We start from the raw sequence: 115343 nt of genomic DNA, 5'->3' as shown, positions 1-115343 counted from the left end.
AGAGGGCGTGGTGTAGTTAAAGAAGAGATACACCAACAAAATAGTGGTACAGCGATCGTCGATTCTCAAAATGGAATCGCACCTTCTTCTGTAGTTAATACATTGCTGTAGTCGATAGTAGAGAGGCGATGAGTCGCATCTCTACTATTGACAGTTGCTGTGCTGTAAATATCAAATTCTCCACAAAGAGTTAACTATTTTTCTTGTTCTGAATTGGTTTGGTCATTCGGAGTATTCACTCCTTCCTTAAAACCGCGTAAGGTTTTACCCAGTGCGCTTCCCAGTTCGGGAATTTTTTTTGGGCCAAAAATGAGAATAGCGACAAGCGCAATAACGCTGACCTCAGGCCATCCTAGTCCAAACATATAACTCTCCTCTAAGGCATCTGTAACTAAATAGCGATCGCTTCCCCAACAGAGCAAGGTGGATATGGGGACGCAACTAACTTCCCGTTAGATTGGTAATTGGCAAACCTAACAAATCACTTAATTTATGAGCCAACCATTCAAGTTCTGCTTCGGATAATATAATATCGCGATAGTTCCCACCAACTTGATATATTTATTCTCCTGACCAAATATATAGTGCTGAACTTGGTAGCGCTCACCTAATATTTGACCAATCATAATTAGCAGTTTTTTATACTTTAAATATTAAATTAGTCTATTTTTAGAGAAAACATTGTATAAAATACTACTCACTGATATCAAGATGTAACCAATCGCTTAACTCATGAGCTAACCATTCCAGTTCCGCTTCAGTAATAGCAGTACTCATATTACCAAGTTGATATTTTTTTACTCCTGTCCAAATATCCAATTGTGCTGGAACAGCAATTCTATTGGCTTGAGAGTCTTGAGTAAAATGTTTGGGAATGTAAACCAACTTCGTAATACTTTGTCTGGTGGATGTGCGGGAACGATAAAATTTCCAGGCAAAGAGATCCCAAGTGAGAGAAATTTGTTCTGAATTCAGGCGTAAGCTGATGCGTCCAAATATATGAAATAAAAATTTATACACCATTAGAAAGCCAGCACCCCAAAAGGGAAGCGAGAACAAGGCAAAGGGAATATTGACGGGAAAAGGGGCCGAGAGGGCGCCAATTGTCCAAAAGAGGATAAATGAATTCCAGGCGATCGCAAATAAACCTGTCAATACTATTGATGGTTCAAAATCAGCCGGTGGAACAATAATTTCTAGAGAATCCTGATTTTTGGTTAATTGAATCTTACTCCCATGTGGTTTGCTAACAGCCAAAACAGGCGAACTCGATTGTGGTTTCTCTAAGGCTGCGATCGCAACAGTAGCAGAACTCAAACGTTTTTCTAAACTGGGTTCAACCATCTGCTGCAACCAATTAATAAAGCTGGGACTAAGATTACCTACTTGCTCAAATTGAATGCGAAAATCCTTTTGGGGTAAATCTGCTGGGTGAGTACCCACTATCAAATAAATTAAGGTTGCACCTAAACTATAAAGGTCAGATGCTGCAACAGTCCGTCCGCCAAATTGCTCCTGTGGCATATAGCCATAGGTTCCCACTATAGTCCTAGTCCCGGTTTCTGTCGCCAGGATAGTTTGCACCGAACCAAAATCGATTAGATAAACTTCACCAACACTATTACCAGAGCGATCGCCCAATAAAATATTGCTAGGCTTAATATCACGGTGGATTACAGGCGGATGCAATCCATGTAAGTAAATCAGAATCTCTAAAATAGCTTTGGCTATTTGTTTGACTTCAGCTTCAGTAAAAGTCCGCCCAGTTTGTAAATATTGCTCTAAAGTTTGTGCTGGAATATAAGTTTGTACTAAGCAAAATCCTTTGATAGTTGGTGAATTGACCTCAAAATAGTCTAAATAGCGAGGTATACACGGATGTGACAAAGACTTTAAAGTTTGGGCTTCTCGCTCAAACAGCTTGAGATCGTCCCATTCAAAGTCACTACCGAAAGAAAGTAACTTGATGACGACTAATTCCTGAGTTTTTAAGTCACGAGCTAATAGCGTTCGCCGCCCTGCTTTTTTTCCTAATAGCTGCTGAACTTGGTAGCGATCGCTTAATATTTCGCCAATCATTATGGTTTTTGATAACGCTACGTTTAAAAAGTTTTCATAGCTTATGGCTTTTGAATGTGGTCTGCCAATATCTTTAGTATAATTGCGTAGTTTTATGCCCTCCCAACTTTGGCCTTACATTACCCCAGGTATTCCCGATGAATTGTTCGAGCATTTGCCAGGAATTCCCTTCAGCCAGCGAGAAGTCCGACTGTTGTTAATCGCTCAACTGCGCCTACAACCAAATTCGGTGTTGTGGGACATTGGTGCTGGGACGGGTACAATTCCTGTAGAGGTAGGCTTGCTGTGTCCAAAAGGCAAGATTATCGCAGTAGAAAGGGATGAAGAAGTAGCTAATCTGATTAAGCGTAACTGCGATCGCTTTGAAGTCGACAATGTCGAAGTCATTGAAGGTAGCGCCCCAGAGTGTTTGCAGGATCTTAAGGTCATCCCTCACCGCGTTTGTATTGAAGGAGGACGCCCAATTCAAGAAATTTTGCAAGCTGCTTGGCAATATTTACCAACATCAGGTCGGGTTGTAGCCACAGCTGCTAATCTAGAAAGTTTGTATGCTATTTCCCAAAGTTTTTCGCTATTAAGGGCTAGAAATATCGAAGTCGTTCAATCTGCGGTTAATCGCTTAGAAACACGGGGCTTTTCTCAAACCTTTACCGCCGTCGATCCGATTTTTATCCTCAGTGGTGAGAAACTGGATTAGGGATTGCGGACTGGGGACTAGGAACTCGGGACTGAGAATTAGCGAAGAGTTTTCCCAATCATCAATACCCAATACCCAATCCCCAATACCCAATCCCCATTACCCCTTATCCCCACAGGGGGCCCCATCTTCCCCAGTCCCCAGTACCCAATACTTCTATGCCTTGGTCTCGGATTATTAGTGGAATTATTGCGATCGCTCTTGCTCTTTGTGTGACCCTTTTGGGGGGTTGGTACTTTACCATMATGTTTGCGGTTGTGGTCTTTCTGGGTCAACAAGAATATTTTAATTTGGTGCTAGCTAGAGGCATTGCTCCTGCTGCTAAAACAACTATGGCTGTTAGCCAAGTTTTGCTAGTGATTTGTACCCTTGATGGCAGTTTAGCTGATGCTGTGATGCCAATAGCTGGAACACTAATTTGTTTTTATCTACTGTTTCAACCCAAATTTGCCACCATCGCCGATATTTCTGCTTCAATTATGGGGCTATTTTACGTTGGTTATTTACCAAGTTACTGGGTGCGGTTACGAGCAATTGATAGTGCTGCTTTCAGCAATCTCCCTTTCGGGGGCTACTGGCCCACAACCTGGACAGATTTCTACCAAAAGGCAAATTCTATTTCTTTACCACAAGGTTTGACAGTAACGCTGCTGACTTTATTATGTATTTGGGCAGCTGATATTGGTGCTTATACTATCGGCAAATTCTTTGGTAAAACACGTTTATCGGATATTAGTCCGAAAAAAACCGTAGAAGGTGCTGTGTTTGGTATTACCTCCAGTGTCGCTGTAGCTTTAGCTGGAGCTTACTATCTGCACTTGCCTAAATCTGTGTTTACTGGTCTAGCATTGGGTTTACTGATTGGCATTGCTAGCCTTCTAGGGGATCTCACCGAGTCTATGCTCAAACGAGATGCCGGAGTCAAGGATTCGGGACAGTTAATCCCTGGTCATGGTGGTATTTTAGACCGTACTGATAGTTATATTTTTACAGCTCCTTTGGTCTACTACTTTGTAACGCTACTTTTGCCACTACTCGCAGATGGGTAAGATCGTGGGGCAAAAAAATCTTATTTTTTTGTACAAATTGGCGATTTTTGATCCCAAGCCGACAAAGGTTGGGGTTAAGTTCTGTTGAACTTAGGTTGAGTTAGGAGCCTGACTACAGACTTTTGGGTTGCTTTGCTTATGAGTAGACCCACAGACGGCGATCGCCACCCGCTATGATTGGAATAAACAAGTCAAATCCTTTTGGCTTCAGCTTTCTGCCTTGTTTGTTGAAAGTTAGCAGTTAAAAGTTATGAGTTACTCTCGCCCGACACTTCTCACACCTCAATAAACGCTATATTATTTAAAATTAGGTATTAACATTTTGAATTTCAAGGATTAACGTTAATCCGCCCACGACACAATAGTTTGCCTGGGATCAGTGTTAGTTCTTGAATATCAACATCTGAGCCAAGATCCAAATTGTACCCATGATTGTCTTGGAATAAATCTCTGTAGTCATCTTTGATTTGGATATCTGTTAGTTGCAACTCATGACCATTGAGTAACTGCAAGCCCAGACAGACCTTCACAGATGTTGTTTTACTATTGGTGACTCTTAGACCAACGAGTATAATTTGGTTGTTATTAAGAATAATTTCTTGCCAATTAATGGGTTGTGTTTTTAGGCAATGTGTTGGTAAAACCTTAACCAGTAGATCGTTTAATGCAGTCGATAATAATTCAGATGAGAGAGAAGCATTAAGATCTTTCTCGTCTATGGTCAAATCCCCAATAACTGGTACTATTTGTAACAGTCGCAAGGGCTGTCCCTTGAGTATCGACCCAATATTTATCTGAATATTTTCTGCTATTAATCGAATTTCTGTAATTAGGAGTCCTTGATAAACTGCATCAGTAGCAAAAATAGATACCGAAGGAATGCGTCCAGAGAGAATTTGCCGATCGCTGGCTTTGATCTCCACTTCTAGTTCAGATATCTGGCTAACTTGCGCTCTCAACCACAGCTTTAGTGCTGTTGTTAGTACTTGCGTAATTATTCGGATTTTGTTTACATTTGTTGTTTGGGAATTTTGCTCTGACATCTAACTAATGGAGTTTATGAGTATTTGCTCAACAACCGACAAACTTAAAGTTTGCCTTAAATGTAACATTTATGCCTACTTACTACAAAATGCAAATATCATTTAATAGTTAACAGGAAATCAGCAATTTCTACATGGAGGCACGGTTACAAAAAATTCTGGCTCAGTGGGGTATTGCCTCACGTCGTGAAGCTGAAGAAATGATTAAGCAATCACGGGTGCGGATCAATGGGGTATTGGCAAATTTAGGTCAAAAAGTCGATCCCGAAAAAGATGCGATCGCTATTGATGGCAAGCTGATATCCGCAAAGCAGCGTCCAGCTTTAATTTATCTGTTGCTGCATAAACCAGTTGGAGTAGTTTCAACTTGCGACGATCCTCACCAAAGACCAACAGTCTTGGATCTACTACCGAAAGAATTACGAGAAGGTTTAGGTATCCATCCAGTTGGGCGTTTAGATGCAGACTCCACAGGAGCATTAATCCTGACAAATGACGGAGACTTGACATTTGGACTAACCCATCCACGTCACAGCATTTCCAAAACGTATCGTGTTTTGGTAAAAGGACATCCTCCAGAAGCAGTATTGCGGATGTGGCGTCAAGGTGTGGTGTTGGAGGGTAGAAAAACACGACCAGCTAAGGTACACCTGATAGAACGTTGTGCTGAAGGTAGCTTTTTAGAAATTGTTTTACAGGAGGGAAGAAATCGCCAAATTCGTCGTATAGCACAACAATTAGGATACCCAGTAATTCAACTCCATCGAAGTGCGATCAGCTCAATTCAATTACAAACACCAAAAGAACCCTTTTTAGCAGAGGGCAAATATCGGTTTCTCAAAGATAGTGAAATTCACTTTTTGCAAGAGATGATAAACGAGAATTCACCAATTCCAAATCGAGGATTGAGAATTTAAGTAGGTAAGGTTTGAGAGCGCCAAGTAGTTGTAGACTACCCTTTGGGTGACACTCCTGAGCGTTGTGTGAGCGAGTGTGCGTATGATTTAATTTGCTAACGCTCTTAAATGCGCTAATCATTTACATAAGAAAATTTTGTTGTACAGTTGGCTCACCAAATCGTAAATTTGTCTAGGGGTTTTAAACCCATTTATTCATCAGAAAAGTAGCTATATAATTCACCCTGAATCTGGCTTGTGAATTCACCAATTCACCAATTATTGTTCAAGTAACCTATTAAATGATTTAGTTGAGTTAAGGAGTGTCATAAGGCATGAAATGGCCAAGAAAGAAAAACAATCAGCAGCCCTCACTTTCATTAGAACAACAAAGATCCCAAAAGTTGGCAGAAATAGGTGCTCAACTTTGGGCATCACGTCAAGAACAGGGTTTATCCTTAGAACAAGTGGTTGTATTGACCATGATTCCCCGACGATTATTGCAGGCGATGGAAGAAGGTAATTTAAACGATCTTCCAGAACCAGTTTATATCCAAGGTTTGATCAGGCAATTTGGCGACGCACTGGGCTTAAATGGAGCCGAATTGGCTGAGACTTTTCCGATCAATTCTCCACAAGTCAACTCCCAAGCTACTTCCAAGACTTCACCCTTAAATCAACTACGTCCTGTTCATCTTTATTTTCTTTACATATTGCTAATTTTATGCTCTGTAAATGGCTTATCTCAGTTATTAAATAATGCCGTACTACAAGCAAGTAATATCCAAGAGTCAGATCTAAAACAAGAGTCGATTGTCAAACCAGAAATAGTCAAACCAGAAATAACCGAACCAAAACAGTCAATACAAGTCCAACCTGTCAGCGACACATTGAGCGGCGTCAAACAAACAGAGGTTGTACAGATTGGCGTTACCTTAAAAGCCTCATCCTGGATTCGTGTAATAGCTGATGGCAAAACAGAGTTTGAGGGTACTTTACCAGAAGGTACCCACCGGATTTGGAAAGCCCAAGAGCAACTAACGGTAAAAACTGATAATGCTGGCGGTGTCTTAATGAGCGTTAATCAAGAGAAAGCCAAAGAAATGGGAGAGCCTGGTAAAGAAGAAGAAATTAGGATTGCAGCTGCAAAACCCAAGCTTTTGAGATGAGCGAGGAAGAAGACGCGGGGAATGGAAGACGCTCTGACGCAACAAACAAGACCCAAAAAGTGGAAGACATAATAAAAGAATTCTCTATATCCCCACTTGAAAGCGTCAGAGCATGACCGCATCCTTAAGCTTCTTGCGGTGCGCGTCCATTGATTTGAGTGAGAACTTTTAGCCTTGAGCTTAATTCCTCTGTGATCGCTCCTGCTTGATAACGCCACTCCCAGTTACCCTCAGCAACACTAGGAAAATTCATCCGCGCTTCGTTTCCTAATCCCAAAATGTCTTGTAAAGGGATAATTGCTTGATTAGCTACGGAACTCAATGCTAGTCGAATTAAATCCCAGTGGACTCCGTCAGGACTAATAGAACCTAAATAAAGCGATAAGTTTTCCTTTTCGGACTCAGTAGCTGTATTGAACCAACCCACAGTTGTGTCATTATCGTGGGTGCCAGTATAAACTACAGCATTTCTTGGGTAATGGAATGGTAAAAATGGATTTTCAGGATCGGCAGTAAAGGCAAACTGTAAAATTTTCATCCCAGGAAATCCATACTTGTCTCGCAGGGCTTCTACCCCTGGTGTAATTACTCCTAAATCTTCTGCCAAGACGGGTAACTTGCCCAATTTATGTCTAATTGCTTCAAAAAAAGCATCACCAGGCGCTTGTATCCATTCCCCATTGATGGCAGTTTTTTCGCCTTTAGGCACAGCCCAATAAGCCTCAAAGCCTCGGAAGTGGTCAATGCGAATAATATCTACATAATCCAGCATTGCTTCAAAGCGTTGTACCCACCATTTAAAATCTTGTTTTTGCAGTTCTTCCCAGTTATAAACTGGGTTACCCCACAACTGACCCGTGGCGCTAAAGTAATCTGGTGGAACTCCTGCCATTTGGGCTGCTTCTCCCGTCTCTTTGTCTAGGCAAAACATATCGGGATGTGCCCACACGTCAGCACTATCATGAGCTACGTAGATGGGGATATCACCAATAATATCAATGCCACGCATATTGGCATAACTTTTGATATCTGACCACTGACGAAAAAACTTAAATTGAATGAATTTATGATAGAAAATCTCTTCGGTAAGCCGATGCTGTACCTGCTCCAATGCTTGTGGTTCGCGTTTGACAAGTTCTGACTCCCATGCATGCCAATTTGAGTTATGGTTGACATCTTTGAGCGCCATAAATAAGGCAAAATTATCTAACCAATAAGCTTTGCTGTCACAAAAACCAGTAAACTCTTGCTGTTGGAAAGGTGTAGCATTGGTTTTAAAGTTTTCACAGGCTTTTTTGAGTAACTGCATCTTAATCGGCACAACCTGCTGAAAGTCTACCTTTTCTGCCGGAAATGTTGGTAGGTTAGCAAAGTCTTCTTCAGTTAGTAAACCGTCTTCTTGTAATTTTTCTGGGCTAATTATTAGAGGATTTCCCGCCATTGCCGAGTAGCACATATACGGGGAATTACCAAATGCAGTTGGGCCCAAGGGTAAAACTTGCCAATATTGTTGATGAGTTTCTTTGAGAAAATCAACGAAGCGATATGCTTCTAAGCCTAAATCCCCAATACCAAATCGACTGGGAAAGGAGGTAGGATGCAGCAAAATGCCACTAGATCTAGGAAAAGGCATATTTAACCTGAATTAAGGGAGCAAGCGATCGCCACAATAAAATACTACGCGATCGTATCGAATTTATCATGGAGTATTTGCAGAGTAAATCAAGTAAACTCATTTTGTTTGTGATTAGTCATTTATCTTTGACTAATGACCAATGACCAATGACTAATTACTATGACTCACCGCAATCCTACACCGACAGTTGATATCATCATTGAACTAGTAGACCGACCTCATCGGCCAATAGTGTTAATTGAAAGACAGAATTCACCTTTAGGTTGGGCTATTCCTGGCGGTTTTGTAGATTATGGAGAAGCGGTAGAAGTGGCGGCGCGGCGAGAAGCCGAAGAAGAAACGGGTTTGCAGGTGGAATTAATTGAACAATTTCTGGTGTACTCTGACCCAAATCGGGATCCGCGTCAGCATACGATTAGCATTGTGTTTTTAGCAACGGCGACGGGGGAACMTCTAGCTGGAGATGATGCTAAGGGTCTAAGCATTTTTGAGTCTTGGCGCGTACCGAGTAATTTATGTTTTGACCACGATCGCATTTTGCAGGATTATTGGCGATATCGGCACTATGGGATACGTCCAAGGTTGGGGTAAAGATTGAGAACCATGCAAATAAAGGTGTTCTTAAATAGTCGCGGTTTTTATATCAGAAAGAATTGGCAATTAATAGACGATAGAAATCAGTAAACAGCAAACATCGTTCAACAAAGTAATATCTATGACTCGTAAAGTAATTCATACAGATAACGCACCCGCACCAGTCGGCCCTTATAATCAAGCGATCGCTGCTTCTGGTCAATTGGTATTTGTAGCTGGACAAATTGCCATCGATCCCCGCCTTGGTGATGTCGTCTACACTGATGATGTCAAAAAGCAAACCGAGCAAGTAATGGCTAATCTGGAAGCCATCCTCACAGCAGCCGGAGCGACTTTTGAAGATGTAGTGAAAACTACTGTTTTTCTCGCTGATATGAATGATTTCGCGGCGGTAAATGCCGTTTATGCTAAATATTTTCCGGAAAATACAGCCCCAGCGCGTGCTTGTGTAGAAGTATCGCGGTTACCTAAGGATGTGTTGGTAGAAATTGAATGTATCGCTGTGATTAGCGGTTAGTGCGAATATACATTATCAGAATGAAAGCCTGGAACTACACAAATGATGCCTATCAAGCTAGGTTTATTTTACTCAAATTCTTGTCAATTGCTCCCATTAATTTGCAGCCAAGGGAGACTTTCACCCTACTAGAGTAATTCTTTAAAATTAAAGTGCCAGCAGAAATTTGTGATAACTGCGGAGAATATTACTTGGATGATACGATTACTGAAGAAGTTTTACAAAGAGCAGAAATTGCTGTGAATAATGGTGCAGAGGTTGAAATTTTCGATATGCAGCTTAGATTTTGCTTGCTATAAGGTCGATAAAAACTCTCTTAATGACCTCTTAAAAATGCAATTGCTTCTATCAAACTCATATTTGATTTTTCAACAAGCTAGATACAACTCAAAAAGTCTAATTCCCCACCTTTTGTACAGACGCGATTAATCGCGTCTCCTCGCCTACGCAAATAATTTATAAAATCAAAGCAAACTCCTATACAACTTTGGGAATACTGAGATTAAGTATTCTAAAGGAGTATTAAAAATGGTAGAAAATCGTGTCAGTGCTAGCATAACCCCAGCAGACAAGCAAGCAGTCATGCAGGCGATCGCTACAATTAAAGAAAAGTTACCATTTTTGATTGATTTGACCCCCGGAGACCGCCGTACAATGCTGAAGATGGGAGATAAAAGTCGGGCTTTTGTCAGCAAAGCCTTAGAAGTGGCGACACAAAACCCTAACTTTTTACCTCGTTCGTTTGATTTGGAAGAGATGCGGCGGGACTTGGAAATATATGAGGACTTGTATCCGGTACTGTTATCTTTGACGCAACTGCAAGAACTCGTGGATGATACCTGTATAGCCGCAGCTAGCGAAGCGTATGCCGCAGCATTAGCAGTTTATAGCTATGCCAAAGCTAGCGGTGATGTCACAGGTTTAGATGCAGTCATTGATGAGATGGGACGTAGGTTTACCCGACGTTCCAAGAAAAAGCAACCCGAAGTTCCAGTTAGCTAAAGCATAAAATAGGCGATAACAGCAGTTATTAATTAAGTACGATACCCGTTCTTCTTGGGGGCATAACGATGTTATGCCCCTTTTGCATCTTGAATCTAAAAATTTTTGAAACCTAAGACAGGTAGGTTTTGTGTATGTAGCCGCGACTTGGAGTCGTTAGGGCATTTTTGAGCTTCAGAAGGTCAACTTTGAGCCTCAAAAGGTCAACTTTGAACCTCAAAAGCTCAACTTTGAGCCTCAAAAGGTCAACTTTGAACCTCAAAAGGTCAACTTTGAACCTCAAAAGCTCAACTTTGAGCCTCAAAAGCTCAACTTTGAGCCTCAAAAGCTCAACTTTGAACCTCAAAAGCTCAACTTTGAACCTCAAAAGCTCAACTTTGAGCTTAAGCGCCAAAATTACTTAAAAAAGTTTGGTAAATTCCGAAATCTAGCGTACATATAGCGTACATATTTAGTAGTTATCCTGTAAACATTAGCACCTCAAAATTAAATCTGGTCATGAACTCACAAAACAAGCCCAAGAGTCTACAAGATATTCTTAAGCAACGCCAACAATCGGGTTTTGTGGGTCGTGAAGACCAGGTAAACCAATTTAGGCAAAATTTGGCTTTATCGTTAGAGGATGACCGCCGTCGTTTTTTGTTCAATGTTTGGGGTCAAGGAGGGGTTGGTAAAAGTACCCTGTTACGGCAGTTTCGCAAAATTGCTGATGAAGCAAAAATTATCTCAGCTTACATCGATGAAGCTGAAAAAAGTGTCCCAGAAGTTATGGGTCGTTTAGCTGAAGAGTTGGAACGACAAGGTCACAAACTACCGCAGTTTACAGAACGCTACAAAGTTTACCGTCAAAAGCGCCAAGAATTAGAAACCGACCCAGAAGCCCCTCAAGGCTTTTCGGCTTTTGTCGGTAAAACTGTAGTTAAAACTGGTGTGCGTCTGGCGCGTCGAGTTCCCGTTGGCGGTGCTGTATTTGACTTTGTAGATGAGGATGCTTTGGCTAGCCAAGCCGGAGAATGGGCTTCTTATGTTGCCAAGAAAATAACAAATAAAGATGAAGTGCTATTAGTTCAAGAACCTGTAGAAATCCTAACCCCGCTATTTTTGCAAGATATTTTTAAAATTGCGAAAGAAACTGCTGTTGTTTTGTTTTTTGATACTTATGAACGCACCGGAGAATTTCTAGATAACTGGTTACGAGAAATTTTGGAGGGTCGCCACGGTGAAGTATCTCTGAATATATTGATAACCATCGCCGGTCGGCAGGAATTAGATAAAAATCATTGGGCACCTTACGAGGGGTTAATTGTTCGTTTCCCTCTAGAACCCTTTACAGAAGAAGAAGCCCAACAATATCTAACTCGCAAAGGCATTACTAACAGTCGGGTTATTGAAGTAATTTTACGCCTTTCTGGAAATTTACCCCTGCTGGTAGGAATGTTAGCAGATGCTCATCCCAATGACCCTAACCAAGTAGTTGAGCCTAGCAGCAGTGCTGTAGAACGCTTTTTAAAATGGATTGATGACCCCAAACGGCGACAAGTTGCTCTTGATGCTGCCATTCCTCGGTGCTTGAATCGAGATGTTATAGCCAAATTAAGAGGAGAACAAGAAGCTGACGAGTTATTTACTTGGCTGAAAGAAACATCCTTTGTCAACGAACGTACCGATGGCTGGGCTTATCATGATGTGGTTAAAACGCAAATGTTACGCCACAAGCGCCTTTCATCGCCGCAAAGCTGGGCTGACATACATGGTAAGTTAGCAGAATATTATGACAGCCTGCGAAACGATCTGCAATTGGACGAAGAGAATAAACAGCGCGATCCTAGCTGGCAAAGTCACACATTAAACGTGTTGTATCACAACTTATGTCAGTTACCCCAAAAGAATTTATCTCTAGCTTTCAATGAATTTCTTGCTGTACTCAACAATCAACGCAAATTTGCCCAACATTGTGCAGAAACGATGCTTCAGGCTGGTAAAGATGCAGACTCCTCTGAAGTTAAGCGTTGGGGTGAGCAATTAACTAATGGGTTAAAAGCCTATGACGAAAATTTTTACCAAGTTACATTAGAAATGTTTACCGCAGTCCTACAAAATTCTAGGATTGAAGTTAAATGGCAACCAATTGCTCTAGGTTGGCGCGGTAAAACTTACCGCTTAATGGAGCGTTACCCAGAAGCCCTAGAAGATTTTGACCGCGCCATTGAACTTGACCCCGAATATGCCTGGGCGATCGCATGTCGTGGTAAAACTTATCGCTTAATGGAGCGTTACCCAGAAGCCCTAGAAGATTTTGACCGCGCAATTGAACTTGACCCCAAATATGCCTGGGCGATCAAAAGTCGCGGTGAAACTTACCGCTTAATGAAGCGTTACCCACAAGCCCTAGAAGATTTTGACCGCGCAATTGAACTTGACCCCAAATATACTTGGGCGATCAAAAGTCGCGGTGAAACTTACTGTTTAATGGAGCGTTACCCAGAAGCTCTAGAAGATTTTGACCGCGCCATTGAACTTAACCCCAAATCTGACTACTGGGCGATCGCACTTCGAGGTGAGACCTACCGCTTAATGGAGCGTTACCCACAAGCCTTAGAAGATTTTGACCGCGCCATTGAACTTAACCCCAAACTTCACTGGGCGATCGCACTTCGAGGTGAGACCTACCGCTTAATGGAGCGTTACCCACAAGCCTTAGAAGATTTTGACCGCGCCATTGAACTTAACCCCAAATACGGCTCGGCGATCGCACATCGCGGTTATACTTACCTGATGCTAAAGCTATATAATGAAGCTCTTGCAGATTTCAACCGCGCTATTGACTTAGATTCTGACAGTAATTGGTATTTATATAATCGCGCTTTAGCCTACCAAGCCCTTAACCAACCAGATAAAGCATGGGCTGACCTAGCACTTGCCATCAAGCTTGCTAAACAGGATTATGAAAAAGATGCTAAAGACTGGTCTAATGCCTTTAATTTAGCCCTTTACTATTTAGCTGCTCAATATCATCAACCAGCAGAGCGGTTATATATCCACGTTTTATCTCAAGGTGCTTCCTCAGAATCAATTCGTGAAGCTATCCAAGACCTAAATGACTTTTTAACTGTGTTCCCTGACCATGTGCAAGCTACATCCATGCGACAGTTATTGCAGTCTTTTCTAACTGAGGTTGTGTAATTTTCGCTAGAACTGTATTGTTTCAGCCATAATCTCAAAATATTTGAGTCAATGATAGTGAAAGTATAGCCCTAGTCACATAAGTTAGGACATAATGACAAGCGTGAATGTTAGGAGCAGTAATAGTTTTACCTCCAGCAAGAACTGCCTTCTTCCTCCTGCCTCGTACTATAAATGTGCTTTGAGATGAAACTATGAGAGTATCCCGGTTAAAAATTGCTTAATAAAAACCCTCTTAATTGAAAAAACTGGCCTTAATTAAAGCCAGTTTTTTGATTTTATTGCAAACTTCTAGCAAAGCTTACAGCCAAGTATCAAGGAAACACACTCAAAAACTTACTATTAAATTTTCTCATTAATTAGTTAACTTTTTACTATCAATCTCAGCAAAACTTAGGATTAACTATTCTTATTTCGCTGAAAGTATCTGGTTGTGCTTCTAAACCTTTGTCAGAAAAATGCTTATTTATTAGCGCTGGAACTTGTGGTGCTTGAATATGGCTGTAGCGGGTTTTGTCTGGCATAACTAGGTTTGGCCCGGCTTTGCAGTTCTTCATACAACCAGTGCCCTTGATTGTAACTTGGTCTTCTAAACCGCGATCGCTTAAAGCTGCTTCCAACGCTTGACAAACTGCTTTACCACCGCGTTTCATGCAATCAGACTTTTGACACACCAAAATCGTTGCTTTAGTCTTCGCTGGTTTTAGCTTAACCTGATCAATTGATGGTGGTTCTTCAGGTGCAGCAATAGTTTTAAGTGTCCCTATTTCCGGACGCGCCGCCATCACACGTTCAGCTTTAAATGTAACTTTGTCTTTTTTTATATCGTACTTTTTATAACCAACCACTTGTAACCAAGTACCTGGTAGTAGCCGCAAATCAAAAGCAGCCCGTAAATGTTTAGCTAGTTTAATGTAGCATTCACCCTCAGAACTACTCAGTAGTAAACCTTTGAGTTGATAGCCATCTTTAATAACAAAATCTATAAACCTGCCCTCAAGGCAAAATTCTGATACTTTTCCACTATGAGATCCACCCATTATTTAACCTCCTCTTAACTAATGCAAGTTACTTACTGAGATATTTTCAACACCAGAGTTAAGACTGGCAATCTCGATTAGAACTTTTGGTAACGACTTTTCCAGCAGCATTCAAGAGTCCAAATCTGGTCTTGACGAGAACTTGTCAATCGCCGAATTACACTCCAAAGTTGAACAGCCGCAGTTACAGAGCCAATCTCAACTTCTAATGGTTGATTAGTTGTACAACTACAGGGAATATCTAACTCCTTTATGCGGTGATAAACTTGCCAACGGTCTGCCCAACTCACCTCTACAAAGTGCTTGTTTTCAATTTTTGAACTAAATGATTTCAAGAGAATTGCCCTCAGAGTGCAACAAATTTGCAGTAAATACCGCAAGATAGCTTTTTACTTTTTGTAAAGTCTTAAGAGTTTAACCTCTTAGAACCAGCATACCTTAAGTGCAAACAATTCTCATTAAAATTTGAAAAAAAAAATAAAAGGTGGCATTGGGAGTGCTGAATTATGAGTAGAGACACGATTAATCGCGTCTGTTTCCCCCCATCCCGATTACACTCATAACTCGCGGAACATCATTCAACAAACAAATAAACTTGAGAGTTTTTGTAGCGAATAATTCAAAATTTAGTATAGCGAATTGTTCTTGTCATTACTATGAAAATGTTAATATATAAAGACTAAGCAGTTAAAAACTGTAACTGCTAAAGAGCGAGGAGAACAATGTCTGAAACGCGAACTCTGTTACGAAATTTTGGTCATGTATATGACAATCCCATATTGTTGGATCACAGCGTAACTGCGCCAGTTACAGAAGGATTTAACGTTGTATTAGCTAGTTTCCAAGCACTTTACTTGCAGTATCAAAAGCATCATTTTGTAGTTGAAGGTGCAGAATTTTACTCTCTGCATGAGTTTTTTAACGAAAGCTACAATGAAGTGCAAGACCACGTCCATGAAATTGGAGAGCGCTTGGATGGCCTAGGTGGTGTACCAGTTGCGACCTTCAGCAAACTAGCAGAATTAAMCTGTTTTGAACAAGAATCCGAGGGCGTATATTCTGCCCGTCAAATGGTAGAAAATGACCTAGCTGCGGAACAAGCAATTATTGGTGTAATTCGCCGCCAAGCTGCTCAGGCAGAGAGTTTAGGGGATAGAGCCACACGCTATCTCTACGAAAAGATTTTGTTGAAAACTGAGGAACGTGCTTATCATTTATCCCACTTCCTCGCTAAAGACAGCTTAACTTTAGGGTTTGTCCAAGCTGCTCAAATCTAAAACTCTCATAATCTAGATTTTTCTATCTTCAGCGAAAGAAAAAATCAGCAGCTTTAACTCTTAAAATATTATAAWAAATGGCACAGAGTAGCACTCCTATATCTCTGCCATTTTTAATTTAAGTCAACATATTRAGATCCTATTTAATATTGAAAATATTTAGCATTTAGTTAAATAACAGAAATTTTGATTATAGTAATCTATCGATCCTTAATAACCAGACAGATATTTTGCCTAATAAATCAAGGTTTGTTGATAATTTTGATTAAATTAAATAAAATATCTTCGCAAGAACTATAAGAAACTGAGCATCATAATTAAATAAAATTAAGAATACAAAATGGTGACAAGGGATTGAGGATTGGGGATTGGGATTTGAGTATTTGGAAAGCAGTCCCCAGTCGCCAATTCCCCTACCAAGTTAGAAAACTTAATAACAAAAAGCACGATAGAGGGTAAAGACCCTTAAAATAATCAGGATTTGTATTCTCATACTCCAAGGCAACTGCTATGCCCCGCCGTGATGACCTCCGGAAGATTCTACTGTTAGGCTCTGGTCCAATTGTGATCGGACAAGCCTGTGAGTTTGACTACTCTGGTACGCAAGCCTGCAAAGCGCTGCGAGAAGAAGGCTATGAAGTGGTGTTGGTCAACTCTAACCCTGCAACGATTATGACCGACCCGGAAACAGCTGATCGCACTTACATTGAGCCGCTGACTCCGGAATTAGTCGAAAAAGTAATCGCCAAAGAACGCCCTGATGCTCTCTTGCCAACGATGGGAGGACAAACTGCCCTGAATATCGCTGTTGCTTTAGCCAAGAATGGCGTGTTGGAACAGTACGGCGTTGAGTTAATTGGCGCTAAACTCCCAGCAATTGAAAAAGCCGAAGACAGAAAACTTTTTGGTGAGGCTATGGCAAGAATCGGGGTAGCTGTATGTCCAAGTGGCACAGCTGAATCCTTAGAAGAGTCTAAAGCGATCGCCCACAAAATTGGCACCTATCCCCTAATTATTCGTCCTGCTTTCACAATGGGTGGAAGTGGCGGTGGTATTGCCTACAACCAAGAAGAATTTGAAGAAATGGCACAAGTCGGTATAGATGCTAGCCCTGTTTCACAAATTCTCATTGACCAGTCTTTACTCGGCTGGAAAGAATATGAACTCGAAGTGATGCGTGACCTAGCAGATAACGTGGTGATTATCTGCTCCATCGAAAACCTTGACCCTATGGGCATCCACACTGGAGACTCAATTACCGTCGCTCCCGCGCAAACCCTCACTGATAAAGAATATCAAAGGCTGCGGGATATGGCAATTAAAATCATCCGCGAGATAGGTGTGGAAACTGGCGGTTCTAACATTCAATTTGCCGTTAATCCTGTAACTGGAGATGTGGTAGTGATTGAAATGAACCCCCGCGTTTCTCGCAGTTCGGCTTTATCTTCTAAAGCTACAGGTTTCCCCATCGCCAAGATGGCAGCAAAGTTAGCGGTAGGCTACACCTTGGATGAAATTAAAAATGACATCACCAAGAAAACTCCGGCATCCTTTGAACCAACAATTGACTACGTAGTTACAAAAATACCCCGCTTCGCCTTTGAAAAATTTCCTGGTTCTGAACCAGTACTGACAACTCAAATGAAGTCAGTCGGGGAAGCAATGGCAATTGGGCGGACTTTCAACGAATCCTTCCAAAAGGCACTGCGTTCTCTGGAAACCGGACGTGCTGGCTGGGGTTGCGACAAAGCCGAAAAATTACCCAGTGGCGAACAAATTCGTGCCTTACTGCGGACACCAAATCCTGATCGCATTTTTGCCGTACGTCATGCGTTGCAATTAGGAATCAGTGCCGAGGAAATCTACGAACTTACTGGTATCGATCCTTGGTTCTTAGATAAAATGCAGCAAATTCTTGATGTGGAGAAATTCCTCAAGCGCACATCCTTAAAGCAATTGACAAAAGAGCAACTTTATGAAGTGAAGAGGAATGGATTTAGCGATCGCCAGATTGCTTATGCTACCAAAACCACTGAAGATGAAGTCCGTAGCTATCGCCAACAACTAGGAATTATCCCAGTTTATAAAACTGTAGACACTTGTGCGGCGGAGTTTGAAGCGTTTACCCCTTACTACTATTCTACCTACGAACAAGAAACAGAAGTCTTACCTGCAACCAAGCCCAAAGTATTGATTTTGGGTGGTGGCCCTAACCGCATTGGTCAGGGGATTGAGTTTGATTATTGTTGTTGTCACGCTGCCTATGCTTTGAAAGCAGCAGGGTACGAGACAATTATGGTTAACTCTAACCCAGAGACAGTTTCCACAGATTATGATACCAGCGATCGCCTTTATTTCGAGCCGTTAACAAAAGAAGATGTCCTGAATATCATCGAAACTGAAAATCCTGTAGGCATAATAGTCCAGTTTGGCGGCCAAACCCCACTGAAGTTGGCAGTTCCGCTCCAGCAGTATTTGCAGGGAATGGGGACTGGGGAGAGTTCCCAATCCCCAATTACCAAAATTTGGGGTACATCACCAGATTCCATCGACATGGCAGAAAACCGAGAGCGGTTTGAAAAGATTCTCAAAGAGTTGAATATTGCTCAACCGCCGAATGGTATTGCTCGTAGTTACGAAGATGCGCTGATTGTCGCCAAACGCATTGGCTATCCGGTGGTGGTGCGTCCCAGTTATGTTTTGGGGGGACGAGCGATGGAAATCGTTTATTCCGATGCGGAGTTGGAACGCTACATGACCTTTGCAGTCCAAGTAGAGCCAGACCATCCAATTTTAATTGATAAGTTTTTAGAAAATGCTATCGAAGTTGATGTTGATGCGATCGCCGACCACACAGGACGGGTAGTAATTGGCGGTATTATGGAACACATTGAACAAGCTGGAATTCACTCAGGAGATTCTGCTTGTTCCTTACCTTCAATTTCCTTATCACCCGCAGTTCTTAACCAAATTCGCACTTGGACAGTGCAGCTAGCACAAGCGTTGTCAGTGGTGGGCTTAATGAATATTCAATTTGCTGTTGTTGGTGCAAGCGGCTATTCTCCCCAAGTTTACATTCTAGAAGCCAACCCCCGCGCCTCCCGCACAGTACCATTTGTTTCTAAAGCAACGGGTGTCCAGTTAGCGAAGCTAGCATCGTTAATTATGTCAGGTAAAACCTTAGAGGAGCTACATTTTACCGAAGAAATTATCCCCTCACATATTGCTGTTAAAGAAGCCGTATTACCCTTTAATAAATTTCCTGGAACTGATACAATATTAGGCCCAGAAATGCGCTCCACTGGTGAGGTGATGGGGATTGATAGCGACTTTGGACGAGCTTTTGCCAAAGCCGAGATGGGTGCTGGAGAGCGTTTACCTTTAACCGGAACCGTGTTTGTATCGATGAGCGATCGCGATAAAGCAGCAGCTGCGATTGTGGTGAAGGAATTTATCGATTTGGGTTTTACCGTGATGGCGACACTTGGTACACGCCGGGTTCTTCTCGAACAGGGATTAAATGTTGAATTAGTACTTAAACTGCATGAAGGCCGACCCCACGTCTTAGACGCAATCAAAAATCAGAAAATCCAACTGATTATTAACACACCCTCAGGGGAAGAAGCCCAGACAGATGCTAGGTTAATCCGTCGCACAGCCTTAGCTTACAAAATTCCCATTATAACTACCATCGCTGGTGCAAAAGCTACCGTTGCCGCCATCCGTTCCTTACAAAATACGACTTTGGATGTAAAAGTTATCCAGGATTACTGCAAGATTGTCAGGGACTAGATATCGGGCATTGGGAGTGTAGGGAGGTGGAAAGTCTGGGGAGTGTGGGAGGAAAGAAAATTTATACTTCTGGCTTTTCGCCTCTTTTCTCTGGTTCCACACCTCCCACACTCCTTGTTTGCCCCATGCCCCAGCCCGCAAAAATTAAACAATTGTTATAAGAGAATGACTATAGTTCTCATTGAGATATTTTAACAAATATGAGGGAGTCTCTTTGAGCCAGATAAGTTGTGAAATTGTCTTTTATAAAGACTTTAAGGGAAAAATGCTACTGGATAAATCTGGAACAGCCAGAAAATTTATCCAAGTATATAGCCAAAACCTTCTCACAAAGGTTACAATTGTTAATATTAGTCCTATAGAAAAATGTTTAAAAAATTACCTTTTATCTAACTGTAGATACTTGTGAAAATTAAGAAATAACTGTAACTTTTAGCAATTAAGAAGCTCAATTTAAATTTTTTATGAGCAGCCGAATATATCGGGCGCGTAAGTTGCAAACCATAACATGGGTTCCCAGCTTGACTGGGTAGAACCCACACGAGAGCATCTATCCCCTAATGACCCTACCGTCAAACCCATAATTTACCAAAGAGTAGCGCCATGAAGACCGCTCAGACAGCCACAGACCTCGTGCGGACTTACCTGCGTGAGATTGGCCGTGTGCCACTCTTAACCCATGAGGAAGAGATTTTCTATGGGAAGCAGGTGCAACGTTCAACCGCCTTGCATGAATCGCGGGAAAATCTTGCCACCCAGTTAGGTCGTCAACCAACTATAGAAGAGTGGGCCAAAGCAACAAAATTAGAACTAGCAGAGTTGAACGAAGCGATCGCTGATGGTGAAATTGCCAAGCGCAAAATGGTAGAAGCCAATTTGCGCTTGGTAGTCTCCGTTGCCAAAAAGTATATCAAGCGCAATGTCGATTTACTAGACTTGATCCAAGAAGGTAGTATCGGTATGCAACGTGGCGTAGAAAAGTTTGACCCCACCAAAGGCTACAGGTTTTCTACCTATGCCTATTGGTGGATTCGCCAAGCTATCACTCGTGCAATAGCTGAAAAAGCTCGTACCATTCGGTTGCCTATCCATATAACTGAAAAATTAAATAAAATTAAAAAGGCACAGCGGCAATTGTCTCAAAAATTGGGACGCGCTCCCACAGCTGGTGAGCTAGCTCAAGAATTAGAATTGACACCCAAGCAAGTACGAGAGTATTTAGAAAAGGCGCGGTTGCCCCTTTCCTTAGATTTGCGTTTAGGTGATAACTACGATACCGAACTTGGAGAAATGCTAGAAGATCCAGGAGCTTCTCCAGAAGAGTTTGTTATGCAGTCTTCCCTATCTTATGACTTAGAGCGTCTGATGGGTGACCTCACCCCACAACAGAAGGAAGTAATCGCGCTGCGGTTTGGGTTAACTGATGGACAAGCGCTGACTCTTGCAAGAATCGGGGAAATCCTCAACATAAGTCGGGAACGAGTCCGGCAAATCGAGCGGGAAGCCTTAACCAAACTTCGCAAGTCTAAAGCAAATATGGATGAGTATTTGGCAAGTTAGTTATTAGTCATTAGTCTTTTGTTCTCTCTTACAAAGTCTGAGCCAACGAAACCTTGGCTCAGACTTTGCGCTTTGTCATTTGTTTTTTGTTAGTTAACACCGAGCGATGATCAACGATGAATGACCAATGACTACTGAGCAATTGGCGAGAAAATACGCTGCTTTTGGTACGGTTGCGCCCACTTCAATTGCTAAACTAGCCTGTTACATTAATTAACAGGAAGACTAAATAGCCAGCTAAGTCAAATCCAGAAATGGCATTTTGTTTTCAAAGCAGAAACACCGCAGCTAGGAATAGCAGTCAAGGAGATCAAAAATGAGTAACTCATCCAATCGTGTCTCAGAATTTTTCAATAGCGAATCAGAAACTAGCGATTTACTATGGCAGTATGTTAAATCTTTAAGTCCTGAGACAGTTACCCAACTATCCAAACCTACTTCTGCCGAAGTTTTTCAGGTGATGGAACGTAATATTACGGGACTATTGGGAAACTTGCCTTCAGAAAACTTTGGTGTTGCTGTAACTACTAGTCGCGAAAGTTTAGGTCGGCTTTTAGCTTCTGCTATGATTAGCGGTTATTTCTTGCGTAACGCTGAGCAGAGAATGAATTTTGAAGTTGCTTTACAAGGAACTGAAACCGACAATAGCAATATTGACTAAAAATATTACAGCACAATTCAGGAGTCAGAATTGGTAAGAAAAATAGGCTTTACAAAAGGGTTTAAGGTCAATGCTTAGATACTTGACCTTGGTATAAATCTGCTATGAAACTTAGGAAACTCAATTTTGTTGAGTTGAAGTTAAAAGTTATGGCTGCACGATTAGGAAAATAGCCATCTGGATAAATTCCAATGCAGAATCTAAAATCATGCATCAAGTCAATAGATATTTGACAAGCTGCAAATTATAAGCAGATTTGGATGTAAATTGAGATGACAAAAGTCTAGAGTAACATAAAAATTTTAATTCGTTTTTCTCTAAACCTACATAAATTAGGAATTAGTGAAACTAGAGGTGTATTTTTAAATGAACAATTAAAAACTTGTGCATATACAAATAGCGGTAGTCAATATTCGCAATCAATACGAACTCGGCATGGCAAAAAGCAGTCTGCCGAGTTTTGTTATACAGTATTGAGCATTGGCAGTTAGAAGTTAAAAGTTACTTTCCCTGGACACTCCCCACAGTTTCCACTTTTTTAAGCTATGAGTCAAACCAGTTCTTCTCCAACTCATAAAATCATTGGTGTTGCCGTAATTTGGAATGAGCAAAAGCAAATCTTAATTGACCGTCGTCGTCCAGAAGGAATGATGGGTGGTTTGTGGGAATTTCCTGGTGGAAAAATTGAGCTTGGTGAAACCATCCAAGAGTGCATTGAGCGAGAAATTTACGAAGAATTGGGAATAGTGATTGAAGTGGGGGAGCATTTAATCACAATTGACCACACCTATACAGAGTTGCGTGTTACCCTCACAGTACATCACTGCCGTCATCTCACAGGTGTTCCTCAACCTTTAGAATGTGATGAAATTCGCTGGGTAAACTTGGAAGAACTCGAACAGTTTACTTTTCCGAAAGCAAATATTCAAATTATTACCGCCCTCAAGGGGAGTATGGGGTGAGGACTAGCTCCTAACTTCTAACTGTTAACTAAAGTACTCCCAATGTCGTATTCTAATCCCGTAACAATCTATTAATTGCATCAGGTTGAGTCCCGCAATTTTCTACAATAATCGAATGGACTTTGATAAAAGGTGTCAGCAAACAAATGGCTAAAACCGTTGCCGACGTGATGAGCCGCGATCCGATTGTCGTTCAGGCACAAACTCCACTCAACGAAGCTATTCAAATTCTCGCAGAACGCCACATTAGTGGAGTGCCTGTTGTGGATGATGTCGGTAAATTGGTAGGCATTATCTCAGAAACTGACTTGATGTGGCAAGAAACTGGTGTAACTCCACCTGCATACATCATGTTTCTTGATAGCGTGATCTATTTGAAAAACCCTGCGACGTATGAACGGGACTTGCATAAGGCATTAGGGCAAACTGTTGGGGAAGTGATGAGTAAAAATCCCGTCACTATTTCCCCTGAGAAAACTTTAAAGGAAGCTGCCACAGTCATGCACGATCGCAGTGTTCACCGCTTGCCAGTACTTGACAGCATGGAGCAAGTAATTGGTATCCTCACTCGTGGTGATATTATTCGGGCAATGGCAGCAAGTCAAGATTAGTTACTTGTCTGTTAGTTATTAGTCAAAAGTCAATAGTCAATAGTCAATAGTCATTTGACCTTGACTGTTGAATTTTGACTCTTTTTTAATAAGTTTGAAAATCAAGGATAATTAAATGAGTATTACTCCAGAGTCTGTTAAGCAATTGCTTGGTTCTCAGGATGCGGGCGATCGCTTGCGTGCAGTAAATCAAATCCGTCAACTAGAACCAGCAATTGGCTTTGAATTGATTCAAAGTGCCATCGGTGATAGCAACGCTCGTGTGCGATACTCGGCGGTGAGTCAAATGGATACACTTGGAGAACAGAATTTACAGTTATCCTTGGATATTTTGCGCGATCGCTTGCTCAATGACTCAGAAATAGATGTGCAAGCAGCAGCAGCAGATTGTTTGGGCGCTCTGAAGTTGCATGAAGCTTTTGAAGATTTAGAGAAACTCTACAATACAACCAATGAATGGCTAGTACAATTCAGTATCATTGCTACGCTAGGTGAGTTAGGTGGACCACAAGCTTTTGAACTACTTAAACAGGCACTTTCTTCAGACAATGAATTAATTCAAACTGCGGCTATTAGTTCTTTGGGTGAGTTGGGAGATTTACAAGCAGTTCCCCTTTTAGCTCCCTATGCTACTAACCCAGATTGGCAAATCCGTTACAGACTGGTACAAGCTTTGACTCATTTGAACAGTCCAGAAGCCAAATCTATATTAGAAACTCTGGTTAATGACGATGTAGAAGCGATCGCTACCGAAGCTAGAAGATATTTGCAGTCTGCTTAACCCTATATCTTTGACAAGCTAACGATTAAACTGCTCCTTTTTTAACTTTCCATACTCCTAAAACCCTTTCCTATCTGGAAGGGTTTTTTATTTTTAGAAAACAGGGTAGAAGAAACATTGTAATTTTATCCGGACTATTATGATAAAAAACTTTTAATTTTTCAATGAAGATAAAGTAAATCAGTATCTATAAGTATTGTTTATTACTAAAACTCAGAAGAATTAGTATAAAAACCAACTAAGAAAATTTTTATTTCTAAGAATATTTATATACAGTAATCTACTAATAAAGATTATGTAAATTATGACGCGAGTAAATGCACTTACGTAATTGCCCAGCTAACATACAAATATACAGAAAAAATCAAAACAAAAGTTTTGACACAAAGTATTACTAATCAAAGGAAAAAAGTCTAATGAAAAAGTTCGTCATAGTAACAACGCTTGCAGCATCTGCTATAGGTTTAAATCTGGTTAATGGTATATCTAAAGCTGAAGCCGTCTCTTTAGTTCCTCCAGTAGAAGGAGAAATTAAACTAACAAATGTTGCTTGTGTTACTGGTAGTTGTATTGATACAACTCCCTATGGTTATACAGTAAGCAGTGAACTTTATAATCCAGACTATAAGCGAAGTCTGTTATTTAGTGATGATAGTTTCACAGCAAATAATTATGGTTTTGGTATTTCGTTTGCTCCCGTAGATGCCGGAACTAACTCAATTGCTGGCCAAAACTGGTTCCGTCCTGTGGCGATAAGAACAAACAATAAATTGCCTGAAAACGGTCAATTAGAAGTTGGTCAGTTCAAGTTTAATTTTACTAGCACAATTAGCCAATTAGTACTCTCATTCTTTGATGTAGAAGATACAGGTACTTCGATTCTGAATGTTAACGGTGTTGCTTATGGAGGAACAATTACTCCAGGAGGTAACGCTAATATAAAGAAAGTGACCCTGAATAATGTAAATTCATTGGAGTTGAAGCTGGGTAATATTGGTGGTAAATTCGCCACTGGTGACGGTGTTCGCTTAGATGTCAATAAAACTGTGCCGGAACCAGAAACCACTGTAGGACTAGGTGTTTTAGGATTAGCAGCTTTGTTCGGTTTGCAAAAACGTAAAAAAACCTCACAAGCAGTTTAATTTTAACTTTAACTAACCTTAAATTCAAGATGACAGATTCAAACAATAATTAATTTTTGAATTATCAATCTTGTATACAAAAAATTAATGTTTGCATCTATATTTTAGTAGCAAATACAATTTGTTGACTGTTAAATTGAGTAGATAGAATAACTAATCATGTCATTTAGTTATTATCTACTCAATTTTCTTATTTGGGTAAATGAGCGTCAAATACTTAAAAATTTCTAAGCACCATATACCTGTGACCAAGTTGTAATTATAAATACTGTAACAGTTGCGATCGCCAATAACCCTTGAATAAAATTTCCGACCAGTGTACCTACGACAATTCCGATACCTGCTTTAACTGCTAATCCTAATTCACGTCGGTAAAGATACTCACCGATAATTGCTCCTAACAGTGGCCCTACTAAAATTCCTAACAGAGGGCCTCCAAAAGGTAAAGTTGGCAATAATCCAAAAAATCCTAGCAGCAAACCAACTATTGCACCAATTTGTCCCCACTTGCTAGCTCCAGCTTGTCTTGCTCCTATATAACTAGCTAAAAAATCTACACTGATACTGAGTAACAAAACAATAATTGTCACAATTAATGGAATCTTGATCGCGGCGAAGGAACTGCTAACAATTCCCCAGATAATAATTGCAATTAAAATTAAGCTAGCACCCGGAATTGCCGGAACTACAGCGCCAATAATGCCTACAATCATTACAGCAACTAATAGCCAATAAATAATTTGCATAGATAAAACTTTAAATTTCCAAGTTAGTGAGTCATTTGTAGGGTAGCACTGCTGTGCTTCCAGCTAAAATGATTTATCAAGTAAATCTATCGGATTAAGCGAACTGTAGTGTTTATGCAGCTTAAAACTTGATATCTTCGTATTGCAACGCCAAGCAAATACAATTTTTTAGTTGAATTTGGTATAATCTCTCTCCAGCTCGCTGTTGGCTCGTCTTGGTCATTAGTTGCTGGGCAAATAGGATTTATACTTTTAAAAAACTAAGCAGCAAGTAAAAGCACTTAGCCCTGGGGATTATTAATCAATGACGAGAAAAATATTAACTGGACTAAGTTCGCAAACCTACGAACACCCTTTTGATCGCAAAGCTTTAGCTTCTTTGCAAAATATGCCTGGTGTCTCACTGCTACTTAAAAAAATAAACGAGTACGGCATTGATCGCCTACTGAGATTGCAATGTCTTGGTAGTGAAATCAGAATTACGCCCCGTAACTTCCCCCAGTTGCATCAGACATTTGTAGAAACTTGCCAAATTCTAGATGTTACTCCGCTACCTGAGTTGTATCTGTTTCGAGGTACAGGACATATTAATACCTATATTGTTGGCGTTGAAAAACCTATTGTTGGAATTAATTTAGATGCAATGGAGTGGCTTGGTACAGAAGAGTTACTTTACATTCTGGGACATGAAGTTGCTCGTATTAAGAGTCAGCACATGGTTTATCACCAAATGGCAATTATGATGCCCACTTTAAAAAACTTGTTAAGCAGTACTACATTGGGGGTTGGCGGCTTAGTAGCTAGTGGAATGGAATTGGCTTTGTATAATTGGCGGATGATGGCTAAGTTCACCACCGATCGCGCTGGTTTGTTAGCTTGTCAGGATATTGAGGTTGCAACTACCGCACTCATGAAACTTGCAGGTTTACCAGAAGAGTATTTAACTCCTGCTGTAATTGAAGATTTTGTGACTCAAGCCCGTGAGTTTGCATCACACAATCTTGATACTGTGGATCGCGTGACCAAAATATTAAGTTATACCGAATCTGGACTTTCTTGGGTAGTAATGCGAACTGGCGAGTTATTAAAATGGGTAGATTCTGGAGAATATGAGAATATAGTTCAACAGAAAAATTTGAATACACTAGAACAAAAACAAGGAAATACACCAGAAGAAACAGAAGGGTGGAATTTTTTAACTTCTTGGTAAGATAATAATTCGTAATTCGTAATGACGCTCGTTCCGACGCTTCTCCGTCGCTAACGCTTCGCTATCGCTAACGCTGCGCTAACGTAATTCATAATTAACTTATAGATAAAGAGCAAGTCCAGTTGAGATAATAATTACAAATTAAGAGTTATTCTTGTGGATGACTAACCTAAATTTAGGTTAGGTCGCTTGATTGGATATAGTCGAGTTTAAAGTAACAGCTAATTTATCAGCAATTCCTGCAATCCAGTTTTCATCTTGTTTGGTGTAACTGCGAGGGGCGTTAGCTCCTAAAATGAGGACGCCTTTATCACCAATAGGTTGACAAATTACACCTTGAGTATTTTCAGGTAAATAATCAAATTCAATCCTACCTGGATACACTTTTAGTGCCACTAAATAAATCGGCTTTTGTTTTTCAAGTACCTGTTTTAAAATTACTCCTGGTACAACTTCAGATTTGGCAGCTAAAATTCCGCGACGTAACAAAACTTTACCTTGATAAAAAACTATTAGCGATCGCGTTACTGTATTAGTCAACAATAAATGAGATGCCCAGGCTAGTTCAGTTTTTGCAGCTTCTGGTAAGTCTGGGGCTAGTACAAAACCTTCTTCTCCAACTAGTTTTACAGTATCAGGCGATCGCGGCTGTACCTGCTGCCAAATTAAACCCGTCAAAATTAACACCGCACTTAAAATCACACCCAACACATCACCACGCGCTTGAGATTCGGTTAGTTGCGGTGTCAATAAACGGTTAATCAACAAAAGCACAGCGCCTAATCCACCTACAACAATGGGTAGACGCCGTAAAACTCGATTGGGATCGGAATTGGTCATTGGTCATTTGTTATTGGTCATTTGTCATTGGTCAAACAGGGAGTTATGAGTAAATACTTGGGTTAACCCAAGTATTTCCAAGAGTTACTCTCCTCCCACATTTCCCACACTCCCTATCCTTCACTCCTCCCCTGGTTCAATAATTCGCTGGAAAAGATAACCAGTACCTCGAGCTGTCAATATTAATTCTGGGTTACTAGGATCGTCTTCTAACTTGGCCCGCAAGCGGGATATATGCACATCTACTACACGGGTATCCACATGACGTTCTGGTGTGTAACCCCAAACTTCCTGCAAAATTTCTGAACGAGAAAAAGCTTCTCCAGAGCGACTCACTAACAACTCTAGTAAGCTAAACTCCATACCTGTCAATCGAATTCGCTCGTCACCTTTGTAAACTTGTCGCTTATTTGTATCGATTTTAATATTAGCGACATGAATCACTCCAGAACTAGGAATGCCAGTAGCACTAGTTTTATCTACTCGCCGCAACACTGAGCGAATTCGGGCTTCTAATTCTTTGGGAGAAAATGGTTTAACTACGTAGTCGTCAGCACCCAATTCTAGCCCAGTGATGCGATCGGCTACATCTCCTAAGGCTGTTAGCATAATAATAGGGACATCTGATTCCTTGCGTAATTCTTGACAAACTCCGTAACCGTCTAGCTTTGGCATCATTACATCTAAAACTACTAGGTCGGGATCGGCTTTGCGAAATGTTTCCAAAGCTTCTTCTCCGTCACCAGCAGTTACCACATCATAGCCAATCATCGAAAGACGTGTTTCCAAAATCCGGCGAATGCTGGCTTCATCGTCTACTACTAAGATTTTTTCTTTATGACTTTCCAAGTTGCTCGACGCTCCTTCACTAAAAATTTACATGATTAATTTTTAATACCATAATATTAAGATATCATTCCATAAATTGATTTGGAAAAAGCTCTAACTACCACTATGATTCGATTTTAGTGTTCTCCAAAACTTAAGTAAATATTAAGAATATTTAATAAGATTTACGAATGGCAAAGCCAAAAAGTTTTTACGTTTGTCACGATTGTGGGGCGGAATCCCCTCAATGGTTTGGTAAGTGTCCAGCCTGTGGAACTTACAATTCTTTAGAAGAACAAATCCTGATCCAATCTTCTGTAGATATACCTACTCGTGGAGGAGTAAGTGGTTGGCAAAACACAGCAAAGAATGGCAAATCTACTGCCAAACCTCCTAAACAGCGAGCTTCATTGACGTTTGACCAAATTAGCGATCGCCAAGTCACGCGTTGGGAGTCTGGTTATGGAGAATTGGATCGGGTACTAGGTGGTGGAGTTGTTCCTGGTTCAATGGTGTTGATTGGCGGCGATCCAGGAATTGGAAAATCTACTTTATTACTGCAAGTATCAAATCAATTAGCACAAAGATATCGCATTCTTTATATTTCTGGAGAAGAATCAGGACAACAGATAAAATTAAGAGCTTCTCGTTTAGGAGTATCAAAACCTTTAAGTCTGGTTAGTGATAGCAACGAGCCAGTAGCAGAAAATATCACCAAATCAGAAGCACCGGAAAGCATAGGAGCCGATTTGTATGTATTGCCAGAAACAGATTTAGAAGAGATTTTGCGGGAAGTAGAGTCACTCAAACCGAATGTAGCTGTGATTGATAGTATTCAAACAGTATTTTTTCCCGCCTTAACTTCTGCGCCTGGTTCAGTGGCTCAGGTACGTGAATGTACTGCGGCTTTGATGAAGGTGGCAAAGCATGAAGATATTACTATGTTGATTGTGGGACACGTCACCAAAGAAGGAGCGATCGCCGGGCCGAAAGTCTTGGAACATTTAGTAGATACAGTGTTGTATTTTGAAGGCGATCGCTTTGCCTCCCATCGATTATTACGGACTGTGAAAAACCGCTTTGGGGCAACACATGAAATCGGCATCTTTGAAATGGTGTCACATGGACTGCGAGAAGTTCCTAATCCCTCAGAGTTATTTTTAGGCAATCGTGACGATCCAGCGCCGGGTACAGCAATTGTAGTTGCTTGCGAAGGCACTCGCCCCATTGTTGTGGAATTACAAGCCCTTGTCAGTCCCACCAGCTACCCTTCACCCCGACGTGCGGGTACTGGCGTAGATTACAATCGCTTAGTGCAAATTCTCGCCGTCTTAGAAAAACGCGTGGGAATTCCCATGTCGAAACTAGATTCTTATGTTGCTTCTGCTGGTGGGTTGAGTGTAGTAGAACCGGCTGTAGATTTAGGAGTAGCAATTGCTATTGTTGCAAGTTTCCGTGATCGCATCGTTGACCCAGGTACAGTATTGATTGGGGAAGTTGGCTTAGGCGGACAAGTGCGATCGGTTTCCCAAATGGAACTGCGGTTGAAAGAAGCAGCTAAATTGGGATTTAAAAGAGCGATCGTGCCCAAGGGACAAAAATTCCCCGACCTAAATATTGAGATTCTACCAGTATCTAAAGTAATAGATGCAATTATCGCCGCCATCCCCCATCAAGAACTGACAACCGACGATTTAGAACCCGATGAATATGAGTAACGGGACTGAGAAGATAAGGAAGATGAAGGGAGAATTCCTAACTCTTGTACAGACGCGATTTATCGCGTCTCCTAACTCAACACTCAACGATCCCCTTTACACCCCAAAGGAAAACTCATCATGACAGTCATCACCCAAGACTACCAAATCACTTGGGAAAAACTACCCGATGATTACAAACTCCCAGACGATCCAGTGGACAACATCAACCAACCAGCCTTAGCTGCTGCACTCACCGAAAGCCTACAATTAGCCGGAAAGATTTCAGCTAACGCCCTAACAACAACTAATTACGGCATTTGTGCCACTCTAAACAACAGAATAGTCATTAAAGCCCCCGATTGGGCTTTCATTGCTAAAATTAATGTTAATAGAGAAGAAATAATACGCAGTTACACACCTCAATTACAGGGTGACATTCCCGTAATTGTGATGGAATTTGTTTCCGATACACAACAGACAGAATATTCTATTAAATCGACATATCCCCCAGGAAAATGGTTTTTCTACGAGCGGATTTTAAAAGTACCAAACTACATCATCTTTGAACCAGATAGCGGCAGTATCGAAACATATAGCTTAGAAAAGACACAAGAGTATGTCTTGCAAAAACCTGATGAAAATCAATGCTACTGGATATCAGAAATCAATCTTTTCCTTGGTGTGTCGCAAGGCACTCGTGAAAATCGTACAGGAAAGTGGTTGCGGTGGTGGGACAAACAAGGAAACCTTCTACCTTGGGGAACAGAATTAGCCGAACAAGAACGCCAACGCACTGAACAAGAACGCCAACGCGCCGAACGACTAGCAGCACAATTGCAGGCTGCGGGAATTGAACCTGAAGATTAGACTTCTTGTTAATAATTAAAGATTGCTAGGTTTAGTTAAAAATTTGCTAAATCTAGCATTTTTTTATAGCAATGAAATTTTAAATAACTCGAATTTGACTTAATACCAATTCAAAAAATGTTTGCGACAGATAGGGCATTTAAAATGAAATCATAGCCAGTTAGGGAAGCAGCAATCTGTGGGGTGAGTTGTGCAAGAAGTTGTCCAACCTTGGCTTGTAGCTTTTCTAAGTTATCAAATAGCTCCCATTTTAAGTCGTGTTTGAGGTGTTCCCAAACTCGCTCTATCGGGTTAAGTTCTGGAGAATGAGCTGGCTGGAATAAGAGAATGAGGTTTTGTGGAATCTGCAACCGTTTAGCTTTATGAAACAAGCCGTTATCGACTTGGAGAATATTCAAGCTGTTAGGATAACAAGCAGCAAATTCATTGAGAAATTGTTGGTAGCATTCATTCGTCTTGTTTTTTATTACGTGGACGAGGCACTTTGAGTTTTGCTTTGAGCTTGTAACGCGTCAAATGATGTACCGTCGCGTATTCGGCTTGTACCCCTAATACTGAATCTAACCAGTGTTGAATTTGTGTATAACGTTGGAACCCACCTTCAGCTTCTTCGAGTTGTTTTTTCAGACTCGATACTGCCCAATCTGGTATGGCTCTGGTTAGACCGGAACTTGTCCCAAATTCAACCACTGCCTCTATTCCTCCTGCTCGATAATCTGCCAACCATCGAGGTACTATACATCGATGTTTTCCTAATATTTTAGCGATGCCTTCGGCGGCAAGCTACGCACTTACCTTCATCTGTTGAGATTTAATCAGATACAGTGCTTGGATGCGTTCTTTGAGTCGAGCATTTTTCTGTTGGCGAACTAACCCTTCGAGTTCTTCCACACTTTCTCGGATCTCGATATGCACTACCCCTGTCATCATTCACCCTGAATGCTACCTAATCTTATTTTTACCATCTGTCGCATTCTTTTTTCAAATTGGTATTATTTATTGACTTTTTCAACTTGAATACCTTTTTCTAGCCAGGATGAGGGTTTAATAGGTGCGATCGCCATAAGTTGATTACGTGGCAGGTAATTTTACAGTCATATTGAAAAATTTCAATGAACGTTTGTGTCAGTTAAGCGTAACTTCTAAAAAGATATATTAATTATTGTAATGTTAAATATTTTTGATTGATTTTTTATAAACTTATGTTAAATATAACCAGGTTTGTAACGCCCAGAAGAAGCCAATGAATAAAAGTAGAAAATATTCCATTAATTAGCATAATTTTCTGTTTTAGAAGAATAATGACTTACACTCAAAGCTTTTATAGTTCTCGATGCGGGAATACAAGGTCGTAGAAAGATTAATTTTTAAGAGCGATCGCATATTCACTATTTAAAATATATATAATATTAACTTTAGGAAGTCTATAGCTACTTCAGTTTTGCCAAAAAACTATGTTGTTATGCTATATTCTGGCTGCTCTATACCTTAATACCAATTAGGTTATTAAGGCTAGATAAGTTTAAATAGCCAATGTAAAATGCGATGCTTAAAGCACTCGCAGATATTACCGCAGACACGGGCTACATTGCGGCTGCTATAATACTTTATTTTAAGTAGTACTAAAACTTTATCAAGTAAAAATTGTTAATTCGGTCACAATATACCATCAAAAGATTGTAGAAAAGTGTATTTCCTAATTTTGATAGTAGTGCTAACCTCTATTTTAAAGATGATGTAAGCCCTTATCTGCTAGAGTTTCTGACTTCGAGCAAACTAAATAATTGTGAGAATTCTCTAATCGAGAATCCAGGAGTCAGAATATACAAGATTTGGAGACTCCAATTTCATCATCAGAAAATCAAACAGTTATGTGACATTGATTTTCCAACTATTCTGACTTCTGACTTTTGAGAATTATTACAAAGAATTTATCAATAATTACGATCGCTAGGAGTGCGATAATAATGATGTCACAGTCCCCTTTGACAAGACCAGAAATTGCCGCTGGAACTCTAATAGATAACCGCTATATTATCCAAAAACTTTTGGGACAAGGAGGATTAGGACGAACTTATTTAGCGTATGATACTCGTCGCTTTAATGAAGCTTGCGTTCTCAAAGAATTTGCAMCTATTGGCACAGGAGAAAGTGGACTCGAGCAATATCGTAACTTATTTAAAAGAGAAGCAAAAATTCTTCACCAATTGCAACATTCTCAAATTCCCAAGTTTTTAGCTTGCTTTGAAGGAGATGGTCGGCTGTTCTTAGTCCAAGAGTATGTTGATGGAAAAACATATTCTCGCCTGCTAGGAGAACTTCAACATCAAGGAAGAAACTTTACTCAAGAGGAAGTCATTAAGTGGCTAAAAAATCTCCTGCCTGTGCTGGAATATGTCCACGAACATAATATTATCCATCGAGATATTTCTCCTGATAACATCATGTTACCTGAGGGAAAGAATTTGCCAGTGCTAATTGATTTTGGTGTTGGCAAACAAATTGCTGACATTAACGAAATCAGAACTTCTAACCAAGTAACTTTTGTTGGTAAAATGTCTCTCGTTGGTAAAGTAGGATATGCTCCGCGCGAGCAGATTAGCTTAGGTTTATGTTCTCCCTCTAGTGACCTTTATGCTTTGGGAGTAACAGCTATTGTACTGCTCACAGGTCGAGATCCATCCTTATTGATGGATCAATATTCATTAGAATGGAATTGGCATTATTATGCCTATGTTACTGATGGTTTGGCTCAAATACTCGATTGCATGTTAGCAGATAGACCCAACAAGCGATATCAAATAGCCAGGGAAGTAATCGCAGATTTAGAGCGTCTCGAACAACCAAAAATAGTAACGTCTCCTGCAATTATGATTGATTTGCCTGATACGGTATTTAATCCTAAATATCAGGCGATGTCGGCAATTACTGAGTCATATAACCAAGCTGAAGAGACCATTTTTAGTTCACCTGCTTTACCTGTGAATTCCCAAATTGAGCGAATTGAAGAACAATCTTCGCTTAATCCGGCATTTATTAAACATTGTCAACAGCAGTTAGCTTACTATATCGGTCCAATGGCAAATTTTGTTATAGAAGAAATCTTGGCTCGAAATCCTTACAATTCACCTGACCAATTTGTTGAACTTATAGCTACAGAAATTCCTGACTCGAAAGCAGCTTTTGAATTTAAAAAAAGCTTATTTTTGTAAGTATTTAAACAGCACTAATTCAATGGTGATTTTTAAGTTATTGCCAGCATAATTCAGGATTCAGAAGTCAAAAGTTCTAAGTTGTACAGATTTCTAGAAATTATCTTAATATTTAGGTGTTCTGCCTCCTGAATTCTGACTCCTGAATTATTAAATTTTTTAATCTGTTGAACCTCCTTGAGTGCGTTTGATTCTTTTCATTGCCATTTCTAAACTTAATTGCATTCTTTTAAAAGCCCTCGCTAAATTACCAATTTCATCATTAGACATCTGCTCAAATTCAACTTCCATATGTCCCGTACTGACTTCCTCGGCGATGCGAGTCATGCGTTTGAGAGGCATAACAACTTGTCTATTCAAGAAAAAGTTGACTAATAGAATCGTTGCGATAAAAATAGTTGATACAATTAAAACAATTAGTAAAGAAGATTGATTGGCTTTGTTGATAACGTTATTTGCTGGTATTGATATAATCTGAGCGCCAATAATTTCATTCAGCTTCCACCCAAATCCATTAGCTGTACCATAAAGAGTAATCATGCTCTGAGGTGCAGCTTCAGGTACGCTATGACACTTCAAGCAGCTTTGTTCAGAAACCGGCAACGGACGAGCAATGTAAAAGATATCTCCGCCCGGAATTGAGCGAAATCCACTCAATTCCTTCAAATCTGATTTATTTCTGAACTTTTCTACAATTTCTGTCTCAAAGGCGTCTGCTTTATCTCGAAGATTACTAGGATTGAGAGTTGCTTCTTTATAAAAGAAATCACGGTAGTCTGTTGTTTTCCGCAAAATTTCAAATACCTCCCGTGCAGAGTAGGCAGGCACACTTTGCGGCAAAAACTCTGTTGCTAATTTATCAGCTAACTCTGGATTCACCTGAGTACTAGTGTATTTACGAACAGAACTCATTGTTTGCATCAGCATGACAGCTGTTGAGCTAATATCTTGTTTGGCATTCTCTCTTAGCAAAGAAGAAAGAGCAAATCCACTTAAGCTCAGACCAAATGTCAAAATTAGTACTAGCAGTATTGTAAATTTTTGTTTCAGATTCAGATTCTTTAGCATAATTTTAGATTACCTACAAGTCAAATTATTATGAGCAAATATTGCTAAAGTTATCGTTTACTGTAGCATGATCAATCAACTTTCATATTTTGGTGTAAAGGCATAGTTTAGCTAAAACTATGAATGTATATCCAACTTTATACTATTAATTAATAGTTACTATCGAGGTGCATGAAAATGTTATGTAAGTAATTAACTTATTGAAAGCTACAACAGCAATTCTGATGAAATTGCGAAAAATTCGGATTGGCTGTTCTGATACCGTGCCAAAATAAATACTAAAAAATCTTAAATATTACTAATGGTGTGGAATCCAGGAAAGTCTTTGTTTGGAGGGCGCTACATTATTGAAAGCCAACTAGGCGAAGGTGGAATTGGCATTACTTATCTTGCCAGAAATCAACGAAATCAACTGCGAGTGGTAAAAACCCTCAAAGAAGAAATATTGAATCACCCCGCTTGGATACTGCACCGAAATAAATTACGGCAAGACTTCCGTGATGAAGCAGTTCGGTTGGCTGTGTGTCACCATCCTCATATAGTGCAAGTAGAAAACGTTTTTGATGAAGGAAATTTGCCTTGCATGGTGATGGAGTACATCCAAGGCGAAGACTTAGGACAACGCTTGAAGCGGACAGGTCTGCTGTCAGAAACAGAAGCACTGTTGTATATCCGGCAAATTGGTGACGCTTTAACGCTGATTCACTCTAAGGGCTTGCTGCATCGAGATCTAAAACCGCGCAACATCATGATTCGCATTGAAAAATCAGAAGCGGTACTGATAGACTTTGGCATTTCGAGAGAATTTATCCCCAATGCGGTTCAGAGGCACACAGTCTATCGTACTCCTGGTTTTGCCCCACCTGAACAGTATGAATTAGAAGCGCCACGAGGAGAATACATTGACATCTATGCCCTAGCTGCTACCTTGTATAATTTGCTTACAGGAGTTATACCAACAAGTGCAGACGATCGCCGTCACAATGTTAATTTAGAACCACCACAATATTTTAATCCCAACATCAGTAAGAGAGTAAATCAAGCTATTATCTGCGGCATGGATTTAGAGTCAACTTATCGTCCCCAGTCCGTGCAAGAGTGGTTAAATTTACTGGAGTACGATCCTAGAGAAGATTCGGCAACGATACCACTATTTTTAGCGAGCAAGCCTAGAGGACAATCGCCTCCTCCTATTGTGCAATCACCCGTACCTGTTGTCTTAGATCGGCAGAAGTGGCAATGCATACAGACCCTTAAAGGTCATTCTAGTATGGTTCATGCGATCGCCATTAGCCCAGACGGACAATTTCTTGCTAGTGGCAGCAATGACAAAACTATCAAACTTTGGCAGTTGGGTACTGGTAAGTTAATGCGTCAACTGGGTCGTTGGTTTTCTGGTCATTCCAGCATGGTTCATTCTGTTGCCTTTAGCCCAATATCCTCAAATTCTTTTTCTCAAGCAGAGTCCAACAGAACTGGGGGAATTACAGATAATAACTGGGGAATCTTGGCTAGTGGTAGTTGGGATAACACAATTAAATTATGGGATGTCAACACAGGTAAAGAAATTCGTACTCTCACCGGTCATACAAACTGGGTAAATTCCGTCGCCTTTAGTCCAGATGGCAAGCTTTTAGTTAGTGGTAGTGCTGACTGTACAATTAAACTGTGGCAGGTACACACTGGCATAGAAATCCAAACTTTCACAGGTCATTTCGATCCAGTTTCATCAGTCGCCTACTCTTCAAGAACAGCCACAACCACCAACAGCCAAGAGAGACAGCTTGTAGCTAGTGGTAGTAATGATTGTACGATTAAACTGTGGCAAGTATACACAGGCACAAACATTACCACACTTGTTGGACATACCTTTTTTGTCAACTGTATCGCCTTTAGCCACGATGGCGAAATCATCGCCAGTGGTAGTGGTGACAACACAATTAAACTGTGGCATGTAAACACAGGCAAAGAAATTCGTACTCTCACTGGTCATTCTGATTCAGTTTGGTCAATCGCCTTTAGCCACGATAGGCAATTTCTCGCTAGTGGTAGTTGGGACAACACCATCAAGCTCTGGCATTTACACACTGGTAGAGAAGTCAGTACACTAATAGGGCATTCCAGCTATGTGAGATGCGTCGCCTTCAGTCCCGATGGACAAACCCTAGTCAGCGGCGGCGATGACGATACTATCAAGATTTGGCGACGGGGGAGGTGAGGGAGATGGAAAGATGCAAAGATGCGGAGATAGGGAGATGGGGAGATGGGGGATGAGGAGAAGAGTTAAAATTTGAAGCTTCAAGCTCAAAGGCTCAACGTTGAAGCTCAAAACATTAAACTCCCTATCTCCTCATCTGTTCTAGCCTTGCGATAGAATTGCGATCGCCCAAAAGTTGTCAAAATGATGGCGGCAACCATTATTTTCAACAGTAAACAATTTTATGGGCTTTGGTATTGGTGATTTATTCTGGATTTTCCTGCTTCTTACATCTTTGCAACCCCTTTGGCAAAAACGCCAAATAGAGTATCGACGCTTGCGTGCTTTACAAGAATTTCAGCAGCAACGCAAAAGTCGGGTGATTTTGCTAATTCATCGCCAAGAGTCCATTAGCTTGCTCGGAATTCCCTTATCTCGCTACATTACTATCGAAGACTCAGAACAGATCCTACGAGCAATTCGTCTCACTCCTCCAGATGTACCAATTGACTTAATTTTGCACACTCCCGGTGGTTTGGTCTTAGCTACCGAACAAATCGCTAGAGCATTAATTCGCCACCAAGCAAAAGTCACAGTCTTCGTACCCCACTATGCAATGAGCGGCGGTACAATGCTAGCTCTGGCTTCTGATGAAATTGTTATGGACGCTAACGCTGTTTTGGGGCCAGTTGATCCCCAACTTGGTAACTTCCCAGCAGCAAGTATCCTCAAAGTCGTTGAAGATAAACCCATCAGTGAGATTGATGACCAAACCCTGATTATGGCCGACCTCTCACGTAAAGCAATCGGGCAAGTACAGCGGTTTGTGCGAACTCTGCTCAAGGACAGTATACCCAAACAAAAAGTTCAGCCAGAAAATATCGAATCGATTATCGAAGCCTTAACAACTGGGCGCGTCACCCACGACTATCCCATTACTGTTGAGGAAGCAACAGAAATGGGGCTGCCCATAACTGTTGGACTGCCCCATTCTATTTACGATTTGATGGATTTATACCCACAGCCACAAGGAGGGCGACCTACTGTTCAGTACATTCCTATGCCTTACAATGACCGTAATCCAGCTCTACCTGTACCTAAAGGCAGACCTTTAGAAAAACCAAATAATTCGTAATTCGTAATTCGTAATTCGTAATTGAATTACAGAGCAATTAACTTGAGTTTTCAAGATAATATGCCTGGCATTCGACTTCAAAGTAAGCAGACTTCTCAGATAAGTCTGAATTAGAAATTTGAGAATTAACAATTACGAATTATCTTGAGTTAAGGCTTTGAGCTTAGAATTTGTTGGTGAGGATTAAGGTGTAGCTGTTGGTGTAGCTGTTGGTGTAGCTGTTGGTGTAGCTGTTGGTGTAGCTGTTGGTGTAGCTGTTGGTGTAGCTGTTGGTGTAGCTGTTGGTGTGGCTGTTGGTGTAGCCGTCGGTTTAGCCGTCGGTTTAGTTGTTGGTTTAGTTGTTGGTTTAGCCGTCGGTGTAGGCGATGGCTGAGGAGTTGGCTGACCCGAAACTGTCTTTGCTTCTTCATTCAGCTTTTGCCGGAGTGATAAATTTGCAATTCCAGTTTCTTGCAACTGATTTTTTTTCTGGTATTCCTTCACAACTGCTTCCGTTTGCGGGCCATAAAAGCGATCGCGGGGAAGGGGAGGATTTGGCTTCACAACCGTATTCAAATTTCCTTGCAGAATTTTGATGATGTTAGCAGCATAATCTTGGGTTTTTGGTCCAGCTATCCCATCAACTGGTTTTAGCTTATAACCAGTCTGAAATTCACGAATTGCTTTTTTAGTTTCTTCATCCGTCAAGGCTGTATTTACTAGCTTGACGTTATAGCCTAATCCCCTTAACACAGCACGAAATTGCTGTGGCGTATAACTACGTTGAGGGGCTGCGAAACCGGTGTCTGCAATTACTATGCTAGCAGTTAACAGGCAAGTAGCAGCAAAAGTTGCGCTTGATTTTCCAAACCCACACCACATATTAAAAACTCCTTCGGATCAAATCAGCAGGATTATAGACATTAACAGCTGCATTTTAAGTTTCTTTAATAACTTTTTTCGCGATTATTTAATGATTTTTGCATAATTTATAATTTATATTTGTCAAATTTCCTTAAATCTACAATAGATAATTTGTGTCATCCATCAAAAGAAGTATTTCTTTTAGCTAAGATAATTGATTGTCAAACAATTTTGGATTTGAGAATTTACGTCAGCGAATCGGCGAAGGTTTTTTAGATTAGCTGCACTCACAAAAAGAGGCAGTAGGATCTGGGGATCTCCGTAACCAGAGCAACTGCCATCCAAGATATGAATCAAAACAACGAATCCAAAATCTGTTTTGAAAAGCTTTGTTCGCCGCAAGCCAACGGTTAATGCCAGTTGCTTTAAGTCGGGAAACCATGCATGGCAGTCGTTGATAGTCAGCCAGTCTGACCTTGGTGATTCCAACAGTTGTCAGAATTGGCGTGAAAAGCTCCTCTTTTGCGTGCTGCCGACGCTCGCCTTAAAAAATCAAAGGGAGCTACGCTAACACCAAGCGACTAGCTCAACTTTTGTCTCCGACACGCTACGCGTAGCTTGCTTCTCCGTAGGAGTACACAAAATCTAAAATTCACAATTAGCCAAAGTATAATACAAAACAAAAAATGAAAAATCTAAAAATTAATCAGCAGCCTAACCTTTGGTTTGAAAGATTTATGGCAATCGTTGCCACAGTAAATTTAGGATTAGTTTTGTTTGATTTAAGTTACGTATATTGGCGGGATTTGTACTTGCAAAAACTTCCTCAAATTGTCCAAATTTATGACCCAATTAAAGGTATCGAACCGCATCGAGAGACGAAAAAGTATCTAGAGACACTAAACGCATTAGAAGAACAAGTCAGCCAAACAGGATTACAGTCGCCTGAAGTAAAAAGCAGACTAGATGAAATAACTCGTCTTAGCAACGAAATGATTGATACTAACCCATTTGCCGGAGCAAATAAGAGTGGTACTTTAGAAAAAATTAAAAATCGAATGCGCGATCGCATCGACAATGAATCTGCAAAACAATCCTTTGCGATTTTTTGGAGTCAATCGTATTTAACCCAAAAAGGCTGGGCTAAAGAAATTAGTTTTTTTAATCAGAGAATCCGCCCTTTGATTGCCACTAACTACTACCGCCGGATTGGCGAAAGTGGCGAATTGATTGACAATTTTTGGATTATTGACTCAGTATTTGTGATTTTGTTTGCTATCGAATTACTAGGGCGTACTTTCTTGATTAAACGCCAACACCTTGGTTTTAGCTGGTTAGAAGCACTTTTATGGCGTTGGTACGACCTATTTTTACTACTACCCTTCTGGCGATGGTTACGAACTATATCCGTATTAATCCGCCTTGACCAAGCGCGATTATTGAATCTTCACTCAGTGCGGCAGCAAATTAATCAAGGGATTGTTGCCAATTTTGCCGAAGAACTTACACAAATTGTAGTAGTCAGGGTAATTAACCAGGTTCAGGGTTCAATTAAGCGGGGTGAGTTAATCCGGTGGGTGTCGCAACAAGAAAATATACGATCATACATAGATATTAATAATGTTAATGAAATAGAAGCGATCGCAACTCTTTTGGTAAATACAATTGTCTATCAAGTGCTACCCGAAATCCAACCAGCGATCATTGCCATTTTGCGTCATAACATCGAAACTGTCATCCATCAAGTTCCTATCTACCGCAACCTCCAAAATCTCCCAGGCGTCGGACAAGTCGAAACCCAACTTAGCGAACAACTAGCGACCCAAATCACAACAAACCTTTATAAAACTTTAGTTGGCGCTATCGAAGACCCTGTCGGCGCAAAACTGATGAGCCAGTTAGGAAAAAGTTTCAGCGAGGTATTGATAGCGCAAATCAAAGAAAAACACTTACTTTCACAAATTGAGAGTTTACTTTTTGACTTGTTAGAAGAAATTAAACTTAATTACGTTCAGCGTTTGTCCCAAGAAGATATTGAGCAAATTATCGAGCAAACCAGACAGCTACGAACCCAGGTATCAGTTCCAGCAGTACTCACTAAAGGTACTACTCTTCCAGAGAGATGAAGGAGTTGAGGTAGATGGTAAAGATGGGAAGTGTCGGCGTAGAATAACTCATAACTGTTCACTCAGGACAGGCTAAACGGCATAAAGAAACCTAAGAGCACTCCCTGTTTGCGCCAAGCCCCACTAGAAAATAAATGCGCTAAACTCGAATTAGGATGAACTAGCATTGGTTCGTCACAAGACTTCTTGGAAGATATCCTTATCGCAGGAAGTGGGTCAAAGCCCACTTTTTTTATTGAATTTTCTCATGGCTCATCCCTTAGTACCAAAAATTATTGATTTGGCGACACCAGTAGCACAAGAACTGGGATTGGAATTAGTTGGCGTAGTTTTTCATACTAACCAAAATCCACCAGTGTTGCGGGTAGACATTCGCAATCCTCAGGAAGACACTGGGTTGAACGATTGTGAAAGGATGAGCCGTGCTTTAGAAATCTCCTTAGATGCTGCGGAAATCTTTCCAGATACTTATATCTTAGAAGTGTCCAGTCCTGGTATTTCGCGGCAATTAGTCACTGACAGGGAGTTTATTTCTTTTAAAGGATTTCCTGTTACCATCTCCACTTCCCAACCCTACGACGGACAACAAGAATGGACTGGTCAATTGATTCGCCGGGATGAAACAGCAGTTTACATAAACCAAAAAGGTCGTGTAGTAGAAATTCAGCGCTCCCTAATTACTAGGGTGCAACTAGACGAACGTCGATAAACGAATGACTAGGGACTAGGGACTGGGGATAAGAGAACTCGGGGCCCCCTGTGAGGATAAGGGGTAATGAAGATTAGGGAAGTACAGCAGCACAAGGGCATACAAGCAGAGGAACTTCAGGTGCAGAGGGCAAGTTGCAGTCAGCCTTTTCCCTCTGCTCCTCCCTCCTGTGCCCCCCAGCGTATTTGTATGCACCATTCCCCATGCCCCTAATTCCGACTGTGCTTCTCTACGAGGCGCTACAGGAACGCCCCGCTTTGCTAACGTGGGGACCCAGTTCTCTAATCCCCAATCCCTAGTCCCTAGTTCCTGATTTTTAAAGGAGATTGCTTATGTCAATGGTTACTTTACCTGGATTAAAAGAATTAATTGAAAGTATTAGTCGTGAGCGCAATTTACCTCGTCTTGCAGTTCAATCAGCTATCAGAGAAGCACTAATCAAAGGCTACGAACGTTACCGTCGCGCTCAAAATTTAGAACGCAGGCAGTTTGATGAAGATTATTTTGATAATTTTGAAGTAGAACTTGATATTGAAGGAGAAGGATTTCGCGTTCTTTCTACTAAAACTATTGTCGAAGAAGTCAGTAACACAGACCATCAAATTTCTCTAGACGAAGTTCAACTAGTAGCTCCAGAAGCGCAGTTAGGGGATTCCGTTGTGCTGGATGTGACACCTGATCAAGGTGAATTTGGTCGCATGGCTGCTATGCAAACCAAGCAAGTACTAGCGCAAAAACTTCGGGATCAACAGCGCCAAATGGTGCAAGAAGAGTTTCAAGACTTAGAAGGAACTGTCCTACAAGCAAGAGTCCTGCGGTTTGAACGTCAATCAGTAATTTTGGCAGTTAGCAGTGGCTTCGGTCAGCCAGAAGTGGAAGCCGAATTACCAAAGCGGGAACAGCTACCTAACGATAATTATCGGGCGAATGCCACTTTCAAGGTATATCTTAAAAAAGTTTCCCAAGGGCAGCAACGGGGACCGCAGTTACTGGTATCTAGAGCAGATGCTGGTTTGGTAGTTTATCTGTTTGCTAATGAAGTACCAGAAATCGAAGATGAAGTAGTACGGATTGTTGCCGTAGCTAGGGAGGCAAACCCCCCTTCCCGTTATGTAGGCCCCCGGACTAAAATAGCAGTAGATACTCTTGATCGCGATGTAGACCCAGTTGGTGCATGTATCGGAGCTCGGGGTTCGCGAATTCAAGTAGTTGTCAACGAATTACGTGGTGAAAAAATAGATGTAATTCGTTGGTCACCAGACCCGGCAACATATATCGCTAATGCTTTGAGTCCGGCACGGGTAGATGAAGTCCGCCTTATGGACCCGGAAACTCGCCAAACTCACGTACTAGTGGCTGAAGATCAACTGAGCTTAGCTATTGGCAAGGAAGGACAAAATGTCCGTTTGGCAGCCCGCTTAACAGGTTGGAAAATTGACATCAAGGACAAAGCTAAGTACGACCATGCAGGCGAAGATGCTAAATTTCTAGCTTCTAGAGCCAGATATCAAGCAGAGGAAGATGATATTGATTTTGAGGAATTAGATGCCGAAAATCAAGAGGAATTAGAAGAATTAGATGATGATACTTTTGATCTTGAGGATGATAAATAATTTAATAAAATTGTAAACTTTTGTTAAAGTTGATTTGAATCACAATATCTAAGGATTTTTTCGTAAAGGACAGTTAACATAAGTAAAAAATAGTAATAATTAACTTGTTTCTATACCTTAAATGCGTAACTGAGATCCTACACAAAACCAATGAAACCAAATTATCGGCGCTGTATTAGCTGCCGCAAACTAGGTTTAAAAGATGAGTTTTGGCGGATTGTACGCGTCTTTCCATCCGGGAAGGTACAATTAGATGGGGGCATGGGGCGTTCTGCCTATATTTGTCCGCAAGTGAGTTGTCTACAAGCAGCTCAAAGGAAAAATCGACTAGGGCGATCGCTACATKCATCAGTGCCAGAAACACTGTACCAAAGCTTGTTGCAACGTCTAGCCCGCAGTAATACCCAAAATCAAATTTAAGTAGTTGGAACAACTTAGTAGCGTCATCAACAGAGAAATTGTAGTAAAGCCGAACTCCTCGTGCTTTTTTCATATCCTCTGTCGATCGTTAGGGTTAGTGCCAAAATAGTAAATGGGTGTAGAAAGCATTCGGCTCTTCCATAAGAAGAGGGGCATGGCGACACTCCCAGAACAAAATGTACTCGATTGCGTTGTGGAAGACTCAGAATCAGCAAAACAAAAAACTACAAAATGGCAACCTGGTAGCGCTCAGGTGCAGTTCGGCGTCAAGGGTGACCATAAAAATCTTTTATTTAAAAAATTTTTATGGGCATCTCTCAACCATCATTCCTGGTGGGGATGCCATTATTAAACCGAAACATCTCTCTTTCCTGATTGGAGGCACCGGCAAAATCACCAAGGGCAACCTAAAAACAGTAGTCAAGGGATGGAGATGTCGCACTCCCAGGCAGCCATCCGCTAAAACTGTAAATTAAAGGGGAAGAGTGGATGAACAACGGCAAAGTTAGAATCTATGAATTATCAAAGGAATTGAATTTGGATAACAAAGAGCTACTAGCAATTTGCGACCAGCTCGACATCGCGGTCAAAAGCCATAGCAGCACGATATCAGAATCAGAGGCAGAACAGATTCGCACTGCTGCACAAAAACTCGCAGCTACAAATTTAATGCCCAAAAAGGAACTAAGTACAACCGGTCACAAACCAAATTCACAAGCAAACGGCGGACCTGCGCGACCTGCTGCACCCCACAAACAGCAAATTTTGGAAATACGTAAACCCAAAATATTGAGAAACACTACTTCCAACGCCCCAGAGGCGTCAGTTGCTACCAATACACAAGCTGCTTTGTCTGAAGCTAATCCTCCCTCACCTCCACGGCCTTTCGCTACACCAGTCTCACCCATGAAGCCGACGGCACCAATTCGACCTGTACCCCGGAATCAATCTGAGACCCCAGAGCAACCTGCTGTCAAAGATTTGGAACAAACACATAGTCCAAATCAGCCACAGGAAAAAACAGTTGCCCAAAAATCAGAAAAAGTAATTTCACCCAGACCGAAACCGGAAAAACCTCAAAAACCGCAATTGGTTGCGCCACCAGCAAGACCTGCGGCAGAGCAACCACAGACCGAGCAGCAATCTCCGGCAGACAAACCAATTCTCAAACGCGAACGCCCACGGTCTACAGAAGGCGATCGCGACTATCAAATAAAGCCAAAAGTCGCTAAGTTGCCAACTGAGCAGACTCCACAAGCCGCACCACAAAAACAGCCTCGTCCGACCCTTTCACCCGTAAAACCGGAGCAAAGAGGGACGACGAATAGACCATCAGCACCATCACCAATAGGAGATGGGCAACGACCTCGACCGGCACGTTCTGGTGAAGCCGTAGCAGCAGCAATGCCTATCGCTACTCCACCAAGACACATGTCAACAATAGGAGCGAAATCTGAGGTATTAGGTGACGAACCGACGACCCCCTCCGATCTCCTCGATTTGAAACGCCCAACTCCGCCTCGACCAACTAAAGGTGGTAAAAAGTGGGTCGAAGAAGAAATCATTGACGAAGTAAAAGAGAAGGCAGGCAAGGCCGGTGTTAAAGGCAAGCGGGTCAAGCCAATACTTCTGGATGATGAAGAATTTGAAGACGATTTGCTCGATGATGAGGATTTAGATACACCAGCCACCATCCAAGTTAGTCTTTCCATCGCCCGTCCCCCCAAACCCAAAGCGACTCGACCAACACAAGCTCCACCGACAGCCCTAGCTAGCGCTCCAACAGCGAGAACTAAAAAATCTAGTTCTAACCGCGACCAAAATCGTCGCCAAGAAGTTGACACTAAGCGCGAGCGTCCGGAAAAAGTTGTGGTCACAGGACCAATGACAGTCCAAGAATTAGCTGACCTCTTAGCCATTGCTGATACAGAGATTGTGAAAATCCTCTTCCTCAAAGGTATGGCAGTGAGTATCACGCAAAATCTGGATATTCCGACAATTACTCTGGTAGCAAAAGAACTAGAAGTAGAAGTCGAAACCGCCGAACCAGAAGCAGAAGCTCGCAAGGTTACGGAAATGGTCAGCGTTGAAGACTTGGAAAATCTCCATCGACGTCCGCCAGTGGTGACAATTATGGGTCACGTAGACCACGGTAAAACAACCCTGCTCGACTCGATTCGTAAAACAAAAGTAGCTGCGGGCGAAGCTGGTGGTATTACTCAACACATCGGTGCATACCATGTAGATATAATACATGAAGACAAACCCCAGCAGATAGTCTTCCTAGATACTCCCGGACACGAAGCGTTCACAGCTATGCGGGCACGAGGAGCGCGGGTAACAGATATTGCGGTGTTAGTAGTAGCCGCAGATGATGGCGTTCGCCCCCAAACCATTGAAGCAATTAGCCATGCTCAAGCAGCAGGAGTGCCAATTGTCGTTGCTATTAACAAAATTGACAAAGAAGCTGCACAGCCAGATAGGGTGAAACAAGAACTCACCCAGTATGGTCTAACAGCAGAAGAATGGGGTGGTGACACAATCATGGTGCCTGTGAGCGCGATCAAAGGCGAAAACCTAGATACGCTCTTAGAAATGATCCTCTTGGTAGCAGAGGTAGCAGAACTATCTGCCAACCCAGACCGGGCTGCTAGAGGAACCGTCATTGAAGCACATCTAGATAAAGCCAAGGGAGCAGTTGCTACTCTGCTGATTCAGAATGGCACTTTGCATGTAGGAGATATGCTAGTAGCTGGCTCTGCCTTTGGCAAGGTACGAGCAATGGTGAATGATAGAGGCACAAGAGTTGATGTCGCCTCTCCCTCCTTTGCGGTTGAAGTGTTGGGCTTAAGTGATGTGCCGGCAGCAGGCGACGAGTTCGAGGTTTTCGAGAACGAAAAAGAAGCCAGAAGCTTAGCAAGCGCTCGCGCCGACAAACAACGCCTATCCCGCCTATTACAAGGACGTGTCACCCTCACAACTCTATCGGCTCAAGCACAAGAAGGCGAGTTGAAAGAACTCAACTTGATCCTCAAAGGAGACGTACAAGGTTCTGTGGAAGCCATTGTGGGAGCGCTCAAGCAAATCCCCCAAAACGAAGTCCAAATCCGGATGCTATTGGCTACTGCCGGCGAAATTACCGAAACAGATATTGATTTAGCATCTGCTAGTAACGCTGTGATTATTGGCTTCAACACCACCTTCGCCAGTGGCGCCAGACAGGCTGCTGACGAAGCGGGTGTAGATGTTCGGGAATACAATGTTATTTACAAACTCCTAGAAGATATCCAAGATGCCTTGGAAGGTCTCCTCGAACCAGAGTTGGTAGAAGAACCCTTAGGTCAAACAGAAGTTCGCGCCGTCTTCCCTGTTGGTCGTGGTGCGGTTGCTGGTTGCTACGTTCAATCTGGCAAGCTAATTCGCAACTGCAAAGTGCGGGTGCGACGTGGCACAAAAGTGATTTATGAAGGCGTGCTTGACTCCCTAAAACGGATGAAAGAAGATGCCCGTGAAGTCAATGCTGGTTATGAATGTGGTGTTGGCATTGATAAATTCAATGATTGGGTTGAAGGTGACATCATCGAAGCCTACCAGATGGTTACGAAGCGCCGCACTCTCACCTTAACGAGATAGTGGTCAGGGTAAAATGGTTAGAAGTTAGGAGTTAAAAGTTATGAGTTAAAAGCTCCTAACTCCTAACTTTTAACTTTTGACTCGTAACTTTAATATATGGCTTCATTTCGTTCCGAACCAATTTTGTGGATTCACGTCGCTGGATTAGCGACGTTACCTGTTTTTTCAATACTCTGCTTATTATTCCTATCTGTAGGCGAGCCATTTTTGCCCGTCTGGATGGAACTACTCTTAGTAGCTACCATTGGTGTTGTGCCGCTTCTATGGATGCAATTGCGTCGTCCCTTTTACATCTTTGGTCTTTTGGGAATAGCTTTAAAACCAGAAAATTTGACTGAGCGGCAGCGAAAAATCCTTTGTTTAACTAATACAAAGTTAAATCGTATCCTAGCCCTGATGACAGCAGTATTGTCGATTTGGGCGCTGTGGTATCTATTTAAAATTGCCCCATCAGTAGCAAATACAGCTAAATTTTTACCACAATGGCGTACCCTTGGCTTAATACTAGCGGGGTTAGCCTTTTTAGCCAGCAATCTATTTTTACAAATTCCCGTTAGTGTCATGCGAGTTTTAGTGACTAATGACACAGAATTTGCAGCCTTAGAGCCGTTATCTTTAGAAAAGATTAAACAAGATTTTACAATTTTAGGCGTGCGAGTCAATCAAATGTTGCCCCGCTTATTTGAATCTCTGTTTGCACGAAACATAGATTCGCAGCAGCCTCCAGACTAAATATTGTTTTATATCATCAAGAGGCGAGGAGCAAACCCTTTGATGTGGGGGATGAGGAGAATGACCAATGACTAATAATTAATAACTGAGGAATGAGAAATTATGGCTCAAATTCCAGCTTATAGCGATCGCCAATTTTCAGATAATAGTAAAATTTGGTACAACCTGAAATGTGCAATTTCCACTAGTTCAGGTTTTCAACGCTGGCAACTAGAACGCGATGTTCAATTACAAGGACTTCGTTTAGAACAACAGGTGCAACGGTATTTGCGAGAAACTTTAGAGACTTTAGCTTATTAAGTACTAAATAAATCTTGAAAGCGACGAAGTTGATGGTAAGTACTATGCAAGCGATCCCCATCAACTTCTATTTTGCTAACAAGATAATTTTTTACAATTTTATATCGGTAAAAGCTGAGCTTACCTCAGTTTTGTCTAAAGCTAAAACTTACACTTCCTCCTCGCTTTTAGGGAATTAAGGGGTGGGGTAAAGGGTTTGTACTATAAACCTTTGAACTTAAGTTAACACGTTTGTACACCTGTACGTCCCTACATATGATTCATAAGTTGTAAACATTTTTACAACTTATATAACAAACCACGCAGGGCCAAAAATTTACAATTCATTTTTCCTCGTTTTTAATAACTTTGCTTTTCCTGCGATGATATCCTAGCGCAATTAGTTGTGATATCCAGCTTTAATACTTGAGCTTGGACAAGGAATTTAAATTCTTATCTGGTTAATTGAGATGGTGGGTGAATTTACACGCTTGCTGTACTAGTAACATTTTCTGAATTAAACTATATAACTTATGTATAAGTTCTGTGATTTATCTCAGGAATTTAGCTGAATTAATGCTAATCATCCAGTATAGTTTGGCATGGGTTTTATAGCAGCTTACAAGACTGCTAGCTTTAACCTTGTTCGACACACTGTAATTCAGCACATCACAGACCTAAAAAATGAAATATCGGAGTTTTCACACTTCTCCAGCGAAAAATTTTCGCCTTCTTTCTAGCAGTTATCTCAGATATACTTTACGCATGGGAGCCGGACTAACGGCTTTGTTGATTGTTTATGGTGGGTCAATGCTACTACCTGGTGAGGTAAATGCTGGTGCTACTCACCTAAAAGGTATGGCACCGACTCTCACAGCCCAAGTTCCCACGACTGCAACAGTAGTTTATGTTAATCCTGCATCTGGTGCAGATTCCACTGGTGCTGGTACAACAGCCAACACTCCTTACAAGAGTATAAGTTTTGCTCTCAGTCAAGCCCAACCAGGTACAATAATTCAACTTGCACCTGGCAATTATAACCAGGAAAGTGGAGAAACCTTTCCCATATTGCTCAAACCAGGGGTAACACTGCGGGGTGATGAATCTACTAGAGGTCAGGCTATATTAATTTCAGGTGGAGGTTTTTATACTAGTCGCACCTTTGCCAGACAGGACGTTGCCATTCTTGCCGAACAAGATACCACTATTACGGGCGTCACCGTTACCAACCCGAATCAACGAGGTACTGGTGTTTGGGTGGAATCAACGAATCCAATTATCAAAAACAGTACTTTTACTAACAGTATTAGAGAGGGCGTTTTTGTTACTGGTACAGGTTACCCCAAAATCGAAAATAATCTCTTTGTACAAAATAAAGGCAATGGAGTTTCTGTTGCTAAATCTGCCCAAGGAGAAATCCGGGGTAATTTATTTCAGGATACTGGTTTTGGTCTAGCGATCGGTGGTAGTTCTACACCCCTAATTGTGGAAAACCAAATTATCGAAAACCAAGACGGTCTTTTTATCTCAGAGTCAGCTAAGCCCGTATTGCGTAAGAATGTTATTCAAAACAATAAGCGGGATGGTGTTGTAGCGACTGTTAGTGCTTTACCTGACCTTGGCACTAATGAAAATCCCGGTGGCAATCTGATTCGGAATAACACTCGTTATGATGTCAACAATGCTACTAAAACTGGTACAATTCTTGCTGTTGGCAACGATATCAATCAAAAACAAATTTTTGGTTCAGTAAATTTTGTAGCCGCAGTTGTTGACGTACCCCCTGGAGGTGCTGTTGCTTTTAAAGATGTGCCAGCAAATTACTGGGCAAAAGTTTACATCGAAGCCTTAGCTTCTCAAAATATTATTGCTGGCTTTCCTGATGGTACTTTTAAACCCAATGAACCTGTAACCCGCGCTCAATTTGCCACTATTATCACTAAAGCCTTGACACCACCAGTTAAACGTGCGGGTACCCAGTTTAAAGATGTAGCTAGCAATTTTTGGGCTTATGCTGCAATTCAATCTGCTTACCAAAGTCAATTTGTTTCTGGTTATCCTGATGGTACTTTTAAGCCGCAGCAGCAAATTCCAAGAGTGCAGGCGTTAGTTGCTTTAGCAAATGGTTTGGGCTTAACTGCCAATAATCAGAATGTCGTTTCCTTTTACACTGATGCTGGTCAGATTCCTAATTATGCGATTGCCCCTGTTGCTGCTGCAACTGTACGGCAATTAGTAATCAATTATCCCACAGCTAAGCAACTCAATCCTAATCGTCAAGCCACTAGAGCCGAAGTTGCTGCCTTTGTCTACCAAGCACTCGTTAACGCTGGACGTGCCCAACCAATTCCTTCATCTTATTTGGTAACAGTTCAATGAAGAGTGCTAAGTTTTGATTATGTAGCCCTAAAACTTAATTGATTACCCAAAGCGCCAGACTAACAAATTATAAGTCTGGCGCTTTCAATATTCTGAGTTTTATTAAATTTCAGCGTTCTAAATATAAAATTTGGGGTCGAAAAAAATAGCTGACCCCATTTCAATGCCGTTAAATTTATAGTCAGAGTCTTTATATTGGCTGACCCCGTTTCAACGATTTCCAGCTTCTCAGAAATTTTTAGTTTTTTAAATTTTGTAATCTTTTTTTATTTTTTCTTTCCTGATATCATAATTTTTCTCAAAACATTAATATATGTTAAAGATATGAATATTTTGGAAAAGCAAACTGTGAAAAGATTAATAGTTCATATTCCTTGAGTAATTGGCGTTTTTAACGAGATTTACGGCTTTCTTGCCGACGTTGCTCCCAGCGCCAAAGAAAAACCATCAGAGTAACGATTCCGATTTGCAGAGCAAAGTTAGGTAAAGCACTTTCAATATCTCGTCCAGCAAGCACTCTAAAAAAAAAGATGAATGCCCCAATTAGACCAGAAGCACCAAAAGCAATATAGATAAATTGTCGCAAGCCACGATAAGGGGCTGCCATTTCTGCTTTAAGACGGGTATATTGCTCAGGGTTGAGGCGATTTTTGGGATTTTGATTTACCATCAGTGAATCATGCTAAAGTATTAGATTGTGTACGCCGATGTGGCTCAGTGGTAGAGCAGCTGATTCGTAATCAGCAGGCCACGGGTTCAAATCCCGTCATCGGCTTTGAGAAAATACTACTTTAATTCAGTTTCGCAAAAAGCTTTTAGTAAATCAATACAATTAGCGATCGCCCCTAAATGAGCAATTTCATAACCGTGGGTATTTTGGGTAGGAAATGCCAAACAAGCAGCACGCCCAACATGACCAAATTTCATCGCAATCGAAGCATCGCTGCCAAATTGGCTAAGAGTTGTTAACTGCACTGGTATCTTCAACTGCTTACCACAATGACGAATTTGTCCATTTAATCCCTCATCATATATCCCATAAGCATCTTGAGACAAAAGTACCGGACTTTCCCCATCTTTAACAGGATATTCATCAGATAAAGGACAAATTTCTAAAGCAATCAAGGCATCTAAAGTCTGGTTTTGAGTAAAAAATAATGCCCCAATTGCTCCCACTTCTTCTTTTGCTGAAGCCACCAGATAAACATCAACAACTGGCTGTTTGAGATTTTCAGCTAAGGCTAGCAAAATCGCAACAGAGGCTTTGTTATCTAACGTGTAACTGGCAATATGATCCTTTAACCTAATTGGATGCTTGCGATGCTTACCAATCACCATTCTCGTTCCAGGCCGAATTCCGGCTGCTTCTAGTTCAGCCGTAGTGAGTTTGGTTTCAATCCAGGCATTTTCCCATTTGACGTTAGTATCTTCTTGCTGGACTTTTTGTGGAGATTCGTGGGAAACGTGACGAGAACCAAAGCTGAGAATGCCGCTAATAGTTTGGTTGTCTCCGAGTAAATCTACTACGCCTTCACCGTAAACCCAAGGGAAAGAACCGCCAAGCTTGCGGACTTCAACGCGACCTTCATCGCCGAGACTTTTGACAATTCCGCCAATTTCATCTTTGTGAGCGGTGATGGCAATCGCTCTATCTGAACTTTGCCCAGGAATTTTTGCAATAATATTGTCAGCGCKATCACACCAGACTTCTACGCCCAATGCCGTAAATCGTTGGATCAACAACTGGTTAATTTCGGCTTCTGCACCACTAGGAGAATGATGCATCACCAACTCTGTAATTATTTCAAATAAGCGATCGTAATCCCACATCAATACAGTTAGTTTAATTTTCAACTGTTATATGAGACTATTGTGGATCAACAACCCGCCCTGCTGACACAAGTACTGACCTTTTTTGTTGACGTTTCACTACTCCTACTGCACCAAAAGCACCTATTGCCAACAATGTCCCCCACGCGGTAGTTGGTTCAGGAACAGACTTAGCATCAATCGCTGCCAGTGCAGTGTCGGCGATCACCTTATGAGCGGTAGTGGTTGGGTGGACACCGTCCCAGATCAGAAACTTGTTGTTTCCTGGCTGACATATATCTGGTCTAGATAGACAAGACTCGGTTACATTCGTAAAACCCAATGTGCTTGCCTGATTAAATAAAGAATAAATATCAATAGAGGTGATGTTGAGATTCGGGTTTTGGTTCAAAGTACTTACAGTATTTGCTAAACCTAAGTTAAACTCGCTACTTGATTTACTAAGGGCTGTTGGATCGCGACCATCAGTTTTAGCTGCTGGTAGCTGTCCCAAATCTGGCAAGTTAAACACCAAAATATTTTTTGCGCCGGCTCCTATGAGAGTATTTAACGCCGACGATATATTAGTGATTGGATTTTTGCTCGAGTTTGGGGAGTTAGCAAAAAGCAAATCATTCGCACCTCCCCACAATGTATAAAGTGCATTTGGGTCGGCAGTTTGATTGTTTGCTTTCAAAGTTTGAGCAAAACCCTGGACTTGTGCCAGTACTCCTGGTAAACCTGAATCAGGAAGGACAGCATTACCTAAACCAGAGCTAGCACCACCGATAGCAAAGTTTATCCCTTGGGTAGGAGGTATGGAAGGAATAGTAGTGGATAGAGTAGGCTTCAACCCTAGCTGATCTCCGAGATAATCTACCCAGTTCGGTCCATCAGAAAAACGTCCCTGAAAGTAAGGTGGACTTTGAKGAAATCCTTTATCGGTAAGATTATATATATTGCCTGTATCGGAAAGACTATCGCCAAATACATAAAGCCCATCAAAACTTGCAGCTGAGGCTTTGCTCGGCAACATGAAAGAAAATAGAACAAATCCTGCCGCTACAGCTTGTTTTTTCATATTTATTTTATCTGTGGTATTTTTGAGTTTGTTTAAAAGCAGTTAAGAAGCAATAATCTGAGAATTTGTCTGTTGTTGAGTCACTTCAAAATCAGGCATATTCAATCAGTAAATTTACGCTATTATACTTAACAGTATGCCTGAGAAACTCATCAAACACAGGTAAAAACTCTGTAAATACTTAGAATTACATTTTCTTAATAAAAATTGAGGGCATTATAAAGAAGTAGCAAACTTTTGCTTTTAAAGATTCTATTTGTCCACTTTTGTGCTGTGGAGAAGATAATTAGGTTGGCGATCGCTTTGACTTTAAAGCCTCAGTAGCCGATACACCTTCACCCTGAGTGCCAAAGTACCACAAAACCGTAGCCGCCTCAGCACGAGTTACTGGTTTTTTAGGTTGAAACAGGGTCGTATAGCCAAACACCCGGCGAATATTTGATTGTTCGCCATTTTGAAAATCAGCTAATACTGCTCTTAAAGCCTGAGAATCAATTCGAGCTGCGTCTTGAAAACCCCAGGTTTGTTTGACCGCCTCCAAGTTAGCAGCAGGTAAGGCTTGGCGAGTATCTAAAGGTAATTTCCACAGCAACAACACCTCCCGTGTTAGCGGAGCATCAGGACGAAACAAAACAGCTGTAGAATCTCCAGATAAAGGACTGGAAATTAACCCAGCCTCAGCCAATCCCTGAATTGCCGGAAAATCAGGGTCTTTTGAGGATAGATCGCTAAAAGCTGGTTGAGTACTTTCAGATGCCAAGCGAATTTGCTTAGCTGGATTGTTGGCATACATAGTATTATTAGCAGCAATTAACCAACGGGCATATTCTCGACGTGTAATGATTTTACTGGGTTCAAATTGATTAGTTGTACCAGCAGAATTACTCTTAGTTGTCTTTGATTCTATAGATAAAACACCTAAAGCAGCCAAATCTTGAATGTGTTGTCGCGATTCTTGTGGTACTTTATTGAGATCGTTGAATGTCTGAGATTCAGGTATAGCTGTAGGAACTGGTTGGTTATTAGCCGTGCTTGGTGGCTGTGATGCCAAGTTGACAGGCGGTACAGGCCCGATGAACTGCGGATCTCCTGGTTGGGGAACGTCGTTAGTAGTTTTGTTAGGATTTGTAGCTGGAGTAGATTGTGCTGTTGCAGTACTATTATTTGGTACGTACTCAATTAGTAATTGAGTTGCTGTTTGGGGTTGATTAGGTGTGGCGTTGGTAACTGATTGAGGCTGAATAGAAACTTTTAGTAGCGAATTGCTACGACGTGCCTCAAAGACACCTACTCCATCATCTGTTGGCTGTTGCAAAATTTGCCAGTTATTTGTTTGTAACTGGCTACGATAAAAACTAGCAATCAAGTTGCTAGGGTCAGAACTCAACCAACGAGTTGAGACTCTGTTTTCTGAATCACTAGCAGGTTTAACTTCCTGTAGTTTGGCATTGGCATATAGTGGAATATCTCGGGGAAAATCAGCTGGTAACTGAACTGTTGAGTCGTTTTGCTGTGCTTGTGATTGGTTACCTTGGGATTCTTCAAAGACAACCGGATTGTTTTGCAGTCTTTGATCTGCCGCCAAAGACTGCTCAAGGTTTTTAGCTACAGGAGTGTTAGCACAGGCTGTTAACGAAGTGAATAAAACAGCCAAACTCAAAAATACAGCTGGACGTTTAGCAGGAAGCACAAGAAATCACAAATTGAGTTTCAGTTCCTACCCTAGCGCAAACTATTCATTAAATGGGAATGGGTACTGGGTGTTATCCCAAATAGGTAAAGGAAGTACTATTTAAGTCAGGAAAAGCATAATTAAGAAATGGTAAGTCCACGGTTTACCATTTAGGCATATTTAATTCTAGGTACCGCGGTTGTTCAAATTAAAGTGAAAAAACTAGATGCTTGGTAATCCCCTTACTCAGCTTGGAATCAAAGCCAATAAATTAAGACGCATAGCTGCTAAAATTAGCACACTACCCTAAAAGGCTTAGCACTCGCTGCAACAAGTTCATTCCCCTTGTCATCTTCAATAATAAGTAAATGAACCCCTTTGCTTTCGGCAATTTTTTTGACGAACTCTATCCCGCCTCCGCGCAATTCAACAGAAGATAGTTTTCGCTGGCTCATGGTATTGGAGCCGTTAGCAACGGAATCGAGCCATTCATCTGCCCATCGATTTGTATCCGCAGTTTCTGACACTTTCATTTTCTCCTTGTGATTATATAAATATTTATACTACGTGACTTTTGCCGTCAAGTATCAAAAAGCTTGCTCACAAAGGATTATGAATAAAGTATAGTACATACGTAGAGCAATTAAAATCGGGTACTATAAGCGACAAGCAATGTAATTTTGATAGCTATGCCTGTTTCAGGGCGCAAGTATCAAAATTTTAGGGGTTTAGTTCCCTAACTCTTCTCGCAACCTATCTCTATTTACTACTACACATCGGCAAGAAATTTTCCAGTCCTCAATACCGTGCGTAGCACTACAATCTAGTCTCAAAAATTAGTAAACGGTAGCAGAAGCTACCGTGTTGTCTTCGTTTTACAGCCATTAGGTTTTGATAATTCCCATGCTTATTTATAGATTTCCCTAAAATTCTGCCAAAATAACATTTTGGGAAAAAAACACAAATCACGCCAGAGTAGTTATCATCCAAAATTTTTATAGTTTCATAATGTAGAAAATTTGGGATAGTGATCGATATTTTGAGTAATTGGATAGGATAAATGATTGATAACTCGCTAAATGACAGTTTTGCAACTAAAACCTTGAATATACGGCTAAATGCACTAGCTCAATGCGATCGCCAGCCACTCTAGTGATAGACTATGAATAAAGCCCCCTTAGCCTCATCAAAAAAGGGGAATCAATGAAATTGGCTAAATGTTGGCTTAAAGTCGATTCTGAAGATTATTCATCTGACGATGGTAAGCTAAATAATGAAATGTCTCAAAAATGCCAGTGTTAAGTAACCAATTCCAAGAACTTAGCGTAAGTTTATAGTTCTTTAGGTAGGGTCATTACCAAACCAGTTAAGTGATTTTGGATTTGAGATTTTGCCAAAAGTTGAGCCAGTCGCTTGGGTTAGCAGCGTGTACAACAAGGGGTTTCTCTCATGAGTGACTGCTTGTATGGTTAAAAAACTTGTGAGAACTGGCATTGAGCGCTGGGTTCCAGCAATCAAAACTTTTAAAGACCGATTTTAGATTCAAACAAACCTTGAGGTAACTGGGTTGTTGAGGATTTTAGTTCATACTTCACCCACTTGAAGTGAGGTATGTAGCTTGCCTAAGAGTAGAGATACTAAAAAATCTAAAAGACGCTTGATAGAAAAGCCTTAGCGGCATAAAAGCGTCTGACTCAGCTCGGCTGCGCTGTTGACAATCTAAAATCCAAAATTATTTAGTTAACTGTCGCAGCAGTTTTCCTAGCATCTATCAATTGATTCTCTAGTAAAGTGCTAGTTGTAGCGTAGTTAAGAGTTTCTTGGCAGTCTCGAAAGCAGTAAGTGCTTCTTCTAAAGGTGCGGCTCATATGTTATCCAAAACTTTCCCCAAGCAACCTATCCTTTATTTTCTGCAATAGCGGAGTGGTTTTTTGAGGACGATCCCAATAACGTGCGCTTCCCAATTTATCCAGCTAGTAATTACCTATGACTGTTTTCCAATCCTAAATGATTAGATAGAGGTACAGAAGACACTTTATTCAATCCATTGGGACTCAAGAAAACCCTCTACACACTTGGTCTAAATAGTTAACAGTTACCTAATAGATCGGATACAATTAGCATCTACGTTTGGTTCAGTGTTCCTTTGGTCAAAGCGAGTAATCAAATTCACATACTGCTGGATTAGCTGATTTGACATAGGATCAAAATTTTCACATGCTGACTTTGGCAAAAATTTTGATTCAGGGCAAATAAAGACTTCTATTCAAAGGCAAAAGTCTTTCTTGGAGATGAAGTTAGCCAAAACAAGGCTAAAGGCTCAAAAAGATTTATCTGATGTCAAAAACGCAGATCTCATAAGAGTATGAAAAATCTAAAATAGATATTAAATTGAAGAAAAACGGACGACCATCGACAACCATTAGTTAATTTTACTTTTTGTAAAGCGTCGCCAGGTTGTTACCAGTGCTGAAACACGATTACATGCAAGTTTCCCAGGATCAGCCTATTTATTCTGAGGCTCCACTCCAGCTACTACTTTTTGTCGATGGACGCCCAAAGTCTCGACAGCAGGTGCAGCGAATACGTGCTTATTTAAAAGAATTGCAGGCTGAGTACAGTTTTGAACAGCAAATTATCGATGTTGGTCAACAACCTTACTTGGCAGAACATTTTAAATTAGTAGCAACGCCAGCTTTAATCAAAATCCATCCAGAACCACGGCAGATTCTAGCTGGAAGTAATATAATAGCGCAATTGAAAAATTGGTGGCCTCGCTGGCAAAGTGCTGTAGAGGCTTACTTAAAATTACAGGAAGACTTACAAGAACGTATAGATGACAATGGTCGGATAACATCGCCCAAATCTACAATCCGTTCTGTAGCTGTCTCTGCTGAACTCATCCGCCTTTCAGACGAAATTTTTCGTTTGAAACAGGAAAAAGAAAATCTTCAGGAGCAACTACAGTTTAAAGACCGAGTGATTGCTATGTTGGCACACGACCTGCGTAATCCCCTAACTGCTGCGGCGATCGCTATTGAAACTCTTCAATCTAATTACAATCTAGAAACAGGTCAATTCCAGCGCCTCAAACCATCAATGACAGCGCATTTATTAAAACAAGCCCGCAGTCAAGCTAAAATTATTGATAAGATGATTACCGACCTCTTAGAAGTAGGTCGCGGTCAAGACACAGAAATTCCTATACTACCGCAAAAGGTACAGCTAGGTAAACTGTGTTTAGATGTAATAGAAGAATTGTGCGATCGCTGTACTAGCAAATCCCAATTAGTAGAAACAGATATCCCCAACGACTTGCCATACGTATATGCTGACCCAGAACGCATCCGTCAAGTGCTAGTAAATCTATTGGATAATGCGATCAAATATACGCCAGAAGGTGGCAAGATTAGTATTGCTGGATTACACCGCACCACCCAAAAAGTTCAGTTTAGTATTGGCGACACCGGGCCTGGTATTCCTGTAGAAAATCGCGATCACATCTTTGAAAACCACTTCCGTTTGCAACGGGATGAAGGTACAGATGGTTACGGCATTGGTCTTTGTTTATGCCAACGTATCATCCGAGCGCATTATGGTCAAATTTGGGTAGACTCAGCTCCTAATAGCGGAGCATGGTTTCACTTCACACTACCAGTTTATCCTTGTTAGTTATGCCTCATGCCCTGTTTAGCCAATGATAACTAAGGACTTGAGACAAAGCGATCGCGCCCTCCTGCTTTTGCTTGGTAAAGCGCTTTATCTGCCCGCACAATCAAATCTAAAGGTGAGGATTCCCAAGTAGGGATAACAGTTGCTACGCCCATACTTAAAGTGACATACTGGCTCACCGCAGAACCGTCATGAACAATTTGCAAATCTCTGACTGCTGCTTGCATCGTTGCAGCAAGGTGAACTGCACCAGATGCATGAGTATATGGCATAATCACAGCGAATTCTTCGCCACCATAACGCGCTACTAAATCCTGGTGTTTTTGTGCCTTTTTACTTAAGATAGCACCCACTTTTTGTAAACAGACATCCCCAGCAGGATGACCATATTTATCATTATAAAATTTAAAAAAATCAATATCACACAAAATCAGTGACAGGGGACATGCTTCCTGTGCCAAATTTATCCATTGAGTATTAAGATAATCGTCAAAGCGACGACGATTCGGTAACTCAGTTAAACCATCTACATTGGCGAGGTGCTGCAAAGCTTGGTTTGCAGCCTCTAACTGTTTGTAGACTTGGGCTTGCTGTAGCAGTCGACGCAACCGTTGGCGCAATACAGGCCAATGAATTGGCTTAGTCACGTAATCAGTTGCTCCTGCTTCAAAAGCACGGTCTACAGATTCCTCATCGTCTAAGCATGTGATCATTAAGATGGGAGTTCGCTCCCATATCTTTGAAATTACGGTGTTACCAAGCACAGAGTCAGTATCAAAGGTTGCGAGTGCTGAGATTAAATTATTTCTAGCAATCTGGAGCAACTGCTTACAGCAAGTAAAACCATCCATCACCGGCATTACAGCATCCAACAAAACTATATCTGGTTTAATTGTCTCGTAAGCATCTAAACATTGCTTGCCATCATTGACCTCAACCACTCGATAGCCTTCTTGTTCCATAGCTTTACGCAACAATACTCGAATGGTTTTGTCGTCATCAGCCACTAGAATTAGTGGCGGTTGCTTAGAAAGAGAAAATGGACTTATGCCTGACATGAGTTACGTTCTACTTGCGAGACTATCCTGAAAAAGGTTGGGTAACTTGATCGCATGGGAGTGATCGCTCTTTTGATTGATGCCAGCATCTGCAATTAGGGTGTTTTTGGCTTGATAATCAACTGTTTTTTAAGAATAGACTGCTCAATGTTATTGAGCCAAGCAAGTGGTAGATAACTAAGTTGCATATACAATCTATAATTGGAACACAAAGGCAATTGCTACCTTTTTATTAGGATATAATTATGGTAGGAAATGTTACTGTTATATTTCCCTATTATTAAAGTCAAATTACAATTTTTTTCAGAATTACAAATTGGCACCTTAATTATTTAATTTTGTACTTGGTTTACTAACTCAATCAGATAGGGCAAACCAATTGCTAAGCTGCGTTTAGAAGATAGCTAATACTAAATACTAATATCAGTTGGCTTCAATTAATAAACTTAAAAGGGATTCATATACTGGTATAATTACATAATATTTATATTTTTATACGGAGTGAAACCAAATAATCACAAAGATTAGAAATTACGTTTTTCAAGATTGAGCTACTTAAATAACGCAGATAAAAATGAAGTAAATAAAATATTTATAATAAATTTAAGACTACTGTGTAATCTGTGTTTCTATCTAAAATTAACTCTAAAGTTTTTGTAGAAAAATCAAAATTTATCTATAATTCACTAAATTTTAAAAATGCCAGACCCACTCATGTATCAGCAGGATATCTTTGTTGTTTTAGAAACAAATCAACAAGAACAATTTTTGACACCATTAGAGTTGTTAGAAAAGCTCAAAACAATTCTCCAACAACTTAAAATTCAAGATTTGCCACCAGACTTGCAAAAGTTTAATAGTGTTGAGGCTCAAGCGCAGTATTTATTAGATACCAGTTGCGAATTAGACATTGGTTCTGGAGAATATTTACAGTGGTATGCAGTTCGTCTAGAAAAGTAATACTATTTTTGGTTTTAGATTTTAGATTTTGCTAAGGGAACCTGGTGAGTTTAGGCCTACTCGTACAGCATCTTTATAAGGAGAAGGAAGGTTTTTCTTTGTAGGGAACTACCCTTAGTGTAGCTCTGTTCGATGCAACAAAAAGTTGTGACACAACTTTTAAAGACAGGAGCTTCACCCAAAAGCATTGGGAAGCGCTTTATCGATTGGAATTTTGTAAAATTATTTATCCCAATCCTTCTTCAAATTGATATAAGAAAGTTGTAAATAATAAATATCCCACTGTCAACAGTCAGCAATTTAAAGAGAATTTTTTAGAGTTGCTTAGCTTTTCATTCATCGGCTCAACAAAGAGGTAGCGAATGTGAGGACATAAAAACAAGAGGACAACTTACAACAAGTCTTGCCCCTGTTTTCCCTACTACATAGTCTCTAATTCTGACTGACTATAATTTTTGTTATTGACTATTGACTATTGACTCTTGTTGAGAATTTTTTATGAATGCTATTTCAATTTTATTTTCAGATGGCTCGGTTATTTGAATCTCTACCCCAGGACCAAAATACTTAGTCATCTTTTCTTGCTTTTGTTGCCATAGGTCAATTGGTATTAGTGGTGAATCAAATTCTAGAATTAGGGTATAGCTTCCATTGACTTCTGTTTCTCGCAACCCTGTAAGTATTGGTCGTTGTTCATCGCTGAGACTCAAACCTAAAAAATCAAGTGTTGTATCGAAATGAGCATCTTGACCATAGCAATATCGGGTGATATCTTTGCGAATTTTATTTTGAGTTACAGTTGCTTGCTGCTGGCGTAATATTAATGTTGATGGTGACGTTGGTTGGCTAAAGGATATTGGCTTGAGTTCATTAGCTTTCAGTGCTAGCCCCCCCAATAATAGAGGAATTCCATAAAAAAATCCAACAAGATTGAGTGTTGCATTATTAGAAGCATAGGCAACGAAGCCAATGATAGTTAATATGCTACCGATAGTTAAACCGAATGTTCCTAAAGAGATTTGGCGTAGCATGAGCTTAGATAAGTATAAATGTGTTAATACCTCATACTATTTCTAAAAATTTTATAACTAATGAATTGCCTGTAAGGATTTACAGTTGTATGCCCCTACAAACGTAGTTGTAGTAGGAATTTTTTGAAATAGTATTAGTATTTATTATCATCGGTTATGAGTAACAAATTAGGGAAGAGCATTAGCCCATCTTCTTTGCAGCATTCTCAATTAGCTACCTAGTACCGCAAGGCGTAATTCGTAATTCTCGCCTCCAGCGAGAAGCAAGCTACATAATAACGCTTGTTGCGCTAAAGCGTCTCCCCTTGGGAGATGACACGGCTTAGCTGTGAAGACACTGATTCGTAATTAGCTGTTCGCAAGGGTTTCAGACATTTAAAATGGTTGGTTTATTTCCGCTCCGCTGTACTAGCCTGCAATAGTCCAAATTAAGTGAATTAAAACCCTTTCTCAGTCTGATGTTGACTTACTTAGTGTTCCACAATATTGGATTATGAGTTAAGTTTAAACTTAAAGGTACTTAAACACGAAGAAAAATAATGGATTTACAGATCATAAGAGAACGAATTGCTGTGGTGGAAAGTAAGCGGGACTACTTGCTGAGCTTATTGGAACAACCAAATCTAGGAACTTTAAGGATTGACGTAAATCAGGCTTTGGAAGAATTAGATGAGTTAATTGATGAATTTCGGCGGATCGTTCCAAAAAAAGAAATATAGTTAAATTAGATTCAATAGGAGAGTATAAAGTATCACAAACCGCGTCGGTGTAAACTTTAAGTTCGGGATATACCGACGTTTTACATTAGTATTATGTCTTCAAGTTCCAATAATTGAGCTAAGACAGGGTTGGTAATGGAATAGACAGTTATTCACTGTGTGACAGGGCCATCTTCTACACGGTTACCTAGTTGCCTAACTAAAGCAATGAGTTCAGAAGTAGGTACATCTTTTTTACAAACATCATCAAAGCTAGACATTTTTTTTGGATCGTAAAAATTTACATCCTCCACTGAAGAGTAAGCAAGGATTTGAGTACTCGGAGATATAGCTTTAATTTGACTCGACGCACTCCAGCCATCCATAACTGGCATTTGTAAATCTAGAACAATTACATCAGGCTGGCAAAGTTTAACCATCTCTATAGCTTCCTCACCATTACTGGCTAAACCTACTACTTGAATATTTTCCTGGCAAGAAAAAATTAGTTGTAAGGTTAAACGAGTAAGTTCGTGATCGTCRACTACTAGGACACGCAAGGTAGAAGTCTCACAGGATAACATTAACATTGGGAGTAGAGACAAAATTAGTTACAATAACTCCTCTAGTTTATGGGAATGAGTGCCAGCAGTTACTCTATCCTATGGTTGAATAAGTTGTATAAACCTATGAGAAATAACTTAGATAAGTTTTCAAAAAATTAAAATTTCTTAAAAAAAACCTAAGTTTATGTAGTTGTCAAAATATAAGAACTTATTTTTTAATCAATCAAGTTTGAGGCTACACCAGTTGAACGTAATGCCATATTAATGAGAGTTTTTTGTGAATTGGCTTCTGGAGAATCATCATAGGGATGGCGTTGAATATAAGTACCATCGGCTTGTAACTCCCAAGCTTGGCGATTATCTGCGAGCATAATTCCCAGTATTTCTTGCAAATCCTTAGCAATATCTGGGTCTTTGATTGGGGTAATTACTTCCACTCGCCGATCTAAATTGCGGCGCATCCAGTCAGCACTGCCAATATATATTTCCTCCTGTGTATTGTTATGAAAATAATAAATCCGAGAGTGTTCTAAAAAGCGACCGACAATGCTGATTATATGAATGTTTTCACTAATATCTTTGAGTCCTGGGCGCAAACAACAAATGCCCCTAACAATTAAATCGATTTGCACTCCAGCGCGGGAAGCTTCATATAAAGTAGCGATAATTTCGGGATCGACTAAAGAATTCATTTTGGCAACAATGCGCCCAGAAAAGCCCTTCTGAACATTTTCAATTTCGCGGCGAATGAGTACCAAAAAGCGATCGCGCATATTCACAGGTGCAACCAGTAACTCCCGATAAGATTTTTGCCGAGAGTAACCCGTTAAAAAATTAAATAAATCTGTAATGTCGGCACCCAATTCTTCACGGCAACTAAATAATCCCAAATCTGTATACAGCCGTGCAGTTTTCTGATTATAGTTACCAGTGCCAATATGTACATACCGACGCATCCGGTCTTTTTCTCGCCGGACTACCATCAGAGTTTTACTATGGGTTTTCAGCCCCACTAAACCATAGACAACGTGAACGCCAACTCTTTCTAATCGTTTTGCCCAATAAATATTATTCTCTTCATCAAACCGCGCCTTTAATTCCACCAGCACAGATACCTGCTTGCCATTTTCGGCGGCGGCGATTAAAGCGTTGACAATAGGTGAGTCGCCAGAAGTCCGGTAAAGAGTCATCTTGATGGCTAATACATTCGGATCGTAGGCAGCATAAGTAATAAAGCGCACCACAGAACCCGAAAAAGATTGATAGGGATGGTGTACTAACAAATCTTTTTCCCGAATTATCGAAAAAAAGTCTTTTCCTTCATCCGTTTCTAGTGAATTTGGGTTTAAATTAGGTTCTCTAAGACGTTGCAGGCGTGATGGTACAACAGATTGACGTGGTGGATCTTTGAGTTCTGGTAGTGGCAAGGACATGAAAGACATCAAATCTCGCAATCCCAAAAGACCATCGACTTCGTAAACATCACTGTCTGTTAATTCTAAATCATGCAATAATCGCGATCGCACTGGTTCAGGTGTTTGGGATTGAATTTCTAGCCGGACTGGACTTCCACCCAAACGCCGTTTTCGCAGTTCTTGTTCGATCGCTAACAATAAATCATCTGCTTCATCTTCTTCTAAGACTAAATCAGCGTCACGGGTAATGCGGAACGGATGATATTCTTGAATATTCATTCCTGGAAATAGGGATTCCAAGTTATGAGCGATCGCTTGTTCTAAAGGTACCCCAACCCAGTTAGTAGGTTTTTCGTTTTCTTGGGTTCCCAATTCAGGCGGTAACGGTAAAAATCGCGGCAGAACATTAGGGACTTTAACTCTGGCAAAGAATTCTTCTTCGGTGTCTGGGTTTTTGACCACAACTGCCAAATTCAGACTGAGATTAGAAATAAAAGGAAACGGATGGCTGGGATCAACAGCTAAGGGAGTCAAAACTGGAAAAATTTGTTCCTCAAAATAGCTGTTGAGATGAGTCCGCTGTTTTTGATTTAAATCTATGTAATCCACAATATGGATGCCATGATTTACTAACAGAGGGCGAAGTACTTGCTCAAAAGTTTGGTGTTGTTTCTTTACCTGAGGAGAGAGGGTAGACCGAATATCATCTAGCTGTTGTTGTGGTGTGCGACCATCGGGACTCAAGAGGCTGACTTTCGCTTCTACTTGTTGCTTTAAACCAGCAACACGCACCATGAAAAACTCATCCAAATTAGAGTTGAAGATTGCCAAAAACTTCAGGCGTTCCAGAAGAGGAGTGCGATCGTCACAGGCTTCATGCAAAACCCTGCCATTAAATTCTAACCAGCTTAACTCTCGGTTAAGATAATATTGTGGATCGCTAAGATTGATTGGAGTAGTACTTTTTTTAGATTTTGGCATAATGACCTAACGGCAAACAGATGTAGCCATTTAACTGGGGGACAATAAACATAGTAAGTTAAATGGTGTTTGAGTGTAACGCCGAGGCAACAGTTAGTTATAACTGCATTTTTTAATAGACTTCAATAGGGCACACACTATTCTATCCACATCAGAATATCTAGGAATGATTTCTGCTCAAAGAAATATTCAGCCAATTATCATAAGTGCGTTATATTCACACATTAACGCACCTTGTATTTATTAAGCAGTGCGTTATGCTCATAGCCATAATCAGATAATTTATTTTTGAAAGTCTTTAAGTTTAGGCATCCAAATCATTGCTCAAAGCGTATTATCCATAGAAATGGACTCCAGATTTAGTAAAGATATGGCATGGGTAATTCTGAAGATTTTGAATAATTATGAAGGGCAGTTTCCAAAGAATTTTGGCATGAAAGACAGTCTAAAGTCTTACTCTCAGTTGTCAGAGATTTAGTTGCATAAAATACAAATTTTCGTCAGCATTACAACAACTACTATACATAGAGTAAGTAGGCAAAACCTTTGCTCTACTTCTTGTATAGTCAATACTTTGATATAGGTGTTTAGATCTACACTAATAATTTTGTTTATTTATTTTTTTAATTTATAACCTCTAATATTTTGATAAATTTCAGTGTCATTACTGAAATATTTTTAACAGGCAATGGTTATATTGATAACGCAAAGATAAACAACACAAGGAGTTTGTTAATCATGAAAATCTCTGCAATTCTCAAAGGAAGCATTTTTGTATTAGGTTTGGTTAGTGTTGGTAATATCCTGTCTGCGCCAGCAAGTGCAGGGCAAGCCTCAGCTCGTGGTGCTGTAACTCTTGTTAGAGCTTCAGGTGCTTCTATCAGTGTGAGTGGTGAATTAACCTTACCTCAAAATGCTTACTTCCCTGGCCCTTTAACAGTCACACCGACTTACGATGGCGCAGCAGCTACAGACGATGAAACCATACTTAGTTTAGAAGTAGACCCAGGCACACCCGATGTTACTGCACTCTCTACTAGCAGCAGCAGCAATCCATTCGTTCAGGCAGCCGCAGATGCTTTAACAGCTGCTACTGACGTTGGGTCACAAGCAGCTCTCATTCGCGCTGGTGCTGGTGCTAATGGTTTAGGTGGTTTAGAGTAGATTGAATTTTTGCTTCGTAAGTACTTACTGAATTTTTAGCAACTGAGAGAACAGCTGAATAAATCTATAGATGATAGGGAAGACAAATAGCAATGCTATGTCTGTTCCCTATATTTATTTTATAGCTCAGATTCCCGACTTCCTATAAAAAGTTGGGAATCTTGTTGTATGGGTTTTTCGTAGGGTTACACAACTGTGTAACCCTACTTTGTTTTGCATACTCTGATACAAAGATTAAATTTTATTTAACACATCAAAAAATGAAAGCGCTGGTGATTTTCCATAGCAATCTGGAATCTTGTCTTTACATAGCTTTACAAAGCCGAAAACACTTATTAAATAATAAATAGAGAGCTTGTGTAATAATACGCACGCAAAAAATGTCCATTATTAACAAAACTCTCATATCAAGGGTTGTATATTTTTATCTGCAAAAAGCAATAAAAGGAAGATAAAGAAAATTTCCATATCGCCTTTTACTGGTTGAGTTGAAGTTTGTATTTTCAAAGCAATATTGGGGAACAAGCTAAGGTAAAAATATCAGGAGTTTTATAAATTATGAATAGCTTATCTAATAAATTATCTATAATTGTTCAGCGAAGCATTTGCTTGTTAGGTTTAGTGAGTGTCGGAAATTTTTTAGCAGCGCCAGCAAATGCACAACAAGCTACTGCTGTTGGTGCTGTTAGTCTAATTAGACCTTCTGGTACTTTTCTAAGTGTAAGTGGTCAAGTAATTTTACCTTCTGGGTCTTATTTTGATGGAGGTTTACAAATTACACCTACCTATGGAGGTATAGCAGGCACAAATGAGGAAACTGTTACTAGTCTAACTATAACCCCAGGAATAGTTAAAACTACTACAGTCTCTACCCCAAATTCATTTATTAATACAGCAGCAAATTTATTAAATAATAGTACTTCGCTTGAAAATGTGACAACTATAATCAGAGCGGGTGCTGGTAATAATGGCTTGGGTGCTTTAGATTAGACAGTATTCACAAATTAAAACTTTTAGATACTCAACTTTTTAAATAAGTTGGGTATCTTGCCTAATAACATTAGAATCTATAACCACCTTGAAACTTCAGATCGAAGCCATTTTCACCTGTACCAATTTGACTTTCTATAAACACGCCATTATCAAGAAAAGTATGCCGGAAAATTAATCCATAATTTAAGCCAGAAACTCGATTATCTAAACCAACATTGTTAACACTATAATTTCTTAAATAAGCACCAAGAGAAATTTTTTTACTAATTCTTCGCAACCCTTGAAACTCAAAGAATAATTCTTTACCAATTTCTAGACTTGTTTTAAAATTTAAACCTTGGCTAGTACCAAATTCTCCATTAAAAAGACCTAATAATTCACCATTACTATTATCTTGAATATAAGCGATACCAGGAGCTAAGGAAAAACCAAAGTTTCTTTCTTGATGCTGGAAGAAATAACTTAAAAAAGTAGAAAAAGGATTATTTTTATTAGATGCACTATTCCAGTCAATTCTTAAGTAAGGTATGTGAGTATTAATAGCTACAGGTTTTTTGTTTGAATTTAAACGTACATCAGTTTTAATATAATTGAGAAGTATATCAGTATAGATACCTATAGTTGGTTCTTGTATTCCCAAATTATTATTAGAAACGCCTGGAGCCGAGTTAGCATCTATATTAAACCAGGTTCCCAAATTGGCGCTATAGTTAAAATTTCCAGAAGAACCTGCTGCTAGTAGTTCGATTGTGGGTAAAGAGAGATAACCGTTAAAGTTATTAAAACTAATACCAATTTTATCAACTCTAGTGAGTTCCATATAATCGAATGCTAAATCAGATGAGCGGACTTGAAGCGGTACTATCGTATTATCGGCTGAACTAAATTGCTGTACAAATTGTTGTCCTTGGGAGTTTGTCAAAATTACTTCTACAGCAGAAGATTCATTAATAGGAGTGATAGAAGTATCTTTCAAAGGAATTGGGATACCTATAAAAGTTAGAGGACCAAACTTTTCATTAGAAAGTCTGAGGTCAGAAAAAAATGTATCACCTTCATCTAAAATAGAAATATTTCTTTCTAGAAACTGAACTGCTCGTTTATGGTTTCCAGTTCTTATTTGTAAGAGACTCGACTTGTTAGGAGTAATTTTACTCGGAAGTGTATAAGTTCCAGATACTTGCTCTAGTCCACTGCCTGTATTAGCATAAGCTAAAGTGCGATTCAGTCTGTTATTGATTTGTCTTCTTTGCTCTGCTGTCGCAGGTGTATTTAAAGGAGTAAAACTTTCTCCCTTCTTAAATCTTTCTCTAGCTTCTTGTAAACCTTGTTGAATATTATCAATTTTAATAGCTTCAAAAACTTCACCTAACAGTAAACCTAATGTAGAATTTAGTGATTGAATAGAATTAATACTAAAGTCACTAAACTTAGCGGTTAAAGATATGCCTGGAGCAGAAAAAATGTTAGAGAAGGTAGCTTTAACATCTGTTGGGTCATATTGGATTAAGCTGCGATTATGAGGACGGCTAACATAGAGTCTGTGCCAATATGAATTGTCTTGATTTTGAGATAATGTTTCAAACTCAGGTTCTCTTCTTCCTAAAGATAGCCACTGTAAAGAGTTAAGATAATGAAAGTCTTTCTCAGGTTGAGAAAGAAAAGGATTGACTGCTACATTTAATAAATCAAAGTTATCAAATTTTCCAAGTTGAGCAACCTTAATGCCTGGAAAGGAAGAGACAGGAGCAGTAAAACCGAAACCTTTTCCGGTTAATATATCTCCCCAAAAAATTCCAGCAGCTTCCAGGGTATTTTTCGGAATAATTTCGCCTATTTGGAGTCTGACGTTTCCATCATCTAACAAAGGTTGTAGATTTGTAGTGGGAAAACCTTGCAGAATCTTAGGAGCATTGGTAGCATCTAAAGCTTGAAATAAAGCTTGTCCACCATCAACACTCAAAGTTGAGCCACTACCAATAACTGGTATAGGATTTTTGAGAACTGTGACATTAGGGTTGTTTACGTCAACGCCACTATTAATAATAACTCTGCCAGCAGGTACACCTTCTGGATTTATTAATTGTCCTGCTATTGTGGTTATAGAAAAATTATTGGTAGCAACTTCTCCATCTAAATTCTGAAAATCTGTAGGTATGGCAAATAGAGATTGCAATCCCCAAAATGCTTGCTGTGAGGTAACATTTTGGGTGATATAAGTATTAGTTTCTCTTCCTTGAGAAAGGATACCTACTTGAGAGCCTTTGGTTTCAACTACTACTCTATTGTTGTCAAGAACCCAGTAAAACTGATCGTGTTTAGGGAATTTAGCATAAGTAAATTTATTAATAATCTGATTGTCATCAGAAAATTTTACTCTGATATCTGTATCTGTATAATTTTCTTCGTGATTCGGTTTAAATAATTGAGCTTGAAAAGTGAGATTATCTGTAGGGTTAACAATCCAAGGGTATTTATTAGCACTAAATGTCAGAGCATCAAGAATTATTTGTTTTTGTTTTGCTTGTTGTTGTTTTTTCGTTTGACGTAGTTTTTCTATAAGTATTTGTTGTGTTGGTGTATATTGTTGAGTTCTATCTAGTTGAGGTTCTGGTTGATCTTGATCATCTGGCTTGGGAGGTTGTACTTTATATTCTTCAATTGGGATAACGTCAGCTATAGTGAATTGACGTAATTGCTTTGGTTTTTGAAAGTTACTTTTAAGATTTTTTAAACTGTGTATTAACAGTGCTTGGGTTCGAGATTTGTCTATTTTGTTACCGGGATTATCAGTAATTAAATAAATATGATTTTGAGTGGTTATGTCTAAGGCGATCGCACATGCTTCTTTGAATAAAATTTTGCATAAAATTATGGAAAACAACAAACACATTCCAATAATTTTTGCATTTTTTCTAAATCTCAATAGGGAGATATTAATAATTATTTGAATCGAAATAGAAACTTTCAAGATTTTCACAATAACAAATGTAGTAAATTCAAGCTATTTAAATTGGATTAATGCTGAAAATTCATCATTTTTAATATTCAAAATTAGATTTTTTCTTGGTTTATATAGATGCTTTTAACAGTAGTTTCAGTAAATCTCGTTATAAATAGCTAAAGAAAATCAATTTTTTATCCTGGTTGTAAAGAATAAAATATGATTAAGCAGATTTACTGCAACAAGAGTGTAATTCTTGAGCAACAATTCAACCTCAGCAAAATCACCAAAACTACAAAATTGAGCTATTCTTCAGCCGTATAAATACGTAATTTGAAGATATTTAGTAAAAAAATTGAGTAAAAAATATGTTTCAGGCTACTCGTCGCCGTCTGGCAATTTGGTACACTGCTGTGACTGCCGTATTACTACTACTGTTTGCTAGTGGCGTTTATTTATACGTCCGCAGTACACTTATTGAACGGATTGACGATACTCTTAACCATGTAGTGGAAGTAGTAGAGCGATGCTTAACAACAAGTCCCTGTGCGTCTAGACTCATAATTGAGCCAKTCAAATCCGATGCTGATAAATTTCGCATTAATGTAGAGGCGAGTTTTCCTGACAATGCTGACAGCACAGAAGATGACCACATCGACCTAGAATGGTTTAGTCCCACTGGTGAGTTAATTTGGTCAACGTTATCTGAACCCCTAAATATTCCCATTTATGCCAACCGCACTGGTGAAACCGTCCGCGTAATCAAGGCAAAAAAAGACCGAGATGATAAATTCACCATTCCCCACTCGCCACTTCTATTGCGACAAGTTACACAACGGGTGGAGGTGGGACGACAGGTATTAGGATATCTGCGTGTTAGCCATCCTTGGTTTGAAGTTGCAAAACCAAGTCGCCAATTAATTTTTGATTTGGCGCTAGGTATTGGGTTGATGCTGGTTTCTGTAGCAGCAAGTGGCTGGTTTCTTTCAGGTAAAGCTATGGAACCAGTAGGCGAGTCCTACCAACGCCTGAAACAATTTACTGCCGATGCTTCTCATGAATTGAGAAGTCCTATTACTTTGATTCAAACCAATGTGCAAGTTGCGCTTGCTGACTTGGAGTTAGCAGACGCAGAAACTACTACTTCTGTACAATATCGCCAACAGTTAAAAATAGTAGAACGATTAACACAGCGTTTAGGTAAGTTAGTCAATGATTTACTCTTCCTTGCAAGGCAGGATAGTGGTATCAGCAAAGATACCTTTGCACCTTGTCCCTTGGACGCCTTGCTGATGGAAGTGGTTGAAGAACAACAATTGTTAATTCCTGAGAAACAAATTGCCTTGACTTTAGACTTAATCGATCCTCCCGCTTCGGAAACTAGTCCCGAATTACTAGAAAATTGGTTTACACTTGTGGGCAATTGGGATCAGTTGGTGCGATTATTCACAAATTTGATTGCGAATGCTTTGCATTACACACCAGCAGGTGGACGAGTGAAAGTAGAATTGGCGCGGATAGAAGGAATAAATCGTGTTTCTGGACGACGTTACAGTAGTGCCCAATTGCAAGTTAAAGTCAGTGACACTGGAGTTGGAATTCCAGCAGAGGCACTACCGCACTTATTTGACCGCTTTTATCGGGTAGATCCGGCACGTACTCATCAAACTGGGAGTACAGCCAAAGCCAGCGCTACTGGTTCGGGATTGGGATTAGCGATCGCTGCTGCTATTGTTGAATATCACCAAGGTTATATTCAAGTTGAAAGTACCCAAGGCGTTGGCACAACCTTTGCCGTAATTTTACCGATAACTCTTGAGTTTTAAATTCTCAATTCAAATATTGTTTCCTGTGATAGATGTAGATGTTTAACTTTTTCACTAGTAGGAAATTGCCAAACAAGACAAATTGACTATTATAAAAATGTCAAAAATCAAAATAATCAAAATCTATATACTTATTTAGTTATTTAAATATATAATTTCCATCTTCTGGATTAATTATTATGTCTAAATATATATGTTTTTCGAGTCTCTAGTGAGATGTGAACTCTAAAAAAAATTGCTAGTTTGAAAATGTAATTCAGAATTTAGAACTCATTCATAAATATTGATGTTTGAAAATTTTTAAAAATAAGAAAACGTAAATTTTCGAGGAGTTAACAATGGTTGAAAAATATCATAATTTTCGTAAATCTGCTGAGTTATTTGGTACTATTTGCGGAGGACTACTGCTTAGCCTGCCAGTAATTCCTCAAGCACTAGCACAGCAATCTACTAGCCAACAACAACCTACTGGCCAGGTTAACCCTTGTCCTCGTATTTTCTACGAAGAACCACATAACTCTCGCGTTGTGGTTCCACAAGGCTGTCCTCCTAATGCGCTAACCCAAAGATTAGCAGCTCAAGGGCTTCTTCCTGTCCCTGCGACTCCATCACCAGAACAAGCACAATTAGGTGTCGGCGGTGAGGCATCTCCAGTACCTCCAAAAGCAGGAGATGTACCATCTTCGATTCCTCAAGTTCAGGGGCAAGCATCTCCCGTGCCACCAGAACCAGGTGCTACGGTACCAGTAGAACCACGACAAACCCCCAGCGCTACGATTGCATTGGCAAATGGCAAACTTAATATTAGATTAGTGAATCAGACTGCGGCAAATATAACTTACCAAGTTATTGGTGATACGGCACCGCGATCGCTCGAAGGAAAATCCGATATCACACTCCAAAATCTAAGCGCACCAATAACGGTAACATTTGAACGACAAGATGGGGGACAATTAATAGTCACTCCCCAAGCCTCATCAGAGCCAGGAAATTTAGAAGTTACATTTAACGAAGCCACTAATGCGGTTCAAGGCAGAAGTGCCATGAGAGTTGAACGGAGTGGTTCTGTATACTTGAATTAAAAAAGCTTAGAAGTTGGGAATTAGTTAGGAGTTTAAACCGAGGAGTTAAAAATTAGTTATATATTCAGTACGTTAATAGCTAATGCAGCCTACTTAATATTTTCTTTTGACTCCTCATTGCTGACATCACCTCTTAAGCATTTTAGTCAGCTTATCCAGCAGTATTACTTCTTGTTTTCTATCTTCCAATCTTCGCGCCAGTATTATTGCTCTTTCGTAAAAATTACGGGCAGTTAAATAATTACCTAACTGCTCGTATAATTCGCCGTAAGATTCAAAAGATTTTAATTCTTCTTGCACATTTTGTAATTCTTTGGCAATTATTAAACGCTCCTCTAATAAGTCAAAGGCACGTTCATGGCGTCCTACAGCGCTGTGAGCAGTAACTAGACCATCAATTGCCCGTAATTGGTTAGTGCGATCGCCCTTAATTTTGGCTATCTGCATTGCTGCACCATAAGTGCCAATAGTATCTTGATAATTTCTCGATGCTAGATAGGCATCACCTAAATTATTTAAGGTATTTGCCTCCCCAATAGCATCACCAGTTTGACGCCGAAAAATTAAAGCATTTTCATATAACTTAATTGCCCGATTGTAATTTCCCAATCTGGCTGCTACTAATCCTAAATTACTCAAAGATAATCCTTCACCTTCAATATTTTTGACATCGTGAGCAATTGCTAATGCATCTTCAACAGTTTCACCAGCAGCAGTAAATTCTCCTTGTTGCAGCAGGAATGTAGCAATATTATTCAAGAAAAAAATCTGCGATTGGAAATCTTTAGTATCACGAGCGATCGCTAATCCTCGCCGTAAAGCATCTTCCGCTTCTTTTAGACTACCTAGCTCGACATAAGCCTTAGCAAGCAAATTATAAGTCAAACCTTGGGCTTTGAGGTCGCCAATTGAGTGATATAGTTCTAGTGCCTGCAAGCAAGAGGCAATTGTTTTGTTGGCGTATCCTGAAGCATACTGTTGTTCACCGATACGTAGTAAACTGTCTGCTTCATCTCTTGATTGTCGCCCAACGGAATTATTTAAAGGACGATGGAGTTGTTCGGTAATATCAACCGCACCCGCCGCTATCGGAGTCAGCAGAAAAGTAAATAGTAAAAAAGCGTGCAAAAGTAATTGGCGATGAAAAATCGCAGTTAGATAAATTCTATCTACCTTGTGCCTTGGAAATACAAGTTGTTGTCTCATAAAACTTACCCATCTTGCGGGTTTAAGTCGAAGGTTTAAAGAAAAGTTTTAATTTTAAAATTGAAGACAACAATTACTCGCATTTATACGTAAATCAAACTTGAGCAAAACCTTCACCAAGGTAAATAGCACGAATATCTGTAGGTAATTTGTCCTCTAGCATACGATAGCCTTCCTGGAGAAAATTGGCTACTTCGTTGGGGGCGATCGCTTCTCCTTCAGCTTGCAAATAAGCAGCGATTCTAGTCTCACTCCAATGGAAAGTTTGAGACATTAATACAATTAAGCGCAGAATCGGAGGTAATTGGTCTAATGCTTGTTCTACATAGCACCATAGCGGCGGTGAAGTTGCCTCCAGAGAATAATGAATTGCTTCTGTGGGTGGTAGTTTAATCTCGTTAATACAGAAAGCTGTCATGTTAATTAACCAATTTTGCATGGTTAATCTTTCTTCGGTTGATTCCGGATGATTTAAATTGAGTCCACCGAGTTCGTAGTAGATATGTCGCCAGGTGAGGGCAAACAAATAATCTGCTTGCACGGGCGATCGCGCCGAATGCCGAATTAAGGTATAGACTATGGGGTTATAGCGGCAAAAAATTACTGTAAAATATTTCCCAGCATCGGGATACTGTTGAAACAGAGTCAATAATTCATCGTCACTATGATGAAACAGCGACTTCACTAGGTAGTGATTAGCTTCAGGAAAAGAAGGAATTTGCATCAGCCTTGGGATTGATAGTTGTTAAAATAATTTTGGGAATTGCACTCTTGTAGTTAATCGCATAATATCTTGGTGTTGCTCAATTTGAGCCTCAGACTCAGACTAGTTAAATATTGATAAACTAAAAACAAGCACTTAATTTTAGTCTCGATAGACAATCATAAAAGCCTCTCCTGATAAAATCCTTATTTGTTCATGGTTATAGCAGTTAGCGTGATATCGTTCCTCTTGAGTCCCCTTACTTTAGGGTCCTTTTTGCCCTCCCTGCCTTTAGATAGTATCTTCTCCACCCAAGGCATTATGGTGATGCTGTTAGCGGCTTACGCTGGTGCCATGTGGATGTTCCTCACCAGTGCCCCAAAAGTACACACTGTGATGGTGTCAGATTTGGAAATTGCCCGACAGTTGTATGAAGGGCTGTTAGATTTGCCAGCAGCAGAAGTGCCTTTGCACTACTACTACAACTACGAACAAACTATAGGCGCAACTGGGATAGATCCGCTTTATATGTCTACGGGCCCAAGTTTGTCTAGCAAAACGATGAATAATGCTAGCGAAGGACTGTGGTATCAATTGAAGAAAAATACCCAGTTACACGTAATTACTGGCGCAAGTTTAGGTAGCAAAAATCAACAACGTCACGTCTGCTTTGACCACGAATGTCTGGAAATGATTTTAATGCGAGTCGAAACGCGTGGTTTGAAATTGAAGATTCGTAACAACAAGCCCCTGAATTTTTTAGTTAAGGACTATGAAGGACGCGTTATTGAACTAGCTGAAGTAGCGAACTAGTTCTTAAAAGAGAATTGAGAAATTGGCTAGGAGTATTACTAGGACACTTACTAAAATGGCGATCGCTTTATTATAAGCTTCCCAAGCAGCGCGTGTTTCATTGGGATTATTTTCAGGTTTACGGCGTTGGCGTTCTTGCTCAATTTACCGCTGTAATAATCTTTGGACTTTACAGTAAACATTTGTTAAAGAATTTTGTATGGTAGCCCAAAGCTCACAAGATACTTCGGAAGTATAAATTTGTAAAGCATTTTGACTCTAACTCATGTTCTTTAAAATTTCTTGTGGGGTGGGCATCCTGCCCACCTCGGACGGGCGAGACGCCCATCCCATAAAAGTCAAGCTAATGCACTATTTTAGCCTTGACACTTTACTACTGTTGAATGGTACTTACTGTCTCAACTCAGTTGTTCATACTTAAATTTCCCTTTAATAAACTTGTTAAAATATTGACCTTTAGACGGTGTATTGTCTAAGTCGTCTTTGACACTAACAGGTACTTTGAAATACTCGTAAACACTTCCACTATCAAATTCAATAGTCAGTGTTTGAGTTTTGACATCGTGGCTAAACTGCTTAATAACGTTGCCTTCAGGCTTGAGTAAGGGGAAGGCAATTACATCCCGAATACTGGCACAATCAGTTAGTAACATTACTAAGCGATCAATTCCAATTCCTAAACCACCAGTAGGTGGCATCCCATATTCCAAAGCTGTTAAAAAGTCTTCGTCTACGCCTTGTGCTTCTAAGTCACCAGCAGCTTTTCTGGTAGCTTGGGCTTCTAAACGTTCTCTTTGGTCGATGGGGTCAGTAAGTTCTGAGAAGCTATTGCCGGTTTCTCGTCCTACTATAAATAACTCAAATCGTTCTACCAAACCAGGTTGAGAACGATGGGGTTTTGCTAAGGGCGAAATTTCTACTGGATAATCAACTACAAAGGTAGGCTGAATTAAATTGGCTTCTACCTTCTCTTCAAAAGCCAAGTTTAGTAACTTACCAATTGATTGGGCTTCATCTACATCAGGAATGCCAGCATTTTTACTTGCTGTTTTTGCTTCTTCTAAAGTTTTGAAAGCATTGAAATCTAACCCCGTAACCTCTTTAACTAAATTGTGCATTGTCACCTGCCGCCAAGGTGGTGTTAAATCTATAGATTCGCCTTGGTAGGTAATTTGTAGCGTGCCGAGTACCTCTTGGGCAACAGTGGTAATAATCCCTTCTGTTAGCGCCATCATATCGTTGTAGTCAGCGTAGGCTTGGTAAACTTCAATTGTAGTAAATTCGGGATTGTGTCGAGTCGAAATTCCCTCATTACGGAAAATTCGTCCTAACTCGAACACTTTTTCAAACCCACCTACAATTAACCTCTTCAAGTGGAGTTCTGTAGCAATTCGCAGATATAACTCCATTTCTAAAGTGTTGTGGTAGGTGATAAACGGACGTGCATCTGCACCGCCAGCTTCACTTTGCAGAACTGGCGTTTCAATTTCTAGAAAATCCCGTTCTTCTAAATAACGACGAATCCCGGCAGTGATTTGGGCACGACGGCGAAAAGTTTGCCGCACTTCCGGGTTTACAATCAAGTCAACGTAGCGCTGACGGTAACGCTTAGCAACATCAGTTAATCCATGCCACTTGTCGGGTAGGGGCAACAGAGATTTAGTCAGGATGGTGTATTGTTTGACGTAGACAGATAACTCGCCCTTTTCAGTCCGTTTTATAGTTCCTTTGACTCCCACGATGTCGCCTGCATCTGTGAGTTGTTTCAAGTGATTGAACGCATCGGCATCAATATCTGCCATGCCTTCTTGGATGCGATTTTTCTCTAAATAAAGCTGAATTGTGCCGGTTTCATCTTGTAAGGTGAAGAAAGCCAATTTACCGAAAACGCGACGCGCCATAATCCGTCCGGCTATGGCAACTTCTAAATCGACTTCTTGGCCGGTGGCTAAATCGGCAAATTGTTCTTGCAACTGCGCTGCATGATGGGTGGATTCCCAACGATAGGCGTAGGGATTAGTGCCTAACTGTTTTAGCTGGTCTACTTTTTCCAGCCTCGCGGCACGGAGATCTTCTTCCGACATGGTAACGAACTTTCAGGGGGCAAGATTAATTATAGATGCTGCAATCAAGTGGGATGATTATCAATACGTTCGCTTAAGGCATCAGACGCGATAAATCGGCGTCTCTACAATCATCTTCAAATTTGGTGTCGCCATTAAACATTACCAAAAATTTTACATCTGGTATTAAGCGTTTTATAACCTGCAAATAACCATCAGTATCAGATTAGTTTCGGAAACGAGTCACAACAACTCGTTGCATGTTGGTAAGCAAACGCATAACTAATCACTTAATGAATATGATGATGACTGGCTAACCGTTTGGGCATGGTTAAAAAATTACAGTAAGGCAGCTGAAGGTGCTTCAGTCATCAGCTTTAGAATTAGGGAAAGGAAACCTGAAATTGAAGTTCAGATTAATCAAATATTTCTATAAATGTGGCGATCGCAAACATTTTACTTTGCAAATCAAACCTTTATTTCTCACCTACTTGTAGCGAATACCGAGATAAAATAGCCTTCATTTTCAAATTAGTAAATTTCAGTATCGCCTCTACTAATTCTTGCTGTTCTGGTTGTAAATTTAGTGTTTTGAGGGCTTGATTGATATTGTTCCCAGCATGGAGGTTGTGAGCGAGTTGCACACGCTGAGATGAATTTAACACTGCCTGAATTTCCTTATTTCTTCTATGACGCACAGCCTGGAGTTGTTGGCTTTGTTGGGGAGTTAAGTTAATATCTGAAAATGAAGTCGAATCGCTAGCTGTTTTAGTAGTTTGGGCGACAATAATATCGGTATAAGTATTGATTTTAATAGGTACAGCTAAGGCAATTCCCGGCATGAAAAAAATCAAGGCAAGAATATTAGTCAACACAAAAAGCCGTTTTGTAAAGTGAATTGCCATATTGAAAAATGCCTACACATTATTTAATACTTAGATATGGACTGGAGCATGGAGTATTGGCCATTAGTATTTTTTCCTTATCTTTCCATTGCCCCATCTCCCTATCTCGTTACTCCCTTTTCATTCTGTTAATTTCGCGTTGTAATTCTTCAATTTGACGGCGCAAAGCTTCTTTTTCATTTTCGGAAGCTTCTGCAGAAACATTTACAGATCCAGAAGCAGGCGATCGCATGTAGTTTCCTCGGCGAATTTGCTGATATTCTTCTGATACTGCCCATTCACGTAAGTAATGCAAGCGTTCCACAGCAAAAGGATGAGTTGGGATTTCACCTTGAAACCCAGTATATATTAAGAGTTTATACACTTGATTGAGTCCATCTTCATCGAGTGCTTGATAATTTTCAGACTGCTTAATAAATTCTTGTAAACTGCATTCATTGGCATATTTGATACTACCGCCCGTGACTTTCATCATCGAAGTCATCACAGGATTTAAGTCATCCATTACTAATAAAGCGGCGCGGTCTGAGGATAACTCGGCTTTACGTCGCCATTCATAAAAGGCAAGCAACAACCCTTGGCTAACGAAATCACCAATACCAAAGGTTAATTCGCCAACTCTAGAAGCGACATTCCTCACCCATATCGCCATTTGAATTAAAATAGTATGACCACATTTAATGTGCCCCAGCTCATGGGCTAGCACCGCCCTAATTTCGGCTTCGTTTAGTAAGTCTAATACCCCTGTATTTATGACTATGTAAGGATGCTCTTGTCCGAGTGCGTAACTATTAGCTTGGGAATTTTGCTCAACAAACAGTGCAGGTTCTGGATAAATGTCCAAATCTCGCACGCATTCCCGAAAAATCTGGTAAATAGTGGAATATTGGCGCGGCCCGACTTGGATGGTGTTGCCCATTAAATAAATTAACTGAGGGCGTTCAGCGAAAAATTCTACAAATTTACGGGCCAAAAAATCAAATCCTGGTAAATTACGTAAAGCTTGCTCAGCTTGGCTATCCAGTGGATGCCTAAAAGCTTCGCTGGAAATTCCTGTGTAGGTTGGCATAATAATTTAGGTAATTAGTGATTGGTTATTGGTCATTGGTCATCAGTTTTGGCTATAAAACAAATGACAAAGCGCAAAATAAGATTGCTTACTCCTTGTCTATGAGAGGCTATGCGAACAAATAAGCAAGCTAGGCAAAGCGTCTGTAGAGAGGTTGCCTGCACAGACACTTGGTGAGCGGCTTGGCTAAGGCATCAGATGCCACTAAAAGAGTTGCCACCTAGTCTGAGCATTGGCTCAACGGCAGTTCCTTTAAGCAGAGAAAAGAGCCAACGGACTGCCTCAACTTTGTAACTGAGGACAAATGACAAGTGACTAATGATAAAGGACAACATAATAGAAATGGGGCTTTGTTCGTAAAAGTCACTTTGTTATGGGATTAAAAGCGTGTGATTGAGGCAGAAGTTCATTTGTCACTACATAACTTTTTGCGATCGCAGGCGGGGTTCCCTTCCTGGCCTCATCATTTGACGATGGCACGGTTGGTAGCACGCGCCTTGCGCCTTGAACGTAGCGCCCTAATTCAAGTAGGGGCAGTTTGTGGCTATCAAGGACGATATCGTACCAGTTTCGTAGCATCAGCCTTGATGTGGCATGGACCTGTAATTATTGTTGCTCAAGAAACTGTGCAACAAATGCTGTTGCGGGTGGAAATTCCTCGCCTACAGCAATGGCTGCCAGCCAATAAATCGATTAGGACTGGTGAGGCATGGCCTGATGCCCAGTTCCAAGGGCTACTGTTGACTTCCCCAGAAGCTTGGTTAAAAGGACAGTTTGATGGCGATCGCTTTCCCCAAGGTATTCCTACAATTATTGATGGAGTAGACGATCTCGAAGATTGGGTGCGTCATCAGCTCACCCAAGAAATTCAACCCCATGATTGGGATCAACTCATGCTAGCTTGCCCACACCAAGCTGAGGCAATTCGCGAAGTACGGATACAACTGACACACGAACTTTTTCAGCATCCTGCTAATCCCTATGAGTGCTATCTCATCTCTGGGACAGAAATAGACCTTTTAAACCATCTTTATTCTACTTTAGAGCTCAGTAATCTCCCAGATAATTGGAAAAATTTCTGGCAACAATTTCGAACCCGCGACGAAAATCTTTCTCCTAGTGGATCCCCTGCCCTGTTCTGGGCAACTATTGCTCGTCGCCAAGGTTTATTTTCTTTACATTACGCCMCAATGGAATTAGAAAAAATACTTTCCCCCATTTGGCAGCGACAACCAGTAGTTTTAATTGGCAGTGCCATAGAACCGGAAACTGAAGCTCCCCTTTTTCGTCACCGTCTCGGTTTGGAGGATGTAACTTGCCTAAAATTTTCTTCGGAGAGTCAAGCCGAAGCAATTCAATTGTATGTACCCTATAAATTACCCCTACCTAATACACCAGAATTTCAAGCGGCATTTATTCACAAAGTCCGCACGCTGGTTTGTTTGAGTGCTACAGCGCCGGGATTAACCCTGATCTTGGTGGGCGATGTCCCACTCAAGTCGCAAGTCGGAGCAATTTTGGCCTCAGAGTTTGGATCGCGGGTGCAGGTAGAAAAAACTTGTTTAGATGAAAATGGTATTTTAATCAGTGGTTGGGAATTTTGGCGGGAACATCACCGAGTCTTGCCTGCACCCCAGCTGTTAATTATTGCGACTTTGCCGCTACCATCTTTAGAAAATCCCTTAGTAGCTGGCAGAGTTGCTCGTTATAAGCGATCGCATCAAGATTGGTTCCGTTTATACTTATTACCGACTGCCTTAAATGAATTACAAAGAGCGATCGCTCCAGTGCGAGAAAGTCAAGGTATTGTCGCTTTACTTGATAGTCGTGTAGTTAACCGCAGCTACGGCGCTCAAATTCTTGCAGCTTTAAGTCCGCTAGCACGCATTAACTATCTAGATCCCAGTCTGTTTTCTAATACAGATGAGGAAAATTCGGCTTAAGAGGATTGGGGATTAGGGAGATAAGGGGATGGGCAAGAATAATCGTTTGTTTGCTTCCTTTACTCCTCACCTCCCACACTCCCCACACTCTTGTGAGAAATCTGGGAATAACTCCTCACGCTTGAGCCAAGCTGGAGACGCTTTGCTCAAGAGTTAACACTGACCATACCCTAATTGTCTATAACCACAATTGCTGGCAAGATTAAAGTTAGAACCTAAGTTGATTTCAATTACTGATTATGGGTGAAGCAAAGCGTCGCAAAACCTCACTTGGAGAAGCATACGGTCAAGAAACTCGTATCTTGCCTTGGATTCCAATCACAAAAACTCAAGCGCAATCATTTGTCAGTTGGACTACTCGCGGTGCATGGATAGGTATTGGTGTCATGGCTGCTGCATGGCTAACCATCCGTTTTATCGGCCCGGCTTTTGGTTGGTGGGAAGTAGTTTATTAACAACTATTGAGTGTTTTTAACACCGGCTAAAATTAATGCGATCGCTCCAACACGACCTCATACAAGCCTTGCTTGCTGGGTAAAGGGCGGATGTATTGGTATGCAGCCGCCACCGCGACTGAAGCACAGCCAGAACGCAAGCTTTCCAACAGTATGATTTAAAGCGGTTTCCCCACACAAAGGTAATTGTCGAGCAGTCCTTACGAGCAGGAAAAATGGGTGAATTGCATCATCCTTTGGCTGTGACAGTAGGAAATGTATTTATGAAACTGATGAAAGCAACTATCAGCACTAGTTTTAAGTCACTTCATCCTTATAGAGCTTAACCACAAACAGATATAGAACTCCTATTTGATTGCGTCAAAAACAGGCACACAAGGAGAGGGTAAAAGTTGTACTACCCACAAGCGACGGTGCTTATACCAAAAATCTTTTTTCTCCTGTGCCCCTCTACTTCTTGTGAAAAAACTCGCCCTCAACTCGAAGGTTGATCCCCTTTTCCCTGCCTATCGCGCTTCGCACACCACGCTCTAAGAGTTCAAAAATAAAAGCAGATTAATATGGCTAAAAATGTTGCCTAAATGGCAACATTGCTTTCCTGAGTTTAGGTATTGTCAGTGTTGAGTTTATCTATTCTGAATTCCACACTCAGTCCAATCTCTTACTTACGTAGATTTAGTATCTAAATTTATATTAATTCGGGAATTTAATACTTAATTTAGCAATTGCACTTCATCTACTCAAATATATATAGCTAGGAGGAACAAATTTGGTATACCTAATAGTCTGTGCATACCAAAATCTACGTTAGAAATAGAACAGATTAAATATGCAAGCAAGAGTCACTAAAATCGCGCAAAACTACGTTAGGCTGTGTATTGGCAGTGAATTCTATCTGCACATAGTTAAAAACAACGTAATATGTAGCTTTTCCGTAGTTGACTAGTTGTAGATTTGAGTTACTCTTAAAGCGATCGCGTAGTGTAGGAATTTACCTTCACGCAACTGTGCAAAATCATAAGTTAAATTTAACAATTCTCTCCCAGATTTTGAACTTCCAAACTGAATAGTTTGATACGACGCTCAAAACTCTGATGCTCTACCCTAAACAAGGTAGTTAACTAACGACTCAATATCATCTGTCTAGTAATTGTAATGAATAGTTTACAATACCAGTGGATGGGAAAATCTAAAGAAAATATAAAAGTAACTCAAATGACTGTGGTGTCTGGAGGACTAAAGTGTTTCTGAGACTAGCACATCAACATCGACAATTTGTCCAAGACTTGGTAATGAACCTGCAAGCCTTGGCGATTGTATTAGAGCGGCGTGGGTATCCTGCGTCATGTTACACCTGTGGCGACCAAATGAATAGCGCATCGTTTATGGTTAGCTTGGGTGATAACCACTTGATTCGGTTTTTAGTGTCCGATTATGGGATTACTTGGACAGAAATGCGGGATGACCGCGAATTAATGAAGTTAGAAGGTGCGGAAGCAATTAATCAGTTACAAGAGTTGGCTAATCTTGTCAAGCAATCTATGCAAACTGATACAGACTCCAAAACTCTGGCTAAGAACTGTTAAGGTTCTAAAGCAAGATAGCAAATTACAAATTGATTTTCGCTAACTGGTAATTGGTAATAGCACGTTGGTTAGCGATCGCTGATTACTCATTCTCAGTTAGCATTAAGCGAGCGGCTAGTGGTTAGTCCGTCGCGTATTTTTTGTATGTGCCAAAACTTCACTAGCAAAATTTTCAGCCTTGAGCTATTTAAGTGTTAAGATGCACCACACTCACAGGTAGCGGATATGGCTGCTGATTGCTACATGTTCGCTCTAGCAGCATGGGCGTGTCGTGCTGAATTAAAAAGCGATCGCTCCTATTGTGGTCAAATTTCATCAAAGCGCGATCATAATATCAACAGTCAACAACTTCAAACGGGATAATTTATTTCTTATATTTCTTTAAAGTCCGTTGCCAATCAAAATAAAAGGTGCCCAGTAGTACGGATGACTAAAGTTATTAACTGGCGTTGCAGGTGCATTGTTATTTTTGGCCTGCGATCCGGTAATTAATGAGATTTGAGCTTGTCGTAGGGCTTGAGTTTTAGTTAACTTCTCAGAAGAGAGAATATTATAAAAAGCGCTCATCAGTGCTTGTGTACCACCGTCATCTACAGACCATAACGAGGCGATGGCGGCTTTAGCACCGGTTTGTTGCATCTGATAGCCAAAGCCCAAAATTTCCTCACCGTTACCCAATTTGCCTCCCAAGCCGGTTTCACAGGCGCTCAGTACTACTAAATCCACATTCGGGAGTGACCAAGTAGAGACATTTCTAAAGTTAACGCGATCGCCATTCCCGAATAAAATAAATGAGTCTTCTGGTTTACCCACCACAAAGGCTGCATGAGTTGCTAAATGGACAATTGTATAATCATCCATTTGGGGTACCGCAACTCTAGGACTAAAGGCATCGTTTAAAAGCTTCTTAGTTTCAGGAATCGCCGCAGCTAAGCTGTCTACTTCCTGCGTTGCAAATGGCAAACCAGCAAAAGCAACTTGGCGATTACCAACTTGGATTCGATAATTACCTTTAGTAAAAGCACCTGCTAAAACCCGCAAAGCCGATTGTTTTGGACTATTTAAGTTAGTCAAGCTAGCAGATGTAATGTGATTTACACTAAACCGCTCCACTAACCAATTTTTGCCATCATATAAAGCGCTTAGAGGAATGTAACGTAATTGGTCATCTGGAGCATAAATCAGAGTTTGTGTACCTGAAAATTTCAGGTCTTTTTCTATTGGTTGAATCAGCCAGTTATATAATTGGTGTGCAGGTGGTTTGATATTTTGACTGGGATTAATTAAAGCTTGGCGGAAATCTTCTATTGTTTGATAGAGATTTTCGCTTGTTACAGCAACAGTGCGATGAATTGGTGGAGATTCGGGAGTTACTAATACCAATTCCAAGCTATCTTTTAAAATTAATGGATAGAGTAGTGCGGATTTTTGGGGTAATCGCGCCAAATTATTCCGAACTTGATTTAGACTTTCTAAATCCAAGTTTTGCTGCCTAGCGGTACGGCTAATTTGTTCTATCTGCGCTCTCACAGGAGGACTATCAAGAAATTTATTAAATTCATCCAAGAGTTGCTGTTGATTTAATACTAACTGTTCGATGCGTTGTTTTTGTTGTGGTGATCGCTCTTCGGGAGAAATTTTTCGGAGTTTTGTGAGTTCTTTACCGAGTACAACAGCATTATCTAGAGTTTGATCCAACTTTTGGGTAATTGGTTTTTCTTGTGCCACTATATCAATGCCTTTAATAGTACGTTGATTTCCTGGCACATTTTGGAGATACTCCTCTAATTCTTCAACTTTGAGTAAATCCATTGTCCGTTGCGCTTCCGGAATACGTTCTTGTTTGAGTAATCGTTCACTCAAAAAGCGATATGTCTGGTTAACAGTTATGCTATATGCATCTGGTTGTCGTGCAGTTAGGGCTGATGGATTCAAGCGAGCTTTCTCACGATTAATTACACAGCGCTTGTAGAAAAGAATTGCTAACTCTGGTTGGTTTTGAATATCGAATAAGTAACCCATGTTACTGTATGTTTTGCCAAGTCGAACGAGATCCCCAAGTTCTTTATTAATAAATACGGCTTGCTGATAAGATTGGAGTGCTTCAGAATACTTTCTTTGAGTTTGATATACTCTACCGATATTATTGAATGTTATAGCTTCCCAAGAACGCTCACCGTACTCTCTACTGATGGCTAAAGCTTTTTCTAATCTTTGCAATGCTTGTTGTGATTGACCTTGCTGAGATTGTTTGATAGCTTCTTGGTTGAGCCTTTCAATTTCTGAGAGTTGATTATTCTGGGGTAAAGCTTGAGCCTTTTCTCCAAAATCTGTAGACGCACAGCGGCTTGTCGTCAGACATCGCAACTTTGTATTTGTACCTACTTGGTTATTTTCTGCGTAAGCCATCCCAAAACCTACTACACTAAGTAGAGTTAAAGTCACAACACTAACATACCGGAGATTAGGCCGCATAACAAAACACTCACTGTACTCAAAAGTGTAAGTTTTAAATCAAGAAGTCCTAGAACGCAATTAATTTTTATACTATTCGATATTTGGATAATTTATGAGTTGTGAAAATAAGTGTCCACAAACTTGAAAATGTCAGAAGAAAAACCCAACCAACCGAAACTACAACCAACCAGTGCCCTTGACAAACCATCAAGTCATGCATTTGAGAACTGGTTTGGATATCCTGTAAGAGTGCAACCCCACCACACTGACTATGCGGGTAATGTGTGGCATGGTTCCTATTTAGCTTGGATGGAAGAAGCACGAGTTGAATGCTTACGGTCTATCGGTATTGAATTTGCTGATTTAGTAGCTTTAGGTTGCGATTTACCAGTTGTAGAATTGTCAGTACGCTATCATCGTTCAATTCTATTAGGTATGGCAGCGGTAGTTAAAACCCGTATGGCTGAGGTCACTGGTGTCCGGATCGATTGGGATTATGCCATTGTGTCAACTGATGGACAACAATTATACGTCACAGCTAAGGTCACCTTAGTAGCTTTAGATCGCGAAAGAGGCAAGATTATGCGTCAATTACCACCAAGTGTTAAGGATGCATTGGCTAAAATTTCAGCGTTAAATAGTTGATAGACAAAGATTGTAGATGAAAATTTTGTCTATATATGTTTGTAATTTACGTTGATTAGCAAAAGTTAATTTTTAATTTTTACTTGCCACTTTTGATTTGCGAAATAGTTTGAGCAAACTGGCTTATGTGATGCCAAATATCTTGCGGAGTAATACCAAAACTGATATTTAATAAAATAAGGATTGCTGCGAGAGTCAATGCAGTACTCACGGTTGCTTTCAGCAACTTCCATAATATTATGAAGACAATCCAAGCTACAATTAACGTAGCAATCATAATATATAAATTCCTTAACAATAGCCGTTATTTGAAAAGGTTTTATTCAAAAAAGTAAACTTTTATCTGAGTAACAATTATTGGTGCTAAAGCTGTTAAAGTAATTGCGAGTAGATACTAAAGCTGAGATTTTTGGTGTAACTGTGCCAATGCTATCTTACCTGAAAACGAGACAACAATTCAGGTAAGAGGGAACTTATTTGGCAATTTGGCAGAATTCCTGAAAAGGTTTTTTATTTAAATTTATGTATTAATAATTACAAGATACAAGAGTGATATTTTTGGAATGGCTGTAAGGGGTAATACCGAAAAAGTAAGAGAGTCGAAAGCGATGGTATCAAAAGTCGGCTATATCCTTCAACTATAGAAAATAAACCATTACCAGAACCGAGAAAGCTTTCTACAAAACCGTTGCAAGTTGCAGAAGTTAAGTGGGTGTTAATGCTAGAAATAATTATTAATCATCAGTGAGAACTTCAGAGCTGATAGCTGTTAGCCTTCAGAGATCACCAAGAAATAAGTTACTACTTGTGGGGTGGACATCTTGTCCGCTCTTGCTTATACGGCGGGTGAGACACCCACTCCACAAGGAAAGTTGAATGTTTTTTATTTAGAAATCCCTCAGCATTAGATTGAAGGCTAAACCAGAATTAGTCAAGAGCTAGAAAATGTGCCTTTCGGGTATTTGAGTAAAGGTTTTTATCGCAGGGAAATTATCCGCGAGTCAGTTTCTAACTTTTCAGTTGCATTTAAAACTTCTTGTCTTGCCCATTGATCTGCTGCCAAAATGTCATCTAAAGATGGATTTGCACGGTTATTATTTTGATGGCGATCGCACACCCATTCGATACACCGAGGAATATCTAAAAAGCGAATTTTTTCTGATAAAAATAAAGCCACAGCTTGTTCATTTGCGGCATTCAATACAGCTGGCATAGAACCGCCAGCTTTACCCACAGCATAAGCCAATTTCATACAAGGATACTTCTGGTGATCTGGTTCGCGGAAGGTTAAGTTTCCAGCTTTCACCAAATCTAAGCGTTCCCAGTCGGTGTAAATGCGATCGGGCCAAGATAAGGCATACAGTAGAGGTAAACGCATATCCGGCCAACCGAGTTGGGCTAAAACTGACGTATCTTGGAGTTCAATCAGCGAGTGAATAATGCTTTGGGGATGGATGACAATTTCGATATCGTCATAATCCAAGCCAAACAGGAAGTGAGCCTCAATTACTTCCAGCCCTTTATTCATCAAAGTAGCAGAGTCTACTGTGATTTTCCGCCCCATCGACCAATTGGGATGTTTCAAAGCATCAGCAACAGTCACTTCTGCTAACTTTTCTACATCCCAATCGCGAAAAGCCCCACCAGATGCAGTCAGTAAAATCCGCCGCAAACCTTTTTTTGGCACACCTTGTAGGCACTGAAATATCGCTGAATGTTCGGAATCAGCAGGTAATAATTTTACACCATGCTTTTGCACTAGTGGTAGAACCACTGGGGCACCAGCAATTAGGGTTTCCTTGTTTGCTAAGGCAATATCTTTACCAGCTTCAATAGCTGCGATCGTTGGTAACAAACCAGCACAACCCACGATTCCGGTAACTACCGTTTCGGCTTCGCCATAGCGGGCGACTTCTATGACTCCAGCCTCACCAGCCAGTAGAATCGGTTGGGGATCGAGGTCTTTAATGGCTTCTTTAAGTGCTGGTAATTTATCTTCTAAGCAAATTGCTGCTATTTTCGGTCGAAATTGCCGAATTTGAGCAGCGAACATTTCCACATTACGCCCAGCTGCCAATCCCACAATCCGAAATTGATCTGGGTACTGACTAACAATATCTAAAGTCTGAGTTCCAATAGAACCAGTAGAACCAACAAGAGTAATCGCTTTCACAATTATTATTTAAGGATTTACAGATAACTCTCAATATAAATTGCTGAGGACTCTTTGGTAATAGCGATCGCCATAATCGATACACTGACGGGGAGTGGGTGGTTCGACTTCTCTACCAGACGCTACACCCAGCCTTGCTTAAGAGCAGGAGGGGTATGCTGACCAAGCGGAAGATGATGAAGGTGGGGTGGTGGGGAGATGGGGAGATAAGGAAAATAACTAATGTTTAATGACAAAATTTGTATTGATAAATACGATATGTTTAAATATGAATGCTGAGAAATTGCCAAAAAGAAGCAAAAGAGAAAATATTCTCTAGTAATTGGCGATTTGTTCGGTTTGTTACTTGATGTGGTGGAGGATTGAATATGCAAAATCTTACTCATAAACTACTGAGATGTATTCATAGATAAGAGGATGGATAAAGTAGTATTTTGAAATACTCAAGTCTATGGTCAAAGTTCAGATAGCTATCAGAAAAGTTTTATGGAAAACTGATTTCCTATTTCCAGCCGCAATATGGCTTGCTAGTCGAATATTGATTTGGATAGCTATGTTGTTGGTTGCGCCAAGGCTACCGTTACCAGCAGAAGCATTTGTGCCCCATTTTGGGTGGCAGGTTTTTGATGGATGGGATAGTATGCATTACCGAGCGATCGCTACTTCTGGTTATGAATTTGTCGATGACGGGAACCAACATAATCTAGCGTTTTTTCCGCTGTTTCCCTTAAGTATCTGGGTTTTGATGAAGCTGGGTTTGCCGTTTGAATTAGCGGGCACTTTGCTAAACAACTTGGCATTTTTCGCAGCCCTTTACTGTGTATATTTTTGGAGCAAAGAGCATTATGGCAACAATGTTGCCCAGTGGGTGAGTGCTGTGGTTTGTTGCTATCCATCGTCTATGTTCACGGCAGTGATTTACACAGAGGGACTGTATTTGTTTTTAAGTACGGCGGCTTTGCGGGCTTTTGATCGCAAGCAATATCGCTGGACTGCGGTTTGGGGTGCGATGGCGACAGCAACACGTCCCACGGGTATGGCACTAATTTTAGCGTTGGCGATCGCAGCTTGGAAAGAACGCAGACCACTTATTGCTTATATTGCTAGCTTTGCTACCGCTATTGGCATACTTCTATTCAGTTTATATTGTGCGATTTATTTTGGTAATCCTTTAGCTTTTATCCAAGCACAACGGGGATGGCGACCTTCTTTTGGGTTTGATTGGCAGGGTTGGTTAAACATGCTGATGCAAATTGTAGTTGGTACCGACAATTGGCAATTTGGTTGGGTGCAAAACCCATCTGGCGGTATTGAAGACCCCTGGTATCTTTTGTTGGTGGCTGTAATTGTTGGTAGTGGCTATTTTTTATGGCGCTTGCAGAAATATTCTATTTCTGGGAAATTAGCTTATGGCTTTTATGCTTTAGTTGTATTTTTATCGCTCCTGGCAAGTGACCAGTGGATGAATAACTTGCTGAACGTGGCTATGGTGTTAGGTGGTGGCTTTGTGTTGTGGCGCGAACAAAAGCAGCTCACCGCAGTTACAGTTATCTATGGCTTTTGTGGTATTGGTTTGCTGTTAGCCTCTGGAGGCACAATTTCCTTGAGCCGTTTGGCTTATGGAATTGTACCTTTAAATATAGCTATTGGTGTGCTACTATCTCGCCATCCTCGCCAAGGATATTTTATACTCGGCTTGTTTGCAACGTTATTGGCCAAAATAGCTGTAGGATTTGCCCAAGAGCATTGGGTTGGTTAATCGATGTTAAAGGTATTAGAGATTGGGTACAGCAGAAAAATTTGTCATMAATTGAATTTAAATTTGCAAAAAATATGACGACAAAACAGGGATTTCTACAGCAAAAGTTCTSTTCAACACCAGCTTTAGTAGGAATTTTGTCATTATTTTTTGCTCTAATTCCCATATCTTTAGCACCATCTCTGACCAAATTATGTCAACTAGAAATTGGTGCAAATGCTGTAGTATTTCATCGTAGTTGGATTGCTACAGTTGTTTTTGGTGTATGGAATGGACTTGAGGCTTTCCGCTACCAACAGTCCAATAATCAACCAATCGAACACAAGCCTTTAACCAAACAAGAAATCTGCCTGTTATTAGCAATGGGAACCGCTGCTGCAACTTACCTGCTGTTATGGGCTTGGTCGCTGAGTCAAACTAACGTTGCTAACGTAGCTTTATTATCTAATTTAAATTCCTTATTCGTTGCTTTGGCTGGGTATTTCTTATTCGGTCAGCGCTTTGATTACAGATTCGTTATTGGTTTGACGATCGCCTTGCTAGGAGCGATCGCATTTGAAATAAATAAGGTGCAATTTGCCACCGACCAAATACTTGGTGATGCCTTAGCATTTCTGACTGCGATTTTCATGGCAACTTGTATATTGCTCATAGAACGACTCCAGTCTCGATTTAGCACCGCAACCATAATGCTGTGGCGCTGTGGAATCACAACAATATTTCTCCTACCCGTCCTGCCATTCCTCGAAGATAGACTACTCCCCTATTCGGGGATGGGTTGGTTTTTGATTATTTTTCAAGCCCTTTTCTGCCAAGTATTAGGTCAGGGACTTTTAGCTTACAGCCTCAGTCGAATCTCTTCAGGAGTTGTCGCCGTCACTCTTTTGGCCGAACCAGTTCTAGCTTCAATTTTTGCTTGGTTGATTTTTTCAGAACAGGTGGGCTTGTTTGACTGGATAACTTTTGCTGTAGTTTTAGTAGGTATTTATTTAGCCCAATCTAGTCAATCTGTTGTGAAAGTGATGAACGAAGAATCATAACCCCAGTCGTAAGCAAGTCAGTCTATTCCCAGTTTATTAAGGTACAGAACCAATATTTTTAAACACAGAGGGACACAGACCAGAGCCAAGCACACAAGTACGTAAAGGTTTAGCTAAGTTTATTATCAATGTACCTTGCCTGATGATTGCAAATAATATTTTTTCATCGTATGAGAAAAAAACTCTATCAGCTTGGTAGTGTTGGTTGGATGATTGGCGTGAGTGCGTTAATTTTATTTGCGTGCAGCAGCTTACGACACGAGTTGTTTCAATCAACCGCTTTGGATTTAGCAATTTTTGACCAAGCGGTTTATTTAATTAGTCAAGGAGAACAACCTATTAGTTCTTTAATAGGTTTTCACATTCTCGGCGATCATGCTTCTTGGATCTTCTATCCCTTGGCTTTACTATACAAAATTTACCCCACTGTTTACTGGTTATTTGCCGTACAGGCAACTGCATTGGCATTAGGCGCTTTGCCTACTTGGCATTTAGCCCGTCAAGCAAGGCTCAAAGAAAGTCAAGCAGTAGCGATCGCATTTGTATATCTCCTCTATCCAGTGGTGTTTAACGCTAATTTATTCGATTTTCACCCGGAAGTCATAGCTGTACCACTACTATTGGCGGCGGTTTTAGCAGCAAGATTAGGTCAGTTGGGGTGGTTTTGTTTAAGTATTTTCCTAGCCTTGGGATGTAAGGAAATATTATCCCTCACCGTTGCTGCGATGGGAGTTTGGTTACTGTTATTTGAAAAGCGGCGTTTATATGGTGTGATCGCTCTTTGTGCTGGTGTAGTCTGGTTTTTAATTGCTACTCAGGTAATTATTCCTTTTTTCAACAGTGCAGAAGCAACAGCAATCGGACGTTACAGCTATTTAGGTAATTCAGTTCTAGACATTGCTAAAAATATAGCATTTCAGCCAGGACTTATCTTCGTAAAAGCTTTTTCACTGGATAATTTGGCATATTTGGTTCTGCTGCTATCGCCTGTAATTTGGGGGCTTTCCCTACAAGGAATAAAACCTTTGGTAGGAGCTGTTCCTTGTTTGGCACTCAATATTCTAGCTGATTACCAACCTCAAAAAGACTTGATATACCAGTACTCTTTACCAGCATTGCCATTTCTGTTGTTAGCTGTAATTTCCAGCCTCGCCGCAGGTAAGGGATGGCTACAAAACAAACGAGCAATTATTCTGTGGTCATTGGTGGCATTTTTAAGTCTGGCAAAGTTTACATATTTTGGGGGCAGATATTTGGCATATATAGATACTTGGCAAGCAACAAGAGAAGCGATCGCCCAAGTTCAAACTCAAGGAAGCGTTTACACCACAGTAAAAATTGCTCCTCATTTAAGCCATCGAAAACTGATTACTTTGACAAATGCCGATTCCCCACCTGTTAATTTAAATGTTTTTGATTATATATTGCTCAATGTCCGTCATCCTGGCTGGTTAAGTAATCAGGAGTTTGCCATTAGCTTGGTCAATCAACTAAAAAACAATCAACAATTTAAGTTGAAATATCAGCGTGACGATGTATATTTATTCGTACAACTCTCTTAATAAGTAGTATTTATATGAAGTTGATACCAATAAATTATTGATTTAAGCCTACACAACATTGGGGTTCAAAGAGATAAAATAAGCTAGAAATTGCCTCAATTAATCATTTTTTCTACTGCAACATAAATATCTGGAAATGCAAGGGGTTGAATTATTCTTCCTGTGAATGTCAGTTTTTTTGCATAATATTCGTCTATAATTTCTCAAAATACTACTAAATGTAGCTTTTTGAGATTGACAACCCAATATTCTAAAATACCTGCTTGAGCGTAGAGTTTGGTTTTAATTTATAAATCTTTTTATAAACTTGAATTAGCATATTCAATTAACCAGAAAATATTTTCTAGATAGGGATAATGTTCTCGATCCTCATGTCCTAAAGGTTGGACAATGACAATATCTGGTTCTGGTTCCGAGTTGTTGGGTAAGCTAATTGGTTTAACATGACGAACTTTAGCGCGATCGCCCAATAATTTTGCTAGAGAGTCGCCAGCTTCACCACTACTATAAGCATGGGGTACTCCTTCAGGGGACATTTCGACAATTTCTCCTTTGAGTAGTTCAACTTGGCGATCGCTCAAAATCCCAGCATCAATCATGCGGTGATATTCTTCAATCGTCCACTTCGCAATAATCAAATTCATAACGATTGATTCCTCTCAATAATTATTGATATTTTCCCATTTTCAAGATACTTCATATCTATTTTCTAAGAGGAGACAGAAAGCATGTGATAATACTGACACACACACTAAAGTCATTATTGAATATCTAATTATGTTAAGAGTAATTTTGTTGGCTTTGGCGCAGCCCGCCGTAGGTATCACTACTTTTATTATTCCCTTGACTAGTTATTACCATAGTCAAGTAATTGCTACCACCGCTAATTATCAAATTTCTCAGAATCAATCAACAGCAATAACTATCGAACGTTTAGGAATAAGCGGCGTAAAACTTTCTTTGTCCGAAGCACAAGTCAGAAAAATTTTAGGTAAACCTGTAAAAGTAGAAAATAACTTTGTACCTGCTATTGGGAAAGTTCGTACTCTCAAATATTCAGGGATCACAGTTGATTTAGCTGAAGATGCTCAACCAGGTAAATTTACTGTTTACCAAATCAAAACAACTAGTTCTAAATATTCCACCATAGATAAAGTAAAAGTAGGCGATACACAATCAACAGTAATTAAAACCTATGGAAAAACAGAAATAACTCAAGATGGAAAATTTAGTAAATTAAATTACATAGTTGAAGAACCCAGTCCTGGAGGTTTAAATTTTACTGTTGAAAAAGGTAAAATAACAGAAATATTCTGCTTTTATCTACTTAATTAATCAACAAGTTGAAAGCTGTAAATTTCGCAGGCAATACAGTATTGACAAATTTGTACTGAATTTTTATTCTTCGTAATTGAGATTTGTTATAGAAATTGATGGTGATAGTCACTATCAAGATGGAGTTACAGAATATGACCGCAAAAGGCAAGCATTTTGGAATCAAAAGGTACGAGGGTTTTGAGATTTACAAATCAAGAAGCTTATCAAGATATTGATGGTGTGGTGGAGAAGATTAGGGAAGTTATTTGTAGGTTGAGGGAAGTTACCCCACCCTAACTCTCCCCTTATAAAGGAGAGGGAATTAGATATTCTAGTTTTACCTTTACAATGTTATTTCKGCGAGAGCAATTGTTATTTCAGCGAGTGCATTTGCTATTTCGGCGTTCGCATTTATAGATTTGGCGATCGCAATTATTATTTCGGTGATTACTGTTGCTGATTGCACTAATTCTCAAACACAAAATTGAGATGAAAATAAGTAAAAACAGACAACCTCGTAATTATTCCGTTTCATTTTTAAGGAAATAAATACACAAAACTACCCATCTCAGGTAAAAGTATCGTCCACTATGTTGAAGAAGGAGTTATAAAAAAAGGATATTTCATCTCTTTAAGAACTCGTGGTTTTGCTGCTATTGACAAAGCCCAACGTCGTCTCGCTTTGCTTAAATCCATTGATGAAAATCTCAATTTAGGACATGGGTTAAGCGTTGAAGCTTACAACCACCTGATCAACACTAGCCGGGCGATGCTAGAAGCTCATAATAGCCTTGTGTCCAATTATTGAAGAATCGCGTAAAACAATGACCGAGATGGATAAAGCCCTCTCCGAAATATCTGAACGAATGCTAAGTGGAGTTGCAACTGTCTACGGCAGAAACAGTATAGAGTATTCCAAGGCTGGCGGCTCTAATCGAAAACGAAGTAAACTATCTAGTTCAAAAGTTATTCCAGTTACAGCGGTTCTTGCTACTCAACCTGCTCAAGCTGCAATTGCAAATTCGTCAACTAACGGTAACGGCACAACTCCTTTGCTGCAATCATAATCCACCTCCAGCATGAATATAGTACAGTGTCAAAATAATTTGTAATTGATAATGACGCTCGTTCCGACGCTCCTCCGTCGCTAACGCTTCGCTATTGCTACCGCTTCGAAGACAGTAATTCGTAGTTACAATCAGTGGGGCTTGAACCCTCTTTAATTACGAATTACGAATTACGAATTAGTAATTATTTGGTCAAGCCTAAAGTGTATTTCAGGTAAATAAAGTACATGAGTAGGGGCACAATGATGGTTGTGTCCTACTGTATTTTGCTCTCCAACCTTTATAATCGCCTAATCGCCATCTCTAAACCTTCACAAACACCGCTGAGAAAATCTAAATCCAAACTAGCAACTGTGTCACTAGGTTTGTGATAATGTGGATTGCGTAAAAATGCCGTATCTGTAACCATCATTGCTGGATAACCTAAATCCCAAAAAGGTGCATGATCGCTAAGTCTAGTTTGCGGAACTATTAAACCTCGATTTGGTACGGGCAGCCATTGACTAGAAACACCAACTCGGCGAATACTACGACTCATGCCAATTAAGTCAGCAATTGTCCGCAAATTCCCAATTAAAGCTATAAAATCACCGCTATTAGGATAGAAGCGTTCCAGAAAAGGCGGGTAACTTTGAGAGCCGGGTGTAGAATCTTTGTAACCCAGCATTTCTAGTGAAATCATTAAACGTAGCTCTTGCTTTCGTTCGCGCAATAAAGCTGCATAGTCAGCACTACCTAATAAGCCATATTCTTCCATATCGAAAGCAACTAGCCTTAAAGGATATCTTGCGGGTTCGGCAGCAAACTTTCTCGCTAATTCCAGCAACACTGCCACACCTGTAGCGTTATCATCGGCGGCTGGCGTTCCAGGAACAGCATCATAGTGGGCAGCAATTAAAATCGGTGGCAAATCTTTTTTTTGCTGTCCAACTTGGGAAGGTAAATTTAAGATGAAATTTTTACAAGCTTTACCCCTAACTTGGAAGGTGTGGATTTCCACACTTCCCCATTGGGAAAATTCCTGACGGATATATTCTTGGAGAAAAAAATGCCCAGCTGTTGCTATGTAAGGATCGCGTTCTCGTGCTATCTGATTGAGGGAAGTTTGTAATCGCTCTGTTAAATTCAAATCTTTAAAATAGTGGCAATATTAAAGTTTTCCGGCACTCAAAAAAGCAGAGCAAGTATGATTAAGGTGCATTTACCAACTTGCAGATAGACTCAACAGAAGTAGCTAGATAACAACAATTGGGGCTGCTTGGACAGACCAAGCATCGTCAATGCTATCCTAGTCTTGCAACTAATCTCCTCTAGCTGAACTTTTTAACTTATTACCTTAATGACGACTATTATACCATTGAGGTGTTTTCACCCTGTAGCACAAAGCTAGAGGTAGTTCCACCCAATCATAATAAATATATAAGACACTTTAGGAGAAGAGTAACGCATGGGCAAGGTAGTCGGCATCGACTTGGGTACAACCAACTCAGTAGTCGCCGTGATGGAGGGTGGCAAGCCGGTGGTGATTGCCAATGCAGAAGGTTTTCGGACAACCCCCTCCGTAGTTGGCTTTAGCAAAGAAGGCGAACGGGTGGTTGGGCAAATGGCACGGCGACAAACCGTCCTCAACCCTCAAAATACGTTTTTTGCAGTCAAGCGCTTTATTGGGCGCAAGTATGGCGAACTCAATCCTGAATCAAAGCGTGTACCCTATACAATTCGCAAAGACGAAATAGGTAATATTAAAGTCGCCTGTCCCCGTCTGAATAAAGATTTCGCCCCAGAAGAAATTTCAGCAATGGTACTCAAAAAATTGGCAGACGATGCTAGTCGCTATTTGGGTGAACCAGTGACAGGGGCAGTGATTACAGTACCCGCTTATTTTAACGATTCCCAGCGGCAAGCAACCCGCGATGCTGGCAGAATTGCTGGTTTAGAAGTGTTACGAATTTTGAATGAACCAACTGCTGCATCTTTGGCTTACGGATTGGATCGGGGTGATACAGAAACTATTTTAGTATTTGACTTGGGTGGTGGTACCTTTGATGTGTCGATTTTGGAAGTCGGCGATGGCATATTTGAAGTCAAAGCTACCAGTGGAGACACACAACTTGGTGGCAACGATTTTGACAAAAAAATAGTAGATTGGTTAGCCGATCAATTTTTAGAAACAGAAGAAGTAGACTTAAGACGCGATCGCCAAGCTTTGCAACGTCTGATGGAAGCTGCGGAAAAAGCCAAAATTGAACTTTCTGCTGTCAGCGTCACCGATATTAATTTACCTTTCATCACCGCCACAGAAGATGGCCCCAAACATCTAGAAACTCGTCTAACTCGTTCCCAGTTTGAAGGTTTGTGTGGTGATTTGATTGGGCGATTGCGGACACCAGTCAAACGCGCCCTCAAAGACGCCGGACTCTCACCTAGAGATATTGAAGAAGTTGTCTTAGTTGGCGGTTCTACAAGAATGCCAATGGTGAAGCAGCTAGTACGCGACCTAATTGGCATTGAACCTAACGAAAACGTCAACCCCGATGAAGTAGTGGGAGTGGGTGCTGCGATTCAAGCAGGTATTCTTGCAGGCGAACTCAAAGATGTGCTGCTATTGGATGTCACACCGCTATCTATAGGATTGGAAACTATCGGCGGCGTGATGAAAAAACTCATTCCCCGCAATACTACCATCCCAGTACGCCGCTCTGATATATTTTCGACATCGGAAAATAATCAAAATACTGTGGAAATTCACGTAGTCCAAGGCGAACGAGATATGGCGGCAAACAATAAGTCTTTAGGACGGTTTAAGCTGTATGGTATTCCACCAGCGCCACGGGGTATTCCGCAAGTACAAGTATCCTTTGATATCGATGCTAATGGAATTTTACAAGTAACAGCCTTAGATAGAACTACAGGTAGAGAACAGAGTATCACCATTCAAGGCGCTTCTACCCTGACCGAATCGGAAGTAAACCGGATGATTCAGGATGCTGAAAAATACGCCGATATTGACCGGGAACGTAAAGAACGAGTAGAAAAGCGAACTCGTTCGGAAGCATTGATTTTTCAAGCAGAACGACAACTCAGAGAAGTAGCCTTGGAATTTGGGATGCAATTTGCCCGCAACCGCCGTCAAAGAATTGATAATATTTGCCAAGAATTACGAGAAAGTCTCAAAGAAAACGACGATCGCGGTATTGACCAAGCCTACGCTGACCTCCAAGATGCTTTATATGAACTAAATCGAGAAGTCCGTCAGTATTATGCTGAAGACGAAGACGATGATTTGTTTGGTACTATCCGTGACATTTTTACTGGCGGCGATAAAGAACGGGAACGCGATTTCCGAGATACATATCGCGAACGTGACTCCTATAGTAGAGACTATGGTACAGACCGAAACTATGGTAAAGACTATGGCAGAGACTATAGCCGAGATAATCGTTCTTCCTCTTCTGAAAACCGTTCTCCACGCAGATCTCGTCCAAGTTACCAAGATAACTGGGATGATGAAGAAGATAACGATTGGTTGTAGTTTCTAATAAAACTTAGAACTACAGACGCGATTAATCGCGTCTGTGCAAGAGTTAAAACTGAAAAATTAAATCTTTCAACTCTTCACTCGTCACTCTTAATTAACCCAAAATCTAAAATTTAAAATTTAAATAGCTGACTATGCAGAATTTGCAGAATTTCCGCGATTACTACGAAATTTTAGGAGTATCTAAAGACGCCTCTAATGAGGAAATTAAAAAGGTTTATCGGCGATTAGCAAGACAGTATCACCCCGATCTCAATCCTGGAAATAAAGCAGCCGAGGAAAAATTTAAGGATATCGGCGAGGCTTATGAAGTACTTTCAGACCCAGCCAAGCGATCGCAGTATGACCAGTTTAGCCGCTATTGGAAGCAACAAGGCTTTGCAGGCAAAAAGACGCCAAAAGCTAAAAGCTGGCAAACCGGCGCTAACGGTCGCAATGAGAATCAGGATGTAGATCCAAGTCAGTTCTCAGACTTTGAAAGCTTTATTAATCAAGTTATCGGTGTCAAAAATCAAAATGGGGCAACTACCTCGAATAATGGTGGTACTAGCGATCCGTTTCGTTCGCCGAGAACAAAAGTTGCCTACACAGTTAACACCCCACCCCGCACTGCTCGTAGAGACATAGAAGCCAGATTGACTCTACCATTAGAAAAAGCTTATCAAGGTGGTAACGAACGCATTCGCTTAGAAGATGGGCGATCATTAGAAATAAATATGCCTCCAGCTATGGTTACAGGTCAAACTATTCGTTTGCGAAACCAAGGTGTTGGTGGTGGCGACTTATACTTAAAAATTACCGTTGAACCTCATTCATTGTTTAAGCTAGATGGTTTTAATATCCTCTGTCAAGTACCTGTGACTCCTAGCGAAGCAGTTTTAGGAGGTCAGGTAGAAGCGCCCACCCTCGATGGCCCTGTAAAAATGACCATTCCTCCTGGAGTTAGGTCTGGTCAAAAATTTCGACTAGGCAACAAAGGCTATCCTAACGATGATGCCAAACGTGGCGATCAATTGGTGGAAATTCAGATAGTTACACCAAAAAATATTAGTCAAGAAGAACGGGAACTTTACGAAAAGTTGCGGCAAATTGAAACCTTTAAACCTCGTGCTGATTTATTGAAATAATATAAGTATAATTTAGTGTTTATACTTAATATTATTTATCATTTACAAAATTTAAATATCACAGAGCTATTCAACTTTTTCGAGTAGTAATGTTTCTTATAGATGATAGATTTTGATATTAATTCTTAATTTCAGTTAGCAGCTTTGATCGCAATTTTAAGTAATTCATGAATAACATCAATCCCGGTTTTTTAAAGAAAGCCGGATTCTCAAGCACTGGGATTTTCACGAATTAAGATAAGATTACTATACCTTCTGCCTCCTGCTCCCTACTTAGAAAGTACATAAATTAAGATGCAGTACTAAGATTCAAGCAGGTCTAGTATGGCATTACCCAGTTTAAAATAAGAGAAAAAACTTGATCGCAAAGTGACTCAAACAGCCGTGAATCAGAAAGGGACAATGGCACAAGGCGGTGAACCAACTTATTACTCCCTGCTAGGACTGCATCCCTGGGCATCGGTAATTGATATTCGTCGGGCTTATCGACAACTGAGCAAACTTTATCATCCTGATACTACAGACTTGCCTGCTGCTGTAGCTACTGCTAAATTTCAGCAACTCAACGAAGCCTACGCCACCTTGAGCCATCCAGAACGTCGGTTAAGCTACGATTTAAAAATTGGTTATTCCCGCTTTGGAGTAATTCAACCGCCCTCTGATTTGAATCATCCTGTTTCGCCTTCCTATGACTTCTCAAAATCAGCTTATCTTGATGCGAGCGATCGCCCTTTGTCATCTGGTGAAATCTTCGCTTTATTTATGCTGGTGTTAACATTTGTAGGCTGTGTATTACTTGCAGTTACCATTGGCCTTACTCGTGGTGATACTGCTTTCCAAACACATCTGCTGCAACCAACTCCATCTGTACAGCAGTCAGAATTCCCAATTCAGAATTCAGAGTTGATAATTGAGAAGTAAAACAGGCTCAATTGCTGACACAAAATTTAGTTTATCTACTTGATGCTTGTTAAAATCTCCTGTAATTACCTCAATGGTAATTAAATATTAAAAATTAAAAAATTTCCTAATCCAAAATCTAAAATTATTATGTCTTTTCTTCCCTCTGATACCCCCTTATACAATCATCCCCTGCCACAAATTGAGCAGTGGCTAAAAGACCAAGGTTGTCAACAAGACGAAACACAAAGGCATTGTTGGCGCGTGCAACGACCGAGTTGGCAAGCTGAACTTTGGCTTGATGTTGAGCAGATCGTAGTGCGATATATTCAATCTGGAGAAAAAGGGCAAGATATCCAACGCTCGTTCAAATATTCTCTGAGTCGGCAAGATATAGAACAAGCAGTGTTTGCTGGTCCTTAACAAAACCGATACGGGCTTTCAGGTAAGGCATAATACTGTTTAAAACCAACTTGCTTGTGCAGATTTAGTGGTGTTAAATAAAACTGAGTTGCAAACTCTCTTACTCACTTTCCACTGTAAGATTATCCATGTAATTTTTTCTGTTCTACTTCCTTGCTGCCTAAACGATAATTTTCGGGTGCAAAAGGAGTAGTTTTCATTGGTCGTGATTTGATTTCTGAAAATTTCAAATCCTAAGTAGCTTTATAAATTAGGCATTAAGCATCGGAAGAGGTAGGAAGGCAGAGGAAAAAGACTTTGTATAACTTCGCCTTTGCTCCTCTGCTCTTTATTTACCCCTGCCCCCAATTTTCTTACTCTCAAATTTACAAAAACTATGACGATTTCTCAAATATTTAATATTGCCAATCTTTTCGTCTTACCTTTTTGGGCTTTAATGATTTTATTGCCAAATTGGAAGGTAACACAGCGAATAATAGCTTCATATCTACCTTTTGTGGCCTTAGCTGGAGTATATTTGTATTTGTTTATCAGCAGCGTTACCCCAGAAAATGCCCAAGATTTCTCGAATCTCCAATTAGCTGATGTTGCCCGGCTTTTTGCAGATGAGAAAGTTGCAGCAACGGGTTGGATTCATTTTTTGACAATGGATTTATTTGTTGGTCGCTGGATATATTTAGAAGGACAAAAAACAGGTATTTGGACAATTCATTCTTTAGCCTTATGTTTCTTTGCTGGCCCTTTAGGATTACTATCTCATCTCTTTACTAACTGGATATCTCTGAAATTTTTACCCAAGTTGCAGCAGAATGAAGCTGTGGCACCAGCAGAACAAAAAACATCATCAACTAACATATAAAAATTGGGTAGTACCGTTGTGCTACCTACCGTAAAATTGCAAATATATAAAATATTTAATAAATAATAAATTCTAATTTTTTCTAAATTAATCTATTCATCTTTTATTTTTTAAAAGATAAAATAATTATTCTAAAGTGATTTAAATTGTATACCTTAAGAAATAAACTTAGTTATTCCATTAGAAAGAAGTAATAGTAGTTTTTAGTTTCTAAAGTGAAGTCAGCAAGAGTTAAAAATGTCTGAACTTAGTTACATTTGTGTCTACTTATAGTTGAAGAAATAACATCCTTCAAAAAATGCTCTAGTTCCAAGTTGAGAATACTTGGATATTAAGGATTAATCATGAAATATAAAATTTTTAGCAGGTTTTAAAGCCTATTTTGCCTAGAGAACGAATGATTAGCTTCATGTTCGCTGCGATACCCTTAATTTTAATTTATGAATACCAATATGGACATCCAGGAGCAACTATACCATTGGGATGAACTAGCACAACAGTTGCGTGTAGATAGTATTCGCGCTACAACTGTTGCTGGTTCGGGTCATCCTACCTCGTCCATGTCAGCAGCCGATTTAATGGCGGTTTTACTCTCTAAATATTTGCGCTACGATTTTGATAATCCAGATAATCCAAATAACGATCGCTTTATTCTCTCTAAAGGACATGCTGCACCGTTGCTGTATGCAATGTATAAAGCTGCGGGGGCAATTAACGACCAAGAGTTAATGTCACTGCGGCAATTGGGTAGCCGTTTACAAGGACATCCGACACCAGTTTTACCCTGGGTTGATGTGGCCACTGGCTCATTGGGACAAGGATTGCCAATTGGTGTAGGGGTGGCTTTAGCTGGTAAATATTTAGACCAACTACCATACTGTGTCTGGGTATTACTAGGTGATAGCGAAACATCTGAAGGGTCTGTTTGGGAAGCTTTTGATCGCGCTTCACATTACACCTTAGATAATCTAATCGCGATTATCGATGTCAATCGACTTGGCCAGCGGGGTGAGACTGAATTAGGCTGGAACACACAAGCTTATGCTGCGCGTGCTAGAGCTTTTGGCTGGCAAGCAATTGAAATTGATGGTCACGATTTAACAGAAATTGATCAAGCCTTTAGTACCGCTTTGAGTATCAATGATCGCCCTACGGTAATTATCGCTCGTACAAAGAAAGGCAAAGGTGTATCTTTTGTGGAAGATTTAGGTGGTTGGCATGGTAAAGTACTTAAACCCGATGCTGAAAAAGAGGCGATCGCCCAGTTAGGTGGTGAACGCCACATCATAATTCAAGTTAACAAACCCGAAGAACAAGATCAGCCAGCTGCAACAGGTGATCCTCAACCACTACAACTTCCAACCTATGACAAAGGTGCAAAGGTAGCAACACGTCGAGCGTATGGTGACGCTTTAGTATCATTGGGAGCCGCTCAACCGAATGTAGTTGTGCTTGATGCAGAAGTCAGTAATTCCACTTACACTGAAGATTTTACTGAAGCTTATCCTGAGCGCTACTTTGAGATGTACATTGCCGAACAACAATTGATTGCAGCAGCAGTGGGTTTACAGGTACGAAAATACAAACCGTTTGCTTCGAGTTTCGCTGCTTTCTTAAGTCGAGGTTATGATTTTGTACGGATGGCAGCTGTCTCTCGCGCCAATATTAAATTAATGGGTTCCCATGCTGGGGTATCCATTGGTGAAGATGGGCCTTCACAGATGGCGCTGGAGGACTTAGCAGCCTTCCGAGCAGTGTGGAGTAGTACTGTACTGTATCCCAGTGATGCTAATCAGACGGCTAAATTAGTAGGTCAAATGAGCGATCGCAATGGCATCGTTTACCTCCGCACCACCAGAGAAAGTACACCTGTAATTTATGGCTCTGATGAAGATTTTCCCATTGGCGGTAGTAAAGTAGTCCGTAGTTCCCAAAGAGATCGAGCCACTATAATTGCGGCTGGGATTACACTGCATGAAGCTCTTAAGGCTTATGAGCGTCTGAAAAACGAAGATATTACAGTGCGCGTTATCGATGCCTACTCCGTCAAACCTATTGATGTAGAGACAATTCGTCAAGCTGCACACGATACCAAAGGTAATTTAGTTGTTGTTGAAGACCATTGGCCTGAAGGCGGATTAGGTGCAGCTGTGTTGGATGTTTTTACAAGTACTAGTAGTAGTGCTACTTACAATGAATCCCAGCTGCGCTTAATTAAGTTGGCAGTCAATGATATGCCAAGTTCTGGCACTCCAGAAGAACTGCTCCATGCTGCCAAAATTGACGCTGATGCGATAGTTGAAGCGGTAAAATCCCAAGTTAGACAGCCAGTAGGGGTATAACCTGCAATTATCCTACCAAGGTGGCAAGACTAAAATAGTGCATTAGAAAACTTTTATGGGATGGGCTTCTAGCGCGTCTGGTACGGGCTTTGCGTTCCATCCTACAATAAAATTTATTGCAACAATTTAGCTTGCTCAAGTAATTACCCTCCTGACCTCCAAGACTTAATTTTAGTTAGTGCAGGTTCAGAAGGTGTAGACAAATTTAGTCGATATTGGTTTATTGGGACATAAGAACCATTACCCTCGCGGACAGTGACGAGAAAGGTTGTTTTATTACGTGGGTCTTTGTCGATTTTATCGATGTAACCAGACTGTATTTTTTCTATTTCTAAAGGTTTTGCTTGTTTAAATCCTGGTTTTGAAATACAAACAATAGCACTTCCATCTTGATACCTACCTGAATAAAACCAATAAGTTTCTCCTTTGGTTTGAAATTCAGATTTATAAAAAATAGTCACCCTGTCGAACTCATTTAATTGCTGATTTCGTTTGCAGTTATTGTCAATATATGTTTCTTGAGCAACAGTTGGAGTATTAGAAGATAAAGCCAGTATTAAACTAATTGCTAATCCAGTTGTCAGCGTTATTTTAGGTATAAAATTATAAATCATAAAGTGCGATCGCATTGATTATTCATAACCAAAAAATTGGTAGTTATGAATTAAGTATATTTTCTCCTATATATTGCAAATGTAAACAACACAAATATTGAAGATTTAATAGCTTTGGTAAATACTTGCAATATTTAAATACAAACATCTTATCAACCAGTGCCAGCAGATGCCCAAGTACTTGATGCGCTAACAATTGAGCAATTATCGATTATGAATTAACTTTTCCTTTAATTAAACGGTGAAACAACCGACAAGGCCAGAAAAAAGCTCCACAAATACTTACAGAAGCAATAGCAGCGGCAATTCGCCAATTCCAATTAGACGAATTGTCAGACTCCAAGGGCTGTTGTGTACTTTTGGCTAGTTCTGGCGCAGAATCAGAGAGTTGGCTGGCTGTACTCACCCCTTCAATCGCTGCTCCAATTAGATAAGCTACCAGGGCAATTATTAGCCAGTGGTTCATTCTGTTATACTATTTGAACTGTGAGCGTGTGCTTGGCAAGGAACAATTATTTTGTTTCTCGTCCTAATGATTGCCACCTTGCCCTAAAGATAATCGACCTTCGGCTGTATCACGAATTAAAGGCAATTTAGATTTTATATAAGTATTGAGGGTGCCATCTACTTGAGCGTCAAGCCCTTGCTTAGCTTTTAACTGCTGAAGGAGCAATTGTACTAAAGCCGCATCATCAAACTGGAGCAAGGTGTTGACTTGGGTAGACTCGATTACAGCCCACAGCTGTTGGATCATTTTGGCAGTGATCATGAGTCTGTAACCTCTTAAGCTTTTCTTTATATTTACACGTATTTGGAATTTGTGCTTGATTTTTTTCTGAATATTTGTAAAGATATGAGTTAAAAACCCTTAAGTCTGTCAATCGGCTGGGGTTAAGCTTTAAATTCTTTCTATATCTCATTTTAGCAAGTTTTTATGGAGACTGGAGAGATGAGCGAGTAGGGAGATGGGGAGAAGTAGCCAATGACTAATGCTCTATCGCAGTCCTATTTCTATTGTGAAACTCTTGCACAAGACGGTTGCTGACCAGAAGGAGGATCGGGAAAAACTGCTAGAGTGTGATAGTCTGGAGCATTTTCACCATATATCACTCTGAAAGTATATAATTTGTTTCCACCTTGGCCTTCAGTAATAACTGTTAAAAGTGTATTGCTAGTTTTAGGAAGCCCAGGAATACTTAGTTTAGGAATTCGTCTAAGTTGAATTACGTTTGCTGCTGAGTTCTTACAATCTCCAGTATTAGTATTGGCTTCTTGACCAAATTGCATACATACTGGACCGTCAAAATCTATAGTTACTTCCGATGGATCGTTTAACCAAACTTTTTTAATTACTTCTCCAGCAGGAATAAAACTTAAGTTTGTTCCTTGTTGATAGGAAATATCGATGGTAGGTATTAGTCCCCCTAAACCCTGTGCTTGGCAGGAAAATATGGAACGCAGAACGGCGTTATTAGCTACAGCACGGTCTACCAATAACAACATAGTAACCGAGAAAATTAAGGAAGCTATTGTTAGGAAATAAGAATTATCTGAGGTATTTCCTGGTAACTTAGTATTATTTTTCATGGTTGCAAATGGTGAAATTGGTAGATAGAACAGGGAGAAAAAAAAGCTTATCTCAAGCGTATTGTCAGATAAGATATAAAACTAATTACTAATTAATATTACTTAATCAAAAGCTCAGAGTTCCTGTTTATCTGAAGCCAGGATTTAGTCTCAACTGAAAGTCTAAGGGAACTTCAACAAGTAAACGATCCCGTTTGAACTTGCTGACTAATGAGAGCCAGTTGCTACCCTACGGGAACGCTTTGAGCAAACAACGGAGCGAACCTGACAACGCACTGGCTCCTGATGAGTGTTGACTGCGAACAGTGGGATATTTTTTATCAGTCCCTAAAATTGCGTTACTTGGTTGACATATATTTCAATATTTGTACCTGCTGGCAAAAACCAAATGTTAGTTTGTTGTGACATTTGGGCGATCGCCTGTTGATTACGTTGGGCAATTTGGGGTACTACAGAGTTCATACCACCTTCGACAACGCCAGCTGCAAGGTTGCGTCTGTTTTTAGTGACAGTAACTAGGCTTGTGGTAGTGTTGGTGTTGCCATTGTTATTGTCAGTATATGTATTAGTCAGTGGTTGGAGTTCAGTATCAGAACGATTTAATAACTCTGCTGCTTTACCAATACCTCCTAAAGCGAATAGTCCTAAATCCATTGATGCGATGGACGAACTTTGACCGGGAAATTTATTTGCGATTAAAGGTTTGCCTTGGACACCGCGAACAATAATTGCATTGTTGGGTAAGCTTTGTTCTGTAGGATTACCATTATTTGGCGAGATAACTTTGACTACGTTCATCTGCAAAAGACCTTGTTCGGAGAGGGAACGAATTTCAGCTAGGAATTCGGTGTTTGCAGGTAGAGCGATCGCACCATCTGTCGATTTTAGCGGTTGTTTCAATCGGATCACAAATACATTTTTGTCTCCCTCTCCTTCATCTCCACCACCCGATTTACTAGTTTGCCCAAATACTGCTGTTGCTAATACAGCTTTAGCACTAGTCCCGATGGCTACAGATTTTTCTCCCTGTTGTTGTGCTGGGCTGGCTACAGGAGTTTCCTGTTGTGCAGTTTGCTCAGGATTGGAGTTTGGTGTCTGTTGCGGTTGCTGTGGTTGGTTTGCAGGTTCGGAAGCAGCTGCGATGTTATTAGGTTGTTCGCTGGCATTTACTTGGCCATAGCTACCTAACTTTGCTAGCTTTGTCCACTGATCGAATGGGTTTGGTGGGGCGGCTGGAGTGGTGGTGACTACAGGTTGAGGGTTTGGCTTGACAACTGGTAGCTGGGATATTGGCGGCGAAGCTTGAGCAGGTACTCTGACGACACGTTCAACTGGCACTGACTGACGCACATAAACTGTTGGTGCTGGTGTTGGTATCACTTGTTGTCTGGTTCTGGAAGAAGGTGATGGTTCTACCTGTAAGGCTTGTCTGGGCATTGGTTTTGCCATTCTCAGCTGTTGTTGAGCAGCTATTACTGACTGTGCTTGTTCAGTCAAAGCTAATTTAGTTTTGAGAGTATCGATTTCCCCTTCTAACTGTTGAGAGGTTGATTGATTTGTTGGCTGCGATCGCACTTGTGGGGAAAGATTATTTTTTGGCTTTTGACTGCTGCTACTCATCAATTGCGACAAAAACACACCAGCTATCAATACTACTGCTAAGGTAGCAGCACCTACTAAGCCTAACTTGGCAAAGGGGTTAGATGAGAGGGGTTGCTCTGTCTTAACTTCTTCGGCTTCAGGCGACGGTTGCAAAATTCCAGAGTCTTCTGATGGTTGGGCTTCATGAGAAAATTCTTCTTCAAAGCCAACCAATCTTGCCATCCGTGATTCCCAATCTAAAGATTGTATTTCTTGGCGATCGTCGGTGTCTAGAGTTAATAGAGTTGGTGGAGGAGTTTCTGTCGGAATTGAATATTTAGTCATGGTAAAGCTTGGTTTGAATTTCCAGAACAATTTTTATCTTGGATTTCACAGACATTAGAAATTTCTAGTCTCGCTTCACCAAGGCGGTAAACTGCAAAGTGTAAGGGAAGTGGTGCATTTGGTAGTGAAGTCGCTGGTTCATTTATTGCTTTAATTAAAATTTGTTTATTAAATGAAATAGATTTTCCCAATTTATCATAACTGGTAAAAGTTAATTGATTGGCAAACATTTCTACTTTCCACCTGCCATTACTTATTTTTATAGGTTGAGATATTTTTTGGATTACTAATACATTTTCACTTCCTCTATTAACGTTTTCAAATTGGCGATCGGGATTTAAGTTAATCAGTTGTGACTTAAGTTTTTCCTTGAAATCATTAGCTACTAGTTGGGAGCTAATTTCCCAKACTGTTGTTGGCGGCTGTTGCTGTGACCAGGTTAGCATTAAGCTCATACTTTCACCTACAAAGCGGCGAATAGTTTCTGGTTGTCGCTCTAAATTCTGTTCTGGGTCTCCTGTAATCACACGACCATCAACAAGTTGTACTAAACTTTGAGGTGCGAGTTGCCGACCTAATTGTTGTAACATAGACCCGTTAAATATTAATAACAGTAAGCTCAATACATTTAACCCAAATGTTGCTACTGCTAACAATGGTAAAGCATTACTTTTTTTATTTTCTGATTTAAATATTTGCATTAATAATTTATTTTTATATTTGTTTAAATTTTATTGATCGAATTTACGTGAGTGTACTTTGTTGTAGGTACAGCTTATTTGATAAAACTATCAGTTCTTTCTTGAGTTCGGCAATCTCTTAACTGAGTTTCATTGAGGTTGTTGTAGTTATCTAACAAACATAAATCACGCATTTCATAAATTTCTAATCTATCAGCGCGAACACTATAAATTGCTTTTTGTAGGTCGGTACTAGTATCCAATTCTGGATTAGGGAAATAATCTGCTGTACGCACCAGAAAATCTTTATTAAAAGGAGTTATAACTTTTCTATCATCACTTCGATTTTTTTGAATTAAGTCTGCCACCATACCGACTCGCCACTTACCTGGTGCAATTTCTTTTGGCGGATAAACTCGCTTAATTACTAACTGTGATGTCATCCCTTGATTACGATTTTCACTAAAAACTTCTGGTGGTGTTATTTGAGCAATTGTGCTTAAGAAACCTTTGCGAAAGTCTTCTGATAAAGCAAAACTGGCTATCCAACTGGTAGTACTAATTTTTTGGCTACCACCTTGGGGTGTTCTAATTGCTATTCCTAAATCTGATTTGGGATTTGCGACTTCTTCAATCTTTTGTGGTGGTAAGGTTCCTGACCAGTTAAACATTGCGCTCATTGTTTTGCTGACAAATTGGCGAATTGCTTCTGGTTCTCTTTTTAAATCATCAATTTCAGTTATTGGTTTACCATCTATTAATTGCACAAAGTTGGGAGGTTTTCTCACACTAAGTTGCCGAATAATTATGCCTTGAAATAAAAATAAAAGTAAGACTAATAGGTGTAAACTGAAAGTGGCGATCGCAAATATTGTTAAAACACTTACTGTTCTTTTTCTTTTTTCTAATATACGTGCCATTCACTCACCTCCTGCTGCAACAAACTTTGGTTATTATATATAGTTATAGGCAATACATTTTTTTATTCGTTTTGAATCAGTATATAGTTTAATTTTTATTCTTATTATTTTTTAGTCTTTTTATTCTTTGTTAATTATATTCTTTCCCTGACTAAAGAAGCTGTATTGCTGATAGCGCTGAAAACTGCAAACCCTCCAGCAGCAGCCACAAATAAGGATAAAATCGGTGCTAAAACTCCAAGAAAAATCATGAACCACATCAAGTCTGGGTCAACGTTAGGATCTTGACCTGGACCGTTAACAATTACTGCCGCAGTCAACACAGCGATAATATTAAATGAAATCTTGGCAATTCCAATAGATAAAAACCCCGTAAGCCATGCAAAAATCGGTTTCCCAGCTACAGGTAGTAAAGACCCGCCTACAGCAATTGGCCCTAAAACTGCTACTAGCAACATCGTGGCTTCTATTAAATTCTGGAAGGCATATTGTAAGGAAACTAAAAAGTTTTTGATACTCGTTTGAACTGTAGAACCTAATAAAGAATTAAATGAGGTTTCTGAGACGATACCAGTGCCATATCTAATATTACCTACTTTAGTTTCTAGTCTAGTTATCCAGTTACGATTACCATATGAATCTCGATATTTCTGCCAGAGAATATTTACTTTTTCAGAAGCTTTAGCAAAACATTGAGTTTGTTGTTCGCCAGTAAGTGACTGACAAGGACGCAACAAAGAACCTGCTACTTCTTCGGCAACACTCATATTGAGCGCTTGCTGGTAGACTTTATCTGCATCTGCTGTGACCAATACTTGCTGATTTGCAGTATCTAGAAAATTCCGCACTCCCAGTGTCAGATTAGAAAGGATACTTCCATTGCCTGAATTATTTAACAGTATCACTACTACAAAAGGCCAAATTAATGCTGATATGGGACGTGTATATTCGTATGATAATAAGTCTCTGAGGAATTGTACCATAAAAAACAATAAGGTTCCTACGGCAAAAAAAATACCTATATTTGTTAGCGCTCCATACAAATTATTACTGGTATTATTTTGTAATAAATCTAGCCATTGCTTGTCCCAACCTCCGGCAATACTTTGAGAAGTTGCAGCACCATTATCGAGAATTTCATCAATACCTGCTTGGGCGAAAATTAGTGGAATAGCAAGTTGCATTATTTTGAATATATAAGCTGTTTTTCTAGATTTACTAAGATGTGTTACGTTCGTAACGTATCATTATAGATACTTTTATTGTGTCACGCTGTCGCTAACTGTTTTTTAATTTTTTGTTCTATTGTCAGAAGTTTCAATATTTTCAAACTTCTATAAATTAGAGTTTTTATCTTCAAATCTTACTTATCAACTTTTCTACCAAATAAATCTAGTTGAGAAGTAGCTCGTAAAAGTCGTGCTGCTTCGGTAGATGTTTCGACTCTGCGAGCGCGATTTGCTTCTTCTGTCTGTTGAGAAATGTTTGCTAAATTTAAGTTTGAATATTGTAAAGACTGATTAGTTTGTAATGTCTGAGCAAATGTTTCAGCGACAATTTTCGATTGTTCCTGTTGGATTTTAATACTTTGTGATTGATTAGCATTTAGCAATTGTGCCAAAACCGCAGTAGCTGGATCAAGCTTAGTGGGATCAAAAGAGGGAATAGGAATTTGACTTAGCCAATTTTGGCTATCTTTATCAGCTGCCTGAGCAAAGTCTGCAATATCTTGCAGACTTTTCTCTGTATTTTCTAACTTCGATTTTGTCCTAATTTGTCCATTTTCACCAAGAACACCTGCCACAGATCCACGAGTAATTACACGATTTAATTCATTACTAATTAAATTTCCCCGCACGGCTGCATTATTTTCAAAGCGGTTTGATTTAGAGTCGGAATTAGAAGAGTAGAGAATTAAATCATCACGAACTTTTTTTCCAGCAGTAACGGGGTCAGGTATATTCAATTCTCCCTTAGCAGTGTTCAGAGCATTTTGACTCTGTACTTCTACAGGTTTTAAGTTGTCACTGAGGTTATATTGGAAGTAGTTTTGCAAATCTGTAGAATATGATTGAAAATCAGTCCAAACCTGACCCAGTTGTGATGTACTAGTACTGTATTGAGCTGCTACTGGGAGAATTGCCACAGATACTAAAGTCAAGGTCAAAATGGTAGTTTTCTGCATACATCTGTATCTAAAAAAGGTAGACGAAATTATTTAGTGAGTTGAAATTCAGTTGAGTAAAGTGGTTATTTAAGATTTACCGAGAATAAATTATTACTATTTAGAGGTTGGACATTTTGTCCACCTTTGGTAATGGGCGGGCGAGACGCCCACCCCACAATCAGTTTTGGAATATTTTTTGATTTGATTTGGTAGTTTTTGATTAAGTTTTTGAATTGCTGTTAACTGCTCATAGATATCCTCCCGGAACTAATTACTACGTAGTGTAGCCACTAACTGGCGTGCAAATGCAGAAATTG

General features: G+C 40.2%; 102 protein-coding genes, 1 tRNA gene and 2 pseudogenes (2 of these 105 running past the window's edge). 59 read left to right on the top strand and 46 right to left on the bottom strand.

Going from position 1 to position 115343, the window contains the following annotated elements; genetic code table 11:
- Positions 1–111, top strand: partial view of a cyanophycin synthetase gene (cphA, locus tag FCR06_RS11155; protein WP_138499551.1) — the final stretch only. The gene continues 2595 nt to the left of window position 1, outside the view; 111 of the gene's 2706 nt are visible here — the last part of the coding sequence; its start codon lies beyond the left edge, outside the window; it ends in the stop codon at positions 109–111.
- A gap of 83 nt (positions 112–194) precedes the next feature.
- Here the strand turns inward: cphA and tatA are convergent, their stop codons facing one another.
- Positions 195–365 carry a twin-arginine translocase TatA/TatE family subunit gene (gene tatA / locus FCR06_RS11150; protein WP_138499549.1) on the bottom strand — a complete coding sequence of 57 codons (171 nt, stop codon included), beginning with the start codon at positions 363–365 and terminating at the stop codon, positions 195–197.
- A 328-nt stretch (positions 366–693) separates the two neighbouring features.
- Positions 694–2079: a serine/threonine protein kinase gene (locus FCR06_RS11145; RefSeq protein ID WP_138499547.1), complete on the bottom strand. Its 1386-nt coding sequence runs from the start codon at positions 2077–2079 to the stop codon at positions 694–696.
- A gap of 94 nt (positions 2080–2173) precedes the next feature.
- Between FCR06_RS11145 and cbiT the strand changes: the two genes are divergently transcribed.
- Together cbiT and FCR06_RS11135 are read left to right on the top strand one after the other, a co-directional pair.
- On the top strand, positions 2174–2776 hold the full coding sequence (gene cbiT / locus FCR06_RS11140; RefSeq protein WP_138499545.1) for a precorrin-6Y C5,15-methyltransferase subunit CbiT: 603 nt from the start codon (positions 2174–2176) through the stop codon (positions 2774–2776).
- A 158-nt stretch (positions 2777–2934) separates the two neighbouring features.
- The gene (locus FCR06_RS11135) at positions 2935–3825 is read left to right on the top strand and encodes a phosphatidate cytidylyltransferase (RefSeq protein ID WP_138499543.1); all 891 of its coding nucleotides are present in this window, start codon (positions 2935–2937) and stop codon (positions 3823–3825) included.
- Between the two features lie 329 nt (positions 3826–4154).
- Here FCR06_RS11135 and FCR06_RS11130 read toward each other — a convergent pair whose 3' ends face one another.
- Positions 4155–4868 carry a DUF2993 domain-containing protein gene (locus FCR06_RS11130; RefSeq protein ID WP_138499541.1) on the bottom strand — a complete coding sequence of 238 codons (714 nt, stop codon included), beginning with the start codon at positions 4866–4868 and terminating at the stop codon, positions 4155–4157.
- Between the two features lie 134 nt (positions 4869–5002).
- Between FCR06_RS11130 and FCR06_RS11125 the strand changes: the two genes are divergently transcribed.
- Together FCR06_RS11125 and FCR06_RS11120 are read left to right on the top strand one after the other, a co-directional pair.
- The gene (locus FCR06_RS11125) at positions 5003–5785 is read left to right on the top strand and encodes a pseudouridine synthase (RefSeq protein ID WP_138499539.1); all 783 of its coding nucleotides are present in this window, start codon (positions 5003–5005) and stop codon (positions 5783–5785) included.
- 314 nt (positions 5786–6099) lie between these two features.
- Positions 6100–6933: a helix-turn-helix domain-containing protein gene (locus tag FCR06_RS11120; protein ID WP_138499537.1), complete on the top strand. Its 834-nt coding sequence runs from the start codon at positions 6100–6102 to the stop codon at positions 6931–6933.
- 124 nt (positions 6934–7057) lie between these two features.
- Here the strand turns inward: FCR06_RS11120 and malQ are convergent, their stop codons facing one another.
- Positions 7058–8566, bottom strand: coding sequence for a 4-alpha-glucanotransferase (gene malQ / locus FCR06_RS11115; protein WP_138499536.1), 1509 nt, complete (start codon positions 8564–8566; stop codon positions 7058–7060).
- Positions 8567–8728: 162 nt separating this feature from the next.
- Here malQ and FCR06_RS11110 point away from each other — a divergent pair, with 162 nt between their 5' ends.
- The 4 genes and pseudogenes from FCR06_RS11110 to FCR06_RS11095 all read left to right on the top strand — a co-directional run bounded on the left by FCR06_RS11110 (position 8729) and on the right by FCR06_RS11095 (position 10682).
- Complete coding sequence (locus FCR06_RS11110; protein ID WP_138499534.1) at positions 8729–9160, top strand: NUDIX domain-containing protein; 432 nt, start codon at positions 8729–8731, stop codon at positions 9158–9160.
- A gap of 106 nt (positions 9161–9266) precedes the next feature.
- Positions 9267–9680: pseudogene (locus FCR06_RS11105) on the top strand (RidA family protein); the annotation flags it as partial.
- A 152-nt stretch (positions 9681–9832) separates the two neighbouring features.
- Complete coding sequence (locus FCR06_RS11100; protein ID WP_223280103.1) at positions 9833–9979, top strand: YgiT-type zinc finger protein; 147 nt, start codon at positions 9833–9835, stop codon at positions 9977–9979.
- A 229-nt stretch (positions 9980–10208) separates the two neighbouring features.
- The gene (locus FCR06_RS11095; RefSeq protein WP_138499528.1) at positions 10209–10682 is read left to right on the top strand and encodes a hypothetical protein; all 474 of its coding nucleotides are present in this window, start codon (positions 10209–10211) and stop codon (positions 10680–10682) included.
- Between the two features lie 112 nt (positions 10683–10794).
- Here the strand turns inward: FCR06_RS11095 and FCR06_RS11090 are convergent, their stop codons facing one another.
- Positions 10795–11076: a hypothetical protein gene (locus FCR06_RS11090; protein WP_138499526.1), complete on the bottom strand. Its 282-nt coding sequence runs from the start codon at positions 11074–11076 to the stop codon at positions 10795–10797.
- A 104-nt stretch (positions 11077–11180) separates the two neighbouring features.
- Here FCR06_RS11090 and FCR06_RS33510 point away from each other — a divergent pair, with 104 nt between their 5' ends.
- Entirely contained in the window at positions 11181–13865 is a 2685-nt protein-coding gene (locus FCR06_RS33510; RefSeq protein ID WP_223280102.1) for a tetratricopeptide repeat protein, read from the top strand.
- A gap of 383 nt (positions 13866–14248) precedes the next feature.
- Here the strand turns inward: FCR06_RS33510 and FCR06_RS11080 are convergent, their stop codons facing one another.
- Both FCR06_RS11080 and FCR06_RS11075 read right to left on the bottom strand, forming a co-directional pair.
- Positions 14249–14905: a (2Fe-2S) ferredoxin domain-containing protein gene (locus tag FCR06_RS11080; RefSeq protein WP_138499524.1), complete on the bottom strand. Its 657-nt coding sequence runs from the start codon at positions 14903–14905 to the stop codon at positions 14249–14251.
- A gap of 77 nt (positions 14906–14982) precedes the next feature.
- Positions 14983–15240 carry an Asr1405/Asl0597 family protein gene (locus FCR06_RS11075; RefSeq protein ID WP_138499522.1) on the bottom strand — a complete coding sequence of 86 codons (258 nt, stop codon included), beginning with the start codon at positions 15238–15240 and terminating at the stop codon, positions 14983–14985.
- A gap of 387 nt (positions 15241–15627) precedes the next feature.
- On the opposite strand from FCR06_RS11075, the gene FCR06_RS11070 reads away from it, so the two are divergent.
- From FCR06_RS11070 to FCR06_RS11035, 8 genes are all read left to right on the top strand, one after another.
- On the top strand, positions 15628–16182 hold the full coding sequence (locus FCR06_RS11070; RefSeq protein WP_138499520.1) for a Dps family protein: 555 nt from the start codon (positions 15628–15630) through the stop codon (positions 16180–16182).
- A 510-nt stretch (positions 16183–16692) separates the two neighbouring features.
- The gene (carB, locus tag FCR06_RS11065) at positions 16693–19974 is read left to right on the top strand and encodes a carbamoyl-phosphate synthase large subunit (protein WP_138499518.1); all 3282 of its coding nucleotides are present in this window, start codon (positions 16693–16695) and stop codon (positions 19972–19974) included.
- Positions 19975–20577: 603 nt separating this feature from the next.
- On the top strand, positions 20578–21534 hold the full coding sequence (locus tag FCR06_RS11060; protein ID WP_138499516.1) for an RNA polymerase sigma factor, RpoD/SigA family: 957 nt from the start codon (positions 20578–20580) through the stop codon (positions 21532–21534).
- 316 nt (positions 21535–21850) lie between these two features.
- Positions 21851–22195, top strand: a complete 345-nt coding sequence (locus FCR06_RS11055) for a DUF760 domain-containing protein (protein ID WP_138499514.1) — start codon at positions 21851–21853, stop codon at positions 22193–22195.
- A gap of 545 nt (positions 22196–22740) precedes the next feature.
- Positions 22741–23157 (top strand): 8-oxo-dGTP diphosphatase MutT, encoded by a 417-nt coding sequence (gene mutT / locus FCR06_RS11050; RefSeq protein ID WP_138499512.1) that lies wholly within the window; start codon positions 22741–22743, stop codon positions 23155–23157.
- 146 nt (positions 23158–23303) lie between these two features.
- Positions 23304–23768: a CBS domain-containing protein gene (locus FCR06_RS11045; RefSeq protein ID WP_189523378.1), complete on the top strand. Its 465-nt coding sequence runs from the start codon at positions 23304–23306 to the stop codon at positions 23766–23768.
- Between the two features lie 115 nt (positions 23769–23883).
- Positions 23884–24549 carry a phycobilisome degradation protein NblB gene (gene nblB / locus FCR06_RS11040; RefSeq protein ID WP_138499508.1) on the top strand — a complete coding sequence of 222 codons (666 nt, stop codon included), beginning with the start codon at positions 23884–23886 and terminating at the stop codon, positions 24547–24549.
- Positions 24550–24965: 416 nt separating this feature from the next.
- Positions 24966–25691 carry an LEVG family PEP-CTERM protein gene (locus tag FCR06_RS11035; RefSeq protein ID WP_138499506.1) on the top strand — a complete coding sequence of 242 codons (726 nt, stop codon included), beginning with the start codon at positions 24966–24968 and terminating at the stop codon, positions 25689–25691.
- A gap of 227 nt (positions 25692–25918) precedes the next feature.
- Here the strand turns inward: FCR06_RS11035 and FCR06_RS11030 are convergent, their stop codons facing one another.
- The gene (locus FCR06_RS11030) at positions 25919–26437 is read right to left on the bottom strand and encodes a DUF456 domain-containing protein (protein WP_138499504.1); all 519 of its coding nucleotides are present in this window, start codon (positions 26435–26437) and stop codon (positions 25919–25921) included.
- A gap of 304 nt (positions 26438–26741) precedes the next feature.
- Between FCR06_RS11030 and FCR06_RS11025 the strand changes: the two genes are divergently transcribed.
- Positions 26742–27647 (top strand): M48 family metallopeptidase, encoded by a 906-nt coding sequence (locus tag FCR06_RS11025; protein ID WP_138499502.1) that lies wholly within the window; start codon positions 26742–26744, stop codon positions 27645–27647.
- Between the two features lie 180 nt (positions 27648–27827).
- Here FCR06_RS11025 and FCR06_RS11020 read toward each other — a convergent pair whose 3' ends face one another.
- Both FCR06_RS11020 and rpaB read right to left on the bottom strand, forming a co-directional pair.
- Positions 27828–28487 (bottom strand): cofactor assembly of complex C subunit B, encoded by a 660-nt coding sequence (locus tag FCR06_RS11020; RefSeq protein WP_138499500.1) that lies wholly within the window; start codon positions 28485–28487, stop codon positions 27828–27830.
- Between the two features lie 120 nt (positions 28488–28607).
- Positions 28608–29336 carry a response regulator transcription factor RpaB gene (gene rpaB, locus FCR06_RS11015; protein ID WP_096542480.1) on the bottom strand — a complete coding sequence of 243 codons (729 nt, stop codon included), beginning with the start codon at positions 29334–29336 and terminating at the stop codon, positions 28608–28610.
- Positions 29337–29506: 170 nt separating this feature from the next.
- Here rpaB and radA point away from each other — a divergent pair, with 170 nt between their 5' ends.
- The gene (radA, locus tag FCR06_RS11010; protein ID WP_138499498.1) at positions 29507–31033 is read left to right on the top strand and encodes a DNA repair protein RadA; all 1527 of its coding nucleotides are present in this window, start codon (positions 29507–29509) and stop codon (positions 31031–31033) included.
- Between the two features lie 120 nt (positions 31034–31153).
- Entirely contained in the window at positions 31154–31882 is a 729-nt protein-coding gene (locus FCR06_RS11005) for a Uma2 family endonuclease (protein ID WP_138499496.1), read from the top strand.
- A gap of 110 nt (positions 31883–31992) precedes the next feature.
- Here FCR06_RS11005 and FCR06_RS11000 read toward each other — a convergent pair whose 3' ends face one another.
- The 3 genes from FCR06_RS11000 to FCR06_RS32515 form a co-directional block, all read right to left on the bottom strand.
- Positions 31993–32349: a transposase gene (locus FCR06_RS11000; RefSeq protein ID WP_138499494.1), complete on the bottom strand. Its 357-nt coding sequence runs from the start codon at positions 32347–32349 to the stop codon at positions 31993–31995.
- The gene (locus FCR06_RS10995; RefSeq protein ID WP_138499492.1) at positions 32330–32572 is read right to left on the bottom strand and encodes a hypothetical protein; all 243 of its coding nucleotides are present in this window, start codon (positions 32570–32572) and stop codon (positions 32330–32332) included. The genes FCR06_RS11000 and FCR06_RS10995 overlap by 20 nt, the downstream gene beginning before the upstream one ends.
- 93 nt (positions 32573–32665) lie before the next feature.
- On the bottom strand, positions 32666–32812 hold the full coding sequence (locus FCR06_RS32515; RefSeq protein ID WP_189523377.1) for a hypothetical protein: 147 nt from the start codon (positions 32810–32812) through the stop codon (positions 32666–32668).
- 1040 nt (positions 32813–33852) lie between these two features.
- Here FCR06_RS32515 and FCR06_RS10990 point away from each other — a divergent pair.
- Positions 33853–35094: a serine/threonine-protein kinase gene (locus FCR06_RS10990; RefSeq protein ID WP_138499624.1), complete on the top strand. Its 1242-nt coding sequence runs from the start codon at positions 33853–33855 to the stop codon at positions 35092–35094.
- 159 nt (positions 35095–35253) lie between these two features.
- Here FCR06_RS10990 and FCR06_RS10985 read toward each other — a convergent pair whose 3' ends face one another.
- The gene (locus FCR06_RS10985) at positions 35254–36162 is read right to left on the bottom strand and encodes a DUF3365 domain-containing protein (protein ID WP_138499490.1); all 909 of its coding nucleotides are present in this window, start codon (positions 36160–36162) and stop codon (positions 35254–35256) included.
- Between the two features lie 301 nt (positions 36163–36463).
- Here FCR06_RS10985 and FCR06_RS10980 point away from each other — a divergent pair, with 301 nt between their 5' ends.
- Both FCR06_RS10980 and FCR06_RS10975 read left to right on the top strand, forming a co-directional pair.
- Complete coding sequence (locus FCR06_RS10980; protein ID WP_138499488.1) at positions 36464–38380, top strand: serine/threonine-protein kinase; 1917 nt, start codon at positions 36464–36466, stop codon at positions 38378–38380.
- A 223-nt stretch (positions 38381–38603) separates the two neighbouring features.
- Entirely contained in the window at positions 38604–39494 is an 891-nt protein-coding gene (locus FCR06_RS10975) for an SDH family Clp fold serine proteinase (RefSeq protein WP_138499486.1), read from the top strand.
- 183 nt (positions 39495–39677) lie between these two features.
- On the opposite strand, the gene FCR06_RS10970 is transcribed toward FCR06_RS10975, so the two are convergent.
- Both FCR06_RS10970 and FCR06_RS10965 read right to left on the bottom strand, forming a co-directional pair.
- Positions 39678–40355 (bottom strand): peptidoglycan-binding protein, encoded by a 678-nt coding sequence (locus FCR06_RS10970; protein ID WP_138499484.1) that lies wholly within the window; start codon positions 40353–40355, stop codon positions 39678–39680.
- 183 nt (positions 40356–40538) lie between these two features.
- On the bottom strand, positions 40539–40826 hold the full coding sequence (locus FCR06_RS10965) for a hypothetical protein (protein ID WP_138499482.1): 288 nt from the start codon (positions 40824–40826) through the stop codon (positions 40539–40541).
- 197 nt (positions 40827–41023) lie between these two features.
- Between FCR06_RS10965 and FCR06_RS10960 the strand changes: the two genes are divergently transcribed.
- The 9 genes from FCR06_RS10960 (at position 41024) to FCR06_RS10920 (ending at position 52228) form a co-directional block, all read left to right on the top strand.
- Positions 41024–42463 carry a hypothetical protein gene (locus FCR06_RS10960; RefSeq protein WP_138499480.1) on the top strand — a complete coding sequence of 480 codons (1440 nt, stop codon included), beginning with the start codon at positions 41024–41026 and terminating at the stop codon, positions 42461–42463.
- A gap of 247 nt (positions 42464–42710) precedes the next feature.
- Complete coding sequence (gene rimP, locus FCR06_RS10955) at positions 42711–43172, top strand: ribosome maturation factor RimP (protein ID WP_138499477.1); 462 nt, start codon at positions 42711–42713, stop codon at positions 43170–43172.
- Between the two features lie 332 nt (positions 43173–43504).
- Positions 43505–44785, top strand: a complete 1281-nt coding sequence (gene nusA, locus FCR06_RS10950; RefSeq protein ID WP_189523376.1) for a transcription termination factor NusA — start codon at positions 43505–43507, stop codon at positions 44783–44785.
- A 150-nt stretch (positions 44786–44935) separates the two neighbouring features.
- A complete protein-coding gene (locus FCR06_RS10945; protein ID WP_138499475.1) occupies positions 44936–45205 on the top strand; it encodes a YlxR family protein in 270 nt (89 codons plus the stop codon).
- 154 nt (positions 45206–45359) lie between these two features.
- Complete coding sequence (locus FCR06_RS32510) at positions 45360–45557, top strand: hypothetical protein (RefSeq protein WP_189523379.1); 198 nt, start codon at positions 45360–45362, stop codon at positions 45555–45557.
- 137 nt (positions 45558–45694) lie between these two features.
- Positions 45695–48838 carry a translation initiation factor IF-2 gene (infB, locus tag FCR06_RS10935; RefSeq protein WP_138499473.1) on the top strand — a complete coding sequence of 1048 codons (3144 nt, stop codon included), beginning with the start codon at positions 45695–45697 and terminating at the stop codon, positions 48836–48838.
- Between the two features lie 96 nt (positions 48839–48934).
- Positions 48935–49570, top strand: a complete 636-nt coding sequence (locus FCR06_RS10930; protein ID WP_138499457.1) for a low-complexity tail membrane protein — start codon at positions 48935–48937, stop codon at positions 49568–49570.
- Positions 49571–49672: 102 nt separating this feature from the next.
- Positions 49673–49870, top strand: coding sequence for a hypothetical protein (locus FCR06_RS10925; protein ID WP_138499455.1), 198 nt, complete (start codon positions 49673–49675; stop codon positions 49868–49870).
- 663 nt (positions 49871–50533) lie between these two features.
- The gene (locus FCR06_RS10920; protein ID WP_138499453.1) at positions 50534–52228 is read left to right on the top strand and encodes a DUF1565 domain-containing protein; all 1695 of its coding nucleotides are present in this window, start codon (positions 50534–50536) and stop codon (positions 52226–52228) included.
- Positions 52229–52619: 391 nt separating this feature from the next.
- Here FCR06_RS10920 and FCR06_RS10915 read toward each other — a convergent pair whose 3' ends face one another.
- The gene (locus FCR06_RS10915) at positions 52620–52898 is read right to left on the bottom strand and encodes a DUF3493 domain-containing protein (RefSeq protein ID WP_138499451.1); all 279 of its coding nucleotides are present in this window, start codon (positions 52896–52898) and stop codon (positions 52620–52622) included.
- Between the two features lie 33 nt (positions 52899–52931).
- Here FCR06_RS10915 and FCR06_RS10910 point away from each other — a divergent pair.
- A tRNA-Thr gene (locus FCR06_RS10910) sits at positions 52932–53003 on the top strand.
- Between the two features lie 11 nt (positions 53004–53014).
- Here the strand turns inward: FCR06_RS10910 and FCR06_RS10905 are convergent.
- The 4 genes from FCR06_RS10905 to FCR06_RS10890 all read right to left on the bottom strand — a co-directional run bounded on the left by FCR06_RS10905 (position 53015) and on the right by FCR06_RS10890 (position 57317).
- Positions 53015–54058: a M42 family metallopeptidase gene (locus tag FCR06_RS10905; protein ID WP_138499621.1), complete on the bottom strand. Its 1044-nt coding sequence runs from the start codon at positions 54056–54058 to the stop codon at positions 53015–53017.
- Between the two features lie 37 nt (positions 54059–54095).
- Positions 54096–55118 (bottom strand): SGNH/GDSL hydrolase family protein, encoded by a 1023-nt coding sequence (locus tag FCR06_RS10900; RefSeq protein WP_138499449.1) that lies wholly within the window; start codon positions 55116–55118, stop codon positions 54096–54098.
- A 286-nt stretch (positions 55119–55404) separates the two neighbouring features.
- A complete protein-coding gene (locus FCR06_RS10895; protein WP_138499447.1) occupies positions 55405–56808 on the bottom strand; it encodes an S-layer homology domain-containing protein in 1404 nt (467 codons plus the stop codon).
- Between the two features lie 275 nt (positions 56809–57083).
- Positions 57084–57317 (bottom strand): hypothetical protein, encoded by a 234-nt coding sequence (locus FCR06_RS10890; protein ID WP_138499445.1) that lies wholly within the window; start codon positions 57315–57317, stop codon positions 57084–57086.
- Positions 57318–59256: 1939 nt separating this feature from the next.
- On the opposite strand from FCR06_RS10890, the gene FCR06_RS10885 reads away from it, so the two are divergent.
- Positions 59257–60462, top strand: coding sequence for a histidine kinase (locus tag FCR06_RS10885; RefSeq protein ID WP_189523375.1), 1206 nt, complete (start codon positions 59257–59259; stop codon positions 60460–60462).
- Between the two features lie 32 nt (positions 60463–60494).
- Here the strand turns inward: FCR06_RS10885 and FCR06_RS10880 are convergent, their stop codons facing one another.
- Positions 60495–61520: a PleD family two-component system response regulator gene (locus FCR06_RS10880; RefSeq protein ID WP_138499443.1), complete on the bottom strand. Its 1026-nt coding sequence runs from the start codon at positions 61518–61520 to the stop codon at positions 60495–60497.
- A gap of 699 nt (positions 61521–62219) precedes the next feature.
- Between FCR06_RS10880 and FCR06_RS10875 the strand changes: the two genes are divergently transcribed.
- Positions 62220–62480, top strand: coding sequence for a chlororespiratory reduction protein 7 (locus FCR06_RS10875; protein WP_138499441.1), 261 nt, complete (start codon positions 62220–62222; stop codon positions 62478–62480).
- A gap of 458 nt (positions 62481–62938) precedes the next feature.
- Here the strand turns inward: FCR06_RS10875 and FCR06_RS10870 are convergent, their stop codons facing one another.
- Positions 62939–63511, bottom strand: a complete 573-nt coding sequence (locus FCR06_RS10870; protein ID WP_138499439.1) for a DUF2854 domain-containing protein — start codon at positions 63509–63511, stop codon at positions 62939–62941.
- A gap of 539 nt (positions 63512–64050) precedes the next feature.
- On the opposite strand from FCR06_RS10870, the gene FCR06_RS10865 reads away from it, so the two are divergent.
- Entirely contained in the window at positions 64051–64230 is a 180-nt protein-coding gene (locus FCR06_RS10865) for a hypothetical protein (protein WP_138499436.1), read from the top strand.
- A gap of 152 nt (positions 64231–64382) precedes the next feature.
- Here FCR06_RS10865 and FCR06_RS10860 read toward each other — a convergent pair whose 3' ends face one another.
- Together FCR06_RS10860 and ppk1 are read right to left on the bottom strand one after the other, a co-directional pair.
- The gene (locus tag FCR06_RS10860; RefSeq protein ID WP_138499617.1) at positions 64383–64799 is read right to left on the bottom strand and encodes a response regulator transcription factor; all 417 of its coding nucleotides are present in this window, start codon (positions 64797–64799) and stop codon (positions 64383–64385) included.
- 191 nt (positions 64800–64990) lie between these two features.
- On the bottom strand, positions 64991–67171 hold the full coding sequence (ppk1, locus tag FCR06_RS10855; RefSeq protein ID WP_138499434.1) for a polyphosphate kinase 1: 2181 nt from the start codon (positions 67169–67171) through the stop codon (positions 64991–64993).
- A gap of 738 nt (positions 67172–67909) precedes the next feature.
- On the opposite strand from ppk1, the gene FCR06_RS10850 reads away from it, so the two are divergent.
- Together FCR06_RS10850 and FCR06_RS10845 are read left to right on the top strand one after the other, a co-directional pair.
- The gene (locus tag FCR06_RS10850; RefSeq protein ID WP_138499432.1) at positions 67910–68335 is read left to right on the top strand and encodes a hypothetical protein; all 426 of its coding nucleotides are present in this window, start codon (positions 67910–67912) and stop codon (positions 68333–68335) included.
- A 558-nt stretch (positions 68336–68893) separates the two neighbouring features.
- On the top strand, positions 68894–69325 hold the full coding sequence (locus FCR06_RS10845) for a hypothetical protein (RefSeq protein WP_138499430.1): 432 nt from the start codon (positions 68894–68896) through the stop codon (positions 69323–69325).
- Between the two features lie 70 nt (positions 69326–69395).
- Here the strand turns inward: FCR06_RS10845 and FCR06_RS10840 are convergent, their stop codons facing one another.
- Entirely contained in the window at positions 69396–72221 is a 2826-nt protein-coding gene (locus tag FCR06_RS10840) for a hypothetical protein (RefSeq protein ID WP_411267996.1), read from the bottom strand.
- 419 nt (positions 72222–72640) lie between these two features.
- Here FCR06_RS10840 and FCR06_RS10835 point away from each other — a divergent pair, with 419 nt between their 5' ends.
- Together FCR06_RS10835 and FCR06_RS10830 are read left to right on the top strand one after the other, a co-directional pair.
- Positions 72641–74098, top strand: coding sequence for a sensor histidine kinase (locus FCR06_RS10835; protein WP_138499428.1), 1458 nt, complete (start codon positions 72641–72643; stop codon positions 74096–74098).
- Positions 74099–74436: 338 nt separating this feature from the next.
- Complete coding sequence (locus FCR06_RS10830) at positions 74437–75180, top strand: hypothetical protein (RefSeq protein WP_138499426.1); 744 nt, start codon at positions 74437–74439, stop codon at positions 75178–75180.
- 126 nt (positions 75181–75306) lie between these two features.
- Here the strand turns inward: FCR06_RS10830 and FCR06_RS10825 are convergent, their stop codons facing one another.
- Positions 75307–76386, bottom strand: coding sequence for a tetratricopeptide repeat protein (locus FCR06_RS10825; RefSeq protein WP_138499424.1), 1080 nt, complete (start codon positions 76384–76386; stop codon positions 75307–75309).
- Between the two features lie 94 nt (positions 76387–76480).
- The gene (locus FCR06_RS10820) at positions 76481–77110 is read right to left on the bottom strand and encodes a sigma-70 family RNA polymerase sigma factor (protein ID WP_189523373.1); all 630 of its coding nucleotides are present in this window, start codon (positions 77108–77110) and stop codon (positions 76481–76483) included.
- 195 nt (positions 77111–77305) lie between these two features.
- Between FCR06_RS10820 and FCR06_RS10815 the strand changes: the two genes are divergently transcribed.
- On the top strand, positions 77306–77902 hold the full coding sequence (locus FCR06_RS10815; RefSeq protein WP_138499420.1) for a glyoxalase-like domain protein: 597 nt from the start codon (positions 77306–77308) through the stop codon (positions 77900–77902).
- Between the two features lie 398 nt (positions 77903–78300).
- Here FCR06_RS10815 and lysS read toward each other — a convergent pair whose 3' ends face one another.
- From lysS to FCR06_RS10800, 3 genes are all read right to left on the bottom strand, one after another.
- Positions 78301–79986, bottom strand: a complete 1686-nt coding sequence (gene lysS / locus FCR06_RS10810; protein WP_138499418.1) for a lysine--tRNA ligase — start codon at positions 79984–79986, stop codon at positions 78301–78303.
- 455 nt (positions 79987–80441) lie between these two features.
- Positions 80442–80870, bottom strand: a complete 429-nt coding sequence (locus FCR06_RS10805) for a hypothetical protein (RefSeq protein WP_138499416.1) — start codon at positions 80868–80870, stop codon at positions 80442–80444.
- A gap of 109 nt (positions 80871–80979) precedes the next feature.
- The gene (locus tag FCR06_RS10800) at positions 80980–81939 is read right to left on the bottom strand and encodes a M48 family metalloprotease (RefSeq protein ID WP_138499414.1); all 960 of its coding nucleotides are present in this window, start codon (positions 81937–81939) and stop codon (positions 80980–80982) included.
- Positions 81940–82328: 389 nt separating this feature from the next.
- Between FCR06_RS10800 and FCR06_RS10795 the strand changes: the two genes are divergently transcribed.
- From FCR06_RS10795 to FCR06_RS32505, 4 genes are all read left to right on the top strand, one after another.
- A complete protein-coding gene (locus tag FCR06_RS10795; protein WP_138499412.1) occupies positions 82329–83882 on the top strand; it encodes a helicase C-terminal domain-containing protein in 1554 nt (517 codons plus the stop codon).
- Positions 83883–84121: 239 nt separating this feature from the next.
- A complete protein-coding gene (locus tag FCR06_RS10790) occupies positions 84122–84337 on the top strand; it encodes a DUF2839 domain-containing protein (RefSeq protein WP_138499410.1) in 216 nt (71 codons plus the stop codon).
- Positions 84338–85578: 1241 nt separating this feature from the next.
- Positions 85579–85923, top strand: coding sequence for a DUF1815 family protein (locus tag FCR06_RS10785; RefSeq protein WP_138499408.1), 345 nt, complete (start codon positions 85579–85581; stop codon positions 85921–85923).
- 225 nt (positions 85924–86148) lie between these two features.
- Positions 86149–86286, top strand: coding sequence for a hypothetical protein (locus tag FCR06_RS32505; protein ID WP_189523372.1), 138 nt, complete (start codon positions 86149–86151; stop codon positions 86284–86286).
- Positions 86287–86304: 18 nt separating this feature from the next.
- Here the strand turns inward: FCR06_RS32505 and FCR06_RS10780 are convergent, their stop codons facing one another.
- Positions 86305–88398, bottom strand: coding sequence for a CHAT domain-containing protein (locus FCR06_RS10780; protein WP_138499405.1), 2094 nt, complete (start codon positions 88396–88398; stop codon positions 86305–86307).
- A 129-nt stretch (positions 88399–88527) separates the two neighbouring features.
- Here FCR06_RS10780 and FCR06_RS10775 point away from each other — a divergent pair, with 129 nt between their 5' ends.
- Positions 88528–89025 (top strand): acyl-CoA thioesterase, encoded by a 498-nt coding sequence (locus tag FCR06_RS10775; protein ID WP_138499403.1) that lies wholly within the window; start codon positions 88528–88530, stop codon positions 89023–89025.
- 79 nt (positions 89026–89104) lie between these two features.
- On the opposite strand, the gene FCR06_RS10770 is transcribed toward FCR06_RS10775, so the two are convergent.
- Both FCR06_RS10770 and dxr read right to left on the bottom strand, forming a co-directional pair.
- Positions 89105–89302, bottom strand: a complete 198-nt coding sequence (locus FCR06_RS10770) for a hypothetical protein (RefSeq protein WP_138499401.1) — start codon at positions 89300–89302, stop codon at positions 89105–89107.
- A gap of 699 nt (positions 89303–90001) precedes the next feature.
- Entirely contained in the window at positions 90002–91198 is a 1197-nt protein-coding gene (gene dxr, locus FCR06_RS10765) for a 1-deoxy-D-xylulose-5-phosphate reductoisomerase (protein WP_138499399.1), read from the bottom strand.
- Between the two features lie 451 nt (positions 91199–91649).
- Between dxr and FCR06_RS10760 the strand changes: the two genes are divergently transcribed.
- From FCR06_RS10760 to FCR06_RS10750, 3 genes are all read left to right on the top strand, one after another.
- Positions 91650–92957, top strand: coding sequence for a mannosyltransferase family protein (locus FCR06_RS10760; RefSeq protein ID WP_138499397.1), 1308 nt, complete (start codon positions 91650–91652; stop codon positions 92955–92957).
- Between the two features lie 74 nt (positions 92958–93031).
- Entirely contained in the window at positions 93032–93997 is a 966-nt protein-coding gene (locus tag FCR06_RS10755; RefSeq protein WP_138499395.1) for a DMT family transporter, read from the top strand.
- Between the two features lie 170 nt (positions 93998–94167).
- Positions 94168–95559, top strand: a complete 1392-nt coding sequence (locus FCR06_RS10750) for a DUF2079 domain-containing protein (protein ID WP_138499393.1) — start codon at positions 94168–94170, stop codon at positions 95557–95559.
- A 95-nt stretch (positions 95560–95654) separates the two neighbouring features.
- Here FCR06_RS10750 and FCR06_RS10745 read toward each other — a convergent pair.
- Positions 95655–96203: pseudogene (locus tag FCR06_RS10745) on the bottom strand (Uma2 family endonuclease).
- Between the two features lie 133 nt (positions 96204–96336).
- Between FCR06_RS10745 and FCR06_RS10740 the strand changes: the two are divergent.
- The 3 genes from FCR06_RS10740 (at position 96337) to FCR06_RS33500 (ending at position 97943) form a co-directional block, all read left to right on the top strand.
- On the top strand, positions 96337–96894 hold the full coding sequence (locus tag FCR06_RS10740; protein ID WP_138499390.1) for a hypothetical protein: 558 nt from the start codon (positions 96337–96339) through the stop codon (positions 96892–96894).
- Positions 96895–97050: 156 nt separating this feature from the next.
- A complete protein-coding gene (locus FCR06_RS34585) occupies positions 97051–97173 on the top strand; it encodes a DUF559 domain-containing protein (RefSeq protein ID WP_223280101.1) in 123 nt (40 codons plus the stop codon).
- 527 nt (positions 97174–97700) lie between these two features.
- Complete coding sequence (locus FCR06_RS33500; protein WP_223280100.1) at positions 97701–97943, top strand: hypothetical protein; 243 nt, start codon at positions 97701–97703, stop codon at positions 97941–97943.
- A gap of 280 nt (positions 97944–98223) precedes the next feature.
- On the opposite strand, the gene FCR06_RS10725 is transcribed toward FCR06_RS33500, so the two are convergent.
- Complete coding sequence (locus tag FCR06_RS10725; protein WP_138499388.1) at positions 98224–99072, bottom strand: M28 family peptidase; 849 nt, start codon at positions 99070–99072, stop codon at positions 98224–98226.
- Positions 99073–99390: 318 nt separating this feature from the next.
- On the opposite strand from FCR06_RS10725, the gene dnaK reads away from it, so the two are divergent.
- From dnaK to FCR06_RS10695, 6 genes are all read left to right on the top strand, one after another.
- A complete protein-coding gene (gene dnaK / locus FCR06_RS10720; RefSeq protein ID WP_138499386.1) occupies positions 99391–101475 on the top strand; it encodes a molecular chaperone DnaK in 2085 nt (694 codons plus the stop codon).
- A 140-nt stretch (positions 101476–101615) separates the two neighbouring features.
- Entirely contained in the window at positions 101616–102608 is a 993-nt protein-coding gene (locus FCR06_RS10715; RefSeq protein WP_138499384.1) for a DnaJ C-terminal domain-containing protein, read from the top strand.
- 402 nt (positions 102609–103010) lie between these two features.
- Positions 103011–103529, top strand: coding sequence for a J domain-containing protein (locus FCR06_RS10710; protein ID WP_138499615.1), 519 nt, complete (start codon positions 103011–103013; stop codon positions 103527–103529).
- 129 nt (positions 103530–103658) lie between these two features.
- Entirely contained in the window at positions 103659–103931 is a 273-nt protein-coding gene (locus FCR06_RS10705; RefSeq protein WP_138499382.1) for a DUF3143 domain-containing protein, read from the top strand.
- A 376-nt stretch (positions 103932–104307) separates the two neighbouring features.
- On the top strand, positions 104308–104790 hold the full coding sequence (locus FCR06_RS10700) for an ABA4-like family protein (protein ID WP_138499380.1): 483 nt from the start codon (positions 104308–104310) through the stop codon (positions 104788–104790).
- A 452-nt stretch (positions 104791–105242) separates the two neighbouring features.
- A complete protein-coding gene (locus FCR06_RS10695) occupies positions 105243–107132 on the top strand; it encodes a transketolase (RefSeq protein ID WP_138499613.1) in 1890 nt (629 codons plus the stop codon).
- A gap of 143 nt (positions 107133–107275) precedes the next feature.
- Here the strand turns inward: FCR06_RS10695 and FCR06_RS10690 are convergent, their stop codons facing one another.
- The 10 genes from FCR06_RS10690 to FCR06_RS10645 form a co-directional block, all read right to left on the bottom strand.
- Positions 107276–107746, bottom strand: a complete 471-nt coding sequence (locus tag FCR06_RS10690) for a hypothetical protein (protein ID WP_223280099.1) — start codon at positions 107744–107746, stop codon at positions 107276–107278.
- Between the two features lie 211 nt (positions 107747–107957).
- Positions 107958–108212, bottom strand: coding sequence for a hypothetical protein (locus FCR06_RS10685; protein ID WP_138499378.1), 255 nt, complete (start codon positions 108210–108212; stop codon positions 107958–107960).
- Between the two features lie 63 nt (positions 108213–108275).
- Positions 108276–108515 (bottom strand): hypothetical protein, encoded by a 240-nt coding sequence (locus tag FCR06_RS10680; RefSeq protein WP_138499376.1) that lies wholly within the window; start codon positions 108513–108515, stop codon positions 108276–108278.
- Positions 108516–108757: 242 nt separating this feature from the next.
- The gene (locus FCR06_RS10675) at positions 108758–109333 is read right to left on the bottom strand and encodes a hypothetical protein (RefSeq protein WP_138499374.1); all 576 of its coding nucleotides are present in this window, start codon (positions 109331–109333) and stop codon (positions 108758–108760) included.
- Positions 109334–109660: 327 nt separating this feature from the next.
- Positions 109661–111259: a TrbI/VirB10 family protein gene (locus FCR06_RS10670; protein ID WP_138499372.1), complete on the bottom strand. Its 1599-nt coding sequence runs from the start codon at positions 111257–111259 to the stop codon at positions 109661–109663.
- The gene (locus FCR06_RS10665) at positions 111256–111960 is read right to left on the bottom strand and encodes a hypothetical protein (RefSeq protein WP_138499371.1); all 705 of its coding nucleotides are present in this window, start codon (positions 111958–111960) and stop codon (positions 111256–111258) included. The genes FCR06_RS10670 and FCR06_RS10665 overlap by 4 nt, the downstream gene beginning before the upstream one ends.
- 74 nt (positions 111961–112034) lie before the next feature.
- The gene (locus FCR06_RS10660; protein ID WP_138499369.1) at positions 112035–112859 is read right to left on the bottom strand and encodes a hypothetical protein; all 825 of its coding nucleotides are present in this window, start codon (positions 112857–112859) and stop codon (positions 112035–112037) included.
- Between the two features lie 134 nt (positions 112860–112993).
- Positions 112994–114043, bottom strand: coding sequence for a hypothetical protein (locus FCR06_RS10655; protein ID WP_138499367.1), 1050 nt, complete (start codon positions 114041–114043; stop codon positions 112994–112996).
- A gap of 179 nt (positions 114044–114222) precedes the next feature.
- Positions 114223–115044, bottom strand: a complete 822-nt coding sequence (locus FCR06_RS10650; protein WP_138499365.1) for a hypothetical protein — start codon at positions 115042–115044, stop codon at positions 114223–114225.
- A gap of 249 nt (positions 115045–115293) precedes the next feature.
- Positions 115294–115343 carry the final stretch of a hypothetical protein gene (locus FCR06_RS10645; protein WP_138499363.1) on the bottom strand. 2698 nt of this gene lie beyond the right edge of the window, so 50 of the gene's 2748 nt are visible here — the last part of the coding sequence; its start codon lies off the right edge, out of view; its stop codon occupies positions 115294–115296.

It is taken from the genome of Nostoc sp. PA-18-2419, from assembly GCF_005869855.1.
Lineage (GTDB): Bacteria > Cyanobacteriota > Cyanobacteriia > Cyanobacteriales > Nostocaceae > Nostoc.
The sequence above is the reverse complement of the archived record's forward strand: the minus strand, read 5'-3'. Positions and strand labels throughout refer to the sequence as shown.

Excerpts from the sequence above, each read along its gene's own strand:
- FCR06_RS11095 (WP_138499528.1), top strand. The coding sequence starts at position 10,209 with ATGGTAGAAAATCGTGTCAGTGCTAGCATAACCCCAGCAGACAAGCAA.
- infB (WP_138499473.1), top strand. The coding sequence starts at position 45,695 with ATGAACAACGGCAAAGTTAGAATCTATGAATTATCAAAGGAATTGAAT.
- FCR06_RS10875 (WP_138499441.1), top strand. The coding sequence starts at position 62,220 with ATGCCAGACCCACTCATGTATCAGCAGGATATCTTTGTTGTTTTAGAA.
- nusA (WP_189523376.1), top strand. The coding sequence starts at position 43,505 with ATGTCAATGGTTACTTTACCTGGATTAAAAGAATTAATTGAAAGTATT.
- FCR06_RS10815 (WP_138499420.1), top strand. The coding sequence starts at position 77,306 with ATGGTTATAGCAGTTAGCGTGATATCGTTCCTCTTGAGTCCCCTTACT.
- FCR06_RS10775 (WP_138499403.1), top strand. The coding sequence starts at position 88,528 with ATGTCAGAAGAAAAACCCAACCAACCGAAACTACAACCAACCAGTGCC.
- FCR06_RS10880 (WP_138499443.1), bottom strand. The coding sequence starts at position 61,520 with ATGTCAGGCATAAGTCCATTTTCTCTTTCTAAGCAACCGCCACTAATT.
- FCR06_RS10675 (WP_138499374.1), bottom strand. The coding sequence starts at position 109,333 with ATGAAAAATAATACTAAGTTACCAGGAAATACCTCAGATAATTCTTAT.
- FCR06_RS11060 (WP_138499516.1), top strand. The coding sequence starts at position 20,578 with ATGAAGACCGCTCAGACAGCCACAGACCTCGTGCGGACTTACCTGCGT.
- FCR06_RS10770 (WP_138499401.1), bottom strand. The coding sequence starts at position 89,302 with ATGATTGCTACGTTAATTGTAGCTTGGATTGTCTTCATAATATTATGG.
- FCR06_RS10705 (WP_138499382.1), top strand. The coding sequence starts at position 103,659 with ATGTCTTTTCTTCCCTCTGATACCCCCTTATACAATCATCCCCTGCCA.
- FCR06_RS10790 (WP_138499410.1), top strand. The coding sequence starts at position 84,122 with ATGGGTGAAGCAAAGCGTCGCAAAACCTCACTTGGAGAAGCATACGGT.
- FCR06_RS10980 (WP_138499488.1), top strand. The coding sequence starts at position 36,464 with ATGGTGTGGAATCCAGGAAAGTCTTTGTTTGGAGGGCGCTACATTATT.
- dnaK (WP_138499386.1), top strand. The coding sequence starts at position 99,391 with ATGGGCAAGGTAGTCGGCATCGACTTGGGTACAACCAACTCAGTAGTC.
- FCR06_RS10840 (WP_411267996.1), bottom strand. The coding sequence starts at position 72,221 with ATGTGTTTGTTGTTTTCCATAATTTTATGCAAAATTTTATTCAAAGAA.
- cbiT (WP_138499545.1), top strand. The coding sequence starts at position 2,174 with ATGCCCTCCCAACTTTGGCCTTACATTACCCCAGGTATTCCCGATGAA.
- FCR06_RS32505 (WP_189523372.1), top strand. The coding sequence starts at position 86,149 with ATGGCTGCTGATTGCTACATGTTCGCTCTAGCAGCATGGGCGTGTCGT.
- malQ (WP_138499536.1), bottom strand. The coding sequence starts at position 8,566 with ATGCCTTTTCCTAGATCTAGTGGCATTTTGCTGCATCCTACCTCCTTT.
- FCR06_RS32515 (WP_189523377.1), bottom strand. The coding sequence starts at position 32,812 with ATGATGACAGGGGTAGTGCATATCGAGATCCGAGAAAGTGTGGAAGAA.
- lysS (WP_138499418.1), bottom strand. The coding sequence starts at position 79,986 with ATGTCGGAAGAAGATCTCCGTGCCGCGAGGCTGGAAAAAGTAGACCAG.
- FCR06_RS10655 (WP_138499367.1), bottom strand. The coding sequence starts at position 114,043 with ATGCAACTTGCTATTCCACTAATTTTCGCCCAAGCAGGTATTGATGAA.
- FCR06_RS33510 (WP_223280102.1), top strand. The coding sequence starts at position 11,181 with ATGAACTCACAAAACAAGCCCAAGAGTCTACAAGATATTCTTAAGCAA.
- FCR06_RS10690 (WP_223280099.1), bottom strand. The coding sequence starts at position 107,746 with ATGATTTATAATTTTATACCTAAAATAACGCTGACAACTGGATTAGCA.
- carB (WP_138499518.1), top strand. The coding sequence starts at position 16,693 with ATGCCCCGCCGTGATGACCTCCGGAAGATTCTACTGTTAGGCTCTGGT.
- FCR06_RS10695 (WP_138499613.1), top strand. The coding sequence starts at position 105,243 with ATGGACATCCAGGAGCAACTATACCATTGGGATGAACTAGCACAACAG.
- FCR06_RS11125 (WP_138499539.1), top strand. The coding sequence starts at position 5,003 with ATGGAGGCACGGTTACAAAAAATTCTGGCTCAGTGGGGTATTGCCTCA.
- FCR06_RS11025 (WP_138499502.1), top strand. The coding sequence starts at position 26,742 with ATGACGAGAAAAATATTAACTGGACTAAGTTCGCAAACCTACGAACAC.
- FCR06_RS10960 (WP_138499480.1), top strand. The coding sequence starts at position 41,024 with ATGAAAAATCTAAAAATTAATCAGCAGCCTAACCTTTGGTTTGAAAGA.
- FCR06_RS10870 (WP_138499439.1), bottom strand. The coding sequence starts at position 63,511 with ATGCTACGCCAAATCTCTTTAGGAACATTCGGTTTAACTATCGGTAGC.
- FCR06_RS10670 (WP_138499372.1), bottom strand. The coding sequence starts at position 111,259 with ATGACTAAATATTCAATTCCGACAGAAACTCCTCCACCAACTCTATTA.
- FCR06_RS11130 (WP_138499541.1), bottom strand. The coding sequence starts at position 4,868 with ATGTCAGAGCAAAATTCCCAAACAACAAATGTAAACAAAATCCGAATA.
- FCR06_RS10850 (WP_138499432.1), top strand. The coding sequence starts at position 67,910 with ATGAAAATCTCTGCAATTCTCAAAGGAAGCATTTTTGTATTAGGTTTG.
- FCR06_RS10970 (WP_138499484.1), bottom strand. The coding sequence starts at position 40,355 with ATGTGGTGTGGGTTTGGAAAATCAAGCGCAACTTTTGCTGCTACTTGC.
- ppk1 (WP_138499434.1), bottom strand. The coding sequence starts at position 67,171 with ATGCCAAAATCTAAAAAAAGTACTACTCCAATCAATCTTAGCGATCCA.
- FCR06_RS10680 (WP_138499376.1), bottom strand. The coding sequence starts at position 108,515 with ATGATCACTGCCAAAATGATCCAACAGCTGTGGGCTGTAATCGAGTCT.
- FCR06_RS10740 (WP_138499390.1), top strand. The coding sequence starts at position 96,337 with ATGTTAAGAGTAATTTTGTTGGCTTTGGCGCAGCCCGCCGTAGGTATC.
- FCR06_RS10780 (WP_138499405.1), bottom strand. The coding sequence starts at position 88,398 with ATGCGGCCTAATCTCCGGTATGTTAGTGTTGTGACTTTAACTCTACTT.
- FCR06_RS10985 (WP_138499490.1), bottom strand. The coding sequence starts at position 36,162 with ATGCTAAAGAATCTGAATCTGAAACAAAAATTTACAATACTGCTAGTA.
- FCR06_RS10845 (WP_138499430.1), top strand. The coding sequence starts at position 68,894 with ATGAATAGCTTATCTAATAAATTATCTATAATTGTTCAGCGAAGCATT.
- FCR06_RS10825 (WP_138499424.1), bottom strand. The coding sequence starts at position 76,386 with ATGAGACAACAACTTGTATTTCCAAGGCACAAGGTAGATAGAATTTAT.
- FCR06_RS10650 (WP_138499365.1), bottom strand. The coding sequence starts at position 115,044 with ATGCAGAAAACTACCATTTTGACCTTGACTTTAGTATCTGTGGCAATT.
- FCR06_RS32510 (WP_189523379.1), top strand. The coding sequence starts at position 45,360 with ATGGCGACACTCCCAGAACAAAATGTACTCGATTGCGTTGTGGAAGAC.
- FCR06_RS10865 (WP_138499436.1), top strand. The coding sequence starts at position 64,051 with ATGGATTTACAGATCATAAGAGAACGAATTGCTGTGGTGGAAAGTAAG.
- FCR06_RS11035 (WP_138499506.1), top strand. The coding sequence starts at position 24,966 with ATGAAAAAGTTCGTCATAGTAACAACGCTTGCAGCATCTGCTATAGGT.
- FCR06_RS10685 (WP_138499378.1), bottom strand. The coding sequence starts at position 108,212 with ATGAACCACTGGCTAATAATTGCCCTGGTAGCTTATCTAATTGGAGCA.
- FCR06_RS33500 (WP_223280100.1), top strand. The coding sequence starts at position 97,701 with ATGACCGAGATGGATAAAGCCCTCTCCGAAATATCTGAACGAATGCTA.
- FCR06_RS10830 (WP_138499426.1), top strand. The coding sequence starts at position 74,437 with ATGGTTGAAAAATATCATAATTTTCGTAAATCTGCTGAGTTATTTGGT.
- FCR06_RS11045 (WP_189523378.1), top strand. The coding sequence starts at position 23,304 with ATGGCTAAAACCGTTGCCGACGTGATGAGCCGCGATCCGATTGTCGTT.
- FCR06_RS10710 (WP_138499615.1), top strand. The coding sequence starts at position 103,011 with ATGGCACAAGGCGGTGAACCAACTTATTACTCCCTGCTAGGACTGCAT.
- FCR06_RS10805 (WP_138499416.1), bottom strand. The coding sequence starts at position 80,870 with ATGGCAATTCACTTTACAAAACGGCTTTTTGTGTTGACTAATATTCTT.
- nblB (WP_138499508.1), top strand. The coding sequence starts at position 23,884 with ATGAGTATTACTCCAGAGTCTGTTAAGCAATTGCTTGGTTCTCAGGAT.
- FCR06_RS10750 (WP_138499393.1), top strand. The coding sequence starts at position 94,168 with ATGAGAAAAAAACTCTATCAGCTTGGTAGTGTTGGTTGGATGATTGGC.
- FCR06_RS10760 (WP_138499397.1), top strand. The coding sequence starts at position 91,650 with ATGGTCAAAGTTCAGATAGCTATCAGAAAAGTTTTATGGAAAACTGAT.
- FCR06_RS11020 (WP_138499500.1), bottom strand. The coding sequence starts at position 28,487 with ATGACCAATTCCGATCCCAATCGAGTTTTACGGCGTCTACCCATTGTT.
- FCR06_RS10820 (WP_189523373.1), bottom strand. The coding sequence starts at position 77,110 with ATGCAAATTCCTTCTTTTCCTGAAGCTAATCACTACCTAGTGAAGTCG.
- FCR06_RS11120 (WP_138499537.1), top strand. The coding sequence starts at position 6,100 with ATGAAATGGCCAAGAAAGAAAAACAATCAGCAGCCCTCACTTTCATTA.
- mutT (WP_138499512.1), top strand. The coding sequence starts at position 22,741 with ATGAGTCAAACCAGTTCTTCTCCAACTCATAAAATCATTGGTGTTGCC.
- FCR06_RS10700 (WP_138499380.1), top strand. The coding sequence starts at position 104,308 with ATGACGATTTCTCAAATATTTAATATTGCCAATCTTTTCGTCTTACCT.
- radA (WP_138499498.1), top strand. The coding sequence starts at position 29,507 with ATGGCAAAGCCAAAAAGTTTTTACGTTTGTCACGATTGTGGGGCGGAA.
- FCR06_RS10800 (WP_138499414.1), bottom strand. The coding sequence starts at position 81,939 with ATGCCAACCTACACAGGAATTTCCAGCGAAGCTTTTAGGCATCCACTG.
- tatA (WP_138499549.1), bottom strand. The coding sequence starts at position 365 with ATGTTTGGACTAGGATGGCCTGAGGTCAGCGTTATTGCGCTTGTCGCT.
- FCR06_RS10925 (WP_138499455.1), top strand. The coding sequence starts at position 49,673 with ATGGCTCAAATTCCAGCTTATAGCGATCGCCAATTTTCAGATAATAGT.
- FCR06_RS11005 (WP_138499496.1), top strand. The coding sequence starts at position 31,154 with ATGACAGTCATCACCCAAGACTACCAAATCACTTGGGAAAAACTACCC.
- FCR06_RS10930 (WP_138499457.1), top strand. The coding sequence starts at position 48,935 with ATGGCTTCATTTCGTTCCGAACCAATTTTGTGGATTCACGTCGCTGGA.
- FCR06_RS10660 (WP_138499369.1), bottom strand. The coding sequence starts at position 112,859 with ATGGCACGTATATTAGAAAAAAGAAAAAGAACAGTAAGTGTTTTAACA.
- rimP (WP_138499477.1), top strand. The coding sequence starts at position 42,711 with ATGGCTCATCCCTTAGTACCAAAAATTATTGATTTGGCGACACCAGTA.
- FCR06_RS11145 (WP_138499547.1), bottom strand. The coding sequence starts at position 2,079 with ATGATTGGCGAAATATTAAGCGATCGCTACCAAGTTCAGCAGCTATTA.
- FCR06_RS11030 (WP_138499504.1), bottom strand. The coding sequence starts at position 26,437 with ATGCAAATTATTTATTGGCTATTAGTTGCTGTAATGATTGTAGGCATT.
- FCR06_RS11080 (WP_138499524.1), bottom strand. The coding sequence starts at position 14,905 with ATGGGTGGATCTCATAGTGGAAAAGTATCAGAATTTTGCCTTGAGGGC.
- FCR06_RS10975 (WP_138499486.1), top strand. The coding sequence starts at position 38,604 with ATGGGCTTTGGTATTGGTGATTTATTCTGGATTTTCCTGCTTCTTACA.
- FCR06_RS10920 (WP_138499453.1), top strand. The coding sequence starts at position 50,534 with ATGAAATATCGGAGTTTTCACACTTCTCCAGCGAAAAATTTTCGCCTT.
- FCR06_RS10715 (WP_138499384.1), top strand. The coding sequence starts at position 101,616 with ATGCAGAATTTGCAGAATTTCCGCGATTACTACGAAATTTTAGGAGTA.
- FCR06_RS11055 (WP_138499514.1), top strand. The coding sequence starts at position 21,851 with ATGAGTAACTCATCCAATCGTGTCTCAGAATTTTTCAATAGCGAATCA.
- FCR06_RS10915 (WP_138499451.1), bottom strand. The coding sequence starts at position 52,898 with ATGGTAAATCAAAATCCCAAAAATCGCCTCAACCCTGAGCAATATACC.